The sequence below is a fragment of the Stieleria magnilauensis genome (assembly GCA_007753675.1).
GTDB classification, from domain to species: domain Bacteria; phylum Planctomycetota; class Planctomycetia; order Pirellulales; family Pirellulaceae; genus Stieleria; species Stieleria magnilauensis.
Map to the genome: position 1 here is coordinate 5,874,199 of CP036432.1, position 115,343 is coordinate 5,989,541.

The 115,343-nt window shown below is 53.8% G+C and carries 98 protein-coding genes (1 of these 98 running past the window's edge); 34 read left to right on the forward strand and 64 right to left on the reverse strand.

What is annotated here, in order from left to right; genetic code table 11:
- From TBK1r_RS38840 to TBK1r_RS20690, 8 genes are all read right to left on the reverse strand, one after another.
- A protein-coding gene (locus tag TBK1r_RS38840) for a hypothetical protein (protein ID WP_419580216.1) crosses the window boundary here: on the reverse strand, positions 1–331 show its 5' portion. 89 nt of this gene lie to the left of the window's left edge; 331 of the gene's 420 nt are visible here — the first part of the coding sequence; its start codon is at positions 329–331; its stop codon lies off the left edge, out of view.
- Between the two features lie 83 nt (positions 332–414).
- A complete protein-coding gene (locus TBK1r_RS20660; protein ID WP_145214813.1) occupies positions 415–1,548 on the reverse strand; it encodes an ABC transporter permease in 1,134 nt (377 codons plus the stop codon).
- A 42-nt stretch (positions 1,549–1,590) separates the two neighbouring features.
- Complete coding sequence (locus TBK1r_RS20665; RefSeq protein WP_145214816.1) at positions 1,591–2,352, reverse strand: ABC transporter ATP-binding protein; 762 nt, start codon at positions 2,350–2,352, stop codon at positions 1,591–1,593.
- Entirely contained in the window at positions 2,353–3,912 is a 1,560-nt protein-coding gene (locus tag TBK1r_RS20670; RefSeq protein WP_145214819.1) for an efflux RND transporter periplasmic adaptor subunit, read from the reverse strand.
- Positions 3,913–3,914: 2 nt separating this feature from the next.
- The gene (locus TBK1r_RS20675; protein ID WP_145214822.1) at positions 3,915–4,445 is read right to left on the reverse strand and encodes a hypothetical protein; all 531 of its coding nucleotides are present in this window, start codon (positions 4,443–4,445) and stop codon (positions 3,915–3,917) included.
- Positions 4,446–4,492: 47 nt separating this feature from the next.
- On the reverse strand, positions 4,493–5,647 hold the full coding sequence (locus TBK1r_RS20680) for an ABC transporter permease (protein WP_145214825.1): 1,155 nt from the start codon (positions 5,645–5,647) through the stop codon (positions 4,493–4,495).
- 107 nt (positions 5,648–5,754) lie between these two features.
- Positions 5,755–6,102, reverse strand: coding sequence for a heavy-metal-associated domain-containing protein (locus TBK1r_RS20685; RefSeq protein ID WP_145214828.1), 348 nt, complete (start codon positions 6,100–6,102; stop codon positions 5,755–5,757).
- A 780-nt stretch (positions 6,103–6,882) separates the two neighbouring features.
- Positions 6,883–9,342: an MFS transporter gene (locus TBK1r_RS20690; RefSeq protein ID WP_145214831.1), complete on the reverse strand. Its 2,460-nt coding sequence runs from the start codon at positions 9,340–9,342 to the stop codon at positions 6,883–6,885.
- A gap of 1,929 nt (positions 9,343–11,271) precedes the next feature.
- Between TBK1r_RS20690 and TBK1r_RS20700 the strand changes: the two genes are divergently transcribed.
- From TBK1r_RS20700 to TBK1r_RS20720, 5 genes are all read left to right on the forward strand, one after another.
- Positions 11,272–12,207: a hypothetical protein gene (locus TBK1r_RS20700; RefSeq protein ID WP_145214834.1), complete on the forward strand. Its 936-nt coding sequence runs from the start codon at positions 11,272–11,274 to the stop codon at positions 12,205–12,207.
- A 170-nt stretch (positions 12,208–12,377) separates the two neighbouring features.
- Complete coding sequence (locus TBK1r_RS20705; RefSeq protein ID WP_419580217.1) at positions 12,378–12,818, forward strand: hypothetical protein; 441 nt, start codon at positions 12,378–12,380, stop codon at positions 12,816–12,818.
- A 201-nt stretch (positions 12,819–13,019) separates the two neighbouring features.
- Complete coding sequence (locus TBK1r_RS20710) at positions 13,020–13,406, forward strand: hypothetical protein (protein WP_145214839.1); 387 nt, start codon at positions 13,020–13,022, stop codon at positions 13,404–13,406.
- A gap of 440 nt (positions 13,407–13,846) precedes the next feature.
- Positions 13,847–14,176 carry a hypothetical protein gene (locus TBK1r_RS20715; RefSeq protein ID WP_145214842.1) on the forward strand — a complete coding sequence of 110 codons (330 nt, stop codon included), beginning with the start codon at positions 13,847–13,849 and terminating at the stop codon, positions 14,174–14,176.
- A 342-nt stretch (positions 14,177–14,518) separates the two neighbouring features.
- A complete protein-coding gene (locus TBK1r_RS20720) occupies positions 14,519–15,526 on the forward strand; it encodes a hypothetical protein (protein ID WP_145214845.1) in 1,008 nt (335 codons plus the stop codon).
- 89 nt (positions 15,527–15,615) lie between these two features.
- Here the strand turns inward: TBK1r_RS20720 and mntR are convergent, their stop codons facing one another.
- Positions 15,616–16,029 (reverse strand): manganese-binding transcriptional regulator MntR, encoded by a 414-nt coding sequence (gene mntR, locus TBK1r_RS20725; protein WP_145214848.1) that lies wholly within the window; start codon positions 16,027–16,029, stop codon positions 15,616–15,618.
- Between the two features lie 315 nt (positions 16,030–16,344).
- Here mntR and TBK1r_RS20730 point away from each other — a divergent pair, with 315 nt between their 5' ends.
- From TBK1r_RS20730 to TBK1r_RS20740, 3 genes are all read left to right on the forward strand, one after another.
- On the forward strand, positions 16,345–17,334 hold the full coding sequence (locus tag TBK1r_RS20730) for a DUF1559 domain-containing protein (RefSeq protein ID WP_145214851.1): 990 nt from the start codon (positions 16,345–16,347) through the stop codon (positions 17,332–17,334).
- A gap of 192 nt (positions 17,335–17,526) precedes the next feature.
- On the forward strand, positions 17,527–18,495 hold the full coding sequence (locus TBK1r_RS20735) for a hypothetical protein (protein ID WP_145214854.1): 969 nt from the start codon (positions 17,527–17,529) through the stop codon (positions 18,493–18,495).
- 2 nt (positions 18,496–18,497) lie between these two features.
- Positions 18,498–18,941, forward strand: a complete 444-nt coding sequence (locus TBK1r_RS20740; RefSeq protein WP_145214857.1) for a HEAT repeat domain-containing protein — start codon at positions 18,498–18,500, stop codon at positions 18,939–18,941.
- Between the two features lie 88 nt (positions 18,942–19,029).
- Here the strand turns inward: TBK1r_RS20740 and TBK1r_RS20745 are convergent, their stop codons facing one another.
- From TBK1r_RS20745 to TBK1r_RS20805, 14 genes are all read right to left on the reverse strand, one after another.
- The gene (locus tag TBK1r_RS20745) at positions 19,030–21,174 is read right to left on the reverse strand and encodes a heavy metal translocating P-type ATPase (RefSeq protein ID WP_419580219.1); all 2,145 of its coding nucleotides are present in this window, start codon (positions 21,172–21,174) and stop codon (positions 19,030–19,032) included.
- Positions 21,171–21,572, reverse strand: coding sequence for a cation diffusion facilitator family transporter (locus TBK1r_RS39480; protein ID WP_473772442.1), 402 nt, complete (start codon positions 21,570–21,572; stop codon positions 21,171–21,173). The genes TBK1r_RS20745 and TBK1r_RS39480 overlap by 4 nt, the downstream gene beginning before the upstream one ends.
- Positions 21,526–21,831, reverse strand: a complete 306-nt coding sequence (locus TBK1r_RS39485; RefSeq protein WP_473772443.1) for a hypothetical protein — start codon at positions 21,829–21,831, stop codon at positions 21,526–21,528. Before TBK1r_RS39485 ends, TBK1r_RS39480 begins: the two co-directional genes overlap by 47 nt.
- Positions 21,828–23,096, reverse strand: a complete 1,269-nt coding sequence (locus tag TBK1r_RS20755; protein ID WP_145214859.1) for a cytochrome P450 — start codon at positions 23,094–23,096, stop codon at positions 21,828–21,830. The genes TBK1r_RS39485 and TBK1r_RS20755 overlap by 4 nt, the downstream gene beginning before the upstream one ends.
- A gap of 47 nt (positions 23,097–23,143) precedes the next feature.
- The gene (locus TBK1r_RS20760) at positions 23,144–23,635 is read right to left on the reverse strand and encodes a thioredoxin family protein (protein ID WP_145214862.1); all 492 of its coding nucleotides are present in this window, start codon (positions 23,633–23,635) and stop codon (positions 23,144–23,146) included.
- Entirely contained in the window at positions 23,632–24,264 is a 633-nt protein-coding gene (locus TBK1r_RS20765; RefSeq protein ID WP_145214864.1) for a cation efflux transmembrane domain-containing protein, read from the reverse strand. Before TBK1r_RS20765 ends, TBK1r_RS20760 begins: the two co-directional genes overlap by 4 nt.
- An 89-nt stretch (positions 24,265–24,353) precedes the next feature.
- Entirely contained in the window at positions 24,354–24,719 is a 366-nt protein-coding gene (locus TBK1r_RS20770) for a heavy-metal-associated domain-containing protein (RefSeq protein ID WP_419580220.1), read from the reverse strand.
- A gap of 193 nt (positions 24,720–24,912) precedes the next feature.
- Entirely contained in the window at positions 24,913–25,275 is a 363-nt protein-coding gene (locus TBK1r_RS20775) for an RND transporter (protein WP_145214867.1), read from the reverse strand.
- 41 nt (positions 25,276–25,316) lie between these two features.
- Entirely contained in the window at positions 25,317–28,553 is a 3,237-nt protein-coding gene (locus tag TBK1r_RS20780; protein ID WP_145214870.1) for an efflux RND transporter permease subunit, read from the reverse strand.
- A gap of 11 nt (positions 28,554–28,564) precedes the next feature.
- The gene (locus TBK1r_RS20785) at positions 28,565–30,244 is read right to left on the reverse strand and encodes an efflux RND transporter periplasmic adaptor subunit (protein ID WP_145214873.1); all 1,680 of its coding nucleotides are present in this window, start codon (positions 30,242–30,244) and stop codon (positions 28,565–28,567) included.
- Between the two features lie 180 nt (positions 30,245–30,424).
- A complete protein-coding gene (locus tag TBK1r_RS38845) occupies positions 30,425–30,589 on the reverse strand; it encodes a hypothetical protein (protein WP_246419052.1) in 165 nt (54 codons plus the stop codon).
- Between the two features lie 361 nt (positions 30,590–30,950).
- Positions 30,951–34,937, reverse strand: coding sequence for an efflux RND transporter permease subunit (locus TBK1r_RS20795; protein WP_145214879.1), 3,987 nt, complete (start codon positions 34,935–34,937; stop codon positions 30,951–30,953).
- Between the two features lie 53 nt (positions 34,938–34,990).
- Positions 34,991–37,381 carry a heavy metal-binding domain-containing protein gene (locus tag TBK1r_RS20800; RefSeq protein WP_145214884.1) on the reverse strand — a complete coding sequence of 797 codons (2,391 nt, stop codon included), beginning with the start codon at positions 37,379–37,381 and terminating at the stop codon, positions 34,991–34,993.
- Positions 37,382–37,390: 9 nt separating this feature from the next.
- Complete coding sequence (locus tag TBK1r_RS20805; RefSeq protein ID WP_259631766.1) at positions 37,391–38,476, reverse strand: anti-sigma factor family protein; 1,086 nt, start codon at positions 38,474–38,476, stop codon at positions 37,391–37,393.
- Positions 38,477–38,529: 53 nt separating this feature from the next.
- Here TBK1r_RS20805 and TBK1r_RS20810 point away from each other — a divergent pair, with 53 nt between their 5' ends.
- Positions 38,530–38,985, forward strand: a complete 456-nt coding sequence (locus TBK1r_RS20810) for a hypothetical protein (RefSeq protein WP_145214887.1) — start codon at positions 38,530–38,532, stop codon at positions 38,983–38,985.
- A 46-nt stretch (positions 38,986–39,031) separates the two neighbouring features.
- Here the strand turns inward: TBK1r_RS20810 and TBK1r_RS38850 are convergent, their stop codons facing one another.
- From TBK1r_RS38850 to TBK1r_RS20830, 4 genes are read right to left on the reverse strand one after another with little or no spacing between them, the layout of a single operon-like run.
- Positions 39,032–39,490 (reverse strand): hypothetical protein, encoded by a 459-nt coding sequence (locus TBK1r_RS38850; protein WP_419580221.1) that lies wholly within the window; start codon positions 39,488–39,490, stop codon positions 39,032–39,034.
- Positions 39,487–39,951, reverse strand: coding sequence for a hypothetical protein (locus TBK1r_RS20820; protein WP_145214890.1), 465 nt, complete (start codon positions 39,949–39,951; stop codon positions 39,487–39,489). The genes TBK1r_RS38850 and TBK1r_RS20820 overlap by 4 nt, the downstream gene beginning before the upstream one ends.
- Positions 39,952–39,998: 47 nt before the next feature.
- On the reverse strand, positions 39,999–41,162 hold the full coding sequence (locus tag TBK1r_RS20825) for an ISAs1 family transposase (protein ID WP_145207505.1): 1,164 nt from the start codon (positions 41,160–41,162) through the stop codon (positions 39,999–40,001).
- A 32-nt stretch (positions 41,163–41,194) separates the two neighbouring features.
- The gene (locus TBK1r_RS20830; protein ID WP_145214893.1) at positions 41,195–41,431 is read right to left on the reverse strand and encodes a GIY-YIG nuclease family protein; all 237 of its coding nucleotides are present in this window, start codon (positions 41,429–41,431) and stop codon (positions 41,195–41,197) included.
- 486 nt (positions 41,432–41,917) lie between these two features.
- Here TBK1r_RS20830 and TBK1r_RS20835 point away from each other — a divergent pair, with 486 nt between their 5' ends.
- Positions 41,918–42,415 (forward strand): JAB domain-containing protein, encoded by a 498-nt coding sequence (locus tag TBK1r_RS20835; protein ID WP_407699769.1) that lies wholly within the window; start codon positions 41,918–41,920, stop codon positions 42,413–42,415.
- A gap of 156 nt (positions 42,416–42,571) precedes the next feature.
- Here the strand turns inward: TBK1r_RS20835 and TBK1r_RS20840 are convergent, their stop codons facing one another.
- Positions 42,572–42,784, reverse strand: coding sequence for a helix-turn-helix domain-containing protein (locus TBK1r_RS20840; protein ID WP_145214899.1), 213 nt, complete (start codon positions 42,782–42,784; stop codon positions 42,572–42,574).
- 60 nt (positions 42,785–42,844) lie between these two features.
- Positions 42,845–43,327: a hypothetical protein gene (locus TBK1r_RS20845; protein WP_145214902.1), complete on the reverse strand. Its 483-nt coding sequence runs from the start codon at positions 43,325–43,327 to the stop codon at positions 42,845–42,847.
- 690 nt (positions 43,328–44,017) lie between these two features.
- On the opposite strand from TBK1r_RS20845, the gene TBK1r_RS20850 reads away from it, so the two are divergent.
- Positions 44,018–44,611 carry a hypothetical protein gene (locus TBK1r_RS20850; RefSeq protein WP_145214905.1) on the forward strand — a complete coding sequence of 198 codons (594 nt, stop codon included), beginning with the start codon at positions 44,018–44,020 and terminating at the stop codon, positions 44,609–44,611.
- On the opposite strand, the gene TBK1r_RS38855 is transcribed toward TBK1r_RS20850, so the two are convergent.
- Entirely contained in the window at positions 44,601–44,738 is a 138-nt protein-coding gene (locus tag TBK1r_RS38855; protein WP_419580222.1) for a hypothetical protein, read from the reverse strand. The two genes, TBK1r_RS20850 and TBK1r_RS38855, sit on opposite strands and share 11 nt — an antisense overlap.
- 157 nt (positions 44,739–44,895) lie before the next feature.
- Between TBK1r_RS38855 and TBK1r_RS20855 the strand changes: the two genes are divergently transcribed.
- Positions 44,896–45,294, forward strand: a complete 399-nt coding sequence (locus TBK1r_RS20855) for an integrase core domain-containing protein (protein WP_145214908.1) — start codon at positions 44,896–44,898, stop codon at positions 45,292–45,294.
- 194 nt (positions 45,295–45,488) lie between these two features.
- On the opposite strand, the gene TBK1r_RS20860 is transcribed toward TBK1r_RS20855, so the two are convergent.
- The 6 genes from TBK1r_RS20860 to TBK1r_RS20885 all read right to left on the reverse strand — a co-directional run bounded on the left by TBK1r_RS20860 (position 45,489) and on the right by TBK1r_RS20885 (position 53,073).
- Positions 45,489–46,598 (reverse strand): tyrosine-type recombinase/integrase, encoded by a 1,110-nt coding sequence (locus tag TBK1r_RS20860; RefSeq protein ID WP_145214911.1) that lies wholly within the window; start codon positions 46,596–46,598, stop codon positions 45,489–45,491.
- Between the two features lie 501 nt (positions 46,599–47,099).
- A complete protein-coding gene (locus tag TBK1r_RS20865; protein WP_419580223.1) occupies positions 47,100–49,721 on the reverse strand; it encodes a DUF3427 domain-containing protein in 2,622 nt (873 codons plus the stop codon).
- Positions 49,722–50,305: 584 nt separating this feature from the next.
- Positions 50,306–51,259 carry a hypothetical protein gene (locus tag TBK1r_RS20870; RefSeq protein ID WP_145214917.1) on the reverse strand — a complete coding sequence of 318 codons (954 nt, stop codon included), beginning with the start codon at positions 51,257–51,259 and terminating at the stop codon, positions 50,306–50,308.
- Positions 51,260–51,309: 50 nt separating this feature from the next.
- The gene (locus TBK1r_RS20875) at positions 51,310–52,017 is read right to left on the reverse strand and encodes an HNH endonuclease (RefSeq protein WP_419580224.1); all 708 of its coding nucleotides are present in this window, start codon (positions 52,015–52,017) and stop codon (positions 51,310–51,312) included.
- A 374-nt stretch (positions 52,018–52,391) separates the two neighbouring features.
- Positions 52,392–52,778 carry an HIT family protein gene (locus tag TBK1r_RS20880; RefSeq protein ID WP_145214921.1) on the reverse strand — a complete coding sequence of 129 codons (387 nt, stop codon included), beginning with the start codon at positions 52,776–52,778 and terminating at the stop codon, positions 52,392–52,394.
- Positions 52,771–53,073 (reverse strand): cyclic-phosphate processing receiver domain-containing protein, encoded by a 303-nt coding sequence (locus tag TBK1r_RS20885; RefSeq protein ID WP_145214924.1) that lies wholly within the window; start codon positions 53,071–53,073, stop codon positions 52,771–52,773. The genes TBK1r_RS20880 and TBK1r_RS20885 overlap by 8 nt, the downstream gene beginning before the upstream one ends.
- Positions 53,074–53,295: 222 nt before the next feature.
- On the opposite strand from TBK1r_RS20885, the gene TBK1r_RS20890 reads away from it, so the two are divergent.
- Positions 53,296–54,459: an ISAs1 family transposase gene (locus tag TBK1r_RS20890; protein ID WP_145207505.1), complete on the forward strand. Its 1,164-nt coding sequence runs from the start codon at positions 53,296–53,298 to the stop codon at positions 54,457–54,459.
- A gap of 161 nt (positions 54,460–54,620) precedes the next feature.
- Here the strand turns inward: TBK1r_RS20890 and TBK1r_RS20895 are convergent, their stop codons facing one another.
- The 7 genes from TBK1r_RS20895 to TBK1r_RS20925 form a co-directional block, all read right to left on the reverse strand.
- Positions 54,621–56,165, reverse strand: a complete 1,545-nt coding sequence (locus TBK1r_RS20895; RefSeq protein ID WP_145214927.1) for a hypothetical protein — start codon at positions 56,163–56,165, stop codon at positions 54,621–54,623.
- Positions 56,162–58,711, reverse strand: coding sequence for a phospholipase D-like domain-containing protein (locus TBK1r_RS20900; protein WP_145214931.1), 2,550 nt, complete (start codon positions 58,709–58,711; stop codon positions 56,162–56,164). The genes TBK1r_RS20895 and TBK1r_RS20900 overlap by 4 nt, the downstream gene beginning before the upstream one ends.
- A gap of 21 nt (positions 58,712–58,732) precedes the next feature.
- The gene (locus TBK1r_RS20905; protein WP_145214934.1) at positions 58,733–59,650 is read right to left on the reverse strand and encodes a GIY-YIG nuclease family protein; all 918 of its coding nucleotides are present in this window, start codon (positions 59,648–59,650) and stop codon (positions 58,733–58,735) included.
- A 111-nt stretch (positions 59,651–59,761) separates the two neighbouring features.
- Positions 59,762–60,853 (reverse strand): HNH endonuclease family protein, encoded by a 1,092-nt coding sequence (locus TBK1r_RS20910; RefSeq protein ID WP_145214937.1) that lies wholly within the window; start codon positions 60,851–60,853, stop codon positions 59,762–59,764.
- Positions 60,837–62,771 carry an AAA family ATPase gene (locus TBK1r_RS20915; RefSeq protein WP_145214940.1) on the reverse strand — a complete coding sequence of 645 codons (1,935 nt, stop codon included), beginning with the start codon at positions 62,769–62,771 and terminating at the stop codon, positions 60,837–60,839. Before TBK1r_RS20915 ends, TBK1r_RS20910 begins: the two co-directional genes overlap by 17 nt.
- Positions 62,772–62,773: 2 nt before the next feature.
- Positions 62,774–64,531, reverse strand: a complete 1,758-nt coding sequence (locus TBK1r_RS20920) for a restriction endonuclease subunit S (RefSeq protein WP_419580225.1) — start codon at positions 64,529–64,531, stop codon at positions 62,774–62,776.
- A 2-nt stretch (positions 64,532–64,533) separates the two neighbouring features.
- Positions 64,534–66,039, reverse strand: a complete 1,506-nt coding sequence (locus TBK1r_RS20925) for an N-6 DNA methylase (RefSeq protein ID WP_419580226.1) — start codon at positions 66,037–66,039, stop codon at positions 64,534–64,536.
- A 90-nt stretch (positions 66,040–66,129) separates the two neighbouring features.
- Here TBK1r_RS20925 and TBK1r_RS20930 point away from each other — a divergent pair, with 90 nt between their 5' ends.
- Positions 66,130–67,293, forward strand: a complete 1,164-nt coding sequence (locus TBK1r_RS20930; protein WP_145207505.1) for an ISAs1 family transposase — start codon at positions 66,130–66,132, stop codon at positions 67,291–67,293.
- Here TBK1r_RS20930 and TBK1r_RS20935 read toward each other — a convergent pair.
- Together TBK1r_RS20935 and TBK1r_RS20940 are read right to left on the reverse strand one after the other, a co-directional pair.
- A complete protein-coding gene (locus TBK1r_RS20935; RefSeq protein ID WP_145214949.1) occupies positions 67,226–68,377 on the reverse strand; it encodes a class I SAM-dependent DNA methyltransferase in 1,152 nt (383 codons plus the stop codon). The genes TBK1r_RS20930 and TBK1r_RS20935 overlap by 68 nt on opposite strands.
- Before the next feature lie 9 nt (positions 68,378–68,386).
- Complete coding sequence (locus TBK1r_RS20940; protein WP_419580227.1) at positions 68,387–71,224, reverse strand: type I restriction endonuclease subunit R; 2,838 nt, start codon at positions 71,222–71,224, stop codon at positions 68,387–68,389.
- Between the two features lie 85 nt (positions 71,225–71,309).
- Here TBK1r_RS20940 and TBK1r_RS20945 point away from each other — a divergent pair, with 85 nt between their 5' ends.
- Positions 71,310–71,648, forward strand: coding sequence for a helix-turn-helix domain-containing protein (locus TBK1r_RS20945; RefSeq protein ID WP_145214952.1), 339 nt, complete (start codon positions 71,310–71,312; stop codon positions 71,646–71,648).
- A 234-nt stretch (positions 71,649–71,882) separates the two neighbouring features.
- Positions 71,883–72,656, forward strand: a complete 774-nt coding sequence (locus TBK1r_RS20950; protein ID WP_145214955.1) for an RES family NAD+ phosphorylase — start codon at positions 71,883–71,885, stop codon at positions 72,654–72,656.
- A 107-nt stretch (positions 72,657–72,763) separates the two neighbouring features.
- Here the strand turns inward: TBK1r_RS20950 and TBK1r_RS20955 are convergent, their stop codons facing one another.
- The 5 genes from TBK1r_RS20955 to TBK1r_RS20975 form a co-directional block, all read right to left on the reverse strand.
- Positions 72,764–74,425 carry a TROVE domain-containing protein gene (locus tag TBK1r_RS20955; RefSeq protein ID WP_145214958.1) on the reverse strand — a complete coding sequence of 554 codons (1,662 nt, stop codon included), beginning with the start codon at positions 74,423–74,425 and terminating at the stop codon, positions 72,764–72,766.
- Positions 74,426–75,002: 577 nt separating this feature from the next.
- Complete coding sequence (locus tag TBK1r_RS20960) at positions 75,003–75,746, reverse strand: DUF6602 domain-containing protein (RefSeq protein ID WP_145214961.1); 744 nt, start codon at positions 75,744–75,746, stop codon at positions 75,003–75,005.
- The gene (locus TBK1r_RS20965; RefSeq protein WP_419580228.1) at positions 75,747–76,673 is read right to left on the reverse strand and encodes an AAA family ATPase; all 927 of its coding nucleotides are present in this window, start codon (positions 76,671–76,673) and stop codon (positions 75,747–75,749) included. It lies immediately after the preceding gene.
- On the reverse strand, positions 76,673–77,185 hold the full coding sequence (locus TBK1r_RS20970) for an HORMA-1 domain-containing protein (protein ID WP_145214967.1): 513 nt from the start codon (positions 77,183–77,185) through the stop codon (positions 76,673–76,675). Before TBK1r_RS20970 ends, TBK1r_RS20965 begins: the two co-directional genes overlap by 1 nt.
- 2 nt (positions 77,186–77,187) lie before the next feature.
- Complete coding sequence (locus TBK1r_RS20975; protein WP_145214970.1) at positions 77,188–78,162, reverse strand: CBASS oligonucleotide cyclase; 975 nt, start codon at positions 78,160–78,162, stop codon at positions 77,188–77,190.
- A gap of 173 nt (positions 78,163–78,335) precedes the next feature.
- Here TBK1r_RS20975 and TBK1r_RS20980 point away from each other — a divergent pair, with 173 nt between their 5' ends.
- The 5 genes from TBK1r_RS20980 (at position 78,336) to TBK1r_RS21000 (ending at position 85,930) form a co-directional block, all read left to right on the forward strand.
- Positions 78,336–79,457, forward strand: a complete 1,122-nt coding sequence (locus TBK1r_RS20980) for an AAA family ATPase (protein WP_145214973.1) — start codon at positions 78,336–78,338, stop codon at positions 79,455–79,457.
- 11 nt (positions 79,458–79,468) lie between these two features.
- Positions 79,469–81,691 (forward strand): S8 family peptidase, encoded by a 2,223-nt coding sequence (locus tag TBK1r_RS20985; RefSeq protein WP_145214976.1) that lies wholly within the window; start codon positions 79,469–79,471, stop codon positions 81,689–81,691.
- Positions 81,692–81,921: 230 nt separating this feature from the next.
- Positions 81,922–82,644, forward strand: a complete 723-nt coding sequence (locus tag TBK1r_RS20990) for a vWA domain-containing protein (RefSeq protein WP_145214979.1) — start codon at positions 81,922–81,924, stop codon at positions 82,642–82,644.
- 35 nt (positions 82,645–82,679) lie between these two features.
- The gene (locus tag TBK1r_RS20995; protein ID WP_145214982.1) at positions 82,680–83,552 is read left to right on the forward strand and encodes a protein phosphatase 2C domain-containing protein; all 873 of its coding nucleotides are present in this window, start codon (positions 82,680–82,682) and stop codon (positions 83,550–83,552) included.
- The gene (locus tag TBK1r_RS21000; RefSeq protein ID WP_145214985.1) at positions 83,549–85,930 is read left to right on the forward strand and encodes a formylglycine-generating enzyme family protein; all 2,382 of its coding nucleotides are present in this window, start codon (positions 83,549–83,551) and stop codon (positions 85,928–85,930) included. Before TBK1r_RS20995 ends, TBK1r_RS21000 begins: the two co-directional genes overlap by 4 nt.
- A gap of 223 nt (positions 85,931–86,153) precedes the next feature.
- Here the strand turns inward: TBK1r_RS21000 and TBK1r_RS21005 are convergent, their stop codons facing one another.
- Positions 86,154–86,378, reverse strand: a complete 225-nt coding sequence (locus TBK1r_RS21005) for a hypothetical protein (RefSeq protein WP_145214988.1) — start codon at positions 86,376–86,378, stop codon at positions 86,154–86,156.
- A 764-nt stretch (positions 86,379–87,142) separates the two neighbouring features.
- On the opposite strand from TBK1r_RS21005, the gene TBK1r_RS21010 reads away from it, so the two are divergent.
- From TBK1r_RS21010 to TBK1r_RS21030, 5 genes are all read left to right on the forward strand, one after another.
- Positions 87,143–87,397, forward strand: coding sequence for a hypothetical protein (locus TBK1r_RS21010; protein WP_145214991.1), 255 nt, complete (start codon positions 87,143–87,145; stop codon positions 87,395–87,397).
- A gap of 739 nt (positions 87,398–88,136) precedes the next feature.
- A complete protein-coding gene (gene istA / locus TBK1r_RS21015; RefSeq protein WP_419581582.1) occupies positions 88,137–89,804 on the forward strand; it encodes an IS21 family transposase in 1,668 nt (555 codons plus the stop codon).
- Positions 89,785–90,651: an IS21-like element helper ATPase IstB gene (istB, locus tag TBK1r_RS21020; protein ID WP_419580229.1), complete on the forward strand. Its 867-nt coding sequence runs from the start codon at positions 89,785–89,787 to the stop codon at positions 90,649–90,651. The genes istA and istB overlap by 20 nt, the downstream gene beginning before the upstream one ends.
- A gap of 253 nt (positions 90,652–90,904) precedes the next feature.
- Positions 90,905–91,927, forward strand: a complete 1,023-nt coding sequence (locus TBK1r_RS21025) for a DUF932 domain-containing protein (protein ID WP_145214997.1) — start codon at positions 90,905–90,907, stop codon at positions 91,925–91,927.
- A 2-nt stretch (positions 91,928–91,929) separates the two neighbouring features.
- Positions 91,930–92,331, forward strand: a complete 402-nt coding sequence (locus TBK1r_RS21030; RefSeq protein WP_145215001.1) for a hypothetical protein — start codon at positions 91,930–91,932, stop codon at positions 92,329–92,331.
- Positions 92,332–92,921: 590 nt separating this feature from the next.
- On the opposite strand, the gene TBK1r_RS21035 is transcribed toward TBK1r_RS21030, so the two are convergent.
- Positions 92,922–93,191, reverse strand: a complete 270-nt coding sequence (locus tag TBK1r_RS21035; RefSeq protein WP_145215004.1) for a hypothetical protein — start codon at positions 93,189–93,191, stop codon at positions 92,922–92,924.
- A 280-nt stretch (positions 93,192–93,471) separates the two neighbouring features.
- Here TBK1r_RS21035 and TBK1r_RS21040 point away from each other — a divergent pair, with 280 nt between their 5' ends.
- Complete coding sequence (locus TBK1r_RS21040) at positions 93,472–94,416, forward strand: tyrosine-type recombinase/integrase (RefSeq protein WP_419581583.1); 945 nt, start codon at positions 93,472–93,474, stop codon at positions 94,414–94,416.
- Between the two features lie 352 nt (positions 94,417–94,768).
- Entirely contained in the window at positions 94,769–96,172 is a 1,404-nt protein-coding gene (locus TBK1r_RS21045; protein WP_419580230.1) for a C2 family cysteine protease, read from the forward strand.
- 30 nt (positions 96,173–96,202) lie between these two features.
- Here the strand turns inward: TBK1r_RS21045 and TBK1r_RS21050 are convergent, their stop codons facing one another.
- From TBK1r_RS21050 to TBK1r_RS38860, 3 genes are all read right to left on the reverse strand, one after another.
- A complete protein-coding gene (locus TBK1r_RS21050; protein ID WP_145215013.1) occupies positions 96,203–96,643 on the reverse strand; it encodes a DUF488 domain-containing protein in 441 nt (146 codons plus the stop codon).
- Positions 96,636–97,262 (reverse strand): DUF488 domain-containing protein, encoded by a 627-nt coding sequence (locus TBK1r_RS21055; protein ID WP_145215016.1) that lies wholly within the window; start codon positions 97,260–97,262, stop codon positions 96,636–96,638. Before TBK1r_RS21055 ends, TBK1r_RS21050 begins: the two co-directional genes overlap by 8 nt.
- 873 nt (positions 97,263–98,135) lie before the next feature.
- Positions 98,136–98,495, reverse strand: coding sequence for a hypothetical protein (locus tag TBK1r_RS38860; RefSeq protein ID WP_419581623.1), 360 nt, complete (start codon positions 98,493–98,495; stop codon positions 98,136–98,138).
- Here TBK1r_RS38860 and TBK1r_RS21060 point away from each other — a divergent pair.
- A complete protein-coding gene (locus TBK1r_RS21060) occupies positions 98,467–98,790 on the forward strand; it encodes a MerR family DNA-binding protein (RefSeq protein ID WP_419580231.1) in 324 nt (107 codons plus the stop codon). The two genes, TBK1r_RS38860 and TBK1r_RS21060, sit on opposite strands and share 29 nt — an antisense overlap.
- Positions 98,791–98,851: 61 nt before the next feature.
- On the forward strand, positions 98,852–99,100 hold the full coding sequence (locus TBK1r_RS38865; RefSeq protein ID WP_419580232.1) for a VOC family protein: 249 nt from the start codon (positions 98,852–98,854) through the stop codon (positions 99,098–99,100).
- 74 nt (positions 99,101–99,174) lie between these two features.
- Here the strand turns inward: TBK1r_RS38865 and TBK1r_RS21070 are convergent, their stop codons facing one another.
- Positions 99,175–99,504: a class I SAM-dependent methyltransferase gene (locus tag TBK1r_RS21070; RefSeq protein WP_145215022.1), complete on the reverse strand. Its 330-nt coding sequence runs from the start codon at positions 99,502–99,504 to the stop codon at positions 99,175–99,177.
- 152 nt (positions 99,505–99,656) lie between these two features.
- Between TBK1r_RS21070 and TBK1r_RS21075 the strand changes: the two genes are divergently transcribed.
- Both TBK1r_RS21075 and TBK1r_RS21080 read left to right on the forward strand, forming a co-directional pair.
- Positions 99,657–101,507, forward strand: a complete 1,851-nt coding sequence (locus tag TBK1r_RS21075; protein ID WP_145215025.1) for a copper resistance system multicopper oxidase — start codon at positions 99,657–99,659, stop codon at positions 101,505–101,507.
- A gap of 70 nt (positions 101,508–101,577) precedes the next feature.
- Positions 101,578–102,393, forward strand: a complete 816-nt coding sequence (locus TBK1r_RS21080; RefSeq protein WP_145215028.1) for a copper resistance protein B — start codon at positions 101,578–101,580, stop codon at positions 102,391–102,393.
- A 271-nt stretch (positions 102,394–102,664) separates the two neighbouring features.
- On the opposite strand, the gene TBK1r_RS21085 is transcribed toward TBK1r_RS21080, so the two are convergent.
- The 5 genes from TBK1r_RS21085 to TBK1r_RS21105 all read right to left on the reverse strand — a co-directional run bounded on the left by TBK1r_RS21085 (position 102,665) and on the right by TBK1r_RS21105 (position 110,534).
- On the reverse strand, positions 102,665–103,357 hold the full coding sequence (locus TBK1r_RS21085) for a VIT1/CCC1 transporter family protein (RefSeq protein ID WP_473772444.1): 693 nt from the start codon (positions 103,355–103,357) through the stop codon (positions 102,665–102,667).
- A gap of 312 nt (positions 103,358–103,669) precedes the next feature.
- Complete coding sequence (locus tag TBK1r_RS21090; RefSeq protein WP_145215031.1) at positions 103,670–105,091, reverse strand: multicopper oxidase family protein; 1,422 nt, start codon at positions 105,089–105,091, stop codon at positions 103,670–103,672.
- 97 nt (positions 105,092–105,188) lie between these two features.
- Positions 105,189–106,640 (reverse strand): TolC family protein, encoded by a 1,452-nt coding sequence (locus TBK1r_RS21095; protein ID WP_419580233.1) that lies wholly within the window; start codon positions 106,638–106,640, stop codon positions 105,189–105,191.
- 457 nt (positions 106,641–107,097) lie between these two features.
- Positions 107,098–108,042, reverse strand: a complete 945-nt coding sequence (locus tag TBK1r_RS21100; RefSeq protein ID WP_145215037.1) for a bestrophin family protein — start codon at positions 108,040–108,042, stop codon at positions 107,098–107,100.
- 107 nt (positions 108,043–108,149) lie between these two features.
- Positions 108,150–110,534: a heavy metal translocating P-type ATPase gene (locus tag TBK1r_RS21105; protein WP_145215040.1), complete on the reverse strand. Its 2,385-nt coding sequence runs from the start codon at positions 110,532–110,534 to the stop codon at positions 108,150–108,152.
- A 347-nt stretch (positions 110,535–110,881) separates the two neighbouring features.
- On the opposite strand from TBK1r_RS21105, the gene TBK1r_RS21110 reads away from it, so the two are divergent.
- Positions 110,882–111,469, forward strand: a complete 588-nt coding sequence (locus tag TBK1r_RS21110) for a c-type cytochrome (protein ID WP_145215043.1) — start codon at positions 110,882–110,884, stop codon at positions 111,467–111,469.
- A gap of 405 nt (positions 111,470–111,874) precedes the next feature.
- On the opposite strand, the gene TBK1r_RS21115 is transcribed toward TBK1r_RS21110, so the two are convergent.
- Positions 111,875–113,455: a DNA methyltransferase gene (locus TBK1r_RS21115; protein WP_145215046.1), complete on the reverse strand. Its 1,581-nt coding sequence runs from the start codon at positions 113,453–113,455 to the stop codon at positions 111,875–111,877.
- 135 nt (positions 113,456–113,590) lie between these two features.
- Here TBK1r_RS21115 and TBK1r_RS21120 point away from each other — a divergent pair, with 135 nt between their 5' ends.
- The gene (locus tag TBK1r_RS21120; protein WP_145215049.1) at positions 113,591–113,917 is read left to right on the forward strand and encodes a helix-turn-helix domain-containing protein; all 327 of its coding nucleotides are present in this window, start codon (positions 113,591–113,593) and stop codon (positions 113,915–113,917) included.
- Positions 113,918–114,103: 186 nt separating this feature from the next.
- Here TBK1r_RS21120 and TBK1r_RS38870 read toward each other — a convergent pair whose 3' ends face one another.
- Both TBK1r_RS38870 and TBK1r_RS21125 read right to left on the reverse strand, forming a co-directional pair.
- On the reverse strand, positions 114,104–114,235 hold the full coding sequence (locus tag TBK1r_RS38870) for a hypothetical protein (protein ID WP_419580234.1): 132 nt from the start codon (positions 114,233–114,235) through the stop codon (positions 114,104–114,106).
- The gene (locus TBK1r_RS21125) at positions 114,232–114,903 is read right to left on the reverse strand and encodes a hypothetical protein (protein ID WP_145215052.1); all 672 of its coding nucleotides are present in this window, start codon (positions 114,901–114,903) and stop codon (positions 114,232–114,234) included. The genes TBK1r_RS38870 and TBK1r_RS21125 overlap by 4 nt, the downstream gene beginning before the upstream one ends.
- Positions 114,904–115,343 lie beyond the last annotated feature (440 nt).

Genomic DNA, 115,343 nt, shown 5'->3' on the forward strand with positions numbered 1-115,343 from the left:
TGAAGAGATGCGGGACCAGTCGCTTTGCCGGTCCGCATGTCCAAATGGCGATTGGCTGGAGATCGAAATGCGGTGAAGCGATTCTGGCGTCGACATAGACACAGCGGCCTTCGTCGCACGGCTGGGAGTGATCGTCGGCAGGCACGCCCTCTTGATGTGCGGCTTCATCGTACTCGGCGGAATGTTTCCCGTCATGGCCCAATGAAGCATGGCAACCAATTGACTCATGCCCGCAATTCGCCATCGCATGCTCATGATGCACGCAACATCCCGCCAACGCATGCACGTTGAAAGCCAGCAGAGTTAGAAACTGGATGAGGGTAGACAGCAAAAGCTTACTTCTCAAGAAATGTCAGTTGGCGAGCTTCACAACGAAGCGATTATCGGCACCGGTGCGATGCGAGTCAATGCCAGTCAGGCTTGCCGGAGGGCGTTGACGATGGGGACGGTGCCCGCCTGGATAGCGGGTGCTAGTCCCGCTGCAATGCCAACAGCCAGCGACACCAAGGCACCTGTGAGGGCTAATCCGATGGACGGTCGAAAGGCGATGGTCGCTCCCTCAGCTCCGATCGCGAAACCACCGATGGCCAATGCTGCCATTGCCAGTGCGGTCCCCGCGATGCCGCCGACAAGACACAGGATCGTGCTCTCGGTCAACACCAGCCGCATGGCCCGCAACGGTCGCACGCCAATGGTTTGCAAAACCGCGTATTCTTTGATTCGATCTTGGACACTCATGACCGTGGTGGTTGCAACGAGCGACAAAACTAACCCGACACACGCATAGCCCAACCAGTGTGCGAAACCGATCAAGTCGACGAGATCCGAAAGCGTGCTGGCTTGAAAGGCACCTTTGCGACGCGTTTTGGTCGCGACGCTGCCGGCGCGTAGCTTGGCGTCAATTTCACTGGCAACGCGGTCCGGGTCGGCGTCGTCGGTCAACAACACTTCGTGCTGCGTGACCAATCCAGCGGCGTCGAGACCGCGTGTGTATTGTAGGAAAGCGAGACTCGTATATATCAAGTTTTCTTCCGATGGCACGGTCGACTGGAATACTCCGGCAACCTTGACGGAGATATCACCGATCGAGAATTGGTCTCCCGTCTTCAGCCCTCGCCGCTGAGCAACATTACGACCGACAATGGCGGCGTCCCGTTGCGTCGAAAACGCATGCCAGTCTCCTGCTGTTAACGTCAACGGACGCGTCGATTTGATTTGCTGCGGGTCGGCTCCGTTGAAGACCACAATATCCAAGCTCGCACGGCAATTATTGGTCCACACCTGAATCGGCATGACATCACGAACACCGGGAATCTCCTTGATTTTGCGCGAGTAGTCTTCCGGTAATCGGCTGGTTGTCGGGCAAAAGCGGTTCTCCTGAAAAACGATCAAACTGCGATCTGCATCGGAACCGGTTGTCAGTCGCTGTAACCCTTCCTGCACCGAACCAACGAAGCAGAAGACAAACATCGCCACCGCCGCGCCGGTGACGGTGAGTAAGGTTCGAGTGCGATGACGCCAGAGAGTTTTAAGGACGTAGGTGAACATGGGAGATTGCCGAATGGAGAATGGAGAATGGAGAATGGAGGGTCAACCAAATTTCTTGATGGCTACTGAATCTCCTGCGTTCCCGACTCCCACCTCCCACTCTCCCAGACTCCCGCTCTCCTTGTCTCCCCCTCTTTCTAAAAACTTCCCGCGATCGAGCATCAATTGCCGCGAAGCGATGCTCGCGGCATCGCGATCGTGAGTGACCATCAACAGCGTGATATCGAGTTCCTTGTTGAGTCGTTGCAGCAGGACCTGAACTTGCTCGCTGGTTTCGGTGTCCAAACTACCCGTTGGCTCATCGGCGACAACGACCTTTGGATGAGCCACAATCGCCCTGGCGATGCCGACTCGTTGCTCTTGCCCACCGGACAATTGCCGCGGATAGTGATCGGCGCGGTCGCTCAGTCCCACCGCCTCCAACGCCAACTCAACACGCTGTCGCCGCTGAGTTGACGAAAGATTCAAGAGCAACGTCGGCAATTCAACGTTCTCATAGGCGGTCAGAACAGGAATCAAATTATGCGTTTGAAAAATATAGCCGAGGTTCGCGGCCCGCCAATCGGCCAGTTTGCTGCGTGACAGTTTCGTCACTTCCGTTCCATCGACCGTGATGGTTCCTGAATCCGGGCGGTCGATGCCACTGACCAAGTTCAGAAGCGTGCTCTTTCCCGTGCCGCTTGGCCCCATCAGCGACACAAAGTCACCCGCGTCAATATCCAAGTCGATATCGTCCAGCGGAGTGATGGTTTCGTCACCTTTACGGAAACTCTTGCTAACGCCACGCAGTTCTACTAAAGCCATCTAATTTACTCCCATTGTTTGATCGTCGCCGGTCACCTTGACCGGACTATTTTCCGTTAATCCATCCATGCCGCTTGCGACTAATTTGTCGGTGACCTTCAAACCCGACTTCACTTCCACCAATCCGCCCGCACTGGATGCACCCGCTTCAATGGTTCGCCGTTGGGCTCGTTCATCCGCATCGACAACCCAGACGAATGCACCGCTGTCTCCCGACTGAATCAGATGTTCCGGTGCGAACATTCGCTCCGTTTCCGTCGCCTCGCTCTTGGTGTTCCCAACGATGGGAGCCAAAAATGTTGCGGTGACCAGCATTTCAGGGCTAACCGTTGGCGGAGGGTCAAGCAATTCGACTTTGACTTCCAAAGTATTCTTTTGAATGTTTGCCGAACTGGTCGATTGAAGGACGCGGCCTTGGATCGGCGTCTTTGAAGAAGCCGTTTCGATTTCCACTGGCTGGCCCGGCGTGACCATCGGCACATCTTCCAATCGCACGTCCGCGCGGACTTGCAAACGCTCGGGATCGTACATTTCGATCACCGTGTTCGAGCTTTGCCCAGCGGTCGTTTCCATTCCCATCACGCGCGTTCCCGGTGCGGCGACGAGCTTCAAGACTCGCCCGTCCATCGGCGCGCGGACAATGTTGCGATCCAACGCCAATTCGGATTGCCGCACACGCAGCTTCGCCTCGTCTCGGAGCGCCTTCGCCGACTGCACCTTCGCCTCCGCTTCCTGGAGCTGACGGTTTTCCTCGATCAGCAAGTTTCGCTGTCGCTGCAATGCGTCGACCTTCCTCTGCAACGTGTCAACCTCGGATTGCAGATTCGGTTGTCGCTTGTGTAGCTCTTGTAGATTCGCGTGAGCCGTCGCATGTTCACTTTCAGCCTGTCGCACGATTCGTGAAGCGATCGCATCCTTGGCCTCGCGTTTCCCCTCCATGCTGCTGTGTGCGTACTTCACCTCCGCTTCGGCGGCTTGGATCAAGAACGGAAGTTTTTCCAGTTCCGTTTTCGACTTGGCCAGCGTGCTTTGGGCATCGGCCAGTGGTACTTCCAGATGAACAGGATTCTCGATCCGCACCTTTGCCGCATCGCGTTCGGCAATCGCGCGATTCAGTTCTCCCTCGCGAATCTCCAGTGAATTTTTCGCTTGCTCGACGTCCAGTTCGGCATCAATCGCAATCAACTTTGCGATCGGTTGGTCTTTCTTGACACGTTGTCCCTCGACCACCAACAGCTCGTCAATCACACCGGGGGCCAACGCCGCGACACGAATCGCTGTCGGTCGCGGCTCGATCCAACCCGGTGATTGAAACAGTGTGGTGCCTGCCTGTTGGACCTCCGCTCGCTTAACGATCACCGGCACGACCGTCACGCTGGGTTGTGGCATCAACTGACGCCCAGCCGCCGCGACAAGCAGTCCTAGAAAGCCGAGCAGGATCGCTAGCGGGAGTACGTACCGCGAAACCCAAGGCTTTCGCCGGGGCTTCACCGCCTGGGAGGATTCACTCGCCGGCGAGCGATCGAGCGCCAATTGACTGAGGTCCAAAGGACGATTCATTGTTAGTCCTTCCTCACGAAGATCTTTTTGGCAGCGACGGTCAAATTGCCTTGATCGTCACGTTTGGCAGTGCCCTTGACGACGACGGTCGACAACTCTTTGACTTCCAAAAAGTCGCGAGCGTCCTGAGTCACTGGCTTGCCCGCATCGTCGACGATTTTGACGGTGGCAATGTTCTCCTTCACGGCGTCCGTCTCGCAACAGTAGTCCCACGGCGTCGGACAGCCTTCGTCAGGAGCACAATACGGAACCTTTGCATCAACGATGGTGAATGCCGCCAAGCCTTTGACAAACGGTTCGCTCGATCCGCCGATCAAACCGACCAAGGTGATTTCCTTGCCGTCTTCGGCTTTCTGACGTGCTTCGCCAACCGGGACCGCACCTGCCGGTTCCGTCTCGGCCTCGTATTGCGTCTTGCCGGACTCCAAGTCGTACCGGTTTTGGCTCGGCCCATCGGCAACCGTGGCACCGTCCTTGCATCCAATCATCGCAATCGACAATCCTACAACAGCAAACGACATCAAAAGTTTCATCTCAAATTTCTCCAAAGAGGGTTTCTGTAAACACATCTGCAATCGCCTCAGACTGCTTTCAAACTCGTTGCGACCTCCGCTCGCAACGCCTTCAATGCCGGAGGCAACGCACCGACGACACCTAGCAGCAATCCAACACCACAACCGATCAAGATCGCCACGCTGTCGATACGAATCGTAAAAGCGCCCATGGTGAAGCGAACCGCCATTCCATTGAGCATCGTCAAAGCAACCACGCCGGAGAGCAACGATCCGGCAGCCGCCAGCAATACACCTTCTTGAACCAAGCTGATCAAGATCGCCCGACGTCGATATCCAACCGCTTGCAAGGTTGCGATTTCGCGAATTCGTCCAGCCACCGCGCCGTACATCATGTTCAACCCAGCAAAAATCCCTGCTCCTGAAACCAGCACGACTACGAACCATGCCAACACGCGGACCGGTTTGTAGTGCTGCTGAAGCGAAGCGTAGTAGTCCGTCTCGCGGATCGCTCGCAGTTCAAGGTCGGTGCGTTCCTTACAAAACAACTCGACTTCCGCCGCCGAACTTTGCGGCGTCAGCAGCATCGCAACCAAACTCAAATCCTGCCGTTTGGTAGCTGTTTGAAAGTCACCCAACTTGCACCAAATCTCCGACTCATAGGCAGCACCGCCTGCGGCAAAGCGACCACTGATCTTCCAACGCCGGCCTTCAAATTCAATCATCTGACCGATGGCCATTGCGGCATCGGTGCTGCCCAATTTGGCGGCGGCCAAGCGACCGACCATCACTTCCCCGTCGCCGGGCCAGTCGCCATCGACCAGTTTGACACGGCGGCGGACCAGCGGAGTGGACAGCGTAATGCCGCGAACGAGTCCCAAGCCCCCATCGCCCGCGTCCGTCTTCACTCGCGTTCCCAGATAAAGCTCAGGCGAAACAGCTGTGACGCCGAATCGCTTCGCGGCTCCATCCAAACTCGCCGTCAGCAGCGAAGGCGTCCGAGCTGCGATCGACGAGTTTTCAATATTCTCTTCGGAGTTGACCGAATACACCAAAACCACGTCCTCATCACCACTGACGGTCAATGATTGCTCCAATCCTCGGATGAACCCGACAACGACAAAGACCAACATGACAACCGTCGCCAAAGCGAGCAGCGTCAATGCCGTCCGCATCGGCCGCCGAGCCAAGTTGCGAACACCGTATTCCCAGGGAAGTAGCATTAGATTGATGATTTCAGATTGGTGATTGAAGATTGATGACGAGCAAAGAATGAAGAACGAGGAACAGGTTTCTCCATTCCCCATTCTCCATTCTCTATTTCCTCTAACTAACTCTTCGGCTTGGACGTAAACGTCCCCTCGGGACTCACCATCTTCGTCGGTGTCTTCCCGATGCTCTCCATGATCTCCCAGATCCCCTTGGGGCTGAGCCGGACTCCCGTCTTGGGAATCAGGGTTACGGATTGCTTTTCGATGTCACACTGAACTTTGGCGACATCATCGACCTCGTCAAAGCGTTTCGTGATTTTCTTCACGCAGCCGCCGCACATTTCACCCACCGTCATCACGGTGTTCGATTTTGTACGGTCGGCGCTAAACGCGCTCGTCGGCATCGCGACGGCGGCAAACGTCATGACAGCGGCCAACAGGCTCGCGTTTCGGACTAAACTCAACATGCCAAGACTCCTTCTGGAAAGGCAAACTCAAAAACAAAACTCGTACGCGACCATCGCGCACGAACCCGTAGCGGACGCCACCAAGGCATTCCACCACAGACGGGAATTCGCTATCTCGTAGCGGAAACCGACAAGGGTTTCAGCAATGAACGGAAACTCGCGATACGTCGAAATTCTTGGCGAATTCCGCTACCGACCACGATTCTAAAGAGACGGATGAAACAACGAGGGTCGCGGGCGAGTGAGGCTCTCAAGCCAACTCGGCACGCAAGTTCGTGATCCGTTCAAATCAACCAAGATTGGTGCGCTGTGCGCGCATCCCTACCGCATCTGTACCGCGGCCTAACCTTCGGTGCCCAATCGCGAGATGCTGACGACACACTACGGGGCGCATCAAGTGAAATCATTGTTGACGGCAAGACACCGACCTGAATCGTCTTCACCGCCAGCGGCAGAGCATCCGACTCACTGATGGCACCATCGCACAAGCAATCTTGGCAATCGCATTCACCGGTGGGCACTGGTTCACCGGCGGGCATTGGGCCGGAAGCATCCGAGCCACTCTCGCATCCATCCTGCGAACAGCATCCGCACGATGCGGTTTGCGAAACATCACCATTGCCGCTGCTGACCTGGCAGGCAAAGCAACGAATTGGACACGCCATCAGAGCGGCGATCAGCAAAACGGTGAGGGCCGGTCGAAACATGCAAACAGATTAGCTGAAGGCGGATTCTACGTAAATACTAATTCGGATGTCTCAGCGCGTCAGCTTGATCGTTTCACTGGCCGAACACTAGGAAACGTTGGGTTTGGCGTCCTCCTCGAATTTGCTCAGGATTGCGAAAAAATTTCTCCGGGCCGGAGTTGACCGAGGCCGGTGGCAGGTCCGTCAGCACCTTGGCATAGAAACGGGCCAACCACGCTCCCCGCAACAACTCGCCAGCCATAAGCGATCGCGGTGTCCAAAATTCCACTCGCGGATATTCGTCTCGGTTGAGCATGGAATTCCCGGCAGTAGGCCACTGTCCGATCGACGCCAAACGAAGATCGTCCAGCGATGTCAACTGCGGATCGTTCCCGCCTGGAATGCGACGAAGTCTATCGAGCCGACTTGCCAGGGCAGTGGTGTCAATCTCGATCGGTCGCATCGAACCGACCAACCCGATGATTGGTTTGCTCGGGTCCATCTTTCCCCACCACAATGTCGTCTCGGGAAACACGGTTGCAAAGGTGTCCGCGATCATCGTGAATTCGCGCTCGCCCATCTGATAGATCGGCAACCACTGACAGAATAGACCTCCCTTTTCAAGACGTTTGGCCGCCGCTGCATAATGCACTTCGGTGTAAAGGTATCCGGTCTCACTTTCCCAGGGCACGAATAGGTCCGACACGATCACGTCAAACTTTTTACTTGTGCCCAACAGGAAGTGCCTGGCATCGTCGGTTGTCACATGCACGCGATCGTCTTCCAAAACATGATCGTTTCGATGGCCCAGTTCTCTGGCGGCGGCAGTCACGTCGGCGATCAGTTCAACGATCTCGATCGTTTCGGTCTCTGGATGCTGGATCGCACCGGCCGCGGTCACGCCGGTGCCCATGCCAAGAAATAGGACGCGTTGCGGATTGGGATGCAACAACATTGGCAACCGAGCTTGTCGGCGCTCACGCGTCGCCGCGGCTCCGGTGCCACCGAGGCGATAGTGCAAATTCTGGCGAATGTACCAAGCCTCGCTGTCTTTGCTGCGAGTCACGTCAATCCAACCATAGGCCGACTCGCGCCTCGTTAAAAAGACCTCGTCAGGGTCGCGGCCCAACAATGACCAGGACGACGACGCGAAGCCAACCCCAACGACGCACAGCCCACCGAAAGCAATCGCAACCGACCTCCCGTAGCTGAAAGTCGCGTGATGACCGGAAAATCGGGCGGGCGCAATAAATCCCGAAAGCAACGCGATCAACAGCAACAACGCCGCGACAACCAGGAAACCACCCCACAGGCCGATCGTCGGCAACATGGCAAAGCTCGCCGCAAGCGACCCCAAAGCCGCTCCCACCGCGTTGACCATCGCAAGCGTTCCCACGGCTCGGCCCGTCGAATGGCTCCTCGCCAGTACCTGCCAAGTTGCCGGAAAGATCATCCCGCAGATCGTGACCGGCAGCATCACATAGGCAAACACCAATATGAAACCGCGCAGCAAATGACCAACAAAGGTTTCGCCTGAAACGAAGTACTGCAATCGTGTGATGTTCACAAACAAGGCCAAGCACAAGCAGCAACTCACGGTAGCCGCGATCCCGCACCAAAATAGAATGGCATCGGGCTTGACGCGACGCATCAACGCGGCAACCAAGGCAGCACCCACGGCCAACGCCAACAGAAATACGGCAACCACATTTCCGAACGTATAGGTGCTGTTATGAAACACCAACGAGAACAACCGCGTGTAGAGAATCTCAAGTGCCAAGGTGGCAAAGCCGCTGATCGCCGCGATCGCGAGCGTAACGTTCGTTCGCCTTCCGCGAGGCTCTTCGTCGTCCTCCCCGTAGCGGAACTCGCCAAGAGTTTCGGCTGGGTTTTCTGGATCCAAAACCTCGATGACTTCCGCCATTTGCGTGCGCGACAACACGATCGCAATCACCCCGGCCAACACGGCGACCCCGGCCGCTGCATAGCTGCTCCGAGCAACTCCCACTTGGACCAACAACAAATAGGTGCAGACCAACGTTCCCGCCATCGCACCCGCCGTATTGAACGCATAGCCGATCGCGGCGCTACGAGTAGGGTGATCTGACACGCGAGCGAGTGCCTGCGACATTAGCGGCAAGGTCGCGCCCAGTGCCACCGTCGCCGGAAGCAACAGCAACACGCCGATGCTTGCTCGACTGGCGAACTGCCATGCCATGCTCTCGCTCGACATCCACGCGACGATAGCTTGCGACTGCAACACACTCAGCAGCGTCGGAACGCAAATCGCCCAAGCCGCCGCAGCGATCTCGAGAACGCCAAACCACCGCAACGAACTTCCCGACGCCGAAAGTCTACCGCCGACGGAATACCCGATCGCCAATCCCAGAAACAGGCTCGCCAGCACGACGCTGCCCGCCAGAACCGTGTGCCCGAACAGCAATCCGGCTTGACGCGTCCAAGAGATTTCGTAAACCAGCGTTGTTGCCCCGGAAACGAAAAACAGCAAAAGCAGCGGCAGCGTCGACGCTACGCCGAATCGTTTCGTAGGCATCTATCGTCCTTGACCATGAGTAACTCAGTGCAATATTTGTCTTGGATAGTGTCGTCAGAGTGTACACATTGTGCCGTCAGTTCGACATCGCTCGCTCTTCGCACCAGACACCGTGAATCTTCGAAAACGCCGCAAAACACGCGTTTTCTGGGGAATGGTCTCCAGCGGCACGCCACTTGCTATAAGTGGTCGAAGTCGTCCGTCCCTAATAACTTACAAGCGAGCCAGTCCAAATGAACCGAATCATCCCTACTATCGGACTTCTTGTTGTCGGCTTCGCTCTGACGACGACCTCGGCATCTGCTCAGCACTACGGTTATGGACATGGTCAACATGGGCACCACGCTCACTACGACCACGGATTATATCATGGTGGACACAGCCGTCACAACGACTTCCACGGTGGCTATCACCCGACAGACTATTTGACCTACCCAGTTCATCCGCCCACCATTGCTTGCACAGTTCCTGTTTACCGCGAACAGCAGTATCTCGATGCACCAGAGAGCGATTTCTACTGCCCGAATTCAGGCTACTGCCCCCAAGCGGCGAACGGGATAGGTCAGCAATACGCGCCGGTGCCGTCGCATAGCCAACTGAATAATTACGCCATTGGGCCAACGCAAGGCTTGAACGATCCGGCGCACGACGGGCATGATCACTCAGGACACAATCACGCTGGTCACACCCATTCGAATCTCGGCAGCGCCTACGCATCTCCGTCGCAGCCACAGGACCGGAGTTACGTCCCCGCACCTTCCCTGGATCAATCTCCTCGGTTCCAGCCAGCGCCTCAGCAGCAGCCGAACAACAACTCCGGCATTCGCCCGAACTCACCCAACTCATCGCCAAGCCTACCGAAACGAAGCGAAGCCCCCGTCCAAATGGACGGGCCTCCGCCTCAGATTTGAGATGCAATCAACTAGCAAGCGGCGTGAAGCAATCATCTCGCAGATGTTCGACGTATTCTGACGTGCCAACGGGCGTAGAGGCCAATCGCCTTGATAGAGATTTCCGAGTTGATCGCAATCACGCATCACCGGGTCAGCAGTTCCAATATGCGCGCCGAGTGATTGGAGACGTCCGCCGATCGAATCGGAATCAAGGGGCACCTCGCTTTCGGTTCCCACCAATTCAATCACGGGCCGAGCTGAGTCTGTCTGTAGCCAGCCGAACGTGACTTTTGGAAAGACCACCGCAAGGCAGTCAGCAATCAGCCAAAACTCACGCGTGAAAGTTTTAGGAATTGGTTGAGGGGATTCGTCGGAGATTTCGCACGTTCTTTTGTTCGCGGATCACGTTGATCTGGAACAGTCGAAAAATCCCGCAACAAAAACAGATTCACTCATGTACAACACGAAAAAGCTCCTCCCCGCACTCGCGCTCGTCGCCGCTCTCACATTCGCCTTGGGCGCTGAAGCAAAAGCGCAATTTGGTCACGGTTGGGGACACGGTCATGGTCACAGCGGCCACGTCTATCAGCCGGTGGCGCCTTCGCATTGGGGTCACGGACATCAAACGCACTACCCCAGCTTCGGTTGGCGTCACCCGACTTACCACAACACCACACACCTTGATTACCACGCTCCGCAAATCTCTCGGCATGGCAACCACTTACACGTTCAGCCGAGACACTACGACGTGCATCCGACCGGTCACTGGGATCACTAAAATGTGTTGAGTGTTCAAACGTCTCAGCCAGCTTTCTCAGCCGACTATTCGTTGGCTGGGGCGGTTTTCATGGCGAATAGGCTTGCCAATGGCATTTTCCCTAGAAGCCCAACGTATCCACGCCAGTTTTTGCACAACTCAATCGAATCTAACATCCGCCAAGTCAAAACAACCGAGACTAATGGTTGACCTCTTTCCCCTGGCTCCCGAGTTTCGACGACATCGGAAGCAATTCAAACCGTTCTCTGGAGCCTCCCTGTGAAATCTCAACTTTTATTTGCCGCGTGCCTTTTCGCAATGACGACTACGGCCTCGGCTCAATTCAGAATCCAAATCGGCTCTGGTCACGATCATCATGGTCATGGCGGAATCGTCCAGCCGCACATCGACCATCACGAGCACATCATCCGAGATCGCCACGGGCACGTAACCGGCCGAGAACATCATGACGTCGTTCACAACAGCTGGTCGCACATCGTTCCCAACACCATTCGTGGTTACTCAACGGGCCGGTACTATGTGCAAGGCAATAACTACTACTACGCACCACCTGCTGGCCAACATGTGGCAGCACGTCCCGCGATCGTTCCGTTCGGAGGATTTACTCAGTACAGCGATCTCTCCGGGCGGCTAGAAACTCTGGTGAATGAGATGTTGCTCGACCTCCACTACAACTATTCTCACAATCCTGGATTCGCAGAAACGTACCGCGAAGGCTACGAACTTCTGGGGGTGGCAAAGTTCATTCATGCCGCCGAGCACAACAATGACCGCGAAGCGATGCGTTCCAAGCTTCTCGGGACGGACCGGCTGTTTCATCACATCCAAGACGACGTTCGAGGTTGGACGAGAATTCATCACCGCCAAATCGGCACACTCGGTCTCATCTCGAAAATGGAAATTGCCGAATCCACTTTGCATCACTTGATGAACGACGTTGGAGTCTCCGAATCGGGCCAGGCTCCGCAGCCAACTTCTGCAGCGGGCGGAGGAGTAGAGCAAGCTCCGCCTCCACCCGGCATCCAACAGGGATACTCACCAATGCAGGGCGCACAGCAAGGCTATGTTCCACAGCAGGGTGTTCCTCAAGGTTTTGCCCCGCAGCGTGCTCCCGCCCAAAATTATGCGCCTCAGCGTAGCGAGCCAAGCGCGGCTCCACTGGGCAATTCACCACCACCGCCTACCGTTGAATAGCACCACGACCGAACCGCCGTCAGGCGAATGGCCAACTGTGTCCGTTCGGTGCGTTGACATGCCGACAAGCTCGAACCGATGACGAATGCAAGGCCCGCCAATTTTCGCTCGCATTCGAGCGCATGGCGTAGCGACACCTGAGGCATCAAGTGAAAACCAAGTCTATTGCCATGAGACAACCTGTCGGTTCGAACGCTCGCAAGCGCCGAATGCGCTTTACACTTCGCACGTTGTTCGTAGTCGTTTCTGGTTCGGCGATCGTAATCTGGTGGGTCCTGGTTCCGACACAGAAAGTGAATTTGTTTTCAGTTGAAGTCAACTTTGGGAAATCCGAGTCGGCTTTGGCGATGGTTAGTCAATTCGAGAAGAGCGAATCCTGGCGCCGATCACTCGTGCGTCACCTTGCAGGTGGCAAGCAAGTAACTGCCGTCAAGTCCAAGACCGAAGTCTCGGTTGAGCCCATCTCTTTCAGTGACATCGTTTTTGGGCGCCGAAGATTTGCAGTCGTGCAGGGACATGACGTATTGGCTGCCGACGGTAGTAGGCATCAAGGGTTTTCGACAGCGAAAGGATCGATCACTCATTGGGGTATCGAACCTCGCCAAGAATGACGCGTTTGGATTGGTGCTCTCCCCCAATCGCAGCAGCGGAGAAGTCATGCATAAGAATGCATTCTTGGACTTGTTCATCATCAGAGAAGCCCCATGCCATTGCCGATTACCGGCGTGTTGTCATGTGGCCGCCACAAAACTGCTCATGAGTTCAATCGCTAAAAATTGAATCAACATCGCTACTCTCCACTGGTAAGAAACTTGATTCGGTCACCAACCGAGGCCACGACTGCGGTGGCCTCGGAATCAATTCTTATACTCGACTCAGTGGTCGTGCCGCACTTCAAAACCGCTCTGTTTGAGCCAGGCCACCAGCTTGTCCGCATCGTCGTGACTGGCCAGATGGACATCACGCCAAATGGGTGCTCGAAATTTGATGTCCGAGTGCCCGTTGTGCTTGTCGACACGAACATCAACACCAAGACGACGCATTTGATCGATGAACGAAGCTCCATCACCGCAAGAATGATGGGAACACATTGCGGACGCATCGGAGTGATGGTGATGCAAACAACATCCAAGAAAAACGTGCGTGTTAAACGCGACGATCGTCAGGCAATAGATGGTGCGAGCAAACACGTGATTTGATTCTCCGAAGGTAAGACGGTGGATTGTTGGCAGCTCGCAGGATGCGGTCAAACTCATTCGATGATCGCGATAACTCAAAGACGTCGCATGCAATGCTGAGGCTGGACTTTGGTTGCATGGTCTGTGCCAACCGGCCGAGAAGAATGAGTGGGCCTGGGTCCCCCAACGTAAATCCCACGTCATTCGCCCACTGAATCGTCGTTGCTGCACCTAAGAGAAAAAGCTTCGGGGAAAAGTCTTACGCGTGCGTGTGATCGAATGCCGGCGCCGCCGCGTGATCCTTTGGAACACACGGCTGTGCTCGCATTGATGGCGCTATCGTGAGCTTACCGCCGAAAACACTGCAAAAACGCATTTGGCACAGCCCATGCGTGTTTCACAGGCAGTTTCCTTCCAGCCGCTCGACCGAGACGGTTCTCCCACTCGAATGGAGTTAAGCCATGTTGAAAAAGAAAATGCTGTTGCCTGCCATCATCCTCGGGGTTGCCGTCACATTTGCCCTCAGTGGCGAAGCCAATGCTCAATGCGGATACGGATTGGGACCGGGTGTCGGACATGCCGGTTACGGCCAAGTCTACCGGCCGACTACCCGTTCCTATTTGGGGCAGGGCTACCAATCCTATCGTCCAAGTTACGGTTACCGTCAGCCGGTTTACCACGACACAACCCATCTTGATTATCACCGGCCACAAGTCATCCCTCATGGTCGCCACTTCCACGTGCAACGAGGACACTTCGACGTGCATCGAAGCGGTCATTGGCATCACTAGTCGACGGGTACCGGAGTGTCTCCGTCAGCGACTCGTTGGCGGGGATGCAGCCGGTGTTATTGCTCTTGGCGCTCCTGCGTGACTCGAGTCCAACAGAGCTGCAAAGCAACTCCGACGGCGATTCCGCAACAAAAATACACCATTCCGAAGGGAAGCTCGGTGTGCGTGAGATGGGCGAAGAAACTCATTTTTCAATACACCAGATGTAAAAGGTCTTATCGGCTTTGCTTTGGGCAACGACAGTTTACGCTTTGAAGACGTTCATTGCGACCTGCGACAGAACCGCACGACGATTGCACCAGAATCTCCCTTCCGAATAAGCCTGTGCAAATCGAGAGAAACATGAACATGAGCTACGATTTCAAACGTTGCTTCATCGCAGTGCTCACAATTGTTGTTTGTGCGTCCGCATCGACAGAGTCCTACGCTCAAAGTCTATCGAATCGCGACCTGCGCAATATCGACGAGTTGGCAAATAGATTGATCGGATACACAGAGGAGCTTCACGACGAGTTCCATCATCATTTTGAACGAGTCCGTCATGCTGAGAAGCTAGATTCCGATGTGACGCGTTTGGAGGAAATCGCGAAGGAGTTGCACGCGTTCGCGCAAGACGCTCCCAGCGCCGAAGCCACTATAAAACGTCTGCGCGCCGATGCCAACGAACTGTTGCAGCTTTCCTGGCAGATTGAGCGGACGGTTGCGCTTGCAGAAAGCTGGGTACGAACCAGCGATGAGAGGCGGGGCATTGCTCACATGCGAGACGTCTCCAGAGAAGTCGTCCGAACCGTTTTCCGAATTGACGACTATCTACCAGTCGACACTGATGTGATTGACGGACAGCTTGCCCGCCTTGAAAACGCTGTCAAAGTTCTCCATGACGAATTTCACGAGCATCTGGAAGGCTACGAGGTGTCTCGACACTTAGACGAAGACCTGGAAAGTCTCGAGAAATCTGTCGAGCACATGCACGATCTTGCCCACAATAAGCATTGGGAAAACATCGACTTGCCGCACATCGTGCACGACATTCATGATGTCAAAGACGCGACGCAGCACATTGAAGAGCTATTTATCCGCCAAGCGAGAATTGGTGTGCGGACTCGTGATTTCGTCGGCATCGAGCATTCGCGTGACGCGATCAGCGACGTGTTGGCCTCGATCCGATTGTTGGAGCACATGATTGATAAGGCGGATCCGCGGGGCCACACTACACTTCATCGTCGTGTACATCGGGACATTCACGATCGATACCACGTTGACCCACATCACGACGACCACCAGAGCTCTGATCCGGAGCGATACCGATACGGATATGATTCGCACCGCGCGCAGTATCCGCGTCATTGAGCGGCCTTGAAACGATCTGTCGAAGCATTGAGTTTCCCCAGCTTGCGGGAATAGCATGGCATACACACGCAAGGCCGTTGAACCGGCCCTTACTGCTCTTTGGGCCAGCCGCTTTCCAGCACGGCCTTCATCGCAGCCAAGGTTTCCTTGCCCACGTGGTGTTCGATTCCTTCGCTGTCGACTGCCGCAGACTTCTCGCTGACGCCCAACTTGCGGAGAAACTGTTCCACGATCTGGTGGCGGCGGCGCGATTTGGTTGCCAAGCGTTGACCTGCTGGCGTCAAGAAGATCGGCTGGTAGGGCTCGGTCATGACCAAGCCATCTCGTTTTAGGCGTGAGACCGTATTGCTTACCGTTGCTTGCGTGACCGCGAAATGCTGCGCCAAATCGGTCGCTCGGCATGCACCCCGCGCGTCCGCTAAATCAGCAATCGCCTCCACATAGTCTTCTGCAACTTCTGTCGCATGGTCATCCCTCGTCCGCTGGTGTTTCGTCTCCGACAAGTAGTCGTCCTCATTTCTTTAGGGCGTATTCTCTGCCTCAAGCGAATCGTTGAGAATTATATCGCAAATTGCGAACTCTCAAAGGTGGGCTTCATCGCCGTTGCGTTCTGACTTCCAATTTTCGCGATGCTTCCTGTTGACGCTGATGTTAGCCTACGCTAAATTCCGGCCAAGTGTAGCAACGGCTAAGTTTTGTAGCTTAGGCTAAAGTTTTTCATTCCTTGGTCTCGTGATGCCGGAGTACGCGTTGTGAATGACAGCCGCCGCCGAGAAACTGCGTTCCGCCGATGCACCCATCAAGGCGGATTTACGCTTGTGGAGTTGCTGGTCGTGATCGCGATCATTGGGATCTTGGTTGGCCTATTGCTTCCCTCCGTGCAGGCGGCGCGCGAAGCCGCGCGACGAATGCAGTGCCAGAACAAGCTCAAGCAGCTAGGCTTGGCCATGCACAATCACGAAAGTGCCAAAAAACACTTCCCCGCTGGCGTCATCCGCAAGAGATGGGATCAGCAGCCCACATGGTCGGAAGGCCACTGGGGCTGGGGCGCTGTTGCAAATCTGTTGCCCTACCTGGAGCAAACAGGACTCTACGGAAATCTACGTCTCGACATGCCACTTCTCGGCGCGCCTCCGACCTTTCCAATTCTGGACGAGCACGTTGATCTTGTGGACAAGTCCATTCCTGCCTTGCTTTGCCCGAGCGATCTGGAGACAGTGCTCGACGACAGGTATGCACCCGAAAACTATGTCGCCTGTTTGGGCAGCGGTTTGGTGAGCCCTAAGACTGCGGCGGGGAGTGACAAAGAGGCGGACGGAGTCTTTTATGCCAACTCGTTTACGAAGACTCGGGATATCACCGACGGCCTTTCCAATACGTTGGCAATATCCGAATCGATCATCGGTCCAGGCGGTGCTGGTCCAGACGGGTTTGTGACATCAACTCGGCCCGTTCACACAGAAGACTATTGGTCCGCACTGATGCCCTGGGTATCGCCAACGCTTTCCGATTCTGCCTGTGCTGGAGCGACATCTTTCGGCGTAACGAGAGGAAACGCATGGGCGCCATCGAGTCATTTGAGCGGCTTTTTTAACGCATACCTGCCACCCAACAGTGACGTTCCGGACTGCATGGTGCATTTCAGCTTCTCACCAGGTTGGATCGCAGCGCGCAGCCGTCATACGGGCGGAGTCAACGTGCTTCTCTGCGATGGTAGCGTGCGAATGGTGACCGAATCGATCGATTTGGATCTATGGCGCTCGCTTAGCACGCGTGGCGGTCACGAAGTGATTGCCGACTTTGAGTAACAACTGACCAGCGGAGCAGAATCCAGTATGCCAACCGTATCCGAAGCGGCCGACGCAGCGGTCGACTCGATCGAGCAAGATAACGAGCCGCCCAAGGAATTTGGGCGCGACTCAAAGGAGCGGCCAAAGTCGGAGCTAGCTCCACAGTTCACGGCACGTTGGTCACGAGCAATCGTGTTTTGGACGATGTGCTTGATTCTCAGCGCGGCTGGCCATTGGGTGTACGTCGCACTTCGCACCGTTGATCGGAACGTATCGAGCGCAATCTATCGAGGGTCTGGACACGACATTGCTTGGATAGGCCATGGTTCTTTGAAGGAATCGGTCGATCGTGTCAGATCCAACGCGACAGGGAGTTTGTCAACCGACCAACCAACCGTTTTGCCTTTTTCGCCTTTCTGGTTTGGGGTCGGAATTGGTTTTACGCTGCTTGCTGCGATTTCCGTATGGTCATGCCGATGGGTGAGTGATACAGGAATTCAGTCGCTGGTCGGATTGCTTGCCGGGCACGCGCTGTGGATCGGTAATGTTGAAATCGGGTTGGACTTGGCGTCGCGGCGTCTAGGCCTCGCGGCGGCGATCGATGTGGTCAGCGGTCGGACGGCAGGTGTCCACGGGTCTGGTGCGCTGATCCAGTTGTCGTGCATATTTCTATTGCCGATTCTCATCGGACTTACGTTTCACGATTCGAATCGGTGTGTGGTCTTTCAGTGGTTTCGTAGACGCCTGCCAATCTCCAACAGTGCGAGTCCATCCGGGCGAATCGACAATTACGCACCTCGCACCATGATCCAGTTTTTCATGACGGTCTGGGTTTGTTACGTGGCAGTGCTGTGGATGGCAGATCCGTCACTTGGATTCTTGAGCCACGTCGCTCTGCTAATGACGCTGGTGGCAATTGCAATCGCAACGCCCTACATGATCTGGAAGAGCGTTTCACAAACGACGCCCGCAAGAATGCTTCGCTACAGCGTCAGTGGTGCTGTGGTCACATGGACGGGAATCGAAATCGCATCAGCAACGGGGATGATGAGCGAACCGTGGCTGCGTGAGTCGGCCACAAGTGGCGTGATCTTCGTTGGCGGAAGCGTGTTGCTGACTGCGATGTCTGCCGCTGCGTTGGCGCAAAGACGGAAAAACATAACGATAACAGTCCAATAAAGATGTTCCTCAAACAATCAACTCGCTTCCTCTGTCTCGTGATATTGGGCGCACCGAGCTCGCTGGTGGGGTGCAATTCCAATCATAAAGAACACGTCGTTACTGCTGATGAACTGGTCGCGGAAATCGATCGCCTAAGTGGTGCAGTTCACCCGATGCCGCCCGGAGCAAACGATGCAGCGTTGCGCGCGCTGAATTCCGGCGATCCAACGATGCGAGCTGAAGCGGCAATGTCGCTCGGTAAATCGAAGCGGTTGACTCAGCCGACTACCCAACAGCTCGAAATCCTATCAATCAACGACTCAAATCCCATCGTTCGTGCGGCAGCCCTTTCGGCTCTGCATGAGCACGGCACACCGTCTCGTGAGATTGTCAAGCTTACGGACCACCTTTGTAGCGATCCCCAGTTCAGCTCGCTGGCTTCCCGGCTCTCCGCGGGCAGATAACCAAGGGCGGTGGGGCTACGAGCGACTAGACCGGAGTAGCGAGGCAGCACGCGCGGAGAACCAGGCATGTGCGCGAACCGGCGGATTCTCAAGCTCTCAGTAAACGTAGTCCATTACCGATTACCAATAACGACGCTCCCATATCGGCAGCGATTGCGGCCCAAAGACTGGCAAACCCTACGAAGGTCAGAATGACAAACACCGCCTTCACCGCCAGTGAAAAACCGATGTTCTGGCGGATGATCCGAAGCGTGCGACGCGAATGGTGAACTAGCCACGGCAGCTTGGAGAGGTCGTCCGACATCAAAGCAATGTCGGCCGTTTCGATGGCTGCATCACTACCCGCGGCTCCCATTGCCAGTCCCAACGACGCACGCGCCAGTGCTGGAGCATCGTTGACGCCGTCGCCAATCATGGCGACGTATTCGTGCTGTTCGACTAAGCGTTCGACGGCTTTGACTTTGTCTTCGGGTAGTAGCTCGGCGTGGACTTCGTCAATTCCTGCTTCCGCTGCAATCGCTTTGGCGGTGCCTTCGTTGTCGCCGGTCAGCATCACCAGTTTCTCAACCCCGGCTGCGTGCAACTCGCGAATCGCGTCGCGGGTTTCTTCACGAATTGCGTCCGCCAGCGTTATGAAACCGCAAACATGTTCATCATTGCCAACAACCACTACGGTTCGCCCCGCTTCCTGCATCGACTCAAGTTGTTCGTGAACCTCAGGCGTTTCTTGGCCGCGTTGTTCCAAGTAGCGATGCGACCCCAGCCAAAAAGGCTTGCCATTGATATGTCCTGACGCTCCCTTACCTTGAATCGTTTCAAAGTTATCGGCAGCGACCAGTTCAATATCCCTGCGTTTCGCTTCGTCAACGATCGCACGTGCCAGAGGATGGTTGCTGTTGAGTTCGAGTGCACCGGCTCGCATCAGAAGTTCGGCTTCGTTGTGACCGTTCATCGGCACAACATCCACCACGGCAGGCGCTCCCTGTGTGAGCGTACCGGTCTTGTCCATCGCAATCGCCTTCAGTTGAGCGGGCAACTCGATGAACACGCCACCTTTGATCAGAACCCCATTTCGGGCAGCAGCCGCCAAGGCAGCCACCACACTCACGGGGGTTGAAATCACGAGAGCACACGGGCACGCGATGACCAGCAACACAAGCGAACGGTAAAGCCATACGGACCAATCACCACCGAAAGCCAACGGCGGGATCACCAGCATCAGCAACGCGACAATCATCACCACAGGCGTATACACCGCCGCGAACTTCTCGACCCACTTTTCCAATGGAGCACGCTTGGAACCGGCATCGCCCACCATCTTGATGATCCGAGCCAGCGTTGTATCGTCAGCGGCTTTCGTCGTTTCGATTTCAAGTAAACCGTCACCATTGATCGTTCCGGCAAACACTTCGTCACCGGGTTCCTTTTCAACGGGAACGCTTTCTCCGGTGATCGGAGCCTGATTCACGCCGCTGATGCCAACGAGAACTCGACCATCAAGCGGAATCTTTTCGCCGGGACGCACGACGACCGTGAAGCCAACCGGCACGTCCGCCGGAGCCACGTCACTGATCTTCCCGTCTTCGTCTCGAAGGTGAGCCGTGGGCGGTGACAAGTCCATCAGCGAAGCAATCGCACGCCGCGCACGGCCAACGCTCGATGATTCAAGCAACAGTGAAACCGAAAACAGAAACGCGACCGCAGCCCCCTCAAACCATTCACCGATCGCAATCGCCCCGACAACTGCGACGGACATCAATAAATTCAAGTCCGGCCGAAGCGCAACCAGCGAATGCCACGCCTTGGGAAGCACCAACAGTAAACCGGTCGCGATGCTGATCAGATAGAAGCTGATCGCAATCACTGGGAGGCTTTCGTCCGCTTCGCCTAGCGACAACTGCAATGCCAAACCGATTCCGCCTGCCACGCCACTGATTGTCGTCATGACTGTGCGTTGGTTGCGTTGCCAAAACGTCAATTCACCGTCGCGGTCCGGGGCATCGTCCCAGACCTCAGCACGCAATCCGGTTCGCTCGATTACGGCCAGCACGTCACCCTGCGTCACATCGGCACCGTCAAGATTCACCGTCAACTTGCCGTTAAGCAGGTCAAATCCAAGCCGATCATCGCTACCGACCAGCGGAACCAATTCCCGCTTCAAGATCGAAACTTCTTCGGCACAGTCCATCCCGTGAATACGAAGGCGTAATCGTTGGTCTTCTGATTGGTTCATTCGTTTTTCTCTTCCGTTTCAGCGTTTGATGGGTCAACCTTCCAAGCATCGCGTCCCGCCTCAAACGCCTCCCACGCACCATACGGCACGATCAACAAGGCAGCCACTGGGTCGGCCCACCACCAACCTTGCCACTGAACCAAGCCGATACCAACGAGCACGACGATCGTTTGGTACTCGCAGATCATCGTGTCAATCGCGTCGTACTTCAGCGTCGGCGAACCCGATTTCTTGCCGTAGTGATACTTGCCCCATGCCAACAACGGATTGACAAACAACGACACCAACAAGATGCCAATGCCCCACCATGACGTGTCCGATTTTTCACCACTGATGAACTTGCTGATCGCTTCATAGCAGATGAACAACACTGCGATCGTGAACGCAGCGGAAAGCACCGACAGAGCGATCTTTTTTGCGTTTCAAGACTTGGCGTTCGGAAATACCCTGCACCTCACCACCGAGCCGCCAGATCATGAACGCCGCCAAGTTTCCTTCAACGATGCTGTCCACGCCCCAACTGATCAGCGCGGAACTGCCGGTCATGAATGCGGCGGTCATCGAGATGGCAACCTCGGCAATGTTGTAGGCCAGACTGGCGACCTCGACGTACATCCCACGTCGAATACCTTGCTTCCTGTTTGAATCATCTGTCACGCCGATGCCTTTCCGCCATTTGCCAAATTCAATTTCATGATCGTGAAGCCACTGGCAGGGATAGCGGGCATCCGTCGCATGTCGATCGCCAGCTCCTGTTCGGGAACTTCGTACTGGCAGTAGTTGACTAGCAAATCCAAGGCCACTTTCATCAGTTCGATTGCGATCGGTTCGCCGGGGCAGCGATGGTTGGTGGCGTAGTCTCCGCCGCCCTGTGGGATCAGGCTGAACGGACAGCGTTGCCAGTTCTTGAACCGGTCTGGATCAAATTTGTCCGGCAACTCCCAAATCCTTGGATCATGATCCGTGCCATACAAATCCAGCAGCACCTTCTGGCCTGCCGGAAATCGGTAGCCATTACACACGAACGACTCGCGAGTCTTCGCGCCGGCGAATGGAAAGAACGGATAGAACCGGCGAACCTCTTGGGCAAAGCACTGCAAAAGCCCGTCTTCACCGTCGGCAATTCGCTGACGGTATTCCGGATGCTGGTGCAAGGCGTGAGCGGACTGGACAATGAAGGCCGACACGGCGATCGTCGGACGAATCACGTTGTTCAGTTCAACGGCGGCAACATGCGTCGAAAGTTGATTGCCGTCAAGCTCGCGATGGAGTGCGATGATTTCAGCGGCGGAGTTCTTTGGCGGCTGATAGTCGGCGCGACGGACTTGCTCGATCAGCTCGCCCAGCCACGCGTTGGTCTGCTTGCGTGCGATTCTGGCGTACCAATGCTTGGGACCGATGTTGGCCGCGTAGTCGAAAAGCGACGCAAGCTGCGTCGTGCGTCGATCTACGTCCCCGTCCGGCAGCGGGACTCCCGCCCACCGACAAACGGCAATCGTGATTATCTCTTGAACCTGCCGATACAGCAGAACAGAGTTCATCTTGGTCCATTGAACCAGTCGCTGCTGAAACACGTCGCGAAAGGTTGCGGCCAATTTGTCGACTCGCTCGTGCCGAACGATCGACATGAACATGGCTTTACGATGCAGGTGTGCCTCGTCATCCAAACCCTGCACTCCGCCTTGGCCGAACAACGTCTTAGCAATATGCGATGGAGAGACGCCCTCACGCGAGAAACGGCTGGTGTCATAGAACAACTTCGCCGCTTCCTTGCCTCTCATGCAGATGACTTTCTGCAACAGCAACCGGGTGTGGAACACATCGGTTTCCAGTCGATCGCAGGTTTTGGTGATATACCGATAGGGGTCGCTCAAAAGCGATAGCGAATGGTCCAGTCCGCCATGTTTCGGTATTCGAGTCATTTTTTGTTTTCCTCCCATATCTATTTGGCATTGTTGATTTCGTTTGTCTAGTCACTGAGAATGACGCGAAGCTGTTCAAGCGTCTTCTTTCCATAAACGCGTTTCACTTCCACCCCGCCCTCAAAAAGGATCAACGTCGGGTATTTGTCGATCTCATATTTCTCGGTTACGAACGGATTCTCATCGACATTCAGCGCACCAACTTTCGCAGTACCCTTGATCTCTGCGGCGAACTCTTCAATCGTGGGTTTCATTTCGATACACGGCCCACACCATGGAGCCCACATGTCGACCAAGACCGGCAGGTCGCTCTCGATCACTTCGCTTTGAAAGTTGTCGTCGGTGAGTTGGATTGCTGATGAATGGTCGCCAGCATTCGCATCCGTTTGTGGAGTCGGTCGTTGACATCCTGAAATGAATGCGGCGAGAAAGAGAAACGCAGACGTGATACGTAGCGGAACACACCAAGTGTTTCGGTATTGAGACGCGGCGTCGAAAGCCTTGGCGGCTTCCGCTACGAATGGTGTTGGTCGGCTCATGTTTCGCCTCCGGAATTCGCACGGTCGCTCTTTTTCGCTTCCTTGGCACTCGACAATATTTCAAAGCCGCCTTTGACGACAATTCCAGCGACGAGCACTCCGATTACCAGATCGGGAATTTGTGACTGGAAGAAAATGACGGCAATCCCCGAGAGCACGATGCCCAAGTTGGCAATCATGTCATTGGTGGTGAATATCCAGGACGCCTGCAAATGCACGCCTTCCTCGCGACGAGATCGCAGCAATCGCAGGCAGACCACATTTGTTGCCGCGTTGATGATTGCCACGACGATCATTGCCCAGCCGACGGGATCAGAACCGGAAACGAACCGCCGGATGACGTCACTCACCAAGCCGATGGCCATCGCCACCAACAAGACGCCCGACAATTTGGCGACCCGCGATTTTGCCGTCACGGATCGACCGACCGCATACAGGCTCGCGAAGTAGACAAACGAATCACCGAGGTTATCTAAACCTGCCCCCAACAGACCTGTGGATTGTGCGATGAAGCCAACAATTCCGGCGAGCAACGCTTGGGAGAAGTTGATCAACAACACCCATGTCAGCGTTCGTCGTTCGGATTTGTCTTCGCTGGAGATTCCGTCTGTCTTGGTTTCGTCGCTCATGCTTTTCTGTTGTTTTGTATTAAGAAAGGCCGCTCGTGCTGAGTGGGATTCCAGCACCAGCGGCCCCGCAATTTCAGTCGACCGAAATACTATTGCTTCGGTTTGGACGTGAACGTTCCGCTCGGGCCTTCGAGCTTCACCGGTTCCTTGCCAGCTTTTTCGATCGCTTCCCACAATTTGAGAGGCGAAAGGATCGCGTCACCCTTGGGGACCACGATCGCGGTCTTGGACTTGACATCCGTCTTGACATCCGTCTTGACGCCGCCGACGCCAGGAACTTCCGTCAACTTGGTGGCCACCTTCTTGGCACAGCTCTCGCAAGTGAGAACCTTCAAGGTGATGGTCGTTTTCGCGGTCGATGTGGCAGTGTTGATCGTCGTCGCAGCCCGGCTTGGGGCGGTCATGCAAACGGCAAGAGCGAACGTCAGAGCGAGACATAGGGAGGTACGGAACATTTTCAGATTCCTTTCAGTAAACAAACTTAGATATTGAAATGATCGGGCCTTTCGGCGTTCGTGAACGTCACAAGGTGATCTCCTTCAGATGGGAGGGCGAAAAGTTGCGTAGCCAACGACGTAAAGTCTTTCGGCAAACGCGGCAAACTTTTGATTAAGCCAAAAACCTTGGCGGCTTCCGCTAAGGACTGTTCTATTCCTCCGGTTGCGGTGGCTTGTGACCCGTTTTGGCTTCGTATCGTGATGCGAACTTGTCGAATCGTTTGGGGCTGCAAATGAAGCAGTGTGATTCCGGTCGGTCGTGCTCATCGCACCAATCTCCGTCATCCTTGAACTTCGACACCAGCGATTTGTCGCAGAGCGCACACTCCTCCTCGGGCACACCATGTTCAACACACCACCATCCACCGTGGCTGTGATCGACGTTGGTTGCCGCAACCGAATCGGCGGTCCCGTCGGAGGCCGTTTCGCTGTTGCCGCATCCGGCCAGCACCAGTGCGCCGACCAACATCGACAACGCGGTTGCACGCGTCACAAAAATCCAACTCATCGTCATCTCTAATCTCCTTCGGCAAAGCCGAACAAAGGGGGGGGTAACTAAACCGTCGCTGGTTCCGGCACGCGATCGGGCTGGGGCATTCGCCTCGAACCGGCCTTGTGCTCGATCTCAGGATCGGTGGGTTCATCGGGTTCGCGATGATGACCGTCATCATCGCCACCGTCTCCGTCAAACTTCTCGATCGGCTTGTTGAACACGACGTAGAGCACTCGTAGCACGAGCAAACTCATCACCATCGCACTGCACACACCGCCGATGACCACCGTCGCCAGTGGTCGTTGGACTTCCGCGCCCATGCCCGTGCTGAATGCCATCGGCACGAAACCGAGGCTGGCCACGAGCGTCGTCATCAAGATCGGACGCAATCGCGTCATCGCGGCTTCTTCGACGGCTTCGTCAAGTGAGCGGCCTTTTCGCCGCAGTTGTCGAATCGTTGACACAAGCAGCATGTCATCGAGCACCGCGACGCCAGACAACGCAATGAAGCCGACTGCTGCGGAAATCGAAAATGGCATGTCGCGAATCCACAACGCCAGAATCCCGCCAATCCACGCAAACGGGACACCGGTAAAGACTCGCAGCGAGTCGATCCAGTTTCGATAGGTCATGTACAGCAACGACAGAATCATCAGCAGCGCGATCGGCACGACGATCATCAGCCGCAGTTGAGCACGCTCTAAGTTTTCAAATTGCCCGCCCCACTCAACGCGATAACGGCCCGGCGGCAATGGAACCTTTTCGGCAATGACTCGTTGGGCCTCCGCAACGAAGCTGCCCAAGTCGCGGCCACGCACGTTCGATTCGATCGTGATCCGTCGCTGATACCAATCGCGTTTGATCGTATTGGGGCCATCAACTTTCTCGATCGTCGCCAGTCGTTCCAACGGGATTCGCTGGCCAGAAGGCGTCGCGACCAGGATTTGTTTGATCGCCTCTGGATCAGCTCGCGCCTTTTCCGGAAGACGAATGATCAGCGGGAATCGCAACTGGCCTTCGTAGACCTCGCCGACGTTATGAGTGCCGAGTGAACGCACCAGATTCATGACTGTGCTGGCGGCGATTCCATAGCGTGCAATCTCATCTTGTTTGATACGAATTTGCAGCAACGGTTGGCCGGAGACCTGCTCGACCTTGACGTCTTCGGAGCCGGGAATGGAGTTGAGCGCCCGCTCGATCTCGCTGGCTTTTTCAACCATCAAGTCGAGGTCGTCACCGTACAGGATGGCGGCAACGTCGCTGCGAACCCCCGAGATCATCTCGTTCATTCGCATCTCGATCGGCTGGGACATCGCGAGCCGCGGGCCTGGTAAATCCCGCAATTCCTCCTGAACCATGACCGTCAGTTCTTCCTGTGTTTCGGCTCGTGTCCATTGTTCTCGCGGATGAAGCGTGATGAACAAGTCCGTCAACTCAGTTCCCATCGGATCAGTAGCGACTTCGGCCGTTCCGATACGACTCCAAACTTGTGCGATCTCGTCGGGAAAGTTTTCCAACAACACTTGCTCCATTTGCGTGTTGTAGCGAATCGATTCCTCCAGCGTCGTGCCCGCCAATCGGACCACGTTGATCGTAATCGCACCTTCGGACAATCGCGGAACAAATTCACTGCCAAGGTTGGGCGCGACCAGTCCAAAGACACTGACCAGAAGCAACAATGCCGACCCGATGACAAACGTCTTGTGGTGCATCGTAAATCGCAGCACCGGGGCGTAGAGTCGTTTGAGAACTCGAATCAGCAGCGGTTCTTTCTCTTGAATGTTCTTGGGTAGAAACAGACTGGCCAAGACCGGCATCAGCGTCAGTGACAACACCATCGAACCGGCGAGTGCCATGATCACCGTCAACGCCATCGGGCGAAACAGTTTTCCTTCGACTCCCTCAAGCGTCAGGATTGGCAGGTAGACGATCATGATGATCAGCTCGCCAAACATCGTCGGTTTGCGAACCTCAACGGCCGCGTCGCGAATGATCTCGAGTCGACTTTTACCGTGTTTGTCATGCGCTAGGTGACGCACGCAATTTTCGATCATCACGACCGAGCTATCGACGACCAAGCCGAAGTCGATCGCACCGAGGCTCAGCAGGCTGGCGGCGATGCCGAACTTCAACATTCCCGAAAATGCAAATAGCATCGAAAGCGGAATCGCTAAAGCAACGATCAGCCCGGCTCGCAGATTGCCCAGAAAGATGAACAACACCGCGACCACAAGCAGCCCGCCCTCGAAAAGATTCTTTTGGACCGTGTGAATGACGTGGTCAATCAGTTCCGTGCGGTCGTAGACCGTTTGGATTTTCACGCCCGCTGGCAACGTTTCCTGAATGCTGGCGATCTTTTCTTTGATCGACCAAGTCACGTCGTTGCTATTCTCACCCATCAGCATGAAGCCCAAACCCAACACGGCTTCGCCACGTCCGTTGGCCGTCACGGCACCACGACGAATCTCGTGTCCGATCTCTACGTCGGCCACGTCTCTGACCCGCACCGGCACACCATCGACGGCGGCGATCACGATGTCTTCGATCTCCCCGATGTTGACGGTTCGACCGACGCCGTGAACCAACAACATTTCGCTGCCGTCGGTGACCGTGCCGCCGCCGACGTTTTCGTTGTTCGATTCGAGTGCGCCCGCGACTTCCTCAAACGTCAATCCGTATTTGAACAAGCGTTCGGGGTCGAGGCGAACCTGGTACTGTTTTTCGTAGCCGCCCCAACTGTTGACCTCGGCCACGCCGCGAACCGATCGCAGTTGCGGTTTGACAACCCAATCATGGATCGTCCGCAACTCGGTCATCCGATTGATTCGTTCTTGCTTGGAGGTTTTTGAGAAGTCCACGCCGTCCATGATCAAGACGTAGTGAAAGACTTCACCCAAACCCGTCGAGACCGGCCCCATTTGGGGACGCTGGATACCATCGGGTAATTCAACAGTCGAGAGACGTTCGTTGATCAGTTGCCGTGCAAAGTAGATGTCGATTCCATCGTCGAAAATTACAACGACTTGTGACAGTCCGAACTTGGAAATTGAACGCAACTGGTTCAACCCTGGCAGCCCACTGATCGCTTGCTCAACGGGAAAGGTGATCTGCCGTTCGATCTCCTCGGAGGCCAGCGACGGCGCGACCGTATTGATTTGGATTTGCACCGGAGTGGTGTCGGGGAACGCGTCAATATCGAGTTGACGCAGCGAGAATCCACCAACGACCGCAAACAACAACGCCGCCAGAATCACCAACGCGCGGTGCTTGAGCGAAAAGTCGATCAGCCAATTAAGCATCCGTGCTCTCCCTATTCGGCGACGCAGTCACAGCCTGCGCCTAAGTTGTTTTTAAGAAGCTGAGCCCGTAGCACGTCGCTACCGTCGGTCGCGATCACTTCGCCGGGCAGGACGCCAGAGATGACCTCCGTAAATTCGCCGTTCGTGGCACCCAGGCGTACCGAACGGACGTGAAAGACTTTGAAACTGTCGGGGCTATCGAAGTAATGCTTGTCACGCACGAAAACAACTTGGCAGCAACCTTCCCAGTGCGACGCCCCCGTGGGAATCACGATAGAGTCGGACTCTTCGCGCAGAATCACTTCGCCGGTGCCGAACGTCTCATTGCGAAGGCGTCCGTCGGGATTGCGAAGCACCGCGCGGACCTGCACCAAACGCGTCATCCGATCGGCCGACGTCGAAATCCAATCGAGAGTTCCTTCAATCTTCTCCCGGCTCCCATCAGCGTGGAAATGAACTTTCTGACCGACGGCCAGTTGATTGAGGTTTTCCAGCGGCAGGTTCAACGTCAACCACATTTGGCGAATGTCGGCGACATCGAACAGGATCCGTGCCGGATCGACGACTTCGCCGGGAGCGACATTTCGCTCGGTCACCGTGCCGTCGATCGGCGAGCGAATCGGTAGCAAGTTTGACGTGATCGCTGGCGAGTCGATCTGCCGACGGACGTCATCGGGAATCCCCACTAGCCGCAGTCGGTCGAGCACCTCTTGTTCGCTCAACCCGTTCAGCGAATCGATATCGACAGGCAACCCTAAATTTCGCAACGACTGGTCGGCGGCCAACACGTCCGCCTGGGCCTTGGCCAAGGCGGCTCTCGCATCCAGAATTCGCGAACCAGGAACAGCACCGCGCGTATCAGCCAGCCGGTCGACGTTTTGCTTCTGCAACCGTTCTTCCGCAAGAGCTCGCAGCAACGTCGTTTTCAACTCGCCGACCTGCGCCGCATCGATGATCGCTAGGACTTCGCCTTTTGCGACCGAATCGCCCACATTCTTGGCCACCGACCAGACGGTACCTGGCAATCGGGATGCCAGGCTGGCCCGGCGAGTTGGGTCGTAAACAATCTCGCCGCTGCCGGTGATCGCTTCGACGATTGGAGCACGATCGACGAGTTCCACATCAACGCCAGCCTGCTTCAGTGACTCAATGGATGCGAACTGAATGCGGGCCTGATAAATCTTGCAGGCGCTGTTGTTCTCTTTTCGCGGAGCCACGGCCAATGCTCGTGCGGCTCGCTCAAGATCGTTCGGCGAGATCGACGGCGTCTCCTTCAGTTGAGCGACATCGGGGTGATCCAACACGCAGTTGTGCACGCCATGGACCGCGCACCAACCGTAGTCGGGGCCTGTAGGAATCAGGGTGGGATCGCACTCGACGCAGATCGACTCCGGCACGGCATGTTCTTCACACCAATCGTCGGCGACCGCCTCGACACTCCCGGTCAACGCGGCAAACTTTGGAATTCGCCAATCGTTGTGATGCCCGTAGTAAAAGACCGCGGCAAAGCCGATCAGAACCAACGTCGGCCCGATGCTACCAAGGGCAAGCGAGACAAATCGCCGGATGGGGCTACCATTTTTGGTTGGCGTTTCGATCTCGGAAGTATGCACGGGCCGTCCGTTGGCCGAAGATTCGGCGGAGGCGGGACGCGGATTTTCCTCCGGCGCATTGACGACTGACTGACTCATTGCAGAACTCCTGCTGGGATAGACGGGACAAACGCGAACCGCAAAAATGCAATTCGAGCATTCAACCAACGGACACAGGCCGACCAGAAATGAACTCGAACGCGGTGTCGCAACATGCGGCGAGCGCAATCGCCATCACAAACCGATTTCGAGGGTCAACCAACGTGGGCCAGCAGTGGCCTACAGCAATAGAGAGGCGTAAACGAGACGCACGTCTCGCCCGCTTTGCAGATCAAACCGTTGCGGATGTCGTTCTTCGCAACGTTTTGCAAGCAATTTGGACAGGTCCAGCGTTTCCAGACACAGCGGCGTCCAATCCGACAACAGCTGGAAGTCCGCTGACACGGTGCGGGAATTTGACTCTGGCGTTACGAGACAAACGCATCCGGTGTCGCAGGGGCAAGGGTTGTCACACGGGGCATTTCCCGGCGGCAACTGACGGTCATCGCATGGAGTGGATTGTTCGTGTCCACAGTGACAGCTACCAACCTTCTCAACTCCTGCTGTCGACGCAACATCCCCGCCCGCCGCACAAAATACGGGACACGCAACCACACGTAGTGTGATGAACGAGATGAACAGAAGACGGAACATCAAGAGGATGGCAATCCTGTAGGTTGATAGGACTCTAAGACATTAGTATAGGTTGGGAAAACGTTTACGGCAAGGCAAGTTCGACTACGGCTGCCATTTGCATGAAGCGTATCTAAGCGTCCTTTGCGAACCGCTCGTCTTTGATTCCCAGTCGCAATTTCCACTCCATCGCACTGCAATACAGCACAGGCACAACTAGCATCGTCATGATCTCGATCGTCATGCCGCCGAAGCTGGGAATGGCCATCGGCACCATGATGTCACTGCCTCGGCCGGTGGAGGTAAGCACGGGGATGAGTGCCAGCAGTGTGGTTGCCGTGGTCATCAAGCACGGACGAACACGACGCACGCCGGCGGTGACCGTTGCTTCGCGTGCATGTTCGATGTTGGTGATTCGGTCTTTGCGAAAGCTCTCGTCGAGGTAGGATGCGATCACAACTCCATCATCGCTGGCAATTCCGAATAGTGCCAGGAAGCCAACCCAAACGGCGACACTGAGGTTGATCGTGTGGACCTGGAACAGAGTCCGCATGTCGGTCCCGAACAGGTCAAAGTTTAAGAACCACTCAGTCCCATAGAGCCATAGCATGATAAAGCCGCCCGACCACGCAATCATGATACCGCTGAAAACGAGCGAAGTCGTAATGACCGATTTGAACTGCATGTAGAGAATCAAGAAGATGATCCCCAACGCAAGCGGCAGCACAACCATCAGCGTTTTTTGGGAACGCAACTGGTTCTCGTAGTTGCCCGCAAACGTGTAGCTGACTCCCGCCGGTAGAATCAGCTCACCGCTGTCGATCTTCTCTTGCAAAAAGGCCTGCGCATCCTCGACGACATCGACCTCTGCATTGCCCGACTTCATGTCGAACAGTACGTAGCCAAGCAGGAATGTGTCTTCACTCTTGATGACCTGTGGACCTCGCACGTAACGAATTTCCGCAAGTTGCTCAAGTGGAATCTGTGACCCCATTGGCGTGGGGACCAGGATGCGTCCTAGGGATTCCGCCTCGTCGCGAAGTTCACGAGCGTAGCGGACCCTCACCGGATAACGCTCCCGGCCCTCGACAGTCGTCGTAATTCGGCGGCCTCCGATTGCGACTTCGATCACGTCTTGCACGCTGCGAATGTGCAGTCCATATCGTTTAATGGCGTCTCGGTCGATGTCGATTTCCAGATACGGCTTGCCGACGATGCGGTCCGCGATCACAGCGGATGCTTGAACGGTCGGAACCTGCTTCAACAAACCCTCGATCTGGAGCGCAACCTTTTCGATCGTTTCCAGATCGGGGCCTTTGACTTTCATCCCCATCGGTGCACGCATCCCGCTTTGCAACATCACGATTCGGGCAGCGATCGGCTGCAGCTTTGGAGCGGATGTTGTGCCAGGTATATCAGCGGCTTCGGTGATTTTTTCCCAGATGTCGTTCGGCGTCTTGATCTCGTCGCGCCACTGACGAAATGGTCGACCATTCTCATCCTCCACCAGTTCACCGAACTTATCACGAACGAACCCGCCTGACTTTTCGTCGAATTGGAACTTCAGACGATGCCCGTCTTTGTCAGTTTTGTACTCCGATTTGTATGTGATATAGGTCTCAATCATCGAAATCGGCGCGGGATCAAGCGGACTTTCCGCCCTGCCGATCTTGCCGACCACTGATTCGACTTCGGGAATCGAGACCAGGAATTTGTTTTGTAGTTGCAGCACATCCATCGCTTCACCAATGGAAGCGTGCGGCATCGTGGTCGGCATATACAAGTACGAACCTTCATCCAGCGGCGGCATGAACTCTTTTCCCAAACCAGGAAGTGCCGCAGACAACGCCGACCAAGGACTCGACTGGCGAACCGTCAATTCAGAAACACCGACGAACGAAGTAACTTTGGGGACGAATCCGAAGATGCGATCAAAACCCTGCCACGCGGATGCGCCGAAGAGCAAAATCAACGCTGGCAACGACAAAAACAGCAATTTGTGAGCCAAGCACCAACGCAACAGAGGTTCGTAGATGAATCGTTGAAAGATCGTGAAGAATCCAAGCAGGCCGCCGATCAATCCTCCAACAAACATCAGGTTCCGGAACAAGCCTTTTTCCGGTCCAAGAGGCAACCAGTGGTCGGTCAACAGAAATCCAACCACGAGAACGGCGATCGCGCTAGCCGCGTAGGGGCCAAATCGCTGATACTTTTTAGGAATTCTTTCTTCGATCAACTTATAGGCGCCCAAGCCAATGACGATCGCGCCAACCCACCACGTCACCACGAACATTGCGACGATTCCTGCGATGATGAGTGCAATCATCGCCGCACGACGAAGTGTTTCAGACTTGATTCGTCCTCCAAAAAGAATGTGAGCCGCTGGGGGAATGATCGTTAATGCAACGATCACCGAAGCCGCAAGAGCAAACGTTTTGGTAAATGCGAGTGGTCTGAAGAGCTTTCCCTCTGCTGCAATCATCGTGAATACGGGCAGGAAACTGACCACCGTCGTCGAAACCGCGGTCAGTACGGCGCTAGCCACTTCGTGCGCCGCCCGAAAGATGACGTGCCCCGTGTCATCATCCGGGCCTGCTTCATCCAATTGCTTTAAGATGTTCTCACACAATATGATCCCCATATCGACCATGGTGCCGATCGCAATCGCAATACCTGACAACGCAACGATGTTTGCGTCCACGCCGAATGCTTTCATCGCGATGAAGCACATCAGAACGGCGAGCGGAAGCAATGCGCTAATCAAAATCGAACTGCGCATGTGCAGGACCATCACCAAGATCACAATGATCGTGACCAGGATTTCTTCGGTCAGTGCCGTATTCAGGGTGCCGAGCGTTTCGTAAATGACCCCGGTACGGTCGTAAAACGGCACGACCGTCACCTGACTAGTCGTGATCCACGCAGGCCACTGTTCGCGTGGCTGGGAACGCAGGTGCTTCACCCACTGGTCATGAGACGCCCCCGGCTTCGTGATTGGATTCAAGTCGTTCGCCACCGCGTAGGCATCGACTTGATCCTGAGTGGTCATCAAATAATCGATGATTACCTTCGAGGGCAGCCCGGGCGAAATCTCCGTGACCCGCCCCTTGATGTTCTTGATCGCTTCAAGAGGGTTGTAGCCAAATCGAACGACGCAGACCCCGCCGACGGCCTCCGCCCCTGCCTTGTCCAATGCCCCCCGCCTGAGCGCGGGACCGAGTGAAACCGTCGCAACGTCCTTGATAGTGATTGGGACATTATCCGCAACTCGCAGAACAGTTTTTTCGATGTCGTCAATCTGTTCAATGAATCCCAGGCCACGAATCACATACTCGGCCTTATTGAGTTCAATGGTCCGAGCGCCCACGTCGACATTTGTCATTTTCACTGACTGGAAAACATCGGCGAGACTCACGCCAGCAGCTCGCATGGCATCGGGGTCTACGTCAATTTGGTACTCGCGAACAAACCCTCCAATCGATGCGACTTCGCTGATGCCCTCAGCCGACGTTAGTGAATAGCGAACGTACCAATCCTGAATCGTCCGCAGCTCGTCCAAGTCCCAACCACCTGTCGGGACTCCATCTGGATCATGGCCTTCGAGTGTATACAGATAGACTTGCCCCAGTGCCGTTGCATCGGGACCGAGCGCGGGCTGGACTCCTTCGGGCAATGTCCCTGCCGGAAGGCTGTTTAGCTTTTCAAGCACGCGACTCCGCGACCAATAGAACTCCGCATCGTCATTGAAGATAATGAAGATCGACGAGAAGCCAAACAGCGAATAGCTGCGAATCGTCTTGACTTCGGGAATGCCTAACAAGGCGACGGTCAGCGGATATCCGATCTGATCTTCGACATCTTGCGGTGATCGCCCCATCCACTCGGTGAAGACGATCTGCTGGTTTTCGCCAATGTCAGGGATCGCATCGACGGGAACTGGATCGCGAGGCAATCCCCTCAAGTCCCAATCGAACGGAGCGACCATCGCGCCCCATGTCAATGTTGCCAGGACGACAAGCAAGATTACAAGTTTGTTGTGCAGGCAAAACCAAATCACACTTCCAAGAAATGACTTGCGGGCTTGCTTGATGTCGTCGGGTAGGTCGGACGGGTCAAACATTTGTATTTATTCGGGAGTCGGGGAGTGAAGAGTCCGGGAGGCACGGAGATAAATCAGTGTTGATGGTCAGCTCCTAGAGTGCCACTCTCGCTGTCTCCCTCACTCCCTGACTTGGCAACTCCCAACTTCTCTACCTTGTCCGCACATTTCAGCATCGAAGCTCCGTAATACGGATTGCGAACGGAATCGTCGGTCTGAATCCAGCTTGCGCCGCGGCCATCGAAAGCCATCGGGCAGTGCAATTCAAACAATTGGTCGGCTCCGGCAAATCCGAATGATCGATGTAAGGTCAAGAGCTGATCCGAAAGCAGCGCAAACGCAGAACGGATCGAGTCCAAATCGGAAGCATCTGCGAGTCTATCGGCGATCTTCGATAGACTGATGTATTCTGCCTTCCAACGTTCGGCTGTCTTGCCCTGCAACGACTGGCCATTGATCGAATTGACCGCCTGCTGCAAACCGCCGACAGACGCGAATGCCACATTTGAATCGTCTGCTGCGAGTGACCGACTGATGGAAAGATAAGGCGGAATGAGCTGGCTCAACTGCTGACGAAAGGCATCCGGAACATCCAACTGCTTCTCAGCCATTTGATGCCCCGCATGAAACAGTCCAAACATCTCTTGTAGACGCTCGGCATGACGCTTCGTTAGCAGCGACACCCGGTCGGCATTCTGTAGGGACTGAATATCACTTCCCTCGACAGCATCATTTGCCAACAGCATTACGAATTCGCCAAGCTGGTCACCCATGTCACCTGGCAGCGCGTTCGGATCAATCCCAGCGATGTTCTGCCCGAGAGACCTGAACGATTCGCGAATCCGATTCAGTTCTGCAGCCTCGACCGCTTCCCCGATGGCTGACACGGACTCAATCGTTAGCATCAACCTCATTTTCAGCTCACGCGGCAGAGACATTCCATTGCCTCCCGCCATCTGCATCGCGTCGCCATCTCCGGTTGGCATCGCACCACCCCCGTGGTTATGCCCGCCTCCGCCACCCCCCCCTTCAGGCGTCATCATGGACGGCTTGGCAGAAATTTGCAGGGCACTGTCGAGTTTGAAATTTCCATTCGTGACAACGAGTTCCCCTTCCTTCAAACCCGTCTTGACCAAGTAGTAATCACCAGCCCGCGGACCGAGAACGATTTCGCGGCCTTCGTAGGTTGGCTCCTCGGCATCGGGGACTTGGACGTAGACGATGGCGCGTGTTCCGGTAAGCAATGCTGCGGTCACCGGAATTACTAGCGGCTTCGCAGTGTCGCTAGGCTCCGCAGTGACGTAGCCGAGCGATTCCGCCCTCACGAGAGGCATTGCGCAAATGTCGCATTCGCCTGGTTCGTCCTTGACGATCTCTGGGTGCATTGGGCTGATCCATTTTCCCGCAAGCGAAGCATCAAGCACTCTTCCGCCCGCAGCGATTTTCGAGCGAACGATTGCACGAACGAACATTTCTGGTTTCAACCGTCCATCTTCGTTAGAAACGTTGACGCGGACCTTGACAGTTCGTGTCATCTTGTCGAGCACCGGGTCGATGAACGCGATGCGCCCCGAGAACACTTCACCCGGATACGCCTCGGTTGTGAATTCGACCTCTTGCCCATACCTCAGCCACGCCAAGTCCGACTCGTAAGCATCCATCTGAACCCAGAGGTGATTCAGGTCGGCCACCGTATAGATGCGATCACCCGTGCGGACTCGATCGCCTTCTTGCCGGAGCTTTTCAATGACCACGCCGCCGATCGGTGAATAGATGGTGATGTGTTCATCGGCCTTGCCTTTTTGCTCAATCTCTTGAATCTGTTTCTCTGTGATTCCAAGCAACCGTAGCTTCTCTCTCGCGGATTCGGCCAAGTCGATCGGAGTGACGAACCGCGAAGATGGACGACTGGCGTTTGACTCAAGAGCCGCGATCAGTTCTTCCTGCGCGGTGTAGAGTTCCTCGCTGTAGATGTACGCCATGTGATCGCCCTTGTTAACTTCAACCCCGGTATAGTCCACGTATAGCCGATCGAGTCGCCCGGATACCCATGCTGTAATGTGCGACAATCTGGTTTCGTCATACTCAATTTTTCCGACCATACGAACGTCGGCAGTCACGTATCGGTGCGAAACCGGCACCGTTTCGATTTTCATCAACTTTTGGATGTCCGCGTTAATCGAAACGGTACGAACACCGCCCGCTGATTTCCTCACCGGAACTAAGTCCATGCCGCAGATCGGGCAACTACCCGGCCCGTCACGCCGGATTTGAGGGTGCATACTGCACGTCCAGATTGAGGCTTGCTCAGCACCGTCGCCAGAGACGGTCGTTGTTGTCGGCGAAGATTCGGAAGAACTGCTTGGCCCGCGCAACGACCATGCTGCGGCGAAGCCGATCGAAAGACATGCGATCGCTTGCAGAAACCAGGCTTGCGTGACGAGACGTTTGATGAGTTGTTTCATTGTTCTTGTTCAGCTTTCCTTAAACCACTTAACCAACTTCGCCACCTCGGTCTGATCCCGCGCGCCTACCGCCGTCAGGCTTCGGCGGCCTTCCCGCCATGTCGCCGCAATACTTGACTTCAGGTCCACAAGACAGCACTCCTTGTCACCGCACATTGCCATGGATGTTGGACGCTTCCCGAACCAAGCGGCTTTCTCATCGTCGTGCTCAAACAGCACAAGTATTGACCCGTCGTCTCGCTTGCACACTGACTTGAAGCAGGTGCAACAGGGCATCTTCAGAACACTTGTGGACGCGAGCGCATAGCCATCCGGAAGTCCCTCAGCGACGGCCGGACGATAGCCCACCAAGCTGATTGCCCGGTCCGGTGAAACCACCTTGCCGTCGTACTTGCCCAGCAGGAACTGTTCCGCTTGGTCCGGATTCTCTGGCAAAATTTCCAGGTAGTGGTCCATCGTCGCGACGAATTCCGGCCCGTGCTCGTCATGCATCTCCGACATGGCGTCGTCGTGGCGAAGCCAAACGCTCAACCCGATCACCAACAAAATCGATGCCGCGATGGCCAGACGCCAGACCGTCGCACGGGTCAACCAAGGACGCCGGACTTTCGCTGCGGAAGCCACCACGATTTTCGGCTGTTCAGAAATCTGGCCAGTACGATCCAGCTCTTCGACGATGCTCGCCCAGACGTTCTCTGATACGAGACCGACTGGTGCTGCGGATATCGATTTACTCAGCTTCTGATACCCGTCCAGCAATTCCGAACAAGTCTCACATTGCCGAACATGCTCAGCAACCGACACTCGCGCATCCACCGAAAGCTCGTCGTCAAAGTACGACGACAGCAGGTCTTGGATTTCGATGCAGTTCATTGTCGCTTGCCTCGGGCTGATCACGGTCAGCACCAGTATGTGGATCGCAGGTGGGCCCTGGAGCCGGAACCTCGATGCGACTGACGTGACGCCTATTTGATGCGGTGGCGGGCCGTCTTCTTCACCGTTCTTGTAGATTTTCAAGGAAACGTCGTTCTCAGCCACTATTTTTCGTTGTTTTGCTCGAAATTCATGAAGGTTGACCCGCTCGCGAGTATCCAAGAACGAAATCGACTGCCCAATTTACTTGCTCCTCAGTCAAGGAACGTTCCGCAATGGCCTTTCTCAAATGGACCCTATCGCTCGCCACAGTGACGATCCTGTTCGTCGCATTGGTCGGCTGTCAACCGTCCAATGTCACTGAGACCGATGACTCCGCCTCGCTCCGCGTATCAACCGAGATGGATCACCACCAAAGCATGAACTCGGACAGGCACGACAAGGGTGGTCACGATCATTCGGTCAACAGCGAACCGCAACCAGCCGAAGAAATCGCAGCGGGCAAGTCCGACATGGACAAGATGAAGGAGACATTGGCCGATCTACCCGAGGGAGATCGAATGTCGGCAATGAAGCAACACTTCTGCCCCGTCAGCGATGAGATGCTTGGCGTGATGGGCGCCCCGGAGAAGATCGACGTCAACGGACAAGCCGTCTGGATTTGCTGCAACGGTTGCAAGGACAAATTGCTCGCCGAACCAGACAAATACCTCGCCAAGATCAACAAGTAACCCTGCATTCACCGCCCAACGCCATCACTACTTTCCAAGGCTGGTTTCAATGAAACTTCGTAGCGTTACCGCAATCGTCGCAGCCACGCTGCTCATGTCGCCCCAACTCTCGACCGCACAGGACGCCCACGCCGGGCACGACCATGCGGCACACGACCATGCTGGCCACAACCACGCCGCCGAAGCAACTGGCCCACATGGGGGCACCGTGCAGACCGTTGGCGATCGACGAATCGAGACGGTGATCGCCGAGAAAGGCATCAATCTGTGAAGCGGGCGCGTCAAGTTCCCATTCGATCAAGTCGATTGACGCGCAATGACGTACAAATGTGTTTCGAGAAGTGAGACACCATAGGAACTGAGTCTCACCACCCAGATGCTGGTGCAGTTTCCGGATCGCATCGCGGTACTCCTGGCTTCGGTAATCGATGCTCTTCCTCGCATCGACGACCAAATCCGGCGAGGTCAGTGGAAACGTGCTGGGATGATGTGTCCAAACTTTCATGTTGCTGGGCACTTGAACTCAGTCAACGCTTGAAGATCGCCAACTTCAAGCTGTGGGTGTGCCTGTAAGAGTGCGCGAAGGACAGAACAGGCTCGAAAACGCTTTCCTTCGTATTGGGATTGCGCGAGAGGAATTTCTGCTATGGATTCACAAAGCGTCGATCCGTTTGGTTGAGGGCTTTCCCGCATGATCGAACCATAGCGATCATTCAGATAGCTCAACAGCTTTCGCTCATCTTGCCAACTGCGATCAATCGCCCAGAGAAGAACGTGTGTTTCGCACCAAGCCGTCTTAACACCTTTCGGAATCGCTTTTCGACTGGGATGACCGGACCACTGTGGACCGTTCAGGATCGGTGCCTCATTCACTGCCATCTTTTCAATCCAGTACTTCTCTTGCGTCTTGGCCCACTTTTCCGCGGTCGCTGAATCGCCAAACTCCGATTGTTCAAGAACGGACATAATCGGATCTCGGCCTTCGTATCGAAGGCACGACGATCGCACCAAAATTAGGCTGCAAACAGGAGTTTCTCGAGGAATTCGCTGTTCCAGCCAGCGATTTTTCGCTTCCGCCTGAGGCTCTTCTTCCGAGTGTCTCGCTTGAGAAGCGTCGTCACAAACCGACGAGCAAAGCTCATGTTCGATGTCGCGTTCTTGGTTCGGAGCCGACTGGAGTCCTCATGAAACACGACATCGAGGACCCAGTGCATGCTCTCTATACTCCAATGGCTACGAGCACAATTTGAGAATTCATGCACCCGCGCCGGTCGGCTCGAAATGTAGTAGCGAACATCGCTTGATTGCCGGTCACCACGAGTCGTGCAAGTATTCGCTTGGCAGATACTTTTTGCTCCTTTCCACTGGTCGGTCAGTTCGCGAAGTGCTTTTGGAATTGGGCAGGTCGCATAGAAGCGTTCCTCTTCACGCGCGGCCTGCTTTCCTGTGGTCGTCATTGCCCGAACACCGTGGGCTGTGAGCCCATCGTTATGGGCCATCTCAAAGTGATCGGCGATGGCAGCACAGAGCTTGGGATGGTTGTCTTTGACAGCGAACAGATAGTCGCCACCTCCCTCGACGATCTTTTCAGCAATCGACTTTTGGCATCCCATGGCATCGAGCGTCACGATCGAATTGCGTAAGTCGATTAGATCGAGCAATTCGGGAATTGCCGTGATTTCGTTGGACTTTGAGTCGACCTCGGTTTGCCCAAGCGTGACACCATTTGCGGTCGCCCAGGCACTGACGATATGAATCGCATCAGATTTCTCCGCATCGGTATAGGATCCGCGCACCGTCTTGCCATCGATCGCAACGTGAACGGGACGATTGTCGTCCTTGCTGGCGTGATCCCAATTAATCTCGCAGAGATGAGCGTGCCATTGAAGCAGCGCCTTCTGAAACTCGGCTGGTTTGATCAGGGACAACACTCGCGTGATGGTATCGTGAGACGGAATGCCGGCATCAAAGTCGGCGAATTTGGATAGCCAATCCAGTTTCTCACCACCGAAGCTTTCGATCTCATCAGGTCCGTCCGCGCCTGCGATGACCGCCGAGACAACCAAAAACAGAATCGAGTTAAGTGGATGGATTGTCCGGCCTGCGACTCGCGGGTCGCCGACCTGATCAAAACACTCGTGAAACACATCGATTTGGGAAGCCATTGCCATCTCCATAACAGGGCAGTGAAAAACCAGTCTGGCTGAATTTATTGGCAGAGGGGTTCACTGAGGCAAGGCTTCGACGAATACTGAAACCAGATTTTGGTGCGATCGTCGTGGTATCGAAGGTACATGAGCCAAAAGTCTTTGATCGTGAAACCGTACTCGGCCTCCGATAAGTGCATGCGTAATCGCTGATCAAGCTTGTTGGTGCGACCGACATAGCAAACGACTTTCGGAGCGAACGGGTCGGCCAACGCGTAGATGTGTTGCGGGAATGACATGGCGTTTAGGATATCCAAGTGACATTATCCTAGCGACCACGATGAGTACTGAAATGCACGCGAATTGGCAATGAATCTCGGAGAAGTGGCCGGCATACGCCATCGACGACAAAGATAAATTCCTGGTTGATGCGTCGACGTGCCGTTTCGCAGTTGACGGAAAGCACGAGTTTGCCGTGTATTCATTTGGTCGCTACACACGTCGAGCAACGGTCGGCCCGACGAAGACCTATCCTCTGTGCGTGCAATTTGGCATTCAGTTTCCATTATTCACGTCGGACGAAGAACCAGCGATTGGACATCTGCGAACACGATTCTCCGTCGATGCGCGTAGTCGAACTGCTAGATGTTGTCGTGGCGGCACGGCCTGCCACTCGAACGGAGTTTGATTAGCGATCCCCTTCGTGAGATTCTTAGAGTCCACATGGGGCTTTAGGAATGATCACGCAACGACTCTTCGATTTTGAGGTAGCAGAATTAGAACGAATGAAGCATGAGCACGTCTCAGGGGACCTGACGGCCGAGAGCGAAATCGATGACCTTCGATATGCTTCCGTAAAACGTGTTTCGGTCGTTTTTGAGCGGTCGCTGGGGGACCGACCGTGCCTGACGAGCACCGAAGAATCGCGAATGTTCTTCAAGAGGTACTGGCAAGACAATCCTGCGTGGGATCAGGAGCAATTCGTTGTTGCGTGCCTCGATACCAAGCACCGGGTTCAATGCGTTGTGCGTGTCACAGTGGGAACGCTTGACGCTTCGCTGGTTCACCCCAGGGAAGTGTTCAAGCCGGCAATCATTGAGGGCTCGTCAGCCGTGATCCTTTCTCACAATCATCCGTCGGGCAACACGACGCCGAGTCGGGAAGACATCAGTGTCACTGACCGACTGACAGAGGCGGGAAAATTGCTAGGAATTACCGTTCTCGACCATATCATTCACGGTGACGGAACGAATGAAGTGCTGTCCATTCGAGAGTCGACGTAGTTGGACAGTCTAACTTTGCCGTGTTTACGTTCCCAGTCCGCGGCGAACATCGTGGATCCACCCTCTGGCGAAGGTGGCTACGTTTGACGGGCAATTTGCGACGTTTCGTGCGCAAAGTGACGCCATTCTGCTCGCTGCTTGAATTGCCGGACCGGTCTACGGGAAAAGATCTCGGGGGTGGACTCCGAGTGCTTTGGCGAGCTTCTCGAGGTTGAGCAACGCGACGTTGCGTTCGCCTCGTTCGATTCCTCCGATGTAGTTGCGGTGAAGATCGCTACGAAAGCCCAACTCCTCCTGCGACCAGCCCTTCGCCTCTCGCAATTCGCGGACGCGTCTTCCAACTTTCTCGAGAATTCCTTTTGCAGCCATACTTTACATCACACTTATGAGTGTCTATCCTGGCTACACACGATAAGTGTGATTCCTTCGTCATTTTTCCAGCAAGATCATCGGAGGCCGCCGGTACACATACCTGTTCAATTGAACTGCACCCATGATCAGGTCCAAGGCGATTGCCGTGATAAACACGAAATACAGAATCTGGGCCGTCAGGCCGTGCTTGCCGCCAAACAGGGCGACGCAAACCAGCAACATCAGCAACGAATTCAGCGTCGTTGCGAAGACCGCGGACATTCCCGTCCTTCCGCCCACGGTTTCGGCCCGATTCGGATGTCGAGATTGGAACAGCAGCAATTCTTCGCCCGCGATTTCGTTGATTGTTTGTTCGATCTCGCTGATGCGACGCAAGTTGTCTTCCTTTGCCCTGGCGTGCTGGACCGTCGTACGCCCCATCCAGAGGATTGCTGAGGGTGTCGTGATCAACACGGCCAGCTGCAGTTCCAAGGGCAGGGCCAGCACCGCCACGATTGTCGCCGCCATGAAGCTCACGGCGACTGGCAACCGGCGATCCATTGCCGTCAACCGAAAACGCAATAGTTCATTGAGTGCGTTGTACTCGGCGAAAAGGACGTCAATTCTTTCTCGCCTCGACAGCCGTCTGCGAGGTTGTTCCGAGCTAGCAGTCTTTTCCATGACCGGGGTTTCTCGCTCCGAACCATCTCATCCTCCAACCCACTAATCAACATGCTCGCCCTTTCCGCGTTCAATGTGCTTTCGGGTGTTGCCGCCCCGGTCATCTGGCACAGTGCTCTAACGACTATGTTTCGCGTTTGCCGTGAGATCGCGGCGAGCGTGTCCGCCGACATCCGCGCCGGGCGTTTTCCGGAGGGAATCTGCGCTCATTGCCGGAACTATCGTCACCCCGAGTTAGGTGACCTTCGACCACAGGTCAGATCACTTTATGACGAGTATCCGCTGAAAATGGAGTCGCCGTTCGAAGAAGTGGAGAATATCAGCGGAGGCGTCTGGCGTGCATCCGAAATTCTCGGAGGCGACGACGCTTTGCTTCGCCTTCATTTCCAAAAGCGGACGCTCGATCTTCCGCTCCACTCACATGATCACTCGGACAGGGTGGTTTTCGTCGCCGAATCACGCAAGCATCTTTCTGGATGTCGTGATTCTTTCCTGCCGACTGCAAGATTCATTCGAGACTCACACCTGGGTCATGCCTGACTCGGGAGAGGTTGCCTGAATAGGTCAGGCATGAATGAATCATCCAAAGCGATCGAAGCACTTGAAGATTACCAACCCTCTACTCAAGGTGTCTTCGATCCCGAAACCAACCCGACTGCTGCGATAGTCGAACAAGAGGTTTCTTGGATCAATGAAATGTACGAACGGGTGATCTCTCGGCTTGCAATCATTGCAACTGCAGAAGCGGAATTTGATCCGACAGTGGATTGGTCTTCCTACCCCACCCTTCAGCAAGCAAAAAGGAAGGTACTTGCGAAAATGGCGGTGCAACTGGCAGCAGTCGAGACCAGGGCGGAACAAGAAGCACTCGACCAAAGCGCTGAGCGACGATTTCAGTCGGTGTTTGACGCTAAGAAAAATCGGTTTGATACGGAAACAGATGCCATGAGCCGAATCGCGGAACTCTCCCGATTGTTGATGCTAAAAGAATTTGAGGTCAAAGAAGCTGAGTTTGACGTTAAGGAGGCCAAGATTGAGGTCGAAAAGGCGGAATTGAGAAAGCAACAAACAGTTGCCTCGAACGAAAAACGGATGATTGAAACGGAGTCCTCTCTACGGGAACATGGCCAGTTGCTGATTGAACTCGGAATGCTCAAGCCGTAGCGTCTTCAGCGTACCCAAAGGCGATTTCCAGTGCCTTCTGTTCTTTGGATAGGAACAGGTGTCGGTAGCGTCTCCGCATTTCGTCGGTCGAGAGGCCGACCCAGGCGTTGATCATTCGATGGTCCATACCAGCAGCGGCGCAGTTGCTGCGAAATGTGTGTCGCGTAATTCTCGTTTTCTATTGAGTTTGAAAAACCGAGTCCAATGCCGATTGCTGTTTGTCAGGGAAGAGGTGGCGGTAGCGGCGGCGTTGTTCTTCGGTTTGATGGCCTACCCAGGCGTCAATGAATCGTTGGTCGATTCCCTTGATCAGCGATAACGGCCCACAGTTTATCGCGAAGGACTTCAAGGCGTTCGTCAAATTTCACTCGATGACGCACGTGACAACGAGCCCGTATTACCCGCAGAGCAACGGGAAGCTGGAGCGTTTTCACGGCACGATCAAGAAGGAATGTATCCGCCCAAATTGCCCTCGCAATCGGGAAGAGGCCATGAAACAAATTTCGGCGTACATGGTGCATTACAATACCGTGAGGCTACACAGCGCGATTGGTTACATCACGCCTGCTGATTGCTTAAGCGGCTTGGCTGATGAGATTCAGGCCGAGCGTGATCGCAAACTCGAGGAAGCGCGTTTGCGACGCCGAGAAACATCCACCGAATCACTTGCAATGGCGAGTTGATGTGAGAGACTGAAACGACTTGGTCGGAGGATAGAGCTCTGGTGAGGACCAACTCAAGCGCCGTGCCAAGTCAAACGTCGAAGGGTGGCGGTATCACTTGGTGCGGTCCTCTTCCCTTCGATGTTTGCTCAATGCGAAAAAACTTCGGGCACGATGCCCGATCTTACCGGCCGGATGCCGCCACCCTGTTCAACTCACTGGACCGCAAATTCCAATTTCCGTTGAACCAAGACAACAGTTTTCCATTTACTGCCTGATAGGACTTGGTTGAGATGATGGCTCGCTTCCTCTGGTTGCACGCATCCCTCTTCGCGTTGGAGCTTGCGATTTCGAACGACGCGGTGGTCTTCAGGGAACGTGTGGGGGCTTTGCTCCTTTTCCTCTAACCACGTGCTCATGACTTCGGTCAGTTTCGGTGTTAGTGGGACGATTCGTGTGGTGCGTTTGCTTCTGGCTCTCTTTCGCTCGCGGACGACGACGGTTCGATTCTCCAGATCGAAGTCGGCGATCTGGGATCGGCAAAATTCGCTTCGTCGGACGCCAGTGTGCGCGGCGAAGACGCACATCGGATAGAGGAACGGATATTCCGCTGTTACTCGGATGTGCTCGAGCAACTCGTCGACTTGAGTGGTGTCCAGGTACAGGCTGTGCCAAAGCTCAGACGATTCCGCATCGGAAAGACGCCCGACTGCGATTTGCCGTTCGATCTGCTTCCAGGTTTGGAATGGTGGCTTTTCAGTGACCTTTGGAAACATCAGGCCGCGTTTCGGAAAGACTCCGGTGACGTGGTTTTGGGAGAGTGCCCAGTTCCAAAGGGAACCGAAGGTGGCGATTTCTTTGCGGATCGTTCCGGCGGACACGAAGCCGTTTATGCCGGGTTCCTTCGATCGTGTGGTGATATAGTTTTGCAGGTCTTTTGTGGAGATTGAGTGAAGTGTCTTCCGCGAACCCAAGATGCGGACGATATGTCGGGTGTGGAGCCCGATCGTCTTGAGGGTGGTTGGTTCGAGTGCGTCGCTGGGAATCGACGAGGTGTAGGTTGAGAGCAGGTCACCGAGCCGGAGTGTAGTCGTTTGTGGCTTGCCGTTGAGCTTGCCGTCGGAGAGAAGGAACGTGGGGATGTCGGCGCCGTCGGGCAGCTCAAGCCGTCCGGATTCAATGAGCGCAATATTCTCTTCGAGCCGGAAACTGGCGGCTTGTGCTTGGCGCCGCTTCTTCGTTTTCAGTGAACGCTTGAACCGGGCGCCGCCGAATCGGAAGGTGACGTGGAAATTGCCGCCCGGATCTTGTTGGAGTGATGCCATTTCGGGTTCCTCGGGTACGTTGAATTCAAGGTACAAGCGGTCCCAGCAAGCCGACTATCGACGACGTTCCAACGGGTATCCAACGGGGCGGCAATCAGGAGCGGAACAAGGCAACATCGATGCAACGCGTTTGCAACGATGTCACTGAAATGTCACTGATTGGAAAAAGACACAAAAAAAGGACTCGGAGCGAATTGCTCTAAGTCCTTTGCTGTTTTGGAGTTTGCCGCGAGTGGTTTACTCGTAGCAATAGCTCCCCGATCGAGACCCTCTCCGCCTAAACTCTCAGAGAGCCTTATCACTTTAAGTCATTTTCCACCAACAACTTGCAAGAAACCCCGTCTCACACGGTCCCCCGCCTAACCTAACGAGACCGAAAGCACCAAACACAACCTCTGTTTAACAACCACCGAGTGTTAACCGGCGAGTCTGTTGTTTGCCACGCAACTCGACGAATTCGAGAGTTAACACTCGGTCTCTGCAATCGCGACAGCGGGAACCTCAAACGGCTATCTGTCGAGCCATCGTGCGAAGCAGGCGAGTTGGAACGGAATACTCGAGCTCCCAGACAATGCTGATGGGGCGGCTTCCGGTGTGACTCAAATATTTGCATGGCCCCAGGAAGTGGTATGGCGCCGAAATCCCGGACGAAAGATTCTTCGTTTCACGCACGAAAAGCAATGGCGTGTAGCCGTTCTGACGGTGACAAATGTAGCGTTGGCCAGTCGGTGATTGCTCGGACGTGTTGCTCTGTGACTGCCAATGAAATTGAGTGTGCGAGATCAGATAGTCTTCATACATCGTCGTTGGCGAATACTCATCCTCGGTTTTCTGCAGCGTCACAAAGAAGACATCGTGTTGACGATCCTTCAGATGCAACACACCCTCACGCTGACTGGGCCGATCACTGAAATTCCAGTGCCCGAGCGCCACCAAGATTTCGTCCCGCGTGTAGGCAGCGTGAATGGCCAAAGGCTCGAACGCCGTTGCATTTCGATTTGCAATCAATGGTGAGTGCTTCAAACGGTATTCCAACACGCGTCGTAGGTCCTCGACAACGACCGAATTGTCTCGCAGTCTTTTGTCCGCCTCGGCGAGTGACATTCCCGCATGCTGCGTCCCCCACAATGAAACATGCAGCATTTCGGCGATGCCATTTTCCAGGCCCCCATCCGGCTCGAGGTATTTCATTGCAGCCTGGATCTGCAGTGGGCAGTTGATGTGACTTAGACGACGCAGACCTTTTGCAAGTTGTTTTTCGTCCGGTGCGTCCGCCACTTCGGCAAGACCAGCATCTGCCAGCAGTCGTGACCACAAGCCTCGCTTCAGCAACTCATCGAGGGTCGTGTCGAAATAGTCGAGCGCATCTTCAAGTGTTGGCACTCTCCCCAAGTACTGCTTCAGATCACGCAGGGATCTCAACATCCGCGGACGGACTAGACGAATTGACTCGCGCACGTTTTCTAGCACACGTTGTTGCGCGACTCGCTCCAACTTGATCGCACATCCACTCGGAAGGTGAGGAAAACCACTTTCGATTTCGACGTCAAGTTTCGCAGTCGGTTTATCGCTCAACGCACGAAACCGGCTGGCGAACCGAAACTCTTTGCGTTGCGCCCCGATGAAGTCGAGCACGGTCAAGCACTCTTTTTCGGAGTGCAATCTCAAACCACGCCCAAGCTGCTGCAAGCACACAGTCAAGCTTTCCGTCGGTCGGAGAAATAGCACCGTATCGACCTCGGGGATATCGATGCCTTCGTTGTAGAGATCGACTACAAAGATGAAGTTGATCGAGCGATCGCGCAACCGTTGCTGAGCGGAATTGCGTTCCTCCTTGGTCGAGCCTGCTGATAACGCAATCGACGGAATACCGTTTTCATCGAAGAAGCGAGCCATGAATTCGGCATGAGCAACACTGCAGCAGAATGCCAGGCCTCGCACGTCCTGCGAATCCAGTACGGTTTCGGAAACCTTCTCAAATACCAACTTGGCGCGAACGTCGTTGCCTGTATAGAGCCGATCCAAATCATCGATTCGATAGCCGCCGCGTTGCCATGTCAGACCATCAAGATCGACTGCGTCTGTAATCCCAAAGTATTGAAACGGGCACAACAGGCGCCGCGAAATGGCATCTGGCAACCGAACTTCAGCACTTGCTCGCCCTCCAAACCAACTCAACACATCCAGTTGATCAGAACGCTCGGGCGTCGCTGTCAGCCCAAGCAGAACCCGAGGCTTAACGTGATCTAACAAGGATTGGTAGCTGGGTGCCGCAGCATGGTGAAACTCGTCGACGACGACATACTCGAATTGCTCCGCGGACTCCATTTGCAGATTTCGAGAGTTGTAGCTCTGGATCGAGCAAAATAGATGTTCGTGCTGCTCCGGTTGACTCCCATCGACGAGGAGATCGCCAAAGTTTTGATCTCGCAACACGCATCGAAACGCTACCATCGCCTGGCTGAGAATCTCTTTTCGATGAGCGATAAACAGCAATCTCGGTTTGCGCCCCAATTCTCTCGCGACACGAGCGTAGTCAAACGCAGCAATCATCGTCTTGCCGGTTCCCGTGGCGGCAACGATCAGATGTTTGTGCTTGTTCTGAACCTCACGTTCCGCAGCGATGACATCGAGAATCTCTTCCTGAAACGGAAACGGACGCAAGTCGAAGTTGATCGCCAGTCCAGTGTCAACTCCAGCTTTCCGCTCGGTGCTAATTGCTTGGCGAAGCCGAGGCAGCGATTCAAGATCGAACGCTTGGAACTCGTCATCCTGCCAATAGGTTTCAAATGTGCCCGTGACCTTGTCCCACAAATACGGCAATTCGTACTGACTGATCTTCGTGGTCCATTCAAGCCCCTCGGACAACGCCGCGTTCGACAAATTGGCAGAGCCAACATAGGCACTGCTGAAGCCGGTCTTGCGGTGGAACAGATAGGCTTTCGCGTGCAGCCGGGTTCGCTTCGTGTCGTAGCTGACTCGCACCTCCGTCCTTGGAAGCTCACTCAGTGCTGCAACCGCTTTCGGGTCCGTTGCACCCATGTAACTGGTGGTGATGACACGGACAGCCAGCTCGTCATTACGATCGACGAGCTCGCGAAGGTTGTCGACAATGACTCGCAAACCGCTCCATTTGATGAACGAGCAGAAAATGTCAACTCGATCACAAGTTGCGATTTCTTTGCGAAGCTGGCTTCCCAGGCTCGCGTCTAGTCGAGTTCCCGTCAGAAGCGAGCAACGCGAAAGAGGACTGTCCGGTCTCTCGTTTGGCGAACCATCGACTGACCGGTGAATCGCCAACAGCCGTCGCAATGGACTGGCAATGCTCAGAACTTCACCATCGCCATCATGCATCGCTTCTGCGAGCGTGCTTAGAATCTTGTCGGTGAGCTGCCGTTGCTTATCAGCTGCATCAGCCCCGCGAAACGCAGCCAAACTGCCAGCGATCAACCGCTCGAGAAATTGAGCTAGGGCCGAGTGCGTCTCCTCCGAGTCGACCGGCGCAAGCATTGCCAATCGAGGATCGCCAAGTCGAGCAATCTCGTCTTCGATAGCTTCCGTCAGAAGATGATCGTAGAGTCCCGGTTCCACTAGCTGCCTGTTGCCCAAAAAGTTTTTGCCGGCAGAATGACGCTGCCCGATGTAACGAACATAGATTCTAGCGACTTGATGCGATCGCTTGTTGCTTGCTCAACTTCAGAGAACGATCAGTACCAATCAGGTGGCCGAATGATCTTTGGTTCGCTTGGATGTACCTTGATACTCGCTTCATTCTTACTGCACCAATACGCGAACGCACGATCGATGGTCGGACATTCTGAGGGCTGCGTGAGAGTCATCCCCAAATTTGTGGTGAGGTGCACGCGAGCACGATGACCGTCAAACCGCCGATCGCTTTGATCTAGTTTGCAATAAGTTGCGACATCCATCATGCCAGCGCCGGACACATCATCAAGTGAGTCTGATCTGTTCGGAATCACATAGGCGCAAAACTTCGACGGAGCAAAGAGCTTCGACACTGGATCAAAGACAAAATATGTAACCGTACGACACTTCCATTGCTCGCTCGCAATCGATGCAGAAACTTGATGGTTCCACTGGTGAAGATTCCGAACCACTTCAAACAACTCAGACGCAAAATGAATTCGATGTCCATCGCTCTCAAGCACGGGATCCACGACCTGAAAGATGCGTTCTTGCTCGGCAGGGACGTCTAGCCCTGCATTCTTAAGTTGCTCGATCGAGGAGTGATTTAGACGTTTGATTCTCTCAGGTTCGATCGCCGGGAGCAGGACCGTTTGAAACGAGTTGATTCCGACATGTCGAAGCAAATGAATGGTGTTTGAAGCCAAGTTGCGCCGCCCACGAGTCACGTGCGAACTGACCATCGAAACGAAAACGTCAGAAGGCTCAAACGCCTTGAATAAGTGTGAAGTCGCGAATTTTGCATGATTAGCAACTGGATCTGCACGACTGATTTCAAACTCAATCCACAACCTGCGAGTCCCATCTTCGCGCTCAAGGCACACGTCCGCTCGGGGACTGTAGCCGAGCAGTTTTTCCATCTCCAATGAAAGAACGCGTTTCTCAGAAGAGCAAGTCCAGCCGACCGGGCACTGTGCCGAGAAGGCCTGCTGCATGAATCGCGCTAAATGGCCCATGGCGTTGTCATGATTTCGATTCCTTCAAGTATGTAAAGCGTTTTCGTCAACTATCCAGCCGTCGCAAGCAGGCGATCGATCGCTGCCTGCCATCGATCTTCGAGCGGCACCATCGACGACGACGTCCAGGTCAAACCGCCCACGTCGGCCGTCGTGGAGTACACCCATTGGGCGACACGCGCCGACGTCGGCAAGTCGTTGAAGATTCCTCGTACTGTGAAGGCTTCCTGCAGTCCACCACGAAGCGTCAAATTGCGATCGACCCATTTGTCCAAGAACTCGGCCGCCGCAATGTGATCTGACTTTGACGAGTTGCACGTCGCATGAGCGAGAACGAAGTTGTGCCCGAGATCAACGGGATACCTTGCCCATGGTACGAAGTGATCCACATGAGCCGTCGCCTCCGACAATCCCTTGTCACAATAAAAGCACCGCGTCGCACCGGTATCCATTAATGCATCGCGAACGCTATTCAGTTGCGAACGCTCGCTACCGAACATGAACTCGCTGAGGTCCGTCGTCGTGCCCAGCAGCTGGCGGTTGTAGCGGCGAACGTAACGCACCCAAGCACCACGGACGATATCACCGATAAGTCCGTAGAACTTGCGGAAGCAAGTCGCGACGCCAGGACGCAACGTAATGCTGGCTCCCCTACCAACGTTCGGATAGAGGAAATCAAATTCTTCACTGCCGACCGTTTGAAGCTTCCAAAGCGGCATATCGCGAACGTTTGACGCAACCTGAGAAACCAATGACATCCAAATTTCTCTGTCGCTTTTGGCGCAGGCAAGCGAGTCACCCAATCGGCTTTTTACATCACAAATTCGACCTACAGTGACGGCTTGTTTGCCAACATTTTGTCGAAGCACAGCGGGAGCAACATCGGTTGCTTTCGGAATGTAAGGACTTGTCTGACGCCAGTAGAGATAGATGAACTTCTCGGCGATCATCTTCGCTGATATCTCCAACTCACTACCGGCGTCATCGCCTCGCTCAATTGAGATATCTGCAAGGGACAAAATCAAGGCATACTTATGCGTGCCAACGAACCTCCCCTCCGACAGCAAACGCTGCAGGTTGGTGAGGAATGCGACTTGGGATTCAGGCGTAACCATGCGAAGAGATGGAGTGACTACCAATAGCGAGCTTTGTCAGGGATCACCCATCGTATCCCGCCACGCGGGTCATCGCTATCGCCAGTGACCCGAGGGATCACATGAACATGGGCGTGCAACACCGTCTGACCAGCCGGCACGCCATCGTTCACACCAATGTTAAACGCTTCGATGCCAAACTCATCTGCCAAGCGATGCCGAACCTCGCTGGCGAGTCTCCAAACCTCTGCTTGTTCGCTCACATCCAAGTCAAACAACGACGCCACGTGACGCTGCGGAATCACCAACGTGTGATGCTCCGCAATGGGAAATCCATCTAAGAAGGCGATCGCCGCATCCGACGATGCAATCCAACGCTTTGGATCAATGGAGCAGAACGGACAAGTATCACGACTCTCAGCCATCGCGTCTCCTCAACATTGCCTCGATAGCACGAATTCCATTCCCCATCTTCGTCCGTGCCGACACATTTGCCGAATGAACCTTCATCGCCGGTGGAACGAAATCGTGCAACGCAACCTGTTCTTCGATCCACAGGACGACGTCGTATCCCGTGCCGCGATCGTCATCACCGAGATCGTGATCCAGGCTGATGTCGGTGACCGTACCGGTCTTCAATAGCTCGATGGCTTCGTCCGGCCAATACACGCGGTGCCAACCATCGGGCGTCGTTCGTTCATCGTCAAGATAGACCTTCATCAGTTCTCAACCGGTTCCTAATTGTCAGAAGCTTCGTTCGACTTTTCGACCAAAAGAGTCTTGTGATCGCCTTGTATTGGTAGTCAACCGTTTATGTGGTCGCGATCGCCCCTTGGGTCACGACGATCGCACCAAAATCTGGTTTCAGTATTCGTCGAAGCCTTGCCTCAGTGAACCCCTCTGCCAATAAATTCAGCCAGACTGGTTTTTCACTGCCCTGTTATGGAGATGGCAATGGCTTCCCAAATCGATGTGTTTCACGAGTGTTTTGATCAGGTCGGCGACCCGCGAGTCGCAGGCCGGACAATCCATCCACTTAACTCGATTCTGTTTTTGGTTGTCTCGGCGGTCATCGCAGGCGCGGACGGACCTGATGAGATCGAAAGCTTCGGTGGTGAGAAACTGGATTGGCTATCCAAATTCGCCGACTTTGATGCCGGCATTCCGTCTCACGATACCATCACGCGAGTGTTGTCCCTGATCAAACCAGCCGAGTTTCAGAAGGCGCTGCTTCAATGGCACGCTCATCTCTGCGAGATTAATTGGGATCACGCCAGCAAGGACGACAATCGTCCCGTTCACGTTGCGATCGATGGCAAGACGGTGCGCGGATCCTATACCGATGCGGAGAAATCTGATGCGATTCATATCGTCAGTGCCTGGGCGACCGCAAATGGTGTCACGCTTGGGCAAACCGAGGTCGACTCAAAGTCCAACGAAATCACGGCAATTCCCGAATTGCTCGATCTAATCGACTTACGCAATTCGATCGTGACGCTCGATGCCATGGGATGCCAAAAGTCGATTGCTGAAAAGATCGTCGAGGGAGGTGGCGACTATCTGTTCGCTGTCAAAGACAACCATCCCAAGCTCTGTGCTGCCATCGCCGATCACTTTGAGATGGCCCATAACGATGGGCTCACAGCCCACGGTGTTCGGGCAATGACGACCACAGGAAAGCAGGCCGCGCGTGAAGAGGAACGCTTCTATGCGACCTGCCCAATTCCAAAAGCACTTCGCGAACTGACCGACCAGTGGAAAGGAGCAAAAAGTATCTGCCAAGCGAATACTTGCACGACTCGTGGTGACCGGCAATCAAGCGATGTTCGCTACTACATTTCGAGCCGACCGGCGCGGGTGCATGAATTCTCAAATTGTGCTCGTAGCCATTGGAGTATAGAGAGCATGCACTGGGTCCTCGATGTCGTGTTTCATGAGGACTCCAGTCGGCTCCGAACCAAGAACGCGACATCGAACATGAGCTTTGCTCGTCGGTTTGTGACGACGCTTCTCAAGCGAGACACTCGGAAGAAGAGCCTCAGGCGGAAGCGAAAAATCGCTGGCTGGAACAGCGAATTCCTCGAGAAACTCCTGTTTGCAGCCTAATTTTGGTGCGATCGTCGTGCCCCTTGGGTCACCTACGACAATGCAAATGGCGATCAATCATATTACGGACGATCCTTTCGCTCCGCGTTGACATTCCAATATCCGATCACCAAGTGCTACTCAGTCGAGTTGCAATGTAAGAATCACCTCGCCCGCGACAATTAGACGTGTGACGATTCGATTCTCTCGATTTGCTCGTCATATAACGTCCGGGTTTCTGGAACGATTGTGTATCCGTCGTCCGCTCTCGCCAGCAACTTGACGTCGGCTAACAACGACAGCATGGAGTCGATGCGGATGGCGACATCTGCGATGGGGCATTTGTCCGTTGCACGGATGCCTTCCTCGTCTTCGATTAAGCGAAATGTGTCGTGCTGGACGAGCTTGCGCGCCGCCACCTGAAAATGTCTTGCGATCCCTCGATCTACGCAGAGCCACCGGAGCGCATCAACCATACTGCCTCCTGCAAGCTCATCCAGCTGCTGGGAGTAGCCATACAAGTCAGCATCCAAATGCAGGCCAACTCGAGCCATATCGTCGTCTAATAAAGCTTGTCCAGATTGCGTCCGAAGCGTTGCATGACACCACGCGCACAGTTGAATTGCGTGACATAGCACGACCTGCGGAGTCTCGTCCGCCGGCTTCCACCCTGGAGGCGAAGCTCCCTGATGGTAGCCTGTCAGCAATTCATCATACTCGTCAGGAAGTTGGGGCTTGCTATTTGTCGTTGTAGCCAGACTAATCAGGTTGTTCGCCGCTACCTCGGCATTCATAAATCGAACGCTGCTGTCTTTCACGTGCCGATGAATTGCGCCAAATGCGAGCTCCGATGCGTGACGAAGGAATTTCAGAATCGCGAGAATCCGCCAGCGCGTGTGTGTCGCGATCAACAAGCTGTCCGGGGTGACAGGTTGCCCTGATAGGTCTCGCCCCGTCGCGAGGGCTTCCTCAATCATGCTCGACGTGAACGATCCGCTGGTGGTCTGAGCCATGTTGAGAAACAAGAGCATCGTAAACACACGCGGCGGTACTTCTTCCAGCCCAAATTCACCGTATGAAAACAACAATGCACGAAGCAACTCAGTTTCTCGTTGGGTTGGTTGATCAAGACTCAGATGGTCAGCCCATTCTCGTACCGTGTCCTTATCTATGAACGCTGCGTCCACCAGTGAGTCATAGCTGCTCAATTGGCACAACGTCTTATCCAGTTCCTCCGCCATGATTTTTCCAGCATCCCGACACGTATGAATCTGGGAATATCGACCCAGCAGGTTCAAACGACGAAGTGACGGTCCATACAGAGCAGCGTCAAGCGGCGAGGGTGTGTCACCTACTTCGCCGCCGCGCAACGGCAATGGTTCCCGTTCTTCCTTCCACACCTTGTCGCAAAAATCACGGCGAATGATGCCTGACATCGCGGATTCCGTTTTCTCTAACCACGCAATGTTGGCGTAGGCAAGCAGCATCTCGAATCCGATTGCAAACCGACGCTGATCAGCGGCGCTCCCTTCACCACCAAGTTGCGTGTACCTCCAGTAGTACCAGGGCACGATCGTAAAATAGCGAGCTCGTGCAGTAACGTTGGTAATACCACTGGTTTCCGCGTCGAGGATTCCCTCAATTGGCGAGGCAAGTCCCAAGAAGTCGAGTCCTGTCGAATAGCCCTTTTCGATCGGCCGCCAGCCAAATGCCAGTTCCGTAGTCATCGTTCAAGAGACCTCACTAGTAGGACACCGCAGCTACAACGGCAAACTCGCGTGGTATCGTTCAGCTGGCTGCAAACCGCAATTGGAAACGTCGTGTAGCATTGGGGACACGCAGTTTCGGCGGTGTCGACCTCGACTAATTGAAGCCGACTCCCGCTAGAACGGATTAGTTCGATGAGCGGCTTGTGAATTCCGTTTCCACTGGCTCGTTCCGCAAGCGGCCGCAACTCTGCGTCGGAACTGGAGTTCTTGCTTGCAAGAACGATCAACTCTCGCAGCGCGGCGCGACAGTCTCGCAAACCGGCCATCTCGCCGGCTGTCTGTTCCAACTCCGATTGCAATTTATCAAGGTCTGGTTGCTCTTCAGAGTCATGGGCCTGCATTTGAAACAGTTCGGTCGCAGCGGCTTTCAGTTCACAGTTTTCAATCGCCGGTATCTCCTTCAACACCTCATACATGTCCTTTAGAACATGCCTGTTTTCAGGACTGGCATCACGGAATTGGAGCAGCAAATAGGCTTCCAGCATCGCTATGCCCTCGGCGAGACTGGAACTTCCTTGCAGTTTTGCCCGTTCTCCAGCATCTATACGGCGTACGGCCCCACTCTTGTGCAGAATGGAAACAACGCCCGGTGCCAAACATGCGATCGCGACTTTTTGAAAGTGGTGATGCAACGCCCGTTGGGTCTGGTTGCTAAGCAACCAGCGTTCAACCGAATACGCCAACGCCTTCAGACACGTTGGGATTTGACTGATCAACTCGACCGTTTCACGTATCGAGTCTGCTGAGTCAAAAGCGTCTGCCATTTGCCCAAACAACTGACTCAGCACCGTCTCAATCTTTGGCGGTAGAGGCGAGTCATACGTTCGACTGCCGCTAACTTGTGTCGCAGCTCCCTTTTCGCCAGACTTCCTCTTCCCTGTTCCTCGATCAGCATTGTCTCGAGCAAAGAAGCGAAGGTCCCGCAAAGCTGTATCCAGCGATCGGTTTAATAGTTGTGTGAGCAAGAGTGACTGGCCGAGACCACCCGACTTACCAGTTTCCAGAAGCATGCTTCTTTGAACTGGAGTGTCTTCATACTCCTCTGGCTCCTTACTGCTGGAATTACTCTGCCTGAAAGAGTGGGCTCGGCCGGCAGATTTCAGATTTCGTTGTAGATGCTCAATGAATTTGACGACGTCTTGCTGCTTGCACCCCATCGGGTCTGATGCAATTGAATCCAACAACACTAGCTGTCGCTTTGCTTCGGGTGAAACGCCCAACATATCGGTCACGTCAACCCAACCGCGAAAGCGACGGTCGTTGTCGAGCTCGATTTCGGCGTAGCACGCATAGTGAGATGCTACAAGTGATTCTCTGGCTTCGACGTCAATCTCGCAGTCCCAACTATGGCGGTCACCATCAGTGTCGACATCGCCTACCTCCTGCTCAAATTCACAGCGACCTCGGCACCAGATTCTTGCGATGCCCACAGTTGATGCCTGAGCCGACCAGCTTAGGGATAGTCGTCGTAACGTAAGTGCTGCGATTAAAGGGGCGAAGGATGGGACTGGACCTGAAAATTCAAAGATGCGACGATCGCTGCTCTTGGCTTTTCGCCACCGAACCCGTGGCACGGACAACAGCTTTTCAACGGCGTGGACTGGAATGCGCCGTTCGACAACCGCCTCAAAGTTCTCCTTTGCCAGAAACGCGGGGCGTGAAAGGTTGGCTGAACCAAGGATCGCAGTGGCTTCCTCGCGGCCCACGAAGCAAATGAGTTTTCCATGAACGGCAGGTCGCCTCACTTCTTCTTTCCCTTCTTTGGATTCGATTGGCACCTGTACTTCGACATGATTGTCGTCGATCGCCAGCAGTGATTCCGACAATGCACCGAATCCCGGATCCAACCTCAATCGAATGTGGGCTTCTGGCCACAAATCACGCATCGTGTGCAGCACTTCCAACTGACCATCGACAAACGGTGAGACAATTTCTATTTTGCGCACATCGGACGGTAGGTTCATCTGGTCGATCAACGACGCGTCAATGCTGGTAATCAGTCGAGCGTCCGGGGTCAGCGAAATTGGACTGACCTCGTCAGCGGGTGATTCGTCAAGCAACGCGAGGTGTCGCAGCCGTTGAAATAGGTTGTCGAGCTGTGTTAGTTGCTCGTCCTCCTTGATGACGTACAGTGCGCCGACTTCAGCATTCGTCTGCAAACCAGAGGCAGTTAGATTGCCGCTTCCGACGCCAACGATCATCGAGCTGATGGTACGGATTAGTACCAACTTCCCGTGAAACGCTCCAGGGACGGAGACCTGACGTAAGCGATAGTCTGAACCAATGCCTTGCACAGCAGCAGCTGAAAAAAGAGACTGCGAGTATCCCATCCGATCAGCCAGAACGGCGATATCACCACAGCCATGCTGAACTAGAGGCGTGACATATTGCTGCTGAAATGCGCCGGGTGAAAAGGTGAATGTCGTAAACAAGGCACGACGTGGCAAGTCCGAGCCAAGCTCCGCGATGACATCAGCTGGTTGGTAACCGGTTAGTTCTGCCACTGGCCCCGTCGCTCACAATTGTTATTCGTCAGAGTCATCATCGGGACTGGCAGCTGCCAGCTTCTTTTCATGCCATTGCTGATACGTGTCGCCGGTATCGGCTGTCTTCCAGCTGGTGCGACCATTCATGTTGCCCGCATTCACGACGGCCGCCCCAGCGCTGGGGCTGGAGAATGCGACGTCTTCATCGAACATGTAGTAGTCCGGTTGATTGCTGTCGATCAGTTTCCCTTCCGCAACAAGCTGATCCCGTAGTGCCTTGTAGGATGTCCACGACTTCAAGCCCTCTTTGCGTGCAGTTGAACCCTTCAAAACGACAAACTCGCCGGCTACTTCTCGTGCTTTCGCTTCTGCACCGACGACGGTAAGACAGAAAAATGGAGACTCCGGGTCTGTCGAGCCACCACCGTTTGAAGGTATTGCAATTGGTTTGGGTTGCAAGAAATTGAAGCCCAACGCCGGCAGGATTATTTGGAGTTGCCCGACAAAGTACTCCATGTCGGCGATATCTGGCTCGGGAAGTAGCGGCGGAGGCGGCGCGGTGCCATTGTGAATCTTGGCACGGTCGGCTTGGTGAGCGATTGTAATCAGCCGACTTTCGAGGTATCGCCCGTGTGACTTTGTGATGTTTTGGTCCTTGCTGATAACGACGGCGCAGCGAGTCCAGAAATCTTTGGACTCGTCTTTGTCATGCGCTGTCAATCGTTTTAGGACGTTGTCGCCTTCGCCGAAGTAGACGGCGTCTCGCATGGTCGCATCGGGATCTGGACCCACGAGGACGTACACACCGGTACGTTTTACTTCTTCTCGCATTGCCAACTCGGCGAGCTGCGATCGCGGGGCAACAATAATTTTGCCTGTCCAGTTAATAATCTCTGCGGTCAGAATGTCGGTTGGGGAACCGTTGACCAAATACAAGCGGATCGTTTTGCCGTTCATGCCCATTACTCTATCACCTGTGCCAGAATCTCTTGAACGCAAGCATTGTCACTGGCCATAAAGTGGTAGACGCCACGCTTGCGATAGGCGTTTTCTTCCTTGCCGCTGGTTTCATGTCATCGCGAATCGTAGAACGGTGCCGCTCACCAACTCATCATCGTTCGCCACAAATTCGTAAAGCGCTGCGTCATAAAGAGCTAAGGCCCACGTACCAATTCTCTTTTTTTTGGTTATTGCTTGTTGCCTTAAATAGTCCCGAATGGCGACGTCATCGGGGATCAGGTTCTCTGCTTGGAAGTGACCGACTACTTCCTCTTGGACATCCTGAACGTGAGTTTCCAAACCATTGCCCCAAAACACTGAGAGCTTAAACATTGAATCCAGATTCTCGACGCGGACTGTTTCGGCTGGATCAGTAGCCATCAGCGTCAAGCGCAGTCGTTTCGTTGTATCACGAAACGACAGCGAGAAGTGGTCAATGCCAGCACTACGAGCTGGTCGAAGTCTCGGATGAAAGTAGTTGTCTGCTTGGTTCGGCGCGTCCCAATCAAGAGGCGGGTCGTCCCCCTTGTGTTCACTGGCTTCATTCGAGTCGTGGCAAGACGGTACGAAGTTGTCTGGATGCACGGACAGAAAGGGAAACGCGCTCTTGGGTAAAAAATGATCTACTTCAGTTGATTGCAGCTTTGTGTCACAGTAGGGGCACAGTATTGGGCGCGCATCTTTGAGATATTCAAGCCGCGTCACCGTGCCCACTGCTCCCAACATGGCCGCCGGGTAGCCCTGATTCGCACCCAACCAGGGAGAATAAAATGAGACCATCAAATTCTTGATGGCTTCACGTGCTGGCGTAGACGTCCAGAACGCCTTGTCCGTTTGAGTGAGACTCCGTCGCGGCGGAGATACGTAGAGGTTTGCGTAATCGAGTTGCTCCTCCATGAGGCGGAGGATTTCCTGTTTCTCCGGCACATCCGCCTTGGCAACATCCTCGATCCATGCCTTCCTGCGCCCTTTGTCGTTCTTCCAGAACTTCTCAATCCAATCGGGATCAATTGGTGCCGGCCAGACGTCCGTTTTCAACCAATCCAGCGTGACTGGTGAATCCTTGGGAAGCGCACATAGCTTCTCCACAAGCATTCGTTGAACTTCAACGAGCTTCAGCAACGCATCTCGCAGAGGTGAGTCGTCAATCTTGTGGAGCATCGAGTAATCCGTCGAGAATCTTCTGAAGTTTCGCCATGGGCCAACCATTCCCAATAGCTGCGAGGAATTTTTCCAGTTCCTCAACGTCGTCCTTTATCCAATCTCGTTCCATGTAGGAACGCAGTGCCTGCTCTGCACGGCTACCGATTGATGCAGGCATATCAAAGACATGAGTCATCACGCGGCTCGGGGCCGTTCCAAACGTTGGGACCGTCACTGGCTTGACGACGGCACTGCCGTTTTGCCGAACTAGTCGAATGATCTCATTCGCAAAAGCATCTGTCAGAGCGATGCTGGTGTGCGTGGCGACGACGACGTGGGCCGCTGTTGTCTTGAGGATGTTATCGTCGACGATGTCGATGATTTCTCGCTTCCACGAGTCGTTGAAATGCGTTTCTGGCTCGTCCAGCAGAAGCAGACTGCCGTGCTGACTACTCAACAGCATCAGCAGTGACATACGCCCAAGGAGCATCTGCTCCCCGTCACTCAGGTCTTCCCATGTAACGACGACATCGTCGAATTCCCCATCGCTGGCCTGCATTTGAGTAACTCGTTTTATCGTCAGCGAAATGTCTTCGATCAGGCGAGCCTGCCGCCAAGATTGAAGGCGATCGAAGACGGGCCAGCGTGCGAACTCCGGTTCCTCGGTGCCTTCATATTGAGCCGATTCCTCGGTGCAGAGTGTCCGCAGCACCGCTTGGGCGCCCGATGTACTGCCATCGACCCGGTTTATGACTTCATCGACTTCAACCGGGATATCGCGCTCGCCATAGACGGTTTCGATAGCATCTCGAATCGCGACCGTACGGGGGCCAAGGTTTATGACCAGTTGTCTCCGTTCAAGCGGTTGAAGGATAACGTCGTCCGACAAGGCACAAAGAGCCAACAGCTGTGCGTGCCATTCGGGGTTCAACTTCTCGATATAACTTCGAGCCAGTTTCGGATATTGAATGCTCAAGTGTGTCGGAAACCACCAGTCGACTTCGTTCAGCAGAGTACGAGCTGTTTTGTGGTCGGGGCGAATTCCCTTTCGCTGTTGTTTCACTTGTTGGGCGAGTTCATCACGGAAAACTTCGCGCACATGAGTGTCTTGAAGTTTAGTTGACTCTCCCGCGAGCACGGTCAGGCCGATCGCAGTGGCAGCAAGTTTAAGGTCCAAAGGATCAAGCAGCCGACAACGTGACTCTGTCGCGTACGCGCTGGGATTCAGAAACTCTTGAAGGCTTTCTCGCGAACTTTCCGTGGTTTCAGCTTCTGCCGACGCCAACTCCTGGTGCACATCCCAGCCTCGGGGACGCTCGTCGAACAAATGGTCGTACGTTGTCACCGAAAGGTCTTCAGGTGGAAGCTCCGGCTCGCGGACGCGATTCCATACGGCCAGCGACCCCGATGTGTAGACCAGCATGGGATTCGGCAACGAGGCCGTTACCCGATTATTGCCTTGCAAGTCGTTTGCACGGATGAAAGTGCCGAGCTCAGCGACAGCTTTCTGGTTCTCATCTTCAGTCAGCCACTCGATCCAGCCAGGCCAATCTCCATGCTCGTCTTCGTTAAGTGAGTTGTTCGTGCTTGCTGCGAAGAAAAAGCCGCCAGAGGAGGAGTCCCCCAAATGATGAAAGATACACGTTCGCCAGAAACCGATCCTTGTTCCAGGCAGGTCATAAACAAGTGTTACTGGAAACGGAAAGGGAATGCGTGGATCAATAGACTTACCGTTGATCCCTTCAAGCCAGCGGAATATCTCGTAAATTGCTCGGAGCAAACTGCTTTTGCCCGTGCCGTTCAGGCCAACGACAAAGTGCAGATCACCCTGCCGATATAGTTCTCCCGGCTTGCTGAAAATTGGTTCGCGGTCGAAACGAACTTTCAAATCTTTGAGCACACCATAATTGGGAAGATTCAGATAACGGAGACGCATTGTCAATCGTCTCCCTTGGGTTTGCTTACGGTGCCTTTGCCCTTCATTTGCAAACCTGGCAGCGTGATATTGCCTGATCCACTAATCGCTGGTTGACGCTGCTTTGTCAGGCGATCCAGTTCGGACAGTTTTTGAAAGTCTGGCTCACCAGCCGTGCCGATAAACTGATCTTCCTTTAGTGGCTCCCGATAAAGGTTTCCGAAAGCGACGTTCACGCTGCCACCCGCACCAGCGCGGCGGCTGATGGCTTTGATCAGTCCGCGGGCGGCGAGGACGTCTAGATGACGGCGGATAGAATCGGTTGGCAAGGTGTCCAACGGTTCATCTAATACAGAAACGAGGGACGAAAGCGTAAAAGTACCGCCGTTCTCATTGGGGTCGAGGTTCTGAATCTGCTCCAAGAGTCTGCGTTGTTCGCGGTTTAGTTCCTCGTGCCGCCCATCGGTCTCCTTGAGAGAATCTCTGATGCGGGCGTCAGGGATGGTCAGCTTTACGCCGTTCTCCAGCAACCATTGATCGCGATCCTTTGCTTCCTGCACGAGCTGCTCTTGGTTGGCTTCCCGCCAGTCGGCCGTTAGTTCGCCACTGAAGGCGTAGGCTAATAGGGAAGCATTCAGCTTCGGCGTTAGTCGATCGTCCTCAGATTCTAAGTCAAGTTCACGAATAGTCTTGACGATTCCCGCAAACGTTTCTTGTCGGTCGAGTGGTGGTATGGGAACGGGCAACTTCCCAACCACTCCAGTCGAGATCGTGTTCAATCCACTTGTTGTGTTACCAGCGACACTAAAGTAGTGACGACCGACAATACTGTTGATGAACGAACACAAGTAGGTTGGTTCGATCCTGTCTCCGCAACGCACTCTAATAATGTGATTTTGATGCACGCACTCCTGAACCTCGCTATTCCATAATGCCGCGCGTCCAAGCTCATTGATATTACCGTGTCCTTCGACAAGCAGTACATCATCCACAAAGAGGCGAGTGCGTTCCAACTCGCGTTCCGACAATCCGATTTCTTTAATTTCAGAAAGCTCAAGTCGTCCCCGGTGTACGTTGGCGACTCGAAGATAGGGGCGTTTCAGCGGCATCGAATCACGCCGTTGGCTAACTTGCAGTCCACCCTGTACATCAGCAATGGTACTCAGCAGGGGGCGATCACAATCGCTCTCCTTGGGCAACAGGTCGCCAAACATATCATAAAAGATGGCGGGGATGAGTTGGGTGGTGAGGTCGTCGGCCTGCTGGCGGAGGCGGCGGATGTCGCGGGCCTTGTTCAGAATCTCCACAATCCGCCGCTGCTCACTCAACGGCGGCAGAGGAATCTCGATTCGATCAAAACCATTTGCGTCGACGCGAGGAAGGTTTGCTCCTTCCGTTACGCGTTCAACTCGTTTGAGCATGTAATGACTTGTCAGCATCAGGAACGCGAACTGAGTCTCGATGACTGGAGTTGGCTGAAGCACCCAGATTTCGGTGCTGCTGACACCGTCACACGGTGCGATAGCGACTTTGTTCAAATACGGGCGAAGCCGTCCATACAAGAGGTCGCCCGAAGTAAACTGAGCCTTTGCGCTGGCAAGTTCAGCTCCTTCGACTTGTTGAATGGATAATTCGCCGGTTCCGTCTCCGCCGATGTCTTCGAGCCCAACCGAATTGAATCGAGTGTTCGGAGAATCAGAAGGATTCAGTAGATCGCGTTGACGATGCAAGATCGTCCCAAGCGAAACCCAACGCCAGTTTTCAGGTAGTAGAGGCTTCATGTTCATCCCTCCACCATTGACAACAGGGTTGCTAGTTTCTTGCGAATGTCTTCGTGCACCTTGTCGAGCTTGCGAATAAGGTCATCAGGACGCTTGTGCTGCTTGGCAGAGAAAACAAACGGTTTGTGCCGGCCGGCAGACAGATTCATGTCGGCCGCTTCGATACAGTCGGGATCAAGTAGTTCGAGGTAATCTGACTTGACGGTCCCCACATCCTCGAACGCATTGCATTCCTCAATCAACCATTTCACGTAGGAAGGGTCGACCAAGCCGTCCGCGTCGTGCGTCGGCTTTTGAACGTCCTTGTCGCTGTTGGGGTCTTTCCAGCTTTCGAGTTTCGCCCATGCGCGAACCGGCGTTACCCAGGCAAGGACGTCCGAGACCGGTTCGTCATCGTCGGACTTTGTTGGCTTCTGTTCGTGGGGCAGGCTGTTCACACTACGCAGCCAAATTTCATACCCATCAAGTCGTGCATAACAATTCAAAACGGAGTCGAGCGTCTCCTCGGCGATGGCGACTTCCGCGTCCTTGTCCGGCTTCTGCTTCTCTTTTGCGACAGCTTCCAATGACGCTTGCAGCTCCGCCTTCAACTCATCCAGAGTTTGCTTGAGCGCGGTCAGCCCGTACTGGTCGTACTCCCGATCAAGAATCGACTTCTCGCGGCTGCGTTTGGTGAGGTCTCTCTTGAGTTGCTCAACTCGCTTGTTGAGATCAGTTGCCGCTTTCTCCAATTTCTTCGCCGCTGTCTTCTGCTTCGCTCCGGTAGCCCAGGCGGCTTGAATGAACTGCGGAGTGACCGAAGCAAGCAGCTGATCTTTACCGTCGTCGCATACGGTCTTAGTGATCTTCTCCAGGTCAGGCCGCTGATCTGAATCAGGCTCCATACCATCGAAGATTTCATGCAGCCCCAACGCGTGACCTTTCTGTGATTCCTCCTCGGGAAAGATTCGCAGAAAGTCGTCATCAATGACTCGCCAGCGTTCTTTCCAATATTCGGGTTTATAGTAGGTCGTTGAAGAAGCTGCCTCGCGCAGTTTCGGAAGATCAGAACCCTGAATTACTTCATACCAGTTGTGAAATTTCTCACTGGCATCATAAAGGTCATTCGGGCCCTCGTACCGGTCTTTACGTTTCTGGTCCAGCGTCTTGGCTTCTTCCGCGACTTCATAAAACCAGACTTCTTTCGTACGCGGTTCCTGACCGGCTTTCGACTCGTCGCCAACCTTCTGAAAGATCAGGATCGAGGTCTTCACACCTGAATACGGATTGAAGACGCCACCCGGTAACGATACGACCCCTTCCAGAGTATTCTCAAACAGTAACTTGCGACGAAGCTCTTTGTGCGCATTCGTAGAACCAAACAAGACGCCATCCGGCACGACCACCGCACATCGCCCCCCGATTCGCAGCAGGTCAAGCATCATCCAAACAAAAAGCAACTCGCTCTTGGTCGTGATCGGCTTCTTACCCTTCCATTCGACCCGCTCGCGGTTACACGACGATCGCACCAAAATCTGGTTTCAGTATTCGTCGAAGCCTTGCCTCAGTGAACCCCTCTGCCAATAAATTCAGCCAGACTGGTTTTTCACTGCCCTGTTATGGAGATGGCAATGGCTTCCCAAATCGATGTGTTTCACGAGTGTTTTGATCAGGTCGGCGACCCGCGAGTCGCAGGCCGGACAATCCATCCACTTAACTCGATTCTGTTTTTGGTTGTCTCGGCGGTCATCGCAGGCGCGGACGGACCTGATGAGATCGAAAGCTTCGGTGGTGAGAAACTGGATTGGCTATCCAAATTCGCCGACTTTGATGCCGGCATTCCGTCTCACGATACCATCACGCGAGTGTTGTCCCTGATCAAACCAGCCGAGTTTCAGAAGGCGCTGCTTCAATGGCACGCTCATCTCTGCGAGATTAATTGGGATCACGCCAGCAAGGACGACAATCGTCCCGTTCACGTTGCGATCGATGGCAAGACGGTGCGCGGATCCTATACCGATGCGGAGAAATCTGATGCGATTCATATCGTCAGTGCCTGGGCGACCGCAAATGGTGTCACGCTTGGGCAAACCGAGGTCGACTCAAAGTCCAACGAAATCACGGCAATTCCCGAATTGCTCGATCTAATCGACTTACGCAATTCGATCGTGACGCTCGATGCCATGGGATGCCAAAAGTCGATTGCTGAAAAGATCGTCGAGGGAGGTGGCGACTATCTGTTCGCTGTCAAAGACAACCATCCCAAGCTCTGTGCTGCCATCGCCGATCACTTTGAGATGGCCCATAACGATGGGCTCACAGCCCACGGTGTTCGGGCAATGACGACCACAGGAAAGCAGGCCGCGCGTGAAGAGGAACGCTTCTATGCGACCTGCCCAATTCCAAAAGCACTTCGCGAACTGACCGACCAGTGGAAAGGAGCAAAAAGTATCTGCCAAGCGAATACTTGCACGACTCGTGGTGACCGGCAATCAAGCGATGTTCGCTACTACATTTCGAGCCGACCGGCGCGGGTGCATGAATTCTCAAATTGTGCTCGTAGCCATTGGAGTATAGAGAGCATGCACTGGGTCCTCGATGTCGTGTTTCATGAGGACTCCAGTCGGCTCCGAACCAAGAACGCGACATCGAACATGAGCTTTGCTCGTCGGTTTGTGACGACGCTTCTCAAGCGAGACACTCGGAAGAAGAGCCTCAGGCGGAAGCGAAAAATCGCTGGCTGGAACAGCGAATTCCTCGAGAAACTCCTGTTTGCAGCCTAATTTTGGTGCGATCGTCGTGCTCGCGGTTAGTGGAAAGGTCGCTTTGGTCGACGGTGCCAGTAAACGGAGGATTCGCCAGAATGTAGTCGAAGGTGCCGCTTAGATTGTCTGGCATTCGCTTGGAGAGACTGTCCAGTTGGTCGATCTTTGGGAAATCCAAATCGTGCAGAATGAGGTTCATCCAGGCAATACGGACCATCGTCCGGTCGTTGTCGTAACCGAAAAAGCATTCATTAGGATCGAGTCCTTCGGGAAGTGTGCCGAAAGTTCGATGTGGTGTGCCGTCCCATTCCAGCCGGAGCATTTCGGGATCAGTCGCCTGTTTCTTCCAGTGAATCAGCGTGTTGACCAGAAAGCCGCCGGTGCCACACGCGGGGTCGAGAATGCGAGTTGGCCGACCGTTCGTTGTGGGTGGCGGATCAAGTAATTCGATCATGAAGCGAATGACATGGCGCGGCGTGCGGAACTGCCCGTTCTTACCGGCCGACTGAATTTCACCCAGCAGATACTCAAAGATGTCGCCCATGATGTCAGCGTTTGCTCCGCCAACGGAACTGAACAGTTCGTGTATTTCCTGAACCGCACGCTTCAGTGTTTCTGATTTGTTTGGATCAAGGACAAAGTAGGCATCATCAAGCCGGCCAGTGATTTGTGCGAGCGGATCATCTGTCGATGAATCCCCCTCTTCATCCTCAGTCGCTTCGTTTTGCGGCTCTTCGTCTGCAGGTGGGCTGCTTTCCTTAAGCCATGTCTCCAGAGTTCGCAGCCAGGGAAAGACCGTGTCGTTGAACAGCTCGAACGAAGGATTTTGACGGATGTAGTTCCAGCGGCAAACGTCGTAGTCGATAACTACTGGTTTTTCGTCTTTATCTAAGAGCGGTTTGCCCTGAGCATCTTTCTGAGGTCTCTCGCCATAAATCGTTGGCTTGCCAGACTCTGTCCGCATTTCGTCGAAGTGTTCGAGCTGTCGCAGGAATAGCAAATATGTGATCTGCTCGATGGCAACGAGCGGATTCGTCATGCCGGCTGACCAGAACATGGTCCACAAGCCGTGAACTTTGTTGCGAAGTTGTGGGGATAACATTTGGTTTCCTTACGCGGCCAAACTCGATGCAAGAGCCAGCAAGTCGTTGAGTTGTTCTGGTGTGAATAGTTTTGTCGGGTCGCCGATCCGATTAAACGGCGGTTGCTTGAAATCCTCGATTGAGCTGATCGTGGTTCGGCTGAGTACGAATTGCCTGAGCGTCCGAATGAACATCAATTGCGTGGCGTTCAGTCGCTGATTGGAAGCGATCCACTCGTCGAACGCCTGCGAAATCTGCTTCTCGCGTGATGGCAGCTCCGAGACTTTCAAGATGTGAGCCAGGAAGCCTTTCAAATCGACATCCGGCAGTTCGTAGACTTCGCGGAGCTTGTCTTCGGTAATGAACAGGTCAGGGCGCTGGAGCAGGCTGGTAATAGATTCGAGTTCTTCCTCTGACAATTCCTCACCCTCACGCAACTTTTGCAATGCGGGACTACGCTGGGACAGATCACGAATGTAGGTTTCAACCTGCTGACGATAAGTGTCGACAAAGGCTCCCTCGCCCGATGGCCCAAAGACAATCCAATGGCGGTCGCGAATCTCGTCACGGATCGACAGTTTGATCATTTGCCCGCCGCCGGATCGCTTGGCACGGAATCGCATGAGCGGAGTAAAGACCTGTTGAATGCGACGAGCTCGCTCCCATGTCAGTTGCTGCCAGTACGCATCACTCTGAACCTCGTCAAGCGTCTCGATGAATCCTCGGATTTCAGGAATGTCACGAGGCAACATTGATAGATTCTCGATGACGCGCGCCCGCAACCGCTCAACTTCATCAACGTCTGACTTCAGAGTCGCCACGATCAGTTGCTGGGTTATGTTCTCGAATTGCAACGTGACGTAGCCGGAGGCCGTGGAGAATCGCAATAAGGGAGCGATGGTTAGCACGAGGTGCTGGTGCTTTGCCTCGTCCATGGGCAACCACGATGTCGGCTCATTAATCAACCGCTGTATCTCGTCGGCATGTGGGGCGACGTTAATGTTGTCCAGCGGCAAAGTGCCGAGCATCTTTGTAAGAGATGTACGTTCCTGGTTTGCCTCATCGGTTTGGTTGCGACCTGAGAGTAGCTCCAGTGATTCAAGTCGCTGTCGAAAAATGCGGGTGGGCAGCGGCTCTGTGGTTTCCGTACCGTCATCTTCTCCGTTGTTGACCTGCCAATAGGCGAAGTTGTCCCAGTGGTCGATGATCAAGAAATCCTTCTTCTCCTCACCTGAAACTGGATCAATCCACGTTCGCGTTCCCCGCCCAATCATCTGCCAAAACTTGACTTGGCTGAATACCGGCTTCGCAAACACCAGGTTGCGAATGGCGGGAACGTCGATTCCTGTATCGAGCATGTCAACGGATATCGCGACTCGCGGAAAATCGCGATTCTTGAAATCATCGAGCGTCTTGTCGGCTCGCTCCATGTGGCTGTCGATGACCTTAGCGAGGCCGCGTCGTTGGAGGTCTGGGTAGAGTCGATTGAAGCTCTGGTAAATTTCGAGAGCGTGGTTGTGGCTAATGGCGAAGACGATGGTCTTGGCCGGCAATGTCCCTGATGCGTCCTTGATCGAGACATCCATGAACTCGCGGACGATGGCATCGTTCGTGCCAGTGTTACTCACTTTGCGCTCAAGGTCGGTACCCTCGAAGTCCAGTTCGGAGGGATCAATACCCTGTTCACGCAACTGGGCCTGAACTTCAGGAGGCAATGAACCTGGATTCAATCCCTCAACCTGGAACTGCGTTCTGGCCACGTGTACCGGTCGATATGGCACAAGATGTTTGTCACGGATCGCTTCTTCCAGCCCGTAGTGGAAAGTGGGTAGACCGTCCTCGCAATCAAACAGCTCAAAGGTGTTGTGGTCGATAAAGTCCGTTGGAGTTGCTGTCAGCCCGACATGGATTGCGTCGAAATGGTCGGGAATGCCTTTGTAGCGGTTGTAGATTGAGCGATGACTTTCATCGAAGACGATTAGATCGAAGAATCCCGGTGAGAGTTTCTGGTACACCGACATCATGCCGGGGTACGTGGCGCCAAGTACGCGGGCCGCCGTGTCGATTTTTCCCGATTCAATCCAGTCACGCGGCACACTGGGCAGGTGCTCTTTGAACGCTTCCAAAGCCTGTTTCACAAGTTCGCGACGATCCGCGAGAAACAGGACGCGTTGAATCCACTGACACCGCATCAAGAGGTCGACCAGACCAATGACGGTTCGTGTCTTACCCGTTCCTGTTGCCATCACGAGAAGAAACTGGCGGCGCGATGCCTCGATTCGCTCACAAATTGTACGGATGGCTTCGATCTGATAGCCACGGCCGGCGATCTTCTTGTTGACGTCAGCTTCCGCCGTCGCTTGACGATACTTCCGAAGGAAATGGAGCCGCTCGAGATCATCCTGGGTAAAGAAGCCGCTAACTTTTCTGACAGGATAAAGCGAACGATCTTGGAACCAAATTTCGTTACCGTTAGCCAAAAAGATAAAGGGATCGACGTCGTGCTGTTGGGCTATGCGATCCGCATAGTCCGTGGCTTGCCGTTCACCTTCCAATGCGTTCCGGCTGCTACGTTTGGCCTCAACGATGGCGAGTGGGACTTTGCGGTTGCTAGTCAGAGCGTAATCCGCGAATTCGTTGTTGCCTTCTCGGACAACGTCGGAAATTACGAATTCCTCGATGGTACGCTGATTCGCCGCCATCCAGCCCGCTTTCCGCAGCTGAACGTCTATCTTGTGCGATCGTGTTGTTGCCTCGTTGTCCATCGCCCCACCAATCAGGCTATCTATTTCACCGGCTCTTGCATCTTCTGAGATTCGGGCTCTGGCATAGCTGTTCGTCGCGTCATCAATTCGCGAAAGAAGCATTCTGGTCTGCCGCTTTCGCAGTGTTGCCTTTTACCTGCAACAATCGTATGGTGTCAGTGCATCGCTAACAAGCAGGTAGGCATCCATGAACGTCTTTGGCGAAAGAATTCGTGACCTTCGTAGAGCTAAGGGCTATTCGCTTCGAACGCTCGCGCCGATGGTGGGCGTTGGCTACAGCTACTTGAGCAAAGTGGAGAACGGCAAGTTGGACTTCGGTGACTCGCCCTCCGAATCACTGATTCACCGGCTGGCGGACACACTGGATGGCGACGAGGACGAACTGCTTCTCATGGCCGGACGGATTCCTGAGTCCATCGCGCGTCGAATTTTCGACCAACCCGACGTGTTTCGTACACTCGCAAATTGTGATCGAGCAACGCTTGCGGCGGTCGCTGCGCAAGCCAGCCAAACTAAAAGGAAGTGACGCGGGCCAATCTCGGCGAACTGGTCGACCGCAGGGCGTGTCGCGTTTGGCAGCCCAGCGGTTTGGCGAGGAACCTCAACCAAAACTTTTCGCAACGCCGGCGACTAGACAACTTGCCAAACGGCCAAGTCGCGAGTCGCAAAAACCAAGTGTTGCGTCGTTGTGTTTTGCGGAACAACTAGTCAGAGTCAGTCGAGGGATCTGTTTTCCAGCAAGTTGTAGTGAGTTTCGAGAATGCCCGGTAAGCACTTCAAGGCAGAGTACATCGACTTCCGGAACTCGGTTGTCTCTGGCAATCAGTTTGTTCTCGATGAAACGGCGAACGCGTTCCTAAACGGAATCCGCAAGAGCGTCAAACCACGAGTTGTGCACCTACCGAAAGGGTCGAATCTTTATCGAGCTCAATACGGCTGCCGACAAATCGACTGGGACGAGAATCCGGAGCCACTGCGATGTCACGGAAAGAAGAGAATGCTACCCGACAGGAAGCATGTTAGAGCCGGAAGAGCCAACGCTGACTACAAGGCGGTATTCTACGCTTCGATTTCACCGGATATCGCTGTGAAAGAACTGCGACCTTGGATTGGCTCGTATCTATCTGTAGCGAGATTCAGAGTGAAGCGAGACTTGGAAATCGTGAATCTGTTTGACGCGTATGGAGGATTCATGAAAGGATTTGAGTTAGCCGTACGACGAAGCCAGCTGAAAGGAAAAGAATACGACGATTACGTTTGGCATTGCATCGGAGAGGCATTCTGCCAGCCAGTAACGCTCTCGGATGATCCGCATAGTTACTTGCCAACGCAAATCATCGCTGAACTGATAAAGTCGATGGGGTATGACGGGCTGGCCTACCGAAGCTCGACAGAACCCGAAAGAAAGAGCCAACAAGACGCTGGAGCAAATGTCGCATTGTTCGACCCTGATGCGGTCTCCATTCAGCAGCGTGGTTGGGTCGTGAAGGTGACCAGCCTCGAAGTCGAAATCGACAATGGCCCCCATTATTGAGGCCCTCCATTTCGCCGTCTGGATTTGGCCAAGGTCAGTTGCTATCGCAAAAACGCCCGCGGGGGATTGCTCCTCCGCGGGCGTTTCGGTTTTGTTCGTCTTTCGACTTACAGTTCGACGGATTCGACTTCGCGGACGAAGCGGGATGCGTCGTTTTCTAGGAACGATGAGATTACGTTGAATACGGCGTCACTGAAGCCGCCGATGTTCAGGATGTCGTCTCGCTCGGGTGCCTGGCTTGATCCGTATGGCTGGATGTCGATGCAAACCAGCTTTGGATCAGTGACGCCGTGGCGGCGTGCGTTCGTTACGAACTTCTGCCACTCGGTCATCACACCAGTTGAACCGCGGTGACCGTATCCATACGCGCGGCCGCCCGTGATCCAGCTTTCGTTGTCGCTGACAAGGACGCAGCCGACCAGTGGTCGCTTGCTGTGTCGCTTGTTCGCTTCCGCCAGCGGGATCGAGCAGTCGGTTCCGCCGCCACCGTACTTCGCCAATCGCTCCGATAGACTCAGGATCGTGTCCTGAGGATCGATGCGGACGTTGTACGCTTGCGTGTCGAACGGAATGACAATGCTGTCCGGGTTACGACGCAAGATCGCTGCCGCGAACAATGCCGCAACATCGACGCAACGCATCTTGGTCGTTCCGCCGCGACCGCGGTAACCCGTCACCGGGCAACCCATCGATCCAGACGTATCCAGACCGATCACGATTGGACCCGGCAGCTCCGGAACGTTACCGCATGCGATCTCGGCTGCATTGTGCAGCGATGCCTTGATCTTCTGCGGAACCTCGGCCGATGCGTTCAGGTACGCAGCCAGGAACTGGTACGGAAACTGACGTGAGCGAGTGATTGCGTCGGCGTCCGCGATGCGGCTTGCGACGTAATCGATCATCACGTTGTCAGTCTTGCCCCCAGACCCAGTAGACGCAGTGTTCTTGAACACGTCGTGCCGCAGTAGCGTGTTGAGGTTCATTCGCAGTGCCTGCGGTCCCATCTGTCGGGCAATTGCCTTCCAGACGATCGGCCCCTTGGCCGCGTCGGCCAGCAAGTCCCAACGAACCTGCAGGTCACCCGCGATCAAGGTTTGTGCCTCGGCCGTGTCGGCGCCGCGGTACGCGATCAGTGACTGAACCGTCGCCGGCAAGTCGGTTTCCGTTGCTGGAGCCCACTTTTCGACTGGCTTATCGGTCAGCCATCCAAACAGCGCACGACGTGCGTCATCCTTCGGCGTCGGACGTGCCATTCGCAAGATGTCTCGCAGGCTTGGATCGTTTCCGATCGAAGCTGAAAGCAACTTGCCAACAGACGCGTCGTTGAGCCAACGTTGGAACGCACGCTGCAGCGAAGACGACAGACCCTTGCGACCGAACTGTCCGGAACGAGTCATTTGGAAAACGGTGCGCAGAACGCGGCCGTTGTCCGCGACTCGGTCGAAGACTTGGTGCATGAGCTTGGTGTCTCGCGTCGACAGTACGACCAATAGCGCCGCCGGCATGTCCTTCATGTAAGCACGCTCACGTGAGTAGACGGCCAGCTTTGCCAGGAATTCGTTGTCGTCAACTTGGTCGATCAGCTTGCGCATTTCGTCCAGTTGCGTCTGCGCGCTCGCGTAGAAGACGTTGCCGAATGTGCCGGTAGCCGCCATCTGGGCTAGCGCGTGCTTCGGCTCGAACTTGTACGCCGGGCCGCCCGCTTCGTTGACGGTGGTCGCTCGCGGAATAACGCTCGTGATGCTCTGGAATAGACTCTTGTTGGCCATCGTGACCTCCTACTCAAAAAAGTGATCCGACGAAGTTTGGTGCAGAGGTTTGCTCCCAAATGAGCTTCGCCCCGTTGTGGGGCCGCGACCGAGAAACGTCTCGGCGCGGTTGGAGTCGGGACGACAGGAATCGAACCTATGGACTCCACTCCGGCAGTCGGATCATGTGTCTTGCCACCGCGTGGAAACGCCCCGAATAAAATGGGGCCGTTTCGCAGCACGATGGTGTTTGTGTTCTGCTGTGTTGTCTGGTTAGGGCAAATCGAAAGAACACTCGGCGAAGTGTTGGTCAGAGAACCCGTCCGTATTCAATGAAAGCGGAGGATCGAGGACACCAGTAGAACTTTTTTCGGCTGGCGTTCGGGATTGGGGCCAATCCGAAATCGGTGTTTTGTTGGCAATTTACGATGTTTGATGGCTAGTTGACCCGAAGTCCCCCCAATCTGCAAGTCTCGAGTGGGGTTCGTTTATCGCCGTGCAGTATTACCGCTTTCGCGAAACGATCGACCCGAAACCCATGTTTTGAAGATCAAACTCAAACTTCGAGGTGTCCGCAGGCACCAACGCACCCGTGCAGTCATTCAATCCACTTCAGATACTCATTCATGTCGACCGCCGGAACGGTTCCGAGCGGTTGAAGCGTCTTGAAAAGCGACATCAGAAAATACATCAGACTGGCTTCTCGGTCGCTTTTCTCGATAGTCAGCTTTTCGCTTTCTTTAACGACACGAAAGCCACCTTCAGACAAAACACATCCAAGGTGAATTTTTCCATGTTCGGTCGTCCAGCTATTCTGGATAGCTTCCTCAAACGAATCGCCCAATCCCGGAGTCCATGAAGAAGACAGTGTCAGGATTCCCGCCGGAATTTCAAACAACTGTTTTTGCCTTGCTTGTCCCGTGTGATCGGTGATCATTGCCGACGTTCGCAACAGTCGCCTCACCGACTGCACTTTTTCTGAAGTGTACTCGACGTGATCTTTCGAGATGTCCTGCTTGACCTCGAACACTGCGTAAACGCTCTCAGCAGGAATGTACACGATGCCCCCGAAATTGATCACGAACGGAGTGTACTGGCGATCGAAAATCACGATATCAATTTGTTGACTCGCTTCGCCATTGCTGTCAACAACCATCGCACGTTCGATCGCGTAACGATTCGGAAGATACTCTTGAAGAAGATCAATCCACGAAGACTCAGTTGCTTCCCCCTTCGTTCCTTGATGGATTGCGTACTCACGATTCAGTTCCTGAGCCGCTTCCGTTGCTTTTTGGCGGCTCTTAAAAAGCCCAGCGAGATCGACTTTATTTACCTCCGACATTTACTGCTCCGAAAAAGCGGGTGTAGCTTTTGTTTGTGCTGCAACCGAGAGGATTAACTCCGAAGTGATGGTTCGATCCGGAAAGGCTTCCAGAACGACAGATGGAACCAACCGCTGAGTGATATCGGAGAAGCTGAAGCCAACCCCTGTTCCATCGCAGTCGCCCGTCAATTCGACAACACGAGATAGGTCTGCCTCGGAACAGACATACTCGGGAAAAGCGTTGCGAAGCACGATGCGTCGCTGGTCGGCGTTTGGACGAGTGAATTCAAATGTTGCCGCTGCACGACGCATTACCGCTGGGTCCAAAGCCCTCAGTCGATTGGTACACATCACGACAAGCACTGGACGCTGACCCTCTGCCAAGTCGTCAATTCCACGGATCAGTGCGTTTACTCCCGCTCGATCTTCGTGGTGCATCTGGGCTGATTCACGTGACTGAGCGAGGGCGTCTGCTTCGTCGATCAGCAGAATTTGCCCTGAGGATGCTGAAGTACTGCCACTGATCGAAGGTGCTTGGGACTTAACGATTCCGAAAGCTGACGAGATGAGTCTCGTCATTTCGCCAACTGCGCCAGTGCCTCTCGCGGTAAGGCTCAAGCTGTGTAACAGAATCGGTATCCCAGCTTTTCTTGCTACGGCGTCCCCAAAAGTCTCAGCGAGTTCGGTTTTTCCCGTCCCGACATCGCCTGCCAGAATGAACAACGGTGGACGACGTTGGAAATATCGAAGTGCTGGCAGCGACTCTTTGAAGTGTTGCTGCGACCAGTTTTCCAGTGACGACGGTTGCAGCCGCATCAATGCTTCTTTTGTCAGACGATCTTTAACCGAATCAAGTCCGACCAGTCGATCGAACCGGCGTTTAACATCAGAGTCTGGGAACTCCAGTACCTCATCGAAAATTCCCTCTGTCGAATTTTTTTCCATCAGTAACTCCTAAATGATTGCCGAGAGACTCCAGTGCCACCCGCTGAATAGTTTTTCTCTGTGCCGCTCCAGCTTCCGAGTCCATCACTCGGTGGATCTCCAGATGTCCTGTTGACAGGATGCGAGTCTTTGAATGTCGATTGCTGGTCGGATGCAAGACTGTTGTACTTGCTTGAATACCATGCGTAGTTGAAGAAAGTTGTTCCGCCCAAATCGACGTAAGCCGACATTTTCCCAGCTCGTTCATCGGTTTCGATATTGCCGGACGTACTCACTTCGTACGACCAGCTTAGAACTCGCTTTTCATCTCGCTTGAAGCCGAACTCGTAGCGGCTTAAATAGCCGTAGCGAAACAACTCGACTAACTCGGCGTTGTAGTTTTCCACGGCAGCCACTGATGGATTGCCATGCAAACGGCTGCACGCATTCAAGTCTGCCGCGATCTTGGAGGCAAGATGTTTGGCATGTGTGATGGTGAATGTGGCGGAGGCGGTATGGGTAAAAGTTGACATGATTAAACCTTAAATGTTGGGCCAAAAACTTCTTTCCAGCACTCGATTGCGCGCCCTTTGGTAGTGGCGTGTCGAGCTTCGGATATTGCGTCGAGCGCGTCTTCAGCTTGATCTACGAGAGTGTTTCGATCCGATTCGCTGTAGTCTGCGACGATGCTGTTTTCAAGATTGACGGGGTCCAGGATTTCGATTGAGCTTGGGCCACGATCTGGGATTTCACTGGCCTTGAAATAGTCGGTGAACGCAATCTGATCAGACAAACGGGTCTGGACGATGTACGCGAAGAATTCTTCAAGTGCGTCAGGGTAATTTGATAAGATCGCACCGGAATCGAGGCGTTTCGCCATCAGGAGTTCAACAAGAAACGACTTACATCGAAACGAATCACCCATGACAATCTTCCGTTTTGCTGACCAGAATTTTGCGAAGCGAATCATCTGGGCGTAGTGCGTTACGCAACTAGCCTTTCGTTTTCGGATGAAGTCCAAGTGCATCGGGATGCTGGTCAGAACACGGTTGCCGGAATCGCTGGCGTACAAGTAGCCGCGACCAAGTGGGTCGTCGTCGATCTCGTAAATTGGAACCACGTCAACATCGAGGCCGCTACCCCGAAACGAGATCCTCACGCAATGATTGCCGCGACTAATCTGGTCCGCATTCATGTTCGGATAAACTTTGCGCAACTGCTCAACAAGCCAATCAAGCAGGTCCGATTCACCGGTCGGGGCATCCGGCGAGGTGACATGTATCGCAACGTCGATATCATTCAGAGACTTCAGCGCAGTTCCTTTCGCAAGACTTCCAGAGAGCAACATCTTCCGTAAGCCGACGTCTGGATTCTCTTTGATGAACGCTTCCATCTTGGTGCGAAGTCGATTTACCTGCTCGCGATACTCCTTCGCATCTTCCCTCTTGAGATTTACTGAACTGTCGGCGAAGGCCGCCAAGTCCGAGTGTTTCACAAATTCGTCACGCACAAAAAACTCCTTGTAAATAAGCGGCCAAATGGGGCACTGCGGACGAGTTGTGGCCGAAAGCTACAAAATAGCCCATCGCTTTTGCTAATTAAACAGGAGCTTAACGTACTGCGTGGACGAAGTAAACAAGGAGGCTTGCTTTTTCGTCCACCGCGTGAGAGAATGGATCACCAATGAAAACGAAGGATTACAAGATCGTGGACGAGCAAGCCGAAAAAACGAAAGATTTAGTCCAGCTTGCGAGACTTGCTTTGGCGGGTCGTCCGCAGGATGTGCAGACGTACGTCACTCGTATGTCTCGGAAATATCAGAAATTTGCACCAGACCTAGGTGAGCAGCTCAAGGACTTGCTCAAAGCTGCCCCGACACGCAAATCGCCGCTTCGCAGTGAGACGATGGCGGCGATCCCGCTGGACCGTGACAGCCATTTGCATCTGTTGCGAATTGAGTCGACAGGAGTGCTACAACATGAGCCGATTTGGCAGGAACATATCGACGAGGCATTGCAACAGATTGTGCTGGAGCATCAAGAAGCCGACACATTGCACGGACGTGGGCTGGGACCAACGAGAACTGCAATTTTCACTGGACCGCCCGGAGTTGGTAAAACACTTGCTGCCCACTGGCTGGCACGAGAGCTTGACCGTCCCCTGCTGACCCTTGATCTATCTGCCGTCATGAGCAGCTATCTTGGTCGAACTGGCTCGAATGTTCGGCACGTGCTTGACTACGCGAAGGGAGTTCCGTGTGTGTTGTTGCTCGATGAACTCGATGCGATCGCAAAACGCCGAGACGACGATCAGGAGTTAGGCGAACTAAAGAGGCTCGTCACCGTGTTACTGCAAGAAATTGATGACTGGCCTGAAGGTGGACTGCTGGTTGCGGCCAGTAACCATCAAGAGCTACTTGATCCGGCTGTTTGGCGACGATTTGAAGTCCAAATTGAATTCGGTATGCCAACTCGCGGTGCCATCGAGCAATCGCTTAAACTGTTCGCTGATGACGACTCGGCACCGGATAAGATTTGGTCGTCCGTACTTGCAGAAGTTTTGTTTGGACAGTCGTTCAGTGATATCGAACGTCAAATTAAACATCTTCGGCGACAGGCAGTCCTTAAAAAAATTGAGCTTATCGAGTTGTTTCCGATACTGGTTCGCCAGCATCTGAAAGATCAATCAAAGTCCACGAAGAAAGAAATTGCTGCGAAGCTTGGTGAAGCAGGACTGTCTCAACGAGCAGTCAATGAACTGACTGGAATCAGCCGCGATACTCTTCGTAAGTTGAGTAGTGAATAGCGAGGGTAACCATGGCAAAACAACCAAACTTTCTGCTCGGTAATGGGCACCGACTAACATCGCCGGTCTCCATCAAGAAGGGCATGGAACCAAAAGACCCTCCGTACGATTTGGCCAACGCAAAGAGTCGTCTGGCAACACAGTTTTCTGACGCCGCTGCATCTTTTGCAAAGCTACCGGACGAAGCCTGCCCTGACGGCTACTCAGTTGGGCTTGTCACTCTTCACCCGCAGTACACTGCGAAGTCTTACTTTCCCGGTGACCTCCTACGCGAAGCCCGGATGGAAGCCATTGGTTCGCGCCCCGCTCGAACAACTCCTGAGAAATGGACGAAGCAAGGCGAACCGGAAGAATCACCCACAACCGAATTATTCGTTGCGGCACGACGTGAAGACTTCGCGCGTTTCGCAAGCGGGCTGCCGAACCTGACGGAGGCCGACCGCAGTTCACGTGACTTGTTCAAAGTCGAGAACTTTCGCACACCTCAAGCGAAAGACCGTGTGCAGAAACTGAGGAAACGCGGGGCTGAACCAATGCTCGAAATCGTGTTGCATACGTCGGGAATACCGAAGCCTTCGCGAATTCTCGAAGCGTTCGAGGCATACGCCGAATCGCTCGGACTCGATCCGATTATGGATCGTCGGTTCGATGTTAGTGGCCTATCGTTCCTGCCCCTTCGAGCCGCACGCGAACTAATCGACGATCTTAGCAAGTTTTCGTTTCTTCGCACCATCCGCGAAATGCCGAGCCTTCGCCCGCTTCGTCCGATCATTCGCGCTTCAGCAAAAACTAAACCGTTTCCCGTCAAGCTGCCTGAAACCGAGCCTGTTGATAAACAGTTGCGCGCCGCCGTTTTCGATGGTGGAATATCGGACGAACTGCACGATTCAGAATTTGCTGTCGCGCACGACCCCGAAGGTGTCGGCTTGCCAGTTGACGGGTATGTCGATCACGGCACTGGCGTCACATCTGCCGTCTTGTTCGGCCCGCTGACCAAGGGCGAAAAACTTGCTCGCCCGTATGGCATTGTTGATCATTTCCGAGTCCTTGATGAAGACTCCAGCAAAGATCCGCTCGAACTCTATGACACGCTCAATCATATTAAGAACACTTTGCAGTCTCGCAAGTATCAGTTCGTTAATTTGAGCATCGGTCCCGCGTTGCCAATTGAAGACCACGACGTTCATGCTTGGACGGCGGTGCTAGATTCGATCTTCGCAGATGGCGAAACACTGACAACGGTTGCCGTTGGAAATGAAGGCGAACAGGACCACGAATCAGGCAACGCTCGCGTACAGGTGCCTTCGGATTCCGTGAACTCACTGGCCGTGGGTGCTGCCGACAGTCGCAGCAAAGTTTGGAAGCGTGCCCCGTACAGTTGCATCGGTCCGGGAAGAAGTCCCGGTCTGATCAAGCCAGAAGTAATCGCGTTTGGCGGCTGCGGCAAAGAGCCGTTTTTCGTTCTTGACCAATCGACTTCAATTGCAACGCCGGACGCTGGAACAAGCTACGCTTCGCCCTACACGCTCCGTATGGGCATGGGAGTCCGCGCCCATTTTGGAAACAGTCTTTCAATGCTGGCGATCAAGTCGCTGTTGGTTCACTGCTCCGAGCCTGCCAAAAAGCTACCGGTCCATGAAATTGGCTGGGGGCGAGTCGCTCAAGACATTGACTCGATTGTGATCTGCCCAGATGGCGAAGCACGTGTCGTTTTCCAAGGAGAACTGACTCCGGGACAATACCTTCGCACTCCAGTTCCATTGCCTTCTGGCGAACTCGAAGGCATGGTCGCGCTGACAGCCACGTTCTGCTTTGCTTGCCAAACTGACCCTGAAGACCCCGGCAACTACACGCGAGGCGGATTGGATGTGACGTTTCGTCCGCACGCCGACAAGTTCGACGACGATGCAGTGAATGCAAAGACCAAGAGCTTCTTTCGACGCTCGGACTTTGACACAGAAAAAGAACTACGTTTAGACGCCCATAAATGGGAGACGACACTTCACAGGCGGCAGCGATTTCAATCGAAAACGCTCAAAGATCCTGTGTTTGATGTTCACTACCAAGTTCGTGAGGCTGGAAAACCCAGTGGCGGTGACAAAATCAAGTATGCCCTAATCATCACTCTGTCCGCACCAAAGGTAAAAAACCTGTATCAACGCATCATTCAGCGATACCAAACGCAACTCGAACCGATCGTGCCAGTGATCGAAGTTCCAATTCGAGTTCGCTGAGGAAAGCAACGAGACCGTGACCGTTGAGGAGTCAATACTCATGTATCGCGTTGCGAACGATGCCGCTCAGGAATCGTCAAGTAGTTCAGAGCTAAACAGTGCCACGTGCCCTCCCGAAAACTAGTGGTGACTAACGTTTTGACTCTGAAAACAGTTGCTACAATGTGGTGGAGCAGTGGGCGAATTTCGCACCCGTTATAATTCGCCAGATCGACCAACAAGGAACTTCCATGCAGCCAGAACAAATTAAATCGAATCGGTCGGCGAAACCGAATCGCCAGCAGTTGGTTGTCGTTATTGCCGATAACAGCAGTTCAATGTATGGCCCGAAGGCCGAGGCTGCTGTTGAAGGTATCGAGAACATGATCATCGAATGCCAGACAAAAGGCCGAGAACAGTCCCTATACCGTGTCCTTCTGATCGTATTCGCAGACAAAGCGACAATTCATTCAGAATGCAAACGGACGCCAGTCATGGAGATCGACACGGACAAGATATCGTTCCGTGGTGATGGTGGTGGGACAAATATGAGGGCCGCTTTAAGGCTCGCACACTCGCAGATTTCGGAGTACTTGGACGAAATATCGAACCATCCACAAAAAAGCAAACACCCACTCCCACTAGTTATCTTTTTTTCAGATGGACGCAACGGTTATCAAGACCCGAAGCCTGCTGCGAAGGCGTTGAAGGCGTTGACCTACGATTCATTGCCAATCCTTATTTTTACGGCTGGAGTCGCAGTTGGCGACAATGATAGGCCCGACGAGGAGATGCTGAAATCGATCGCTTCAACCCACAACGGGCATCCGCTCTACGTTCCAGTGCAAGACGTGAGCGTACTAGCTCACTTTCTGGCAGACGCCGGAAGCTCCGCTGCAAGCACAGCCGCTGAAGCATTCGATATACTTCGTAACTATTGGAAACCGCACGGGTTTCTCGGTCACTCAGAGTAGCCTCAGAAAGAAACTACCTAAGCGGAACGTGCGGTATGAATGAACTTGAATTCGAAATAATTGATGCCTCGCGACGAACAATCGCTCAGTTCGGAAGTGTGTTCGAGACTTCAGGCAGTTTCAGTACCGATCAACATTCGATCTCTTTCCACACATCTATCGGCCCACCGCAGGTTGGGAAAACAGTCAACGAGGACGCCATCCTTGGTTTCCGTAGCGAAGACAACTCCTCGATTCACTGGGCTTGCGCTGTCGCGGATGGAGTTGGCTCGTCAACGTATCCTGAAGTTGGCAGCAGATCTGCAACGTGGGCAGCACTAGCCTATCTCGTGGAACATCAAAAGCATCGCTCGGCTCGAACGCAGGGGATTGACGCAATCCATTTCGCACAAGCTGCCATCCTAAAACTTGCTGCAACTCTGAAGGCTGATCTTACCGATCTCAAATTCAAGCCCAGCTACTTGCCGACGCCTGCCTATCGGCGTGTTGTGAATCGGCAATCTTGCTTTCAAACAACGCTTTGCCTCGTATGGTGCGATGGGCAGTCAATCTTTTTAGCCAGTGTCGGAGATTCCGGTGCTTTGCAATCGTCAGCAAACAAGGGCTTGAGCAAATTGTTTTTTCCAGATGTAACACATCCTCAAGTGAATGCGCTGTGTCCATCACTTTCCACGATCAGCATAGATGATTGGCAAGAAATCTCTGCTAGGCAAACTTCGCTTGCGGTGTTCACTGACGGTGTTGCCAAGAGCCTCGTCGATCGACATGGCGATCGAATATTTAAGGAACTCGAATTCGACGCTCTTTTTTCATCGGGTTCTGCGGAGAGAAGCCTACATGATCTCGAACTAGCAACGCCCGAAGATGCTGCCGATAATATGTCACTCCTGTTGGTACGTCCGTCATGATCCCCAAGAACATCACAAGTGTCCCCAAAGCCGATTCGGGTCTATGCCGCGAATTAGAGGGAAAGGCTTGGGATATCGGCAGCACGGTTATCGAGTTTAACAAAACCGAAAAACGCGGAAAGCTGATCATCCGCCCGTACCCATCAGGTATTGAAGCGTATGCGTATCGAGTGACTGACCGCAACACAGGCTCGACCAACTTCATAAAACTCTATAGAGCTGAACTCAAGGCCAAACGACTTCGGCGTCTCCAATGGTTAATCAGTCAAAGTCTTTGGGCATGGGACGAGTGCTTTCGAGGGGCACCGCGAGGCTGGGTGTCAACACAACAGCACGGCAGACCAGATGGAATAGATAGAGACTTTGGCGGAGTAAGACTCACCGCCGTACCCGGTTCTATCTGGCAAGATTGGAAAACTCGGCTTGAAACGCAACAGACGGAATGGAGCGACCACGTTCGGATCTCGTTGGCGAAACAACTTGTCAGAGCGTTGGCGATGCTCGAACAAGCTGGGCTGACACACGGCGATATTTCTGAAGGCAATGTTCTAGTTCACAATGACGGAGTATCCGGGCCAAAGTTGTACATCATCGATTTCGACGGATTTGTTTACCGACCACAAGAGACCTGCGGGATTCCGAGACGCTGGTCCATCCAACTATTGCGACAGTTGATTGGTCAGTCGACATTATTTTCGACTGAGATTCCCACACTCGACGCTGACGATTGCAAATTGACTGTTGAGGAAGGTGGCACGATTGGCACACGGAACTATGCCCCGACGGAGCTTATGAAGGAATTCGACGAGCGGCGTCATCACAATCTCTCACCTGTTTCGGATACTCACGCCCGAGACGTATTTTTAGTCGAACTGTTGTGTTGGGGTTTAGATGAATGTGGTGATGAAAGTCCGCTGGAATGGGACCTTGCCCAAAAGAAAGCTGCTGCGAATATCATCAGGGCCACGGCTGCACCACTTCAGTATTTGCTCAATGGCGATGTACTCGATCTCGCTTCGAAACGTCGTCCAAATAGCATCGACTTAGCAAGCCAGTGGAGCATCACGCTTCCCCCGCCACAGACTTCCAAAGGCGTATCGCCCGCCATTTCCGACCAGCCGTGGACCAACAGTGCTGCATCTGAAACGCCTGTAAGCACTATACAACGGGCTGTTGCCTACTTGGCGGTCGTGATCGTTTTGCTTGTTGGATACAACCTTGCCTTCAGCAATCGCTCGAATAACAGTGTTGTCAGTAAACCTAAGTCTGGACCTGACTTGCAGGAGACTCGTAGCGAGATTGTGGAGCCACAACATGCTGAACGTCAGATCGCGGACAAGACTCAATCGTCTTCTGCCGATACTCGCGTACCGGATACGATCGCGTCGACAAATCGATCTGCCAACTCGTCCCCTACTAACTCGACAGATGTCCCCGATCGCCGCAACGCCAATTCATCCAGCCCTAAATCAGCGTTCGACCTTTATCGAGAACAATGGGCCGCCGATAGAGCTGCGGATAAACCTGATACGCCTTCCTCTGCTGGCACCAAACGAGACTTGAACTTCATGCTTGACCCAACGTACGTCGGTGTATTGGGAATTGAGTTCGTGCGAATCAAAGCGGGTAACTTTCTTATGGGCTCAGCAACGAAGCCAGCACCACTCGTTCTGAATGAACACCAACATCAAGTTATACTAACACAATCATTTTATGCGGCACGACATGAAGTGACAGTCGGCCAAGTCCTAATGTGGTTAAATGATGCTCAAATCACATTTGACGACGTAGTCTCGCCTTTAATCGACATTGATCATCCGTCATGCCCGATTGCAAAGGTCGAACAACGATTCGTTCGGAATGCAACAAGTGTCTTCGGGCAGTCCGATGACCAGCCGATGATCCTCATCACTTTGGCTGGAACGAAGGCGTTTTGTAACTGGTGTTCGAAACGCGACAAGCAGTACGATTATCGTATTCCTACAGAGTCAGAATGGGAGTACATGGCTCGTGCTGGATCTACGGCTACTTTTCCGTGGGGTGACCAATTTGACGGAAGTCGAGCCAATGTTGGTAGCAAAGATCGAAGTAGTTCTCGCGGTCACACTCAACGGGTTGGCTCATATGAACCCAACGCGTGGGGTCTATACGACGTGGTGGGCAACGTCGAAGAGTGGGTTTCAGACATCTACGGGACGTACCCCGATGGTGAGAGTGTTGATCCAATGGGCGATTCCCACGGAACACAATGGGTGGTTCGTGGTGGCTCATGGCTACATTTCCCTCGTGATGCTCGTTGCGCCAATAGAACGCCAATGATTTCACCGCAATTCCAACTTGACCTTGGTTTTCGGGTGGTCTGCGTGCCAAAGCAATAGCTCCCAATCAAGTTAAGTTGGCCGACACGTTGTTTGACCAGCCGCAATCTATTGTACGCCGCAGCGGAAACCTCAAATCGCAAATCGAACGTTGGGAAGTGTATTCCCAAGAAGTACCCTATCAATTGTAAGGAACGGTGGAAAAGTTCGCTGACAGAACGCCACGATCGACAACTGGTTGGTTGCCGATCGTGGTTTTGTTCGATGCGAAGCTCGATGGTGATTACTTGAACCGTCCGAAGTAGCAATCGACGAGTTGGCCTTCACCAGCATTGTCGTGAAACTTGCCGTAGAAGCTTTCGCCGCTTCCATCTTCGTGTCCAAGGACGCAGATCATGCCCGTGAGCGTGACTGGTCCGCCGTCTGTCGTCACTTCCATCGTCACAGTTGTTCTGAGACCGAAAGCTGCGAGCAATTCAAACTTCGTTTTCGGGGTAGTGGGATTCATCGTAAAGATTCCTCAAAGGGTAAAGGGGGATAGTGACACCGCATCGCACATGCGGAATTCAATCCAATGTCACTACCTTGCGTCCTCACCCACCACTGAACCTGATTGAAACCTTTCGGAACCAATCCTCCGTTCTCCTGTGTTATGCCACATCACGATTGGAACGTGCGTTTTATTTTCGTCTTGTTGAGTTCTTGCCTATCGACTGTTTTTCGTGGTACTTCTGGACCATGACACACGCATATCTTGGATTGGCTGACAGCAATGGATTGAAGGCGTTTTCACCGGAAACGGATTCGCTCCAACGACGATTTTCACAACTCGTTCGCGATGATGGACAACACGTTGCTGTTTGGTCCGTTCTCGACTCGGACGCCCTCAACGCAGTTCAGCAATTGCTGAAGGCTAACGACCATCGAACGGCATGGCGGTATTTGCAAAGTCATTCCGCACACTTCGGACGCTTGATTTAACCGCAAGTCTTCATCAGAGACTCGCCGCGTGACAATGCCACGGTTTCCTGATAGCGAAATGGTGTGGGCTTTAGCTCACTCGCTCTTTCAGTTGATCGCCGTGTAGACGCTTTCGCGGACCTTTGAGTGCTGGAATGCTCTCGCACTTGGAGGTTGGTGGTCATGGAGGTTTTGTTCGGTTGCGATGCGTTTACATTGCACATTCAAACCGGACTGGTTCTTGCGTTTCGCAAGTGTTGGCGTGCGCCGTCGCTCACGCTGTTTGTTCCCTGTAACTTTGGAGATAAGACAATGGCTGAAGGAAAAACGAAACCTGTTCACGAAGTCCGACTCGGTCGCGTTCGTGCCGCGATTTGGGAGAACGAAACCCAAAACGGCACACGTCACAATGTCACCGTTTCGCGGCTGTACAAAGACGGTGATGACAAATGGAAGGACTCGAACTCGTTTGGTCGTGAAGATTTGCCGCTCGTGTGCAAGGTGATGGACATGGCTCACACATGGATCTACGAGCATCCATCATCGACCAACGGCAACGCGGAGTGAACTCCCTGAATCGTTGATCGACTTCCCTAACCTGCGAAGTTGGTTTTTCAACTGCGGTTGCTGACTACCGACTTCGCATCTAATTGGCGGAATGGATTTTCTAAGGGATGGCTCGCATCAGAGTAACATTGGTCGTTTGACCAAGTCTGCGTGCAAGAAATTGGAAGGCGGTTGATTTTGATCGCATGACCGCAAAGCGAGAACCTTGCTGGATTCAAAACATCGCGAGAGAAAAACAGGACGGTGCAGCCAACTGAAACAGCCGACATGCACCGTCCCTCCAGAGTGGAGTTACTCCGACCCTTCGACTCGGCTATTCCTTGGCAAGTTGCTTCCCAGCAGAGCTTGCCTCCGCTTCACCGAGTGAACCAATCCTGCCATTTCTCTCACAGCGGCGCAACAGCAGGCCCCACCGGTATCAGGCCGCGGTGAACAGCCGGGTGACTGTTGACCGCCGCTGGATTCATTCTCAGCCGTGCCAAGATATCTAAGCACCTCAGCTACTTACCGAACCGTGGATTGTTTTTCCTTTGACTCCGTCGTGATCCGTGGTAGCGGTAAATTGATCCAAAGACATTCAAATACGGGTAGAACAATGCTGGTCTCCTGAATCTGTCAGCGGGCGCTCAAAACCTACCAGTGATGGGCGCGTTAAAACCGGCCACAGAGGGGCTGGGTATGTTGATCGATTTCAGCACAGCGAGTGCTGGGAGAGGTCAGCATGTCCAACCGGCTCTCAATGGCGACTCATCAATCGATCGAAAATCTGCACCGTTCGGGCCATTCCAATAGGAAAATTGCTCGTCTTTTGAGCATTGACCGAGGTGCCGTCAACAAGCACGTGCGTCAGATTCGGGCCGAATCGCAGGCTCAGAAAGAGTCAGGATCGACGGGCGAAGGAATTCAAAACCGGCCACAGGCGCCTACCGGTTCGGAGGCCGATTTGGCGCCGGATTCGGTTCAAAACCGGCCACAAGCGCCCACCGGGTCAGAGGCACTCGATCAGGACGATCCGGCAACTCCCAAACCGTCTTCCAGCGACGTCGAACCGGCAGATTCGACCGGGTCGAAAAGTCAGTGCAGCGAGTACCAGAAGCACATCGAAACGAAGCTTGGGGATGGTCTGTCTGCCGTTCGAATTCATCAGGATCTGAAGATCGAATACGGCTTTGAAGGAAGCTACTACAGCGTCCTGCGATTCATTCGGAAGCTCGCGAAGAAGACGCCACTGCCGTTTCGCAGGATGGAAACCGAACCCGGCCAGGAAGCTCAAATCGATTTCGGTACGGCGGCGTTGGTCATTGATAAAGTGACTGGGAAGAAGCGTCGTCCGTGGATGTTTCGCATTGTGCTGAGTTGTTCGCGGAAAGCGTACAGCGAAGTCGTGTGGCGGCAGACGACGGACAACTTCATCGCGGCCATTGAAAATTCGTTTCATTATTTTGGCGGCGTTCCGAAGACGCTCGTCATCGATAACCTCAAAGCGGCCGTGCAGAAAGCCGATTGGTACGATCCGGAAATCCACCCAAAGCTGCAGTCGTTTGCGGCGCATTACGGCACCGCCATTCTGCCGACGAAACCGTACACGCCCGAACACAAAGGCAAGGTGGAAAGTGGCGTCAAGTATGTGAAGAACAACGCGTTGAAGGGACGCACGTTCGGGAGTCTGGCCGAACAGAATGATCACCTGCTGCACTGGGAATCCACCGTCGCCGACACACGCATTCATGGCACAACGAAGAAGCAGGTGCGCGGACAATTCATCGCCGTGGATCGTCCCGCGCTGATGCCGCTTCCGCGCGATCGATTTGCCATGTTTCATGAAGCGCGACGCAGCGTCAGTCGCGACGGTCATCTGGAAGTCGACAAGGCGTACTACTCCGCGCCGCCGGAATACATCGGCCGTCGGGTCTGGGTTCGATGGGACACGCGACTGGTGCGCGTGTTCAACGATCAGTGGAAGAAAATCGCGATTCACAGCAAGGCGGAACCGGGCCGATTTCGCACCGATTCGGCTCACATTCCGGCGGAAAAAGTGACCACTGTCGAACGCGGCACAGACGCTTTGATGCGGCAAATTGCTGCCATTGGGCCGAATTCGAAGGCCTGGAGCCAACTGGTGATCGCTTCACGCGGCGTGCAGGGCGTGCGAGTTCTCGTGGGGCTCAAAGCCCTGGCCGGCAAGTACACGTACGACGAACTCGAACGCGCGTGCGGCACCGCCGTGAGCCACAACGCGTGTCGCCTGAAGACCATTCGCAACCTGCTGAAACGACCGGCTCCGCGCGAACAACTGCCGCTGCCGTTCATCGACGAACACCCGCTCATTCGACCGTTGTCGGATTACTCTGTTGACTCTCTAAACGCCTTTCGGAAGGAACGTAACCATGAACATGAATCTTCGTGAACAACTCAAACAACTTCGCTTAAGCGGCCTGCTTCAGACACTGGAAGTTCGTCTGCAGGAAGCCAAATCTTCGAAGCTGGATTACGCCGAATTCCTGGAACTGATCCTCGAAGATGAAATGGTGGTCCGCAGTGATCGTCAGATTGAACGCCGCACCAAAGCGGCTGCCTTCCGAGATCAAAAATGCCTCGACGATTTCGACTTCGACTTCAACAAATCAGTGAAACGAAAACAGATCTATGATCTCGCAGCAGGTGACTTCGTCCGCAAACATCACGATGCGATTTTCGTCGGGCCGCCTGGTGTGGGAAAGAGTCACATCGTGCAGAGCATCGGCCGTCAACTCATTCGCGACGGCTACACCGTTTACTACCGCAGCATCTTCGACTGCGTCCGCGACTTCCTGCATGACGAAGCGTTTGAAGGTCACGATCGCATCTTAAATCGCTACCTCAAGCCCGACGTGCTGATCCTGGACGACATGGGAATGAAGCAGTTACCGAAGAAGAGCGGCGAGTTTCTGTTCGAGATCATCATGCGTCGTCACGAACTTCGCAGCACGATGATGACGTCGAACCGACCTCTTGAGGACTGGGGAAAACTGATCGGAGACGTGCCGTCTGCAACGGCTATTCTGGATCGTTTTCTGCAAAGTGCAGAAGTGATTCAGATCACCGGACGCAGCTTCAGACTGCGAGGTCACAGGGCCGATAAGAAGACTGATCAGGCAGCCGTCGACGAGGCCGAAACGGAGCCGGAAAACGAGCTCAAAACCGGCCAATCCAAAACCGGCCACAAGCGCCCACCGGGTCGGCCGAAAAAGACGACGAAAAAACCAGCAAATTAGACCACTTTTCACCAAAACCCTGGCCGGTTTTGAAGCGCCCACAAGTGGCCGGTTTTAAAGCGCCCAATGACAAATCGAAAGTCGCTTTGGATTCTTGAGGCCGGTGGTCTTGAAATGAAAGGTTTTTGCGATTCCGGACAGACACACTCCTGAAGCCATGTTGGCCGGGTGCTGGACTGACTCTCTGAGCCAGCCCACAGCCCGACCACGTTGGCGGGCATTTCAACAATGCCAAAAAACAGGAGAAACTGTCATGGCCACTCTCACCCGTGCCCATAAGGAACTTTTTCGCAGGACGCCGGATGAAACTTACGGCTCGTTTGAATCACTGCACCGCAAATGTTGCGACGATCGTGAAGACTCTGTTGATCGCTGGATTCGTCCGCAGGATATCGTCGTCACACATGACTTGACGGTGTGTTGCGATGGCGAAGAATTCAACCTCAACGAATGGTCATTTTCGCAGCTTTGCCGCATGGCAAGCGTGAGCAAGGACACCATCAATCGACTGACGACCAAGACGGCGAGCAAGGCGTTTGAAGAAACGCTGCCGGTAGCCGACAAGCCGCTGCAACTGCTGACGCACGACAGCGAGATTCGTTCCGTGCATGGCGTGGCTTACACACGCTTGTGGAACGCTGACTTGCTGGACGTGGTCAACGAGTTCGCGTCGGACTTTACTCCACCGCAGACTGCGATGGACGGAACGAGTACGGGACTTTATTGCGGCGAGCAGGATATGTTCGCATTCATGATCGACCCCACAGGTTGGGCAGAGATTGAAGGCGAGGCATTCGCTCCCGGCTTCTTTCTTTGGAATTCAGAAGTTGGCCGTCGTTCACTTGGCGTTCAGACGTTCTGGTTTCAGAAAGTCTGTCAGAACCACATTGTCTGGGATGCGACCGAAGTTGTGGACTTCTCACGCAAACACACGGCAAACGTTCGTGATGGATTGGATGAGATTCGACGGATCATCGAAGAATTGATCGAAAAACGCGATTCGCGACGAGACGGTTTCGTCAAAGTCATGCGAAAAGCGATGACCGAAAAACTCGGCGATGACGGAGACGCCGTTGCCAAACGACTCGGAAGTGAAGGCATTCCACGTGGACTTGTCAAAGAGGCGATGGAGATCGCTCAGCGGCAAGGTGGATTTACCATCTTCGCACTGGTCGATGCACTCACCAAGTTGTCGCAAAAACTTCAGCTTGCTGGTGATCGAACCGCTTTGGACACCAAGATTGGCCAGCTTCTAAACCTCGCATTGGCGGTGTAGTCATGGACCCGAAAGAAACATGGCGGATGCTGCTGGATGCTTGGTTCCATCGGAACTGGGACGACGTACTTGAGTTGTCTGAGGCACTACTCAACTGGCTACACAAGGATGGCTTTGCTCCCCAAATTGAGTATCCGAGAGAATTGGGTCCGGATTTGAATCGGTTGCTTGCGAAAACGGCGTGCGAATTCTTGCGGAAGCGTGCGACCGTCGTGAAGGAATCGCCGAACGGAATTCCACAGGACGTTGGCTTCTCGCTTACATGCAGCGAGTGCAACAACGAAGGCCCTGAAAGTTACGACGCAGCGATTGCTGAAGGCTGGACCAGAATTGAATACGTTCCGCGTTTGTCTTCTGAAAACTTCCTTGGAAGCTGTCCGATCTGTATCGCCGCCGATCAGTGACGACAGCTCCACTTACAACTCAACGAAAGGAGGAAAGCAAAGAATTGACTTGAGGTTTTCGATACGGTTGCAAGACCATCGTCAGCCTCTTATCAATTTGAACTTCAGGGCCAGCACAACTCATCGCTCGACGCAGGCTCGGTCAGCCTGCATGGAGGCGATGGTCGATAACAAGGTTTTTCTGACTTGGTTACAGACTGCGTTTCCAGTTTTGTTTCTCGTTCGCATCGCACGAACCTGACCGCCTGAAATTCAGTCGGAACGGCCCGTACGATCGACGGGGAATAGTGGGTCTACAGACATTCCTGACAGTGTGAGCGGTTCCCCACTGAAATCAAAGAATGGGTTGAAACTCGTCTGCTGGTTGCAAAGTCGCTGTCACAACCAAATGTGGTGACGCGCATTTCAGGTTTTGACATCACCTTGCCTCCGGTATTCACGTACGATTCGCAACTCGCTTGCTTCGTCAAGAAAAATGTTCCTTGGTATGCCGTCCGACTGCTCGCCATGCCAAATTTTTTTGCGGGCAGCAGAATAAAGAAAGGACTGTTCCAGTTGGTTGCTGGAACAGTCAGAACGCATCAACCTTGTCAGTATTCGCTGGGCAGCAGGATCGTTGTCGATGAGCGGTCGGCTTCTGTGATGATCCAGAACGATTCGCCTGATGCAGATTCGTAAACCGACATCAGCCTTGCATCATTCTCCAACGCCCATTCGTTCTGAGCATTGTCGTCATCACATACTTTTCCCCAATCACCGGATGCGTGGCGGTTAAGAGCAACCTCGACCTCTTTCATTGGGATCAGCTCTTGGGCACCGGGCGTAATTCCCAACTGGCCAACTTCAAACTTCGCAGCCATGACAAAACCTCCAAAGGAACCGAAAATGCGATTCCAACGATCTATCACGACTTGACGTAGCGAGTCACACAGTGTGCAACTTTGTGCTGGACAAAGGACGTTATTGTGCGCTATGGTCGAAGGAGGCAAAAACTCGCCGGGGAGAAGATAGCCGACAAGCTGCGTGCGTAAATGAGTTGCTGGGCACAACCAGCATCCGTATGGGAGGACATTGAAGAAATCAGTTGACAATGCGATTGCTGCAAGCATCGGGCAACTGCCGCAGGCTCGTCAGTCGCACGTGGTTGTCACAGAAGGTGACAGATCCCTCCCCGTTCTCATCGAGAATGCCGGGGCGGCGGCTCGGTTTGCATGGGAAGAGTTCATCTATGGAAAAATTCGCAATCCTCACACGCGTGCTGCCTATGAGCGCGCGATTCGGCGGTTCCTAGTTCATTGCGAAGCATTGAACAAAGAACTTCCCACAGTCTCGCCACGAGACGTAGGAAGTTATCTGGACGAGCAGGACTACGCACCGGCGACAAAGAAGCTTCACTTGTCCGCCATTCGGCACTTCTTCGACACGCTGGTGACGAGACACGTCATCATGCTGAATCCCGCCCACTCAGTTCGTGGAGAACGGTTGCAGGTGGTCGAAGGAAAGACACCCGAAATCACGATTGCACAGGCGCGAAAGCTGGTGCAGTCTCTCGATACGAATCACGTCGTTGGGCTTCGAGACCGTGCGATCATCACCATCATGATCTACACGGCGGCTCGCGTTGGAGCGGTCGCCGCACTTCGCCGTGGCGATTTCTACGACCTTGGCGACCAGCATTGTTTGAGGTTCAGCGAGAAAGGCGGCAAGTCACGGGAGATCCCCGTTCGACATGACTTGCAGAAGTTTGTCGGAGACTACCTTTCGGCAGGTGGAACAGAATACGCCGACAAATCCAAGCCGCTATTTCGCACGACTGTCCGGAAGACCAAGAAACTCACACAGAATCCGATGACGGCTGGCGATATGGCTCGTATGGTCAAACGGCGAATGAAGGATGCCGGTTTGCCCTCGCGACTCTCTCCACATTCGTTTCGCGTGACCACGATTACGGACCTGCTCAGTCAAGGGGTTCCTTTGGAGGATGTGCAGAATCTGGCCGGACACGCTGATCCCAGAACGACTCGACTCTATGATCGTCGAAAGCGGAAGGTGACTCGAAACATCGTGGAAAGAATCAGCGTTTGAAGTGGTGTCGCTTCCATATCGTCTACGGACGGATCGGATGTCGCAACTTGCTTGAATCGCAGGGAATCTGTTCGATCCAGCGGTGCATGTGCGAAGAAACGCAACTCAAAGAGGGATCTTCCGAATAACGATACTGGGAGATTTCATGGGCGTAGACAGACAGCAACGAGACAAGACAGAGGGGGGCGACATAGCACAGGAGCACGCCGAAGTGAGGCTGCCGAACCTGCTGGAAACGGGCAGTCTCTCAATGCCTAAGCCTATAACAACTCCGGTTGCGACGCGCACACAAGATGTGGACGCTACGTCGACAACAGCCAATGGCGTCCAACCAAGAAACGCGACACCATCGATGAGCGATTCGGTCACCCAATACGTGGAAGACAAATTTGCAACTGACATTCAATACAAGGCTTACGTTGTCTACGATCTGGATGACGACGAAATGCAAATCGTTCTGCTATGCGACAGCAACCAAGGTCCAGAGGCCACAGCACAGGACTCACCGGCAGAAGTACGGATTGGCAAGCAGAATTATTCGTCCCGAGTTCAGTGGCTTGGAGAATTTATTCAGTCCAAAGACTCTGGATCGACAAAGCTAAGTGAACCAGCGATTCGTCAGCAACACGCGACGACTGGTGCCCATCCTCTCGTACCTGAAAGCAGATTGACGGATACGAAATCGGCAGGACAAATCGAAACGGACATCCTGAGTGATCACAACAACGACGTTCGCCAGCGTTACAACCAGATCATTGATCGCAATCAAGATGGATTTCACGATCGTTCCGAATTGCAGCACGCCCTCGCCAGCCGTTCCGTTCAAGGAGACGATGCGATTGGGGTTTCAGTCACACTGAAGCACTACGATGCTCTTCAAGGACTCTCTAACGATGAGTTACTGTGGGAGAACAGTGGTGTGACGGAAGCAGATGCAGCAGCGTTGGAAGCACCGGAAAACCAAGAACTGGTGAAGCGGATGCGTGCAGATTTTCAACGGATGGCAACACGGCTACGAAACCGCCCGGATACACTGTTTGGCACCGCCAACCGGGCCAGCATTCACGCGTTTCGTCAAAATCGATCTGGAGACTGCTATCTGCTCGGTGTCGCGGGTTCACTGGCGGCACTGCGGCCAGAAGCATTCCGTGAAATGTTTCAGCGAAAATCTGATCGAATCGTAGGAGTGAACTTCCCCGGTGGCTATCGCGGCCAATTCGATGTTGAGGTTCCGCAGGATGGTGAACTCGTCACCTACGCCGAAGTCAACAAGGAATTCGGATTCTGGCCACAAGTGCTGGAGAAAGCTGCGGGGCGATATCGATTGAATTCAGTCATGTTCGGAACCGATCCTCACGCGGCAGTTGATGATGGCGGATCTCCCGAATCGGCCTTTCATATGTTGACCGGGCACCAGACAAATACTGACCTGCTGATCTTTTCATCAGCGGCCTCAATCGAATCAACGCTCGCGAAGGCGGTTGCCGAAGAGCGGGCTTCGGTGCTTACGACGCACCCACTGCCGATGGGAACCCTGAACGGTACCGGTCTTGCTGCTGGCCACGTTTATTCGCTTGTCGGATACGACGAACAGTCAAGACTCTTTTCGATTGTCGATACGAACAAAGTCATGGAGCTGGAGCCGACGCGGGGTGACGGCTTTATCGAAATATCGGCGGGACAGATAAAAGCCTATTTCCACCAGTCAATCGTGGAGACGCATAGCGATATCCTCTGGAGTGTCTTCTCACTGTGACAAGACATATTCCCGGCGACCAAGCAGCCTTCACACCAGATGTGAGACAGAGATGTCGCCCCACTTTTCCTGCAAGTACTCCAGTACAAGCCGTCGATGACAGAGCTTCGGCAAATGTTCGCTGCACAGCAGACAGCTTGACTGAAACGCTTCTTGGCCAAGCTGAGTTTCAATGCTCCGCTTCGCCATTAGCTCCATAAACTCGGCCTCGTAAACCTCCCAGTCGCCGCCGCGCTTCTTGTACGCATCAAGAATGTCTTTCGTCGGAGCAAGTTCCGGGACGTGTTCGTATTCAATATCGGCGATTGTCTTCAGAAAGAAACGCAGGTCATCGCGTTTCGCAAATCCAGACAACTGCGAACTGTTGTTGAGCCGGACATCCAGCAACCGTTTAACGCCGGACTCACGCAGCTTTGTGAAGAACGTTTCAGCAGACTTCTTCGTAAACCCAATCGTAAACGTCTCAATCATGTGCCGTCACCTGTCCTTCAGCAGTCGATTCATCCTTGGGCACTGCGTAGGCAATCTCGTCGGACTGTCTGCGATAGGCTTCGTCCAGTACCTCGCCCGGCTGCTGAAACAATTCCGGATGCGACATGTTCCAGCGTGAAAGCAATTCCTGCTCAAGTTCTTCCTGAGAAAGCACTTTGTTCTCGGTGACAATGTGCCGTAGTTCGTACTCGTCTCTGAGTACCCTTGCAACCAGAATTGTGCGGTGGCACGTCAACGGGTCTTTCTCGGCACACATCATCGCAATTCGGAACTTGCTTGCTCCCTTGCGAATCCGTTCAAGACCTTCTGCGAAAGCCGCTGTCTTTTCGATCAGTTTGTATTTCGCGACGCCTTCGACGTAACACTCCCGCTCTTCTCGACGAGCGCCGAGTTCATCGCCCAAGAAGACGTACTGAATGCCATGCGTCTTCAACGACTCTTGCACCGCATCACGATTGAAGTGCGGCATGTGGCGGCTGAAGGGACTTGATCGCACATCGGCGACTGCGTCGATTTCATTCTGCTTCAGCAGCGACACAAACTCGTCCAACGTCCGTGTCGAGTGCCCGATAGTAAATAAGATTGGAAGTGCGCTCATGATTGTTCCTCCTTGTCATCATAGCATCGAATGTAATCCATGTATTCCGGAAATGTGTAGATGCCGTTGACCTGTATCCAGTATCCGTGCCTCCCGTCGTTCGCGCGATGGGGACGGCTCAGGCCAATCCGCAGATAAAGCTCCCTCTGAGATTGCACGTGATAATTCATTTGCGCAATCGCGGACCGGACTCCCTGTATTTTTGAGGCTTGGTCGACGAACCCACGATCTGTAATGCTCACAAACGAGAACTGATTTCCACTTGTGTCCCAGAAACTCGCACGAATCTTCTTAGGATTGTAGCCGTCGCCAACAATCGAAAAACTCTGCGGAGATAGCTTGATCGTGATGATCGAGCGTGGGGGTTTACGCCCAGAGGAATACACTTCTCACGTTGCGGAAGGTCATGCTCGAAACCTTCCTGAATCGTCTTAAACAGTCCAGTCCGAAGAGCCGACCGAAACTCATCGCTGGAACACTTGTCGATATAGTTGAGATTCTCCCAAGTGGCGTCTTCAACGTGCGGCGGTGCTGCGTTGGAGGGAGTAAATTCACCTTCCAGAATTGCGCCGGGATGAATGTCGAGGCGTTCGCAGTCTGAGGCCAACAGGTACGGCGGGTAGGGCCGAATCAGCGTACCGTCATCCGTAACTCCGGCGGTACAGACATCCTTGCTGCCCTCTTTGAACCGAGTCAGATCGGTGATAATGATTCTCGTTTTCTCATCCACTTGATGCCTCCAGCGACAAAAACACGCCCAGAACGTCGATGTTCGCCTTTTCCAACATGTCAGCGAACACTTTCTCTCGATGCGTCAATATCGCATGTTTGCTCAATCACTGCCACCGATGCCGGTGCAAGAGCGACGTCGAATCAGAATCGAAAGCCTTGGTCGCGATTGCGAAGCCATCGGGCTGCCACGACAACACTGGGCAGCTTTCGCAACGAGGATCGATTCCGTGAACGCAACTGAACTGGCGCGTCAGTCAAACGTTCGAGGAATGATTTAGAAACTTGGTCGGTCACCCGACAGATAGAGCGGGAATATACGCTCGATGGATTGCCGGCTGCCTCAGCGGGTAATCGTGAAAGCATGAAAGGTTCAAGCGGAAAGGAAGGCTCATCGCCCACCGCCATCTCAGCAATCATCAGCCCAGTCAAAGGAGCTGTCAAAATTCCTGTATTTTCTTGATTGCAACGTTGGTTGCCGCCACGAATCACTTCGCGAAGCACTGGAAATTACCGCCTCTACAGTGATGAATCCCTCAAGAAGTTGATGTTCATCCGCGCTGCTCAGGCAATTGGCTTCACGCTGGAAGACATCAAATCGCTGTTGGCTACCGAGAGTGGAAGGACGCCGACCTGCGGTAGTGTGCAGAATTTGATCGAGACTCGACTAACCGACATTGAAGACAAACGCAAAGACCTGCGGCACGTTCGCAAAGTGTTGACGTCTGCGTTGCAGCAATGTCAGCAAAATCAGAAGTCCGACCGCTGCCATGTCGTTACCGAGCTTCAAGCGAAATAGTTTAAGACACAGAGTCGAACGAATCCGTTCTTCAATTAACGAACGAAACTGTGAGATAGCGATGTCAGCGAAATTCTTTCGTGCCTCCCCGTACGCCGACGATGCGATGAACCTAACCGTTCGCAACGTCGACGAAGCGGTTCCGTTCTACGAATCGAAGATGGGATTCCGCGTTGCGTCCCGATCAGGTGACGACTGCCGTCGTGTCGTGCTTGAGCGTGACACGATTCAAATTGGACTGGCCGAGAATGGCGGCGATCCTTCTCTTGCGGCTGTTACTTTGAAGTCGACAATGTCGACGCGGCACTAGCCGAACTTCAGGCGTGTGGCTTGAATCTAACGCCCGACATACAGACGCAAAAACATGGTGAAACCACCTTTCGGTTATTCTTCATCGTCGCTCCCGATGGCCTCTGCTACTGTGTCGGCGAGGCTCAACGAAAGACTGCATAGCTTGCAGACCAAATAGTCATCGCACCAGTCGACCAAAATCAGCCTGCCACCTTCACGAATCACACGGTGGATTTCGAGGAGTGACGATTGCGGCTCTGTAAAATAGTGAAAGCTATTGATGCAGAAGACGCAATCGAATTCACCATCAGGAAACGGAAGTACTGTCACACATGCTTCGTGTAAGTCGACCTGCGATTCCACGTGCTTGGCCGCCGCTTGTTCCAGCATACGAGCACTGAGATCAACTCCTGCAATACGCAACTGCGGCTATTTCTCAAGCAATCGTCCAGTCAACTCTCCTGTCCCGCAGGGAATATTAAGACTCCGCTCACATCCAGCAAGTTCGAGTGACCATTCGGTTTACAACAGCACCTAAACGTAGTACCTGTTCTATCGACAGGAGCTTTTATTCAATGATACGATTACCGAGAAACCGTGCTCAAGCGCGGCACGGCATCACGCGCAGGCGATTTGTTACCACATCAAGTTTGGCATGCGCCTCACTTGCACTCAATGGATGCTCTGCCCTTGGCGGCGTGAAAAACATTTCACGCCGCCAAGAGTGGGGAGCAGCAGATATTGTCGTAGAACGTCGACCTGTGGGCATTGAAGGTCGTAGTTGTGAGGCCGTCACATTGAACGGTTCAGTTCCAGGCCCAACCTTGCGATACAGAGAGGGAGAAACGGCTACGATACGCGTACAGAATCGACTCGATGTGGACACCTCCGTCCACTGGCACGGACTGATTCTGCCGCCGAACATGGACGGCGTGCCCGGTGTAAGCTTCCGAGGTATCGCACCAGGCGAGACTTTTACCTACCACTTTCCGATTCGTCAGAGCGGCACATACTGGTATCACAGCCACTCGGGATTTCAGGAACAGCTCGGCATGTTTGGAGCCCTTGTAATTGAACCTGTCGAAAACGATCCCATCGAATCGGATGTTGAGCACGTTGTATTGCTCTCCGACTGGACTTTCGAGGATCCAATGCGAATTCTTGCTCGGTTAAAGAAGAAGGCAGGCTACTACAATTTCCAAAAGCCAACGATAGCAGCGGACGGACTCGGGGCAATTCTAGCGAATCGAACAACATGGGGACGCATGCGGATGGACCCCACTGACATTTCTGACGTCACTGGCGCGAGCTACACGTTTTTGATGAATGGAATGGGGCCGGAGTCAAATTGGACTGGGCTGTATGAGGCGGGGCAGACGGTCAGATTGAGGCTTGTCAACGCTGCAGCTGCAAGCTATTTCGACGTAAGTATTCCTGGACTCGCGATGACCGTTGTTCAGGCCGATGGCCAAAACATTGAGCCGGTCACGGTCGACGAACTGCGAATTTCAATCGCGGAGACCTACGATGTCTTGGTTCGCCCAAAGGAAAATCGTGCCTACACGTTGTTCGCCGAATCTATGGACAGAAGTGGCTACGCGCGAGGCACGCTGGCACCACAAATGGGAATGTCGGCGGAGATTCCCTTACCACGCAAACGTCCATTACTGGGGATGCAGGACATGGGTATGGCAGGAATGGCCAGCATGAACATGGCGCAAGCGAAGTCAGTAATCCCGGGTAAGGGCATGGGACGGATGCAAGAACAGTCTGCAATAAGTAACACGGAGATAGCGAGGAAAACAACAAGTGGCCAGAAAATGTCCGGTACAAAAGTCGGACACGGGAAAGAAATACCAACGTGGGCTCAACCCGTCCCGCACAATTTGGACAACCACGGCCCAGCAAACACAAATATCCCGGACTCCACAAAAGGTCGACTCGACCAGCCAGGTATCGGCCTTGACGACGCAGAGCACCGCGTACTTGTTTACACCGACTTGAGGCGACTTGTGCCCGCTGATGTCCAGGTTGAACCAGAACGTGAAATCGAGATGCACCTGACTGGCAACATGGAAAAATACATCTGGGGCTTTGACGGCAAGAAATACTCGGAATCTTCTGAGCCGGTTCAGTTCCGTTATGGCGAGCGGCTACGCATCACTTTCGTGAACGATACGATGATGAACCACCCGATCCACTTACACGGAATGTGGATGGAGCTGGTAAACGGGGCTGGCAAGCACCAGCCGCGAAAACACACCGTGAATGTAAAGCCAGCAGAGCGAGTGTCATTGGATGTCACCGTCGACGCGATCGGCAAATGGGCGATGCACTGCCACATACTGTACCACATGGATTCTGGAATGTTCCGCGTCGTTGAGGTGACTGAATCGCCACAAACGGAGATAGACGATGTTTCGTAGATGCGCAGGGGGCATTCTAGCGCTCAATTCGTTGGCGTTACTCTTTGGATGCGGATCACAGCGGGGCGCAATGACTCGACTCGACGAGATACCCCGTGACCCAGCCGTTCAGACGCTATCACAAACCTCAGCACTGGAAAAAGTCGAGCCAGATACGTCACCCCCGCAGACCTCACTGCAATTCGATTCACGAGTTCAGGAGCCCGCGAATGACTGGCCGCTGCCGGTTCATGACGACGGGTATTTTACATTTTTACGTGCCGAGCAGCTGGAGTATCGGCTCCGCGACGACGGACCTGATGCCGCCCGATGGGAAACACAAGGCTGGTTCGGAACAGACTATCAGAAGCTCTGGGTGAAATCCGAAGGCGAGCAGTCGTTGCGAGGGCAGTCGGAGGGGGAATTTGAGATTCAATCGCTATACAGCAAACTAGTGGCACCCTTCTGGGACTTCCAGATAGGGGCGAGATATGACCGCCGTTGGGGGCCAGGTCCAAGCAAAGACCGTTGGTTCGGAGTCGTTGGCGTGCAGGGGTTTGCACCGTACGAATTTGAAACGGAGCTGGCGTTATTCGTTAGTGAGGACGCTGATGTTTCTGCTAGGCTCACCGCAACCACGGATTTTCTGATCACCCAAAGACTGATCATGCAGCCAAGACTGGAAGCAGAGGTTGCTGTACAGGATGTCGCCGAACTTCAGGTAGGACAAGGACTAAACTACCTCGATATGGGCCTAAGGTTTCGATATGAAATTAAGAGGGAATTTGCTCCGTACATCGGCGTCAATTGGAAGAGAAGCTTGGGACAGACTGCAACTCTCGTCCAGGATGACGGAGGTCAAGTGAGTAACGTTGCCGCTGTTTTTGGGGTGACCGTCTGGTTCTAAAGTGGATGTCGGCGCAATGGGCCATAATTGACGCTAATCGCTGAATCCCGCTTGCAATCGCCATGCTGGTGTTACGGAGCGCGACACGCGACGCCGTTGATGCATTCACTATCGTTAGATTTGAGAAAAGTTCACATGTCCCAGCGCGTTGTTGTCCTCATGCAGCGGTGATTATCGATTCACGTTCGCACTGGTACACCTTGCGATGCCGAAAGCCAGTTTCGGCAGTTTGACAATCGACATTATGAATCGCGAGTTCGTTATGGTCGTGCTACGCAGCAACCCCAAAGAGCATGCCAATTCCAGCAGTCGCGGCCATTGCTAAAGCACCCCAGAATGTAACTCGTGCAACTGCGTTTGAAACTGGTGCGCCGCCTGCGTTTGCTGAGACGCCGCCTAGCAAAGCCAAGAACAATAGTGACAACACAGTCACGATGACCGAGATCATCTTTTCGGGCGAGAAAAACGCGGCGGCAAGCGGTAAAGTGGCACCAACCGCAAAGCTGGCGGCCGAAGCCAGCGCGGCCTGAACTGGACGAGCTGTAGTGATTTCCGAGATTCCTAGCTCGTCCCTTGCGTGAGCCCCCAAAGCATCGTGGGCAGTTAGCTGTTGGGCCACCTGCCGAGCCAGAGCTTCATCCAAACCACGTTCAACGTAGATAGCCGCAAGTTCGTCGAGTTCGGCAATCGGCGTCGACGCTAGCTCCTCTCGCTCTCGTGCTATGTCGGCATTCTCCGTATCAGACTGAGAACTGACTGAAACGTACTCACCAGCCGCCATCGACATAGCACCAGCGACCATTCCAGCAGCACCGGCAATCATAATATTGTTATGATTCGATTCGGCGGCGGCAACTCCGACGACCAGACTAGCCGTTGATACGATACCATCGTTCGCTCCTAGGACTGCAGCGCGTAACCAACCGATTCGATCTGTGCGATGTGTTTCGGAATGTCTCATCATCTACACATACTCCAGACAAAATGGGCAGGCAATCCTCTATTACTTCGCGACTGCATCCGACGAAAAACAACTCCGCTACTTCACCTTGCATAAGTCGTGAGACGTTGATTCTGCTCAACCATGACAGCGAGTCTATTTTGGCGTCGCTGGCTGCTGCAATCGTGGTCGTTCTTATCACCCTGAGGGTCGTGTCGCGGCATCACCCAAGAAGTCACCAACAGCAAGTCCCGAATGTCACGACTTGTGACCGGGCATTTGCATCCGCATCGAGTTGCCATAGAGATTCAACGGAGTGCTCAAGTGTGGCGGAATCTAACCTTTTTGTTTCATTTTCATGTCACCGTGATTCATGTTGGGCATGTTCATTTGCCCTGACTGATGTTTTGCAGTGCCGTCTTCCGAAAAGAGGCTTGCACCGACCGGGATCGGATCGTTGGTTTGTGTAATCTTTGTGTACAAAGGTTCCGGCAAAACTCGGATAACAGTGAACATGCCTTTGCTGCCCATGAACCACTTGTCAGCCATGCCGTGGGTTTCCCGGGGGCCCATCAGTTTTTTCATCATCGATGAATTCATGGGCTTCTTACCCTGCATCAATTGCGGGAACGCTGGAACGTCTTTGTATTCATCCAAACTTGGGTCGCGAATGTGCGGCCCAACCTGACTAGTCATATGGTTTGCCGTATGGTGAAACATGTGACAATGCATCACCCAATCGCCTGGGTTATTCGCCACGAATTCAACTTCGCGAATTTCTCCGATCCCGATTCGCACGGTATTCAGCGGCATCCATGCTGTCTCGGGAATACGTCCTCCTTCTGTTCCCGTTAACCAACCAGTATGGCCGTGAAAGTGCAGCGGATGCTGATGAAGGGTGCTGAAATTGAAGAATCGCAGTCGCACTCGTGAGCCTAGCTTCACTAACAGTGGCGTGGTGTATGGCCCGCAACGACCGTTGATCGTCAAGTAATTCCAGTCCATTGCCATTGTATTCACGACGTCGCTGTTGGAAGCAATGTTAAACTGTTGCAGCAACAGGCCAAAATCATAGTCGACTGCCGGACTCGGTGCTATTTTGGGATAGCTGACCAACATTCCGATGGAGCCGGCCGCCTCCTGCATGCCGACGTGCGCATGGTATGCCATGCTGATGGCCTGATGAACTGTAAATTCATAGACCATTGTTCCTCCCGCCGGAATCATTTTCTGGGTAATGAACGGGATGCCGTCCATGTCGTTGGGACATTCAAGGCCATGCCAATGGATCGTCGTGGCTTCTGGAAGTTCGTTGTGAACGACAACTCGAACACGATCGCCTTCGATGACTTCGATTGTCGGCCCGGGCATCGAACCATTGTATCCGTAGAAATTGAATGTTTGGCCTGGTAATAGCTCCCGCTTGACCGGCATTGGACGAAGATGGAACTCCTTGACTCCGTTCACCATGGTAAAGGGGAGTTTTTCGAGATCAGGAGTGGTCATCGGAACGGGTTCCAGATTTTCCCCGCGATAACCAGAAACCAGTTTGCCTCGATCCGTTGGGCTTCCTAAGGGGCCGCCAGTTCCCGCATGCATGCGCGGAAACTCTTGTGACGAACCGCTCATCTTGTGCCCCAAATGTTCGCCGTGCTGTGGGGGAACGTCTTGCGCACTTGCACGCCCTATCGCGAATAGTCCGGCTAATGCAGCGGCACTTTGAGCGATAAATCCCCGACGCTGTTCTGGGTTTGTCATCTCTAATCTCACGTTTGTTTGTTGTAGAAATCTGGATACGATGAATGACGCATCCAGCCACAGTGCTGATGCGGGTGCGGATGAATACTTGCGTGGGCTATCTAGGCTTGGCAACCGCATCAATGTGCCCCGCACCCACCGGTGGCGGAGGTGTCATCAGCCCGCCAGTGAGCAGCATACCGCGAACTGCCACATCGTTCTGGCGGTACATCACCAAGTTTCTGGTTTGTTCAGCCTGCAAAGTCAGGTACATCCGTTGAGCCATCAGAACGTCCGGCCAAGCTGCACGTCGCGCCCTGTAATTGTCGTCGAGCATCTCATAAGCCTTTTTGGCTTTTGGCAGCATGGCTGCGTCATAATCCACGACACGCTTCCACGAGGTTTGGTAGTCGCGAAACTGCGTCGCGAGCCGCGTGCGTAATTCCAGTTGCAAACGCTGAGCCTCGGCATGAGACTGCGATAGGTCTGCCTGTGCCTGTTGGATCGTTCCCTTATTCCGGTCGAAGAGTGGAATCGGCAGTCCCACGTTGAAAGTCGTTTGAGTTGTGTCGGTAACAGGTGTATGAATTGTCGCTACGTCGAACAATAGATTCGGAATCGGTTCGACCCGTTCACGTTCGACCGTAATTCTGTCGTGCTGAATTCTTTGATTCGCGGCCTGTATCTCAGGGCTCGATGCCATCAATTGCGACAAAGCCGTTTCCCAGTCAAGTGGCTGCTGGTCCGGCTCGATTACCCCATTGAGAATTCCGGGCATCAGCTCTGGAGACCCAGTGAGGTCAACGAGCAGTCGCCAAGCATGTTCAAATTCATTTTCCACCGCGTTGAGGTTGAGCCTGTCTCGTTGCAAATCAACTTCCGCGGTGAGTAGCCCCGCTTGGTTGGTTTGCCCAAGATTCAGCATTTCCTGGTAGGTCTGCACCCTGTCCTCGCCGTTTGCGAGGATTTCACGTTGAATTCCTACGAGGCGTTGAGCCGCGAGTGCCTGATAAAACTGCGATCGAACATCATTGAGTATCCGATGTTGCTGAGCGTGAAAGTTCGTACGGGCAATCTTTGCTCGTTGACACCACTTCTCTCTGCTCAATCTTAGTTTTCCGCCCGTGACGAACTCTTGCGCAATGAATCCTCCGTTCCATGTCTCGTCACGCCCAGCCGCAATACTGTCGTATTCCCCGGAGTAACCAACGACCGGATTGGGGTACAGTCCCGCTTGATAGGCAGCACCCTGCGCCGCAGTAACCTGCGATTGGGCCTGTTGCAATGTCGGATTTCCTGACATCGCCATCGCCTCAAAATCGCTTAGCGAGTACGGCACCTCACTCTCGAACGTCTCCCCTGAAATCACGGCAGGGAGTTCGTTGGGCTCTTCGTAGGAAACAAGCTCTGCGTTTATGGCAGTGTCTTCAGCACCTGTTTCAACGTCGGTGATGGACGTCTCAACTGCTGCCGGTCTGAATTGATTCGTGCGTCGGTCTGATTTAACGGTGGCACATCCACAGACTACCGCCATGCAACATGCCAAGATAATGAGTCGGTCGCCAATCATATGATTCTCCAAACATCCGTGTTCGTGCATCCTCGCACCACCTTTGATGCGCGTGACGGCAGGCTGAGGGTTAAAGTCTGGCAATAACCGCGCCTACCGAAGGAGATCGTAAGAATACCCCTGTTAGGTATAGGGAATCTCAATATTTGACGGATATTCCGTCTGCGTAGAGTCTTCCACCGATTGGTGGAGTGCTGCTTGGAGGAAGATTGGCTCAACGACAAACCATCTGGCGACCGACAATAGAGACAAGTGTTCACTGCCGTGCAATTCGCACGTCCCGTCTACTGAGCATGATTTGATGTCTTCACTTCAGCCGCGCGCACATGAGCTGTCGTTGAACCGGAAAATCCATCACCCAGCGGCTAACTACTCATTGGGATAACGGCGGATGTTGCAACCAGCAAGGTCAGCCATCACGACGCGGGCTGCCTGTTTCGCCTAGTCGATTTTCTTGTCAATTCAATACATGATTATCTGGTTGAATCATATTGGGAATTTGTGCAGAGTTGGCACCAGCCAAGTTCAACAAATTTACCTCGATCGTTCGCGTAATTGCTGACAGTGGGAGGTGATTGTCCTCGAATCCAAACGGTTGCTCAATCTCATCTCCGACAGCATCAAGGCCGAGAAACGCATACGCCACAAACGCAACTACCACCGGCGTCAGAATGCCAACTGTATCGTGCAAACCACAGGGAAGCGCGAGGCAATACAACATTACTGTTCGGTGGGTCAACACGCTGTATGTAAACGGAATGGGAGTCGTCTTGATTCGCTCGCAGCCACCCTGCACGTTGATCATCTCAGCTAGATTCGCGTACAGCATGGGCACATGGAACTTGTCCAACCAGCCTTGTTGGTTTGCAAACGCAAGTTTTTTCCCGATTAGATCCGCGATCGCGACAGGCACGTTGTCATAGTGACTCAGATTCACCAGAGTTGCCTCATCCAAGACGTTAGTCAGTTCCTCTTTCGCATCGCTATCCCGCAGTCTGTGTCGCAGCGCATTGACGTAGGCAATTATTAGATCAATCGTTTCTCTACGAAAACCCGCCAATTCATCTGCATCCTGATCATCGACGGACTGAATCACATTGAGAATCTGAATGGCGAAAGTGCGTGTGGTATTGACCATCCCTCCCCACAGCTTCCGGCCCTCCCAGTATCGATCGTAGGCTGCACCGTTGCGAAAACCGAGGAAAATGGCTAAAGCCAAGCCAATTATCGTGAATGGGGCGGTTGTCAGCGAATACGTGTGGACTCCAAGCACTATCGACAAGTACGTCATCAACGAAGCACAACCAATGACAAAGGCCAGTCGTGGCCCAACCTTCGCCAAAGTCGTCCCATGGACCGCAAAAACCATGCGTAACCAACTCGACTTGTCTGTAACGATCATTCTACTTGCACTTCCATTAGATATTGCTAGCTGGCGATCACCCCACCGCAGGTAGTCGCTGTAAATCGACTTTACTACGGCGTTTGCCCAATAATTCCGGGGCAGTATTATTCGAGACTAGCACTTCTTAGGCGGAGGGAATTCGCGATAACAGAGACGCTACTCAGACTCATCGCGGCTGCCGCGATCATGGGACTAAGAAGCACGCCGAAGAACGGATACAACAGCCCAGCCGCTACCGGAATTCCCAGTGCGTTGTAGGTAAATGCGAAGAAAAGATTCTGCCGAATGTTGCTCATTGTCTTACGGCTAAGATTGATTGCCGCAGCGACGCCTCGGAGATCACCGCCGACCAGTGTCACTCCCGCCGATTCAATCGCTACGCCGGTTCCCGTTCCCATAGCGATTCCGACGTTGGATTCGGCCAGTGCAGGAGCATCATTGATTCCGTCTCCCGCCATCGCGACCACTTTGCCTTCGTCTTTCAGTCGCTTCACAAAGTCGTGTTTGTCTTCTGGCGAAACACCCGCATGAAATTCGTCGATGCCGAGTTTTTCTGCAACGGCTTTTGCAGTCGGCTGGGCGTCACCGGTTAGCATCACAACTTTCAAGCCAAGTTCGTGAAGTGTCTCCAAAGCCGCTGGTGTGCTTTCCTTAATCGGGTCTGTGATCGCCATGACGGCGGCAAGTTTGCCGTCGATTGCGATGAAGATGACCGTTGCTCCTTCCGACTGGTGCTGCGTAGCTCGTTCTCGTCCCGCATCCACGCCACCGATCGACTGATCATCGAGCAGGTCCGCTTTGCCAATCAACACTTGTTGACCATCAACACTCGCCTGAACACCACCGCCGGTGATGCTGTTGAAATCAACCGCATCGGGGACCGATAGCTCATCGGTCTTGGCCCTCCGAACCACCGCTTGGGCCAAAGGATGTTCGCTTTGAGCTTCAACGGCAGCAGCAAGTTTCACGACTTCCTTTTCATCCCAATCAACAAACGTCTCGATGCCTGTCACTTCGGGACGCCCCTGAGTTAGCGTACCTGTTTTGTCAACGACAACCGTGTCCACCTTTTCCATCACTTCAAGGACTTCGGCATTCTTGATTAGCACGCCTTCTTTCGCCCCACGACCGACGCCCACCATCACCGACATCGGTGTTGCCAAGCCCAAAGCGCAAGGACATGCAATAATCAGCACCGCCACCGCCGCTACAAACGCATGAGCAAACCGAGGCTCCGGACCAAACACTGACCAGCCAATGAAAGCCAGAATTGAACAAACGATCACAGCCGGGACAAAGTACCGCGATACCACATCAACCAGTTTCTGAATCGGGGCACGACTGCGCTGAGCTTCGGCCACCATCTGCACAATGCGATGCAACACAGTGTCACCGCCGACGCCTACGGCTTCCATCACCAAAGCACCAGTCTGGTTCAGTGTTCCACCAGTGATCTCATCACCTTCACTTTTCTTCACCGGGATCGGTTCACCCGTGAGCATCGACTCATCAACACTGCTGCTTCCGCTGACAACTGTCCCATCGACCGGCACTTTTTCACCGGGGCGTACGCGAAGTTGATCGCCTTGATGAACATCGCCGAGTGCAACCTCTTCCTCGCCATCATCCGTAATCCGATGAGCCGTTTCGGGAGCAAGCTGCATCAGTTCTCGAATCGCTCCGCCAGTCTGTTGTCGGGCACGTAGTTCCAGCACCTGTCCCAGCAAAACCAGCGTGATGATGACCGCAGCCGCTTCAAAATAGAGTGGCGGTTTTCCGTTCTCGAAGAATGCCTCCGGGATCATTGCCGGAAACAGCACAACGAACAGGCTGAACAGAAACGCCGCCAGCGTCCCCACGGCAATCAGAGAGAACATATTCAGATTCATCGTACGAAACGACTTCACTCCACGAACCAGCAGCGGCCAACCACACCAGAACACAACAGGCGTTGCCAAGGTGAATTGCAACCAGCCGAAAACGATGTCTGACATCGCCTCAGCGAGATTCCAACCGACCATTGGTCCCATCGCGAGTATCAGCAGCGGCACTGACAGAACAACTCCGACCCAAAATCGACGCTTCATGTCACGGTACTGTTGCTCGTCTCCCTCATCCGCCATGTCAACGAATTTCGGCTCAAGGTCCATGCCGCAGATAGGGCAGTCACCCGGACCAACCTGCTCAACCTCGGGATGCATCGGACAGGTGTAGATGGCATCCGGGTCGCTGGCCTCCTTCTTCTCAGTTGCCCCTTTGGCTCCGCCTTGAGAGCAACAGCTATGCGTGGAGTGAGTTTCTTCCTGTTGTTCGGCTTGTCGTTGAGCAGCTTTTGTGAGCACCGCCGAGGGATCACCGTCGAACTTCTGCTGGCAGGACTCGCTGCAAAAGAAGAAGCCCTCGCCATGGTAGCTCGACGACCGCGCTGATTCCGGATCGACCGTCATGCCGCAGACGGGGTCAGTTGTTTGAGTGTCCGTTTTGCTCATTTTATCCCTCTATGATCTGTGTCATGGCCTTTCCCGATCTCTCCTGCTAATTCTACGCCAAATACCCCCATACGGTATGCCGTTTGCGTCGAAAAGCCAAGGGCTCAGAGGGCTCAGTGAGCGGTTTGATCAGATGAACGAAACAGACAAGGAGAAGATGATCCCCCAGAAAGCTGGATTTGATCCACTGGCTGTGCTGCCAACGACTTTCTCCTTGGTTCGGTTTTTATCGCGAATCAATGGTATTCTCTGGAATGAGCCAAAATTCTCGGGAGTTCAATTTCTGGCAGATTTACGTTACTCCGTGTTACGGTTTAATCTGACAACCACCTTCGAGGTAATACAATATGAAGCGATTCTGGCAGGGATTTCTACTCGGCATCGTCACTTCCGTAGCTGTTCCATTGCTTGTGATTGCCGCTGGCTTTATCAATTTCGCAGCAACGTCTGGGCCAAGCAGCGCTGAAGCCGCATTCGCGGAGTTCGCCATTGAACGCTCAATGGCATGGAGAGTCCCCAATACAATCAATCCGTACGCTGCCGATACTAAGGCCATTACGTCTGGATTTCATCACTACGCCGATACCTGTCTCGCATGTCATGGTGCTCCCGGCGTCCCACCGAAAGAATTCGCCAAGGGCCTCAATCCACCAGCACCAGACCTGACTAAAACGCTTAACGAACGTAGCGATAATGAACTGTTCTGGATCGTGAAGAACGGCATCCGGATGACGGGAATGCCGGCCCTGGATCTAACACATACCGATGATGACATCTGGAAAATTGTTAGCTTTGTCCGCGAACTGCCCAATCTCTCAGAAGAGCAACAGAGCCAACTCAGAGAAACGCTCGGATCAGGTCATGAACACTCTGGGACAGATCGCAACTCTGAGCCGCAGGGGCACCACGTCGATTCTATCGACCATGCCCATTGACAACAGCGATACGAGATTCGTCCACTGGAATAGAATCATGACGACTCGCCCGTTCCTCGAAAGGTCGGACGACTCGTCTTCGCAGCGGTAGTATCTCATGCGACAGTTGTTTTCGTCCGGAGACTTTGCGAACCCGGTTGACTTCGCGAAGCATCATCAACATCTGACGTCTGACCGGAGCGTAAGGTGCAATGGGAAGATTGTAAAACGCCTTGGTGAGTTGGTCGGTTGAATGCCGCAACGCCCGTTCTGAAAACCATGCTCTCAGGTCAAGATATTGGTCGCGGTCAATTTCGACATGGGCGTGCCAACGGTCGTCGTTGCTGCCGTCCTTTTTGCGTCCGCCCGGCTTGTAGCTGATCGAGTAACCGGCGTAGCGAATGGGAACGCGGCGAATGTCACGAATCAGGTTCGATTCTTCATCGAAAAAGCGATGCTCTCCTTTCGTCGCCAGAATGACAAACGTTGATTCATGACGAATGTATTGCAGGTTTGATCGTCCAGCTTTTTGAAGTTGTCGTGAGACCGAAAAACATGCCCCATGTCTTGGCGGTGAAAGTCCGTATGGTTTCGCTGCCCTGCATACGGTGGATTGCCCAGTATCAGTATTTCTGCGTTTTCGACTTTGGGGCAAACTGATTCCCAATCCAAACGTGTCGCGTTCCCGCAGACAATGTTCCCGCCGTCTTGCAGAGGCAATGTCGGGCGTGTTGCACCAAAAATCAGTTCAAACTCTAGGTTCATCTGGTGCTCGGCCAACCAAAGTGACAGCTTAGCCGTCTCATGCGCGAAGTCATCTAGCTCGATACCGTACAACTGAGTCAACTGAATGTTGCTGCGGAACAATTCCATCTGCACGCTATTGCCGCTCTTCCCCAAGTTCCGAAAGGCTTCAATCTCCAGCCTACACAGCTCTTTGTAAGCGATGATCAAGAAATTGCCGCTGCCACAAGCCGGGTCGAATATTCGCAGGTTGTAGAGCCGCTCCAGTAAAGCTTTCAGTTTCGGCTTACTCGTGCCTGACTTCTCCAGTTGCTCCCTTAGATCGTTCAGGAAAAGCGGCTTGATCACTTTCATGATATTTGGCACCGAGGTGTAATGCATGCCAACTTCGCGACGATCGCCTGTATGAACAACGGCCTGAATCATGCTGCCGAATATGTCGGGGTTGATCGCCTTCCAGTTCAGCTCGCCACACTCAAGGATGATCTTCCGCGACTTGGCGTCGAACGTCGGAACCGGATACTCGTCCGAAAACAAGCCGCCGTTGACGTACGGGAACTTCTGGAGGAATGCGGGGAACTTCGAGCGTTCCTCCGTGCTGAGTATGCTGAACAGCTTCTGCAAATAGGGCTGCAAATCGCTGCCATCCTCATCCGTGTGCGAGGCCACGGAATTGGTAAACAGATCCGATTCAAAGATGTTGGTGTCTTCAGCAAAGAAACAGAACAGCAGCCGTGACAGGAAAATGTTCAGAGCGTGTCGATCGGCGTCCGTTTGCGGCGGATTGTCCTCCAGAATCAGGTCGTACAGCCGACCCATTTTCTCAGCCGCTTTGACGTCCGCCGGGTTTTCGCTTTGTAATTGCGTTTTTTCGAGTCCGCCCCAGGGCAGGAAAAAGTCAAAGTGATTCGCCAGATCGACAATCGGCGTTTCCAGCGAATCGTCCGTTTTGGTATCGACCGCCAAGAGCGTCTCGAAATCGGTGACGACAATGAAACGGGGATGGTGCTTTGTAACTGCAACATCATTTTGCATTTTATCGACCGCTTCGTGCAGATCGCCCATCGCTTCATGCTTGAACGCCAGTTTCTTCTTCCAGACAACTTCGCCAGTATTGTCCGAACGGTTGTAATCGCCTTTCTTCAGACGAGAAATCGAAGCTTTGGGTTGTCCGTAGGCCAGCAATAGATTGTAAATGAACGACTCTTCGTCCAGTTTCGTTACGAGCGACCGAACGCTTTCTTCCAGCTTTTCAATGTTCATTATTCGCTCTCCTATTGTTAACAAGGACACTGTTGTGCCACTCAGTTGGTGTCGGGAGTACGCGACACTGCCTGTTGACTCTTGAGTGCAACCAGTCTACGATTTTCGCACCAATCGAGCAAGCAGGCGATCAGTATGACCTTCGGCCAAAAAGTCCGTGAACTCCGTCAGGCAAAGCACTTTACGCTGAGAGACTTAGCGGCGAAGGTTGGTGTCGGTTTCACCTACCTGTCGAAGATTGAGAATCACAAACTTGAGGATGGGCACGGTCCCTCCGAAAAGCTGATTCACAAGCTGGCAACGGAACTGGATGTCAGCGAGACTGAACTGCTGCTACTTGCCGAGAAGGTTCCTGAACCGATTCGCAAACGGTTCATCGAACGCCCCGAGATATTCATGAAGCTGGCCAGCATGGATGATGCCACGCTCAATGATTTGATGCGAACCGTCGACCGTGACTGATGCCCGGTCTTCTCAGGGCGAATTGAGACCACGCCGATGTTTTTGTTTCAGGGCGTTTCCCTTCGGGCCGGGGAGCTTCAGGCTTCGCTAAACGCTCGGTCCTGCGGACTGCTTCACACCCTGCGCATCCCTAACGCGGACAGTGGGCGTCAGTGGCCGCTCAGGCGACTGACCGCTTCTAAATTGTCACCACGAAGTCCAGACGCTTCGCATCACAAAAAAAACATAGATTCCAAATCCCCAGACGATCAGGATCGGTTTTTGCATCGCCAGAATAGTGGCGACCAAATAGAAGAAAACGAACGCGGCTGATGTCATGCGACCTCCTTGATGTTGTTTGATGATTGAGAAAACGGCTGTGTAATCTTTCGACGCAGCGAGAGACTGGAAACCGGGATCTTCTCAAAGCCTGCCTGCTTGCGGGCATGATTGACCGCACGGTGAATGTTCAGAATCTGCCTTCGAATCGGTGCGTAACGGGCAAAGGGAATCCTGCGGAAATCCTCGATCACTGTGGCAGCCTTCCGATGCTTTGCCCGCATGACGAAATACGTCTTGAGTTGGCTGTACGTTGTTGGATCGATTCTGACACAGGCGTGCCATTTCGGTGGACCGCCGCCGATGGGAGTCACGCCTCCACGTCGATAGCTGATGGAGTAGCCTTCAAAACGAATCGGATGCCTGCGGCAATCGCGAATCTGCTCCTGCGATTTGAATGGGTGATGTCCTTCGGTTGCGAGCAGCAAGAACCAGTTCTCGTAGCGGATGTACTGCATGTTCGCGAGGCCCTTCGCTTTGCGGGTGGCTCGCTGACGTTCCGACAGGTCGATTCCGTATTTGGCAACGAGTTTCCGGTCGAGTGATTCAGGGTCTTTGCCCTGCGAAAGTCTTCCGCTGACGTACCACCAGTATCCGTGTCGCAGGTAACTGACAGCAACCTGTTGAACGAGTCCTTCCGGGCTACTGGCAACGCATCGGTATCTCATGCCGTTGACTCAAGCACGCCTTGCTTTAGGTGACAAGTAGTTTCTTCACTCGGTCACGACAGCAAGAAGAATGTGGGATTGATTTTGGCCAATCCCACGAAGCCATTCGCAAATCCTTGAAAGCCATGAGCAGACTGCAATTTCAGTCGATTCATGTGCGGGTAGCACTGCTTTCGTCAGTGTACCCGCACAATACATATTACCCACGGTCGCAAAACCTCAGCCGAACAGCCCGTAGTACGTAGACGCACCCCGAGTGTTCGTCGTCAGTCTGCCGCCAAAAGTGGTCACTCTCCCGAGTCACCACCGTCGACCACATGCTGCCTGCCAAGGACTAAGCCGCACCAATCGCTTGGTGTGACTACTGCAAATCTCCAAACGGGATGGACAACCGAAGTTGTCGCTAAACCCCTCAGTCCTTTCGTTACTGCTCAGTCTGG

Excerpts from the sequence above, each read along its gene's own strand:
- TBK1r_RS21115 (WP_145215046.1), bottom strand. The coding sequence starts at position 113,455 with ATGAACATTGAAAAGCTGGAAGAAAGCGTTCGGTCGCTCGTAACGAAA.
- TBK1r_RS20885 (WP_145214924.1), bottom strand. The coding sequence starts at position 53,073 with ATGAAGGTCTATCTTGACGATGAACGAACGACGCCCGATGGTTGGCAC.
- TBK1r_RS38855 (WP_419580222.1), bottom strand. The coding sequence starts at position 44,738 with ATGGACCATCGAATGATCAACGCCTGGGTCGGCCTCTCGACCGACGAA.
- TBK1r_RS20775 (WP_145214867.1), bottom strand. The coding sequence starts at position 25,275 with ATGACGATGAGTTGGATTTTTGTGACGCGTGCAACCGCGTTGTCGATG.
- TBK1r_RS20760 (WP_145214862.1), bottom strand. The coding sequence starts at position 23,635 with ATGAGCCGACCAACACCATTCGTAGCGGAAGCCGCCAAGGCTTTCGAC.
- TBK1r_RS21010 (WP_145214991.1), top strand. The coding sequence starts at position 87,143 with ATGGCTGAAGGAAAAACGAAACCTGTTCACGAAGTCCGACTCGGTCGC.
- TBK1r_RS21110 (WP_145215043.1), top strand. The coding sequence starts at position 110,882 with ATGAAGCGATTCTGGCAGGGATTTCTACTCGGCATCGTCACTTCCGTA.
- TBK1r_RS20840 (WP_145214899.1), bottom strand. The coding sequence starts at position 42,784 with ATGGCTGCAAAAGGAATTCTCGAGAAAGTTGGAAGACGCGTCCGCGAA.
- TBK1r_RS20680 (WP_145214825.1), bottom strand. The coding sequence starts at position 5,647 with ATGCTACTTCCCTGGGAATACGGTGTTCGCAACTTGGCTCGGCGGCCG.
- TBK1r_RS20880 (WP_145214921.1), bottom strand. The coding sequence starts at position 52,778 with ATGGCTGAGAGTCGTGATACTTGTCCGTTCTGCTCCATTGATCCAAAG.
- TBK1r_RS20895 (WP_145214927.1), bottom strand. The coding sequence starts at position 56,165 with ATGACTACGGAACTGGCATTTGGCTGGCGGCCGATCGAAAAGGGCTAT.
- TBK1r_RS20685 (WP_145214828.1), bottom strand. The coding sequence starts at position 6,102 with ATGTTGAGTTTAGTCCGAAACGCGAGCCTGTTGGCCGCTGTCATGACG.
- TBK1r_RS20810 (WP_145214887.1), top strand. The coding sequence starts at position 38,530 with ATGGCCTTTCTCAAATGGACCCTATCGCTCGCCACAGTGACGATCCTG.
- TBK1r_RS20835 (WP_407699769.1), top strand. The coding sequence starts at position 41,918 with ATGAAGCATGAGCACGTCTCAGGGGACCTGACGGCCGAGAGCGAAATC.
- TBK1r_RS21035 (WP_145215004.1), bottom strand. The coding sequence starts at position 93,191 with ATGGCTGCGAAGTTTGAAGTTGGCCAGTTGGGAATTACGCCCGGTGCC.
- TBK1r_RS20985 (WP_145214976.1), top strand. The coding sequence starts at position 79,469 with ATGGCAAAACAACCAAACTTTCTGCTCGGTAATGGGCACCGACTAACA.
- TBK1r_RS20820 (WP_145214890.1), bottom strand. The coding sequence starts at position 39,951 with ATGTCCGTTCTTGAACAATCGGAGTTTGGCGATTCAGCGACCGCGGAA.
- TBK1r_RS20995 (WP_145214982.1), top strand. The coding sequence starts at position 82,680 with ATGAATGAACTTGAATTCGAAATAATTGATGCCTCGCGACGAACAATC.
- TBK1r_RS21105 (WP_145215040.1), bottom strand. The coding sequence starts at position 110,534 with ATGAGCAAAACGGACACTCAAACAACTGACCCCGTCTGCGGCATGACG.
- TBK1r_RS20910 (WP_145214937.1), bottom strand. The coding sequence starts at position 60,853 with ATGCTCCACAAGATTGACGACTCACCTCTGCGAGATGCGTTGCTGAAG.
- TBK1r_RS20675 (WP_145214822.1), bottom strand. The coding sequence starts at position 4,445 with ATGAAACTTTTGATGTCGTTTGCTGTTGTAGGATTGTCGATTGCGATG.
- TBK1r_RS21100 (WP_145215037.1), bottom strand. The coding sequence starts at position 108,042 with ATGATCGTTACAGACAAGTCGAGTTGGTTACGCATGGTTTTTGCGGTC.
- TBK1r_RS20855 (WP_145214908.1), top strand. The coding sequence starts at position 44,896 with ATGAATCGTTGGTCGATTCCCTTGATCAGCGATAACGGCCCACAGTTT.
- TBK1r_RS20970 (WP_145214967.1), bottom strand. The coding sequence starts at position 77,185 with ATGTCAACTTTTACCCATACCGCCTCCGCCACATTCACCATCACACAT.
- TBK1r_RS20690 (WP_145214831.1), bottom strand. The coding sequence starts at position 9,342 with ATGCCTACGAAACGATTCGGCGTAGCGTCGACGCTGCCGCTGCTTTTG.
- TBK1r_RS20800 (WP_145214884.1), bottom strand. The coding sequence starts at position 37,381 with ATGAAACAACTCATCAAACGTCTCGTCACGCAAGCCTGGTTTCTGCAA.
- TBK1r_RS21125 (WP_145215052.1), bottom strand. The coding sequence starts at position 114,903 with ATGAGATACCGATGCGTTGCCAGTAGCCCGGAAGGACTCGTTCAACAG.
- TBK1r_RS20960 (WP_145214961.1), bottom strand. The coding sequence starts at position 75,746 with ATGTCGGAGGTAAATAAAGTCGATCTCGCTGGGCTTTTTAAGAGCCGC.
- TBK1r_RS20940 (WP_419580227.1), bottom strand. The coding sequence starts at position 71,224 with ATGCTTCTTTCGCGAATTGATGACGCGACGAACAGCTATGCCAGAGCC.
- TBK1r_RS38870 (WP_419580234.1), bottom strand. The coding sequence starts at position 114,235 with ATGACATCAGCCGCGTTCGTTTTCTTCTATTTGGTCGCCACTATTCTG.
- TBK1r_RS21120 (WP_145215049.1), top strand. The coding sequence starts at position 113,591 with ATGACCTTCGGCCAAAAAGTCCGTGAACTCCGTCAGGCAAAGCACTTT.
- TBK1r_RS20870 (WP_145214917.1), bottom strand. The coding sequence starts at position 51,259 with ATGGGCCATTTAGCGCGATTCATGCAGCAGGCCTTCTCGGCACAGTGC.
- TBK1r_RS20785 (WP_145214873.1), bottom strand. The coding sequence starts at position 30,244 with ATGAGTCAGTCAGTCGTCAATGCGCCGGAGGAAAATCCGCGTCCCGCC.
- TBK1r_RS20715 (WP_145214842.1), top strand. The coding sequence starts at position 13,847 with ATGTTGAAAAAGAAAATGCTGTTGCCTGCCATCATCCTCGGGGTTGCC.
- TBK1r_RS20935 (WP_145214949.1), bottom strand. The coding sequence starts at position 68,377 with ATGTTATCCCCACAACTTCGCAACAAAGTTCACGGCTTGTGGACCATG.
- TBK1r_RS21025 (WP_145214997.1), top strand. The coding sequence starts at position 90,905 with ATGGCCACTCTCACCCGTGCCCATAAGGAACTTTTTCGCAGGACGCCG.
- TBK1r_RS20795 (WP_145214879.1), bottom strand. The coding sequence starts at position 34,937 with ATGTTTGACCCGTCCGACCTACCCGACGACATCAAGCAAGCCCGCAAG.
- TBK1r_RS20990 (WP_145214979.1), top strand. The coding sequence starts at position 81,922 with ATGCAGCCAGAACAAATTAAATCGAATCGGTCGGCGAAACCGAATCGC.
- TBK1r_RS20950 (WP_145214955.1), top strand. The coding sequence starts at position 71,883 with ATGCCCGGTAAGCACTTCAAGGCAGAGTACATCGACTTCCGGAACTCG.
- TBK1r_RS20720 (WP_145214845.1), top strand. The coding sequence starts at position 14,519 with ATGAACATGAGCTACGATTTCAAACGTTGCTTCATCGCAGTGCTCACA.
- TBK1r_RS20740 (WP_145214857.1), top strand. The coding sequence starts at position 18,498 with ATGTTCCTCAAACAATCAACTCGCTTCCTCTGTCTCGTGATATTGGGC.
- TBK1r_RS20945 (WP_145214952.1), top strand. The coding sequence starts at position 71,310 with ATGAACGTCTTTGGCGAAAGAATTCGTGACCTTCGTAGAGCTAAGGGC.
- TBK1r_RS20705 (WP_419580217.1), top strand. The coding sequence starts at position 12,378 with ATGAGACAACCTGTCGGTTCGAACGCTCGCAAGCGCCGAATGCGCTTT.
- TBK1r_RS20875 (WP_419580224.1), bottom strand. The coding sequence starts at position 52,017 with ATGTCATTGGTTTCTCAGGTTGCGTCAAACGTTCGCGATATGCCGCTT.
- TBK1r_RS21030 (WP_145215001.1), top strand. The coding sequence starts at position 91,930 with ATGGACCCGAAAGAAACATGGCGGATGCTGCTGGATGCTTGGTTCCAT.
- TBK1r_RS21050 (WP_145215013.1), bottom strand. The coding sequence starts at position 96,643 with ATGATTGAGACGTTTACGATTGGGTTTACGAAGAAGTCTGCTGAAACG.
- TBK1r_RS20860 (WP_145214911.1), bottom strand. The coding sequence starts at position 46,598 with ATGGCATCACTCCAACAAGATCCGGGCGGCAATTTCCACGTCACCTTC.
- TBK1r_RS21090 (WP_145215031.1), bottom strand. The coding sequence starts at position 105,091 with ATGACAAACCCAGAACAGCGTCGGGGATTTATCGCTCAAAGTGCCGCT.
- TBK1r_RS20930 (WP_145207505.1), top strand. The coding sequence starts at position 66,130 with ATGGAGATGGCAATGGCTTCCCAAATCGATGTGTTTCACGAGTGTTTT.
- TBK1r_RS20780 (WP_145214870.1), bottom strand. The coding sequence starts at position 28,553 with ATGCTTAATTGGCTGATCGACTTTTCGCTCAAGCACCGCGCGTTGGTG.
- TBK1r_RS21045 (WP_419580230.1), top strand. The coding sequence starts at position 94,769 with ATGAGCGATTCGGTCACCCAATACGTGGAAGACAAATTTGCAACTGAC.
- TBK1r_RS20660 (WP_145214813.1), bottom strand. The coding sequence starts at position 1,548 with ATGTTCACCTACGTCCTTAAAACTCTCTGGCGTCATCGCACTCGAACC.
- TBK1r_RS20845 (WP_145214902.1), bottom strand. The coding sequence starts at position 43,327 with ATGGATCGCCGGTTGCCAGTCGCCGTGAGCTTCATGGCGGCGACAATC.
- TBK1r_RS20670 (WP_145214819.1), bottom strand. The coding sequence starts at position 3,912 with ATGAATCGTCCTTTGGACCTCAGTCAATTGGCGCTCGATCGCTCGCCG.
- TBK1r_RS20890 (WP_145207505.1), top strand. The coding sequence starts at position 53,296 with ATGGAGATGGCAATGGCTTCCCAAATCGATGTGTTTCACGAGTGTTTT.
- istA (WP_419581582.1), top strand. The coding sequence starts at position 88,137 with ATGGCGACTCATCAATCGATCGAAAATCTGCACCGTTCGGGCCATTCC.
- TBK1r_RS20850 (WP_145214905.1), top strand. The coding sequence starts at position 44,018 with ATGAATGAATCATCCAAAGCGATCGAAGCACTTGAAGATTACCAACCC.
- TBK1r_RS20665 (WP_145214816.1), bottom strand. The coding sequence starts at position 2,352 with ATGGCTTTAGTAGAACTGCGTGGCGTTAGCAAGAGTTTCCGTAAAGGT.
- TBK1r_RS20765 (WP_145214864.1), bottom strand. The coding sequence starts at position 24,264 with ATGAGCGACGAAACCAAGACAGACGGAATCTCCAGCGAAGACAAATCC.
- TBK1r_RS21000 (WP_145214985.1), top strand. The coding sequence starts at position 83,549 with ATGATCCCCAAGAACATCACAAGTGTCCCCAAAGCCGATTCGGGTCTA.
- TBK1r_RS21005 (WP_145214988.1), bottom strand. The coding sequence starts at position 86,378 with ATGAATCCCACTACCCCGAAAACGAAGTTTGAATTGCTCGCAGCTTTC.
- TBK1r_RS20830 (WP_145214893.1), bottom strand. The coding sequence starts at position 41,431 with ATGTCATTCCCGCAACACATCTACGCGTTGGCCGACCCGTTCGCTCCG.
- TBK1r_RS20770 (WP_419580220.1), bottom strand. The coding sequence starts at position 24,719 with ATGTTCCGTACCTCCCTATGTCTCGCTCTGACGTTCGCTCTTGCCGTT.
- TBK1r_RS20755 (WP_145214859.1), bottom strand. The coding sequence starts at position 23,096 with ATGACTCGAATACCGAAACATGGCGGACTGGACCATTCGCTATCGCTT.
- istB (WP_419580229.1), top strand. The coding sequence starts at position 89,785 with ATGAACATGAATCTTCGTGAACAACTCAAACAACTTCGCTTAAGCGGC.
- TBK1r_RS20745 (WP_419580219.1), bottom strand. The coding sequence starts at position 21,174 with ATGAACCAATCAGAAGACCAACGATTACGCCTTCGTATTCACGGGATG.
- TBK1r_RS20965 (WP_419580228.1), bottom strand. The coding sequence starts at position 76,673 with ATGGAAAAAAATTCGACAGAGGGAATTTTCGATGAGGTACTGGAGTTC.
- TBK1r_RS21085 (WP_473772444.1), bottom strand. The coding sequence starts at position 103,357 with ATGATGAGACATTCCGAAACACATCGCACAGATCGAATCGGTTGGTTA.
- TBK1r_RS20905 (WP_145214934.1), bottom strand. The coding sequence starts at position 59,650 with ATGAACGGCAAAACGATCCGCTTGTATTTGGTCAACGGTTCCCCAACC.
- TBK1r_RS20955 (WP_145214958.1), bottom strand. The coding sequence starts at position 74,425 with ATGGCCAACAAGAGTCTATTCCAGAGCATCACGAGCGTTATTCCGCGA.
- TBK1r_RS20980 (WP_145214973.1), top strand. The coding sequence starts at position 78,336 with ATGAAAACGAAGGATTACAAGATCGTGGACGAGCAAGCCGAAAAAACG.
- TBK1r_RS21055 (WP_145215016.1), bottom strand. The coding sequence starts at position 97,262 with ATGAGCGCACTTCCAATCTTATTTACTATCGGGCACTCGACACGGACG.
- TBK1r_RS21075 (WP_145215025.1), top strand. The coding sequence starts at position 99,657 with ATGATACGATTACCGAGAAACCGTGCTCAAGCGCGGCACGGCATCACG.
- TBK1r_RS20825 (WP_145207505.1), bottom strand. The coding sequence starts at position 41,162 with ATGGAGATGGCAATGGCTTCCCAAATCGATGTGTTTCACGAGTGTTTT.
- TBK1r_RS21095 (WP_419580233.1), bottom strand. The coding sequence starts at position 106,640 with ATGATTGGCGACCGACTCATTATCTTGGCATGTTGCATGGCGGTAGTC.
- TBK1r_RS38850 (WP_419580221.1), bottom strand. The coding sequence starts at position 39,490 with ATGAAAGTTTGGACACATCATCCCAGCACGTTTCCACTGACCTCGCCG.
- TBK1r_RS20915 (WP_145214940.1), bottom strand. The coding sequence starts at position 62,771 with ATGCGTCTCCGTTATCTGAATCTTCCCAATTATGGTGTGCTCAAAGAT.
- TBK1r_RS20920 (WP_419580225.1), bottom strand. The coding sequence starts at position 64,531 with ATGAAGCCTCTACTACCTGAAAACTGGCGTTGGGTTTCGCTTGGGACG.
- TBK1r_RS38865 (WP_419580232.1), top strand. The coding sequence starts at position 98,852 with ATGTCAGCGAAATTCTTTCGTGCCTCCCCGTACGCCGACGATGCGATG.
- TBK1r_RS21080 (WP_145215028.1), top strand. The coding sequence starts at position 101,578 with ATGACTCGACTCGACGAGATACCCCGTGACCCAGCCGTTCAGACGCTA.